Source organism: Streptomyces sp. SCUT-3 (genome assembly GCF_014083985.1).
GTDB lineage: Bacteria > Actinomycetota > Actinomycetes > Streptomycetales > Streptomycetaceae > Streptomyces_H > Streptomyces_H thermolineatus.
Window position 1 is genome coordinate 2,841,574 of record NZ_CP046907.1, and the last position, 114,095, is coordinate 2,955,668.

Here is a 114,095-nt window from a genome sequence, read left to right on the forward strand (position 1 = left end):
CGTAAGGGGGTCAAGGGAAGATCGTTTGCGACTCCCGGTGATTGAAACCGAAAGGAAATATCGACGGTTTTCCGCCGGATGACCGGTTCGCCGTCCGCTCGCGCCCGAACGGGCCGCGATCACGGGCGCCGCGCGGAGTTGATCTACGATCGGCGCCGTGACTGGCAGTAGCACGGCAACTCCGCCGCTCCCCGCCGGCACCCTGAGCGCCGTCACCCGCCACTACCGGGCCGGCGAACCGCAGTCCTGCGAGCCCGTCGCGCACGGCCTGCTCAACCGGGGTTACCGGCTCTCCACCTCGCGGGGCGAGTTCTTCCTCAAGCACTACCTCGACGGCGACGAGGCCCTCATCGCCCGGCAGCACCGTGCCACCCTGCGCCTGGAGGGCATGGGGCTGCCCGTCGCCCCGCCCCTGCCCGCCCGCGACGGGCGCACCGTCACCGTCCTGGACGGCCGCCGCTTCGCGCTCTACCCGTGGATCGAGGGACGGCACCGGGAGGGCGTGGAACTGAGCGTGGAGCAGTCCCGCCGCCTCGGCTCGCTGCTCGGCACCGTCCACACCTGCCTGGCCCGGGTCCAGCAGGCCGTCGAGCAGCCGCCGTCCCGGGAGAGCGCCGACCCCGCCGACACCCACCGGCTGATCGGCGACCTGCTGGGCCGGATCCGGCAGCGGGACCGCCGCGACGCCTTCGACCGCCTCGCCGAGCGGCGGCTGGCCGAGCGCCGGGAACTGCTGGAGCGGCACGCCCACCGGCGGCCGCGGGCCGGCACGGAACCGGCCAGCGGCTGGGTGCACGGCGACTTCCACCCGCTGAACGTCCTCTACCGGGGCCCCGAACCGGTGGCGATCGTGGACTGGGACCGCCTCGACGTCCAGCCGCGGGCCGAGGAGGCGGTCAGGGCGGCCGCGATCTTCTTCCTCCGGCCCGGCTGCGGCACCCTGGACCTGGACAAGGTGCGCGCCTACGCGCGGGCCTACCGCCGAACCGCCCGGGCGTCCGCCGGGGAACTGGCCGCCGCCGTGCACCGCGTCTGGTGGGAGCGGCTCAACGACTTCTGGATGCTGAGCTGGCGGTACCAGCTGCAGGACCACCGGACCGACCCGCTCTTCCCGGCCGCGGCGGCACTGGTGGTGTGGTGGACCCGCGAGTACGACGCGGTGCTGGCCGCCTTCGCCCGCTGACCCGCGGACCGGGGACTGCGGACCGGGGGCCGCGGGCCTGCGGGTCGGCCGACCCGCGGACCCGCCGACCCGCCGGGCCACGGCCCCGCGGCCCCCGGCCGGTCAGCCGCCGGTGCTGCCGTCGATGACGCCGCCGGTGTCGGCCCCGCCCGCCGGGTCGGCACCGCCCGCACCGTCCGTCGTGCCGGTGGTCGTGTCACCGGTGGTCTCGCCCGTGGTGGTCTCGCCCGTGGCGGTCTCGCCGGAGGAGCCCCCGGTGCTGCCGCCGGTGGACCCGCCGCTGCCGCCGCTCCCGCTCGTCGTGCTCCCGCCGGAGTTCGTGGGACCGGAGGTGTCCGGCGGCGCGGCCGACCCGGTGTCCTCGCTCGGGGAGGGCGTGGGGCTGTAGTAGCCGCCCCCGCCGCCGGGGTTGGTGTTCCAGCCCCCGGAGCCGGTGTCCCCGGTCTCGGGAGCGGACGTCCCGGAGGAGGGTTCCTCCGTGGGGTCCTTCTTCTCGCTCTTGGTGACGCTGGGCTTCGGGTCCTTCTCGGGCTCCTTGCCGGAGTTGTCGTCGGGGCTCACGGCGAACCAGACGCCGAGCGAGACGGCCAGCACCGCGGCGACCACGAACAGCACCGCCTTGCCCCAGGGGCTCCCGCCCCGGCCGCCGGCCGGCGAGGCCCCGGAGGGGTGCTCGCCCCCGGGCGGGCCCATCAGCAGCGGCGGCCTCAGCTCCGCCGTGCTGTTGAACTTCATCGTGGACGCGACGGGGCTCTCGCCGTGGGCCGCGCCGACGGCCGCCGTGCCCGCGGCCGGGGTGGCGCCGACGTGCCCGGTGCCCCAGGCGCCGGTGTTGCCGCCCACGTCGTTGAGCATGCGCAGCGCGTACTGGACCTCGCCGCGCATCTCCTCGGCGCTCTGGTAGCGGTCGTCCGGCTCCTTGGCCAGCGCCCGCAGCACCAGTCCGTCCAGCTCCGGCGGCACCCGGTCGGAGACCTCCGAGGGCACCCGCGGGTCGTCCTGCACGTGCTGGTAGACCACCGACAGCGGGGTCTCGCCGGTGAAGGGGGGCCGCAGCGCCAGCAGTTCGTACAGCAGGCAGCCGACGGCGTACAGGTCGGAGCGGGCGTCGACGGCGCGGCCGAGCGCCTGCTCCGGGGAGAGGTACTGCGGGGTGCCCATGACCATGCCGGTCTGGGTCATGGTGCTCTGCGCCCCGTGCAGGGCACGGGCGATGCCGAAGTCCATGACCTTGACCGCGCCGGTGTTCGTGATGATCACGTTCGCGGGCTTGATGTCGCGGTGGACGATGCCGTGGTGGTGGCTGTATGCCAGGGCCTCCAGCACGCCGGAGACGATGATCAGGGCCTGGTCGACCGGCGGCGCCTCGGAGTTGAGAAGCAGGTCCCGGATGGTGTTGCCCTCGACCAGCTCCATGACGATGTACGGCACGGTGTCGCTGCCGACGACGTCCTCGCCCGAGTCGTAGACGGCCACCACCGCATGGTGGTTCAGCCCGGCCACGGCCTGCGCCTCACGCGTGAAGCGGGCCTTGGAGACCGGGTCCTCCGCCAGGTCGGCGCGCAGGAGCTTCACCGCGACGGTGCGCCCGAGACGGACGTCCTCCGCGGCGAACACCTCCGCCATGCCGCCGCGCCCCAGCCGGCGGGTCAGCCGGTAGCGGCCCTCGCCGACCACGCCTCCGTTGCCCCACTGCTGCGGGGAGTCGGGCACCCCGGCGCCGTCCGAGCCGGGGCCGCTGGGCTCCCCGGCGGATTGCGTCTGTGCCATCAGTCCTCGCCGTCGCTCATCGGCCGTTCACGGTCCACTACCGAAGAACGCTACCGCCTCCGGGCGGGGCCGTGGGACCCGCGGCCGGATGCACGGGCCGCGCGCACGCGGTCGTGCGCCGGTTCGAGCGGCCGGAAGGGCCCCCGGTAGCGTAGGGCACCGCCGCAGGTGACGGATCGGTGAAGCAACTTGACGTGTCCGTGCACTACGGCAGACTTGGCGGACGGGATACGGACGGGCATGACCAGCATGGGGTGCAGCGCAGTGCGCCGAGGGGGAACCAGATGACCGCGACCGGCGCGCACGACGGCCAGCAGACCGATCCGGGCGGGGGTCGCTCCTTCGGAAACGGCCGCTACCAGCTGCGCAGTCTGCTCGGTGAGGGCGGCATGGCCTCGGTCCACCTCGCCTACGACACCGTGCTGGACAGACCGGTCGCCGTCAAGACGCTCCACACCGAACTCGGGCGCGAGCAGTCCTTCCGGGAGCGCTTCCGCCGCGAGGCCCAGGCCGTCGCCAAGCTCAACCACACCAACATCGTCTCGGTGTACGACTCCGGCGAGGAGCCCGGCACCGACGGCGGCGCCGCCACCCCGTACATCGTCATGGAGTACGTCGAGGGCAAGCCGCTGCGCCAGGTGCTGGACGAGGACGTCGCCGAGCACGGTGCGATGCCCACCGAGAAGGCGCTGAAGATCACCGCGGACGTGCTGGCCGCGCTCGCCGCGAGCCACGAGATGGGCCTGGTCCACCGCGACATCAAGCCGGGCAACGTCATGGTGACCAGGCGCGGTGTGGTCAAGGTCATGGACTTCGGCATCGCCCGGGCCCTGCAGTCCGGCGTGACGTCGATGACCCAGACCGGCATGGTGGTCGGCACCCCGCAGTACCTATCCCCGGAGCAGGCGCTCGGCCGCGGCGTCGACGCCCGTTCCGACCTGTATTCGGTGGGTTGCCTGCTCTTCGAGCTGCTGACCGGCCGCCTGCCCTTCGACGGCGACTCGCCCCTGTCGATCGCCTACCAGCACGTCCAGGAGGAGCCCCCGGCCCCCTCCTCCGTCAACCGCGCCGTGCCCCCCGCCGTGGACGCCCTGGTCGCCCGCGCGCTGAGGAAGAACCCGGCCGACCGCTTCCCGACCGCCGAGACGATGCAGGAGGAGGCCCAGCGGGTCGCCTCCGCGGCCAAGGGCGGCAACACCCCGCTGGTGATCGGCGAGGGCCCGCGGGCCCACGGCGCCGGCGGCGGCGAGGGCATCTCCTCGGCGGTCTTCCCCCGGGTCCAGGCCGACCTGGGCACCCCGCCGCCCCAGGTGCAGACCCCGTACCGGCCGCAGGGCGGCTACCCCACCCCGCACCCGCAGCAGGGCGCTCCGCACCACCCGATGGCCGGGCCGATGGGCCCCTCGACGCCGCCTCCCGGACCGATGGGGCACTCGACCCCGCCGCCCGGACCGGTCCCGCACCAGCCGCACCCCGCCCCTGCGCCGATGGCCATGAGCATGGGGCCCGGCGGCCCGGGCGGCCACGGCATGCACACCCCGCCGCCGGCGCCGGCGTTCAACCCGCAGCCGCAGAACCCCCAGTCGGGCGGCAACGGGTGCTCGACCGCGCTGATCATCGTCGGCAGCGTCATCGGCGTGCTCATCCTGATCGTCGTGATCATCGTGTCCGCCGTCGCCAACTCCGACGACACCAAGACCGGGAGCAGCGGCGGCAGCACCGGCAGCACCGGCTACGAGCCGGACGACAGCGGCGACAGCGGCGGCACCGGCGAGGAGGACTCCCGCGACACCGGCGGCAGCAGCGGCGGCTCCTCCGACGGCAACCCCGCCCGCCCCGCCGTCGAGACCTCCGACTGCACCGAGGCCAGCGAGTCGTACATCGAGGAGGACGCCGTCTCGATGCCCGAGTTCACGCTGAAGGACGCCGCCTCGGTGCGCGCCTGCATCAAGGCTGCGGGCTGGAAGTACGAGGAGAAGACGATCGACGAGGACCTGTGGGGCAAGGGCACCGTCATCGAGCAGTCCCCGGCCAAGTACAAGCCCCTCGGCGACGGCGACACCGTCACCATCTGGGTGTCCACCGGCAAGGCCGCCGAGTAGGACACGGCGGGCACCGGGCCGCTGCGGCGGACACCGGAGCGGCGCACGAAACGGTGGGCCGGGCGGCGCGGACGCGCCACCCGGCCCACCGTCGTCGCGGAACCCCGCAACCCGGGCCGGGGCCCTTACAGGTACGGGCCGGGCCCTACAGGTACGGGCCGGACCGGCCGCCCTGCTCCTCGGACTGCTCCGGGCCGAGGGCACCGGGCGGCAGGGCCCGCCGCATCTGCTCCAACTGCGCGCGGGCGGCCATCTGCTGGGCGAACAGGGCGGTCTGGATGCCGTGGAAGAGGCCCTCCAGCCAGCCGACCAGCTGGGCCTGGGCAATCCGCAGCTCGGCGTCGCTGGGCACCGAGTCGTCGGTGAACGGCAGGGACAGCCGCTCCAGCTCCTCGACGAGCTCGGGGGCCAGGCCCTGCTCCAGCTCCTTGACCGAGCCGGCGTGGATCTCCCTGAGCCGCACCCGGCTGGCCTCGTCGAGAGGTGCCGCCCGCACCTCCTCCAGAAGCTGCTTGATCATGCTGCCGATCCGCATGACCTTGGCGGGCTGCTCGACCATGTCCGTCACCGGGGTCTCGCGCGGTTCCTCGTCGCCGTCGCCGCCGGGGGCCACGCCGCCGAGGGCCATGCCGTCGGGACCGACGACCAGGATCTGCGGGCTCTCCTGCGACCGTTCGTTCATCGGCATCTCCATGCGGCCCATTGTCCCGTACGCGGTCCCGCCCGGGGACGCGGGTTCCGGCCCGGGCCCCGGGCCGCACGCCCCGGGCCCCCAAGGACCCCGCGCCGGATCCCGGAGGGCCCCGCGCCGGGCCGCCGCACGCGTCAGCCGCCGCGTCCGGCCAGGAGGTCCTCGCAGCGGTCGAGCCAGCGCATCTCGGCCTCGGCCCGCAGGACCAGCCGCTCCATGACCAGCAGCCGGGCCGTGCCCTCCGGGTCCGCGGCGCCCCCCGGCGCCGGAGCGGCGAGCGCCTCGTCCCTGCTCCGCACGCGCTCCCGGACGGTCTCGGCGGTGCGGCGCCGCTGGGCCCGGACGACCTCCCGGACGTCCACCCCGGGGGTGGTGGCCGCCATGGCGAGCTTGATGGCGAGCTCGTCGCGCGGGGACCCGACGGGCCCGGCGGGCGTGCCGAACCACGACCTCAGCTCGGCACGGCCCGCTTCGGTGACGGCGTAGAGCGAGTGGCCGGCCTCGTCCTCGCCCGCGGCCGCGACGAGGCCGTCCCGCTCCAGGCGGCCCAGGGTGGTGTACACCTGACCGACGTTCAGCGGCCAGGCGGAACCGGTCCGGGCCTCGAACTCGGTGCGCAGCTGGTAGCCGTAGCGGGGACCACTGTCGAGCAGGGCGAGCAGCCCGTGGCGGATGGACATGGCCGGTGTGTATACCGAGTATGCGGCCGGGGGGACAAGGCGGGGGACAAATGGCGCGTACCGCCCGGCCGGAGGAGCCGGCGCCGGAGGGACGGGCCGCCCGGGGCGAGCCGCAGGGACAGCCGCAGGAGAGGGGAGCCCGGGCCCCGGGAAAGGGGAGCCCGGGCCCCGGGCGCGTCAGGGGGTCATGGGGTCAGGGGGTCAGGGCCGGCAGGTCAGGGGGTCAGGAGGATCTTGCCCACGTGGCCGGAGGCCTCCACCACCCGGTGGGCCTCGGCCGCGTCCCGCATCGGCAGGACGCGGTCCACCACCGGGCGGACCCGGTCGGTCTCCACCAGCGGCCACACGTGCTCGCGGACCGCCGCCACGATCGCGGCCTTCTCGTCCAGGGGCCGGCCGCGCAGCGAGGTCGCGGCCACCGCGCCGCGCTTGTTCAGCAGCTTGCCGATGTTCAGTTCGCCCTTGACCCCGCCCTGCATGCCGATGATCACCAGCCGTCCGTTGACGGCCAGGGCGTCGACGTTCCGGTCGAGGTACTTGGCGCCCATGATGTCCAGGATCACGTCCGCCCCGGCTCCGTCCGTGGCCTCCCGGACGCGCTGCACGAAGTCCTCGGTGCGGTAGTCGACCAGGACGTCGGCGCCCAGCTCGCGGCACCGCTCCAGCTTCTCCGGGGTGCCCGCGGTCACCGCCACCGTGGCGCCGACCGCCTTGCCCAGCTGGATCGCCATCGTGCCGATCCCGCTGGACCCGCCGTGCACCAGCAGGGTCTCCCCGGGCCGCAGGTGGGCCACCATGAACACGTTCGACCACACCGTGCACGCCACCTCCGGCAGGGCGGCCGCCGTCACCGTGTCCAGGCCCTCGGGGACCGGCAGCAGCTGGCCGACCGGCACCACCACCTTCTCGGCGTAGCCGCCGCCCGCGAGCAGCGCGCACACCTCGTCGCCCACCGACCAGCCGCCGACCCCGTTGCCCGTCGCCACGATCCGGCCCGAGCACTCCAGGCCCGGGTAGGGGGACGATCCGGGCGGGGGGTCGTAGAAGCCCTGCCGCTGGAGGAGGTCCGCGCGGTTGACGGCCGAGGCGGCCACCTCGACGAGCACCTCGCCGTCGCCGGGCACCGGGTCCGGGACCTCCGCCCAGACCAGCGCCTCGGGGCCTCCGGGTTCGGGAATCGTGATCGCATGCATGGGCGGGAGGCTACCCGCCCCTCCTGCGGCTCACCGGGTCTGCTGGTCCCCGTTCCTCCGCGTGGGCTCTGCCGAGGAGCGGCGCACCGTGATGACCCGGTCGGTGGGCTCCAGCACCGCGGCGTCCGGCTCGTCGTACCGCAGGAGGCGGTGGCCGCGCAGGACGGCGATGACCAGGTCCTCGCAGGCGCGCGGCGACTTGCCGGCCTCCGCCTTGGTCACCGTGCGCTCCATCAGGTCCAGGCCGCTGCCGTAGGTGATCAGGTCCTCCATCACCTCGCCCGCGCTGGGGCTGAGCATCGACATGCCCAGTATCCGGCCGGCCGCGCTGGACGTGGTGACGACCGCGGTGGCTCCGGACTGGCGCAGCAGCGGGACGTTCTCCTCCTCGCGCACCGCCACCACGATCCGCGCCGCCTTGTTGAGCTGGCGGGCGGTCAGCGTCGCCAGCACGGCCGTGTCGTCGCGCTGGGCGGCGATCACGATCTCCCGGGCCCGCTGCGCCTCGGCGCTGATCAGCACGGTGCTGCGGGTGCCGTCGCCGACCACGGCGGTGAAGCCCTCGGCGTTGGCCGCCTCGGTGACCTTGCGGCTCGGGTCGACGACCACGATCCGCTCCTTGGGGACACCGCGCCCTATGAGGGTGGCCGCGGCGGACCGCCCCTTGGTGCCGAACCCGACGATGACGGTGTGGTCGCGCATCTGCTTCCTCCAGCGGGCGAGCCGGATCTGCTCGCGGGTGCGTTCGGTCAGCACTTCCAGGGTGGTGCCGACCAGGATGATCAGGAAGAGCACCCGCAGCGGAGTGATGACGAAGATGTTGGTCAGCCGGGCCGAGTCGCTCTGCGGGACGACGTCGCCGTAGCCGGTGGTGGACAGCGTGACGGTCGCGTAGTACGCCGAGTCCAGCAGGCTCAGGGGGTTGTCGTCGGCGCTGTCCTTGTAGCCCGCGCGGTCGAGGTAGACGATCAGGACGGTCAGCAGCAGCACGCCGAGGGCCATGGCCAGCCGCCGCGCCACCTGGCGCTGCGGCGGCGCGAACACGCGGGGGAAGGTGACCCGGTAGCCGGCAGCGGAGTCGTCCGGCTCCTGCTGCTCCTGATGTCCGGGGTGCGTCAGCACACGCTCTCCAGGATCTCGGTCTCGGTACCGGCCGCGGCCCCGCCGGGCGGGACGACGGCGAGTCCGTCGGCCGCAGCCACTCCCCGAAGCATGGCAGGCCCGTTGAAGCGCAGCGGCACCGCCTCCCCGCCCGCGCCCCCGTGCGTCCCGCGCAGGACCACCGGCACCAGCCGGGTGCTCGTGGGGTGCCCCGGCACCGCTGCCGCCAGCGGCACGCGGCGCCGCGGCCGGAGGGGGCGGCCGGCGAGCGCGTCCAGCAGGGGCACGGCCAGCGTGAGGACGCCCGAGACCGCGGCGAGCGGGTTCCCCGGGAGCCCCACCAGGTGGCGGCCGCCGGGGAGGGCGGCGAGCAGCATGGGGTGCCCCGGCCGCACGGCCACGCCGTCGACGAGGAGCCGGGCGCCGAGCCGCTCCAGCACCGGGTGCACGAAGTCGACCGGCCCGCCGGCCGTCCCGCCCGTGGTGACGACCACGTCGGCGGAGCTGCCGGCGACCGCCCGGTGGAGGGCCTCGGCGTCGTCCTCGACCCGGCGCGACGCCACCACCTCGGCCCCCAGGTCCTCCAGCCACGGGGCGAGCAGCGGCCCCAGCGCGTCCCGCACCCGCCCGTCGCGGGGCAGCCCGGAGTCCAGCAGTTCGTCGCCGAGGACGAGGAGCTCCACGGCCGGGCGGGGAACGACGGCCAGCTCGTCGTAGCCGGCCGCCGCGGCGAGACCGAGCACCGCCGGGGTGACGAGGACGCCCGACGGCAGCAGTTCGTCGCCGGAGCGGCACTCCTGGCCGCGCGGCCGCACGTCCTGACCGGGGGCGGGCGCGCCGCGCAGCGCGTGCAGGACCTGCGGGCCCGGCTGTGTGTGCGGCTGTGTGTGCGGCACGCCCGGTTCCGACGGCTGCCGGTGCGACGGTTCCGGGCCGGTGACGCGGCCGTGTTCGCGGCGGAGCACGCCGGTCGCCCCGGGCGGCAACGCCGCGCCGGTGGCGATCCGGACGGCGGTTCCGTCCTCCAGCGGCCCGTCGGCCGACTCGCCGGCCAGCACCTGGCCCGTCAACCGCCAGGGCCCGGGGCCGGCCACCGCCCACCCGTCCATCGCGGACGAGTCGAACGAGGGCAGGTCGGTGAGTGCCTCCAGGGAGGTGGCGAGCGTGCAGCCCAGTGCCTCGGCCGACGGCACCGTCACGGCCGGCAGCGGCCGGGCCGCCCGCGCGGCGGTCCGGCGCGCCCCGTCCCAGTCGGCGTCGTGGGCGGCACTGCCGTGAGCGCCGTGGTGGTGGGCGCTTCGGTGGTGGGTGCCGTGGTGGGCGCCGCCGTGGTGGACGCGGCCGTCGTCCCGGTGGTCCCCGCACGCCGCGGGCTCCCCGGCGGTCCCGGCGCCGGCACGGTCCGGGGAGCCGCCCCGGCCGTCCGGAGCCCCGGACCGCCGCGCGGAGATCCTGGCGAGCGCCAGCAGGTCGTCCTCCTCGGCGCCCCCGGGCTCCGCGTTCCCGCCCCGGACACCCGCGTGCGGGCCCGGGGGCGCGCCGCCCGCGGCGGGACCGCGACGCGGAGCGGAGCCGGAAGCCGGTCGGGGACCGGGGTTCATCCGGACCCGCCCGGCCGTTCGCCGGCCGCCCAGCGTTCGGCCAGCGCGGCGGCCTTCCGGGCCGCCTCGGCGACCGCCTCGGGCCCGCCCCCGGCCTTGGCCGCCGCGTAGCCGACCAGGAAGGTGGTCAGCGGCGCGGCGGGCCGGTCCACCCCGTGGGCGGCGTCACGGGCCAGGTCGAGCAGGCCCTTGACGTCCACCTCGAGTTCCTCGATGCCGAGTTCGGCCTTCGCGGCTGCGGTCCATTCATTCAGCACGGGATCCATCGTCGCCCATCCGTGCCCGGGCCGCCGACAGGTCCTCCCAGGTGTCGCAGTCGAACGCCGCTCCCGCCGGGTCGGGCACGCGGCGCAGGCCGAGCTCCGCGGTGAGCAGCCGCAGCGGGAGCCCGGCCAGGGTGCCGTGCTCCGCGTGCAGCAGTCCGAGTTCCCGCCGCAGGGACTCGGTGCGGTAGGCGCCGGCCAGCGGCTGGTCGCGGCGGTCCGCGTCGACCAGGACCGCCCCGTCCCGGGGTTCGCCCTCTTCCCCCGCCGCGGGACGCGTGCCCGGTTCCGGCTCCGTGCACGCCGCGACGAGGACGCGCACCACCTCCGGGGTGAGGAAGGGCAGGTCGGCCGCGAGCACCACCACGACGTCCGCGGTGACGGCGGCGACCCCGGCCGCCAGGGCCGGCAGCGGGCCGCCGCCGGGCGGGTCCTCGCGCGCCCAGGTGACGGGGCGTCCGGTGGGCCTCCGGGGGCCGACCACCACGGCCCGGCGGGCGGCGGCGCAGGCCGCCAGCACCCGGTCCAGCAGGGTGGTGTCCCCCACCGTCAGGGACGGCTTGTCCGCCCCGCCGAGTCTGCGCGCGGCTCCGCCGGCGAGGACGACCGCGTCGTACGGGGGGAGGGGCGGCTTCGGCATGCCCCGAGTATCCCCCGGGCGGGCGGTGCCGCCGGGCCGGTCGGGACGGCCCGGCGGCACCCCTTCCGCCTCACAGGTCGCGCAGCAGCCGCACCGGGTTCTCCACGCAGTCGGCGACGAAGCGCAGGAAGCCTCCCGCCGCGCCCCCGTCGCAGACCCGGTGGTCGAAGGTGAACGACAGCTGCGTGACCCGGCGCACCGCCAGCTCCCCCCGGTGCACCCAGGGCTTCTCGGCGATCCGCCCCACGCCCAGCATGGCGGCCTCGGGGTGGTTGAGGATCGGGGTGGACCCGTCGACCCCGAAAACGCCGTAGTTGTTGAGCGTGAACGTGCCGCCGGTCAGCTCGGCCGGGGTCAGGGTGCCCGTCCGGGCGGCCTCGGTCAGCCGGGTGATCTCGGCCGACAGTTCGGCGGTGCTCATGCGGTGCGCGTCGCGCACCACCGGGACCACCAGTCCGCGTTCGGTCTGCGCGGCGAACCCCAGGTGCACGGCAGGCAGCCGGACGACCTCGCCCCGTTCGGTGTCCACCGTGGAGTTCAGCTCCGGGTGGCGGGCCAGTGCCGCCGTGCAGATGCGGGCGAGAAGGGCCAGCAGGCCGATCCGCGGCCCGGGGCCCGCCGCCAACGCGTCCTTCACCGCCAGCAGTTCGGTGGCGTCGGCGTCCACCCAGCAGGTGGCGTCGGGGATCTCGCGCCGGCTGCGCGACATCTTCTCCGCCACCGCGCCCCGCACGCCGCGCAGCGGGATCCGCACGGCCTCCGCCGCACCGTCCGCGGCCGGACCGGCCGTCGCCGTCGCCGTGGCCGCCGCCGCTCCCGGCGCCGTTGCGGTTGCGGTGGCGGTGACCGTGGTGCCCGCCGGCGGGGCGGAGCCCACCGCACGCTCCACGTCCCTGCGCAGGATCAGCCCGTCGGGCCCGCTGCCGCGCAGGGCGTGCAGGTCGAGGCCGTGCTCGCGGGCGATGCGCCGCACGAGCGGCGAGATCACGGCCACCGGCGCACCTCCGCGCGCCGCCCGCGGGGCCACCGCCGGAGCCGCCGGGGCCGCTGCGACCACCGGAGCCGCCGGGGCCGCCGCGGCTGCCGCCGGCGCCGGACGGCGGACCCTGCGGCGGCGGGGGGCCGCGGCCCCCGTCCCGTAACCGACCAGGACGTTCCCCGAGCCCTCCTGGGCGCCCGTCCCGGCCTCCCCGCCCGCGTCCCGCTCCGGGGCCGCGTCCGAACCGCCGGACGAACCGCCGGGCGCACCGCCCACCGCGACCGTCACCAGCGCGCTGCCGACGGGGATCTGCGCCCCTTCCTCGCCGAACCTCGCGGTCACCACCCCGCCGTACGGGCAGGGCACCTCGACGACCGCCTTGGCCGTCTCCACCTCGGCCACCGGCTGGTCGACCGCGACCACGTCGCCGACCTCCACCAGCCAGCGGACGATCTCCGCCTCGGTCAGCCCCTCGCCCAGGTCGGGCAGGGCGAACTCGCGCACCTCGGGCATCAGTCGTCCTCCCACTGCAGCCGGGCGACGGCGTCCAGGATCCGGTCCACGCCGGGCAGGTGGTGCCGCTCCAGCATCGGCGGCGGGTAGGGGATGTCGAACCCGGCGACCCGCAGCACCGGCGCCTCCAAGTGGTGGAAGCAGCGCTCGGTGACCCGGGCGGCTATCTCCGCGCCCGCGCCGCCGAACCCGGAGGACTCGTGCACGACGACCGCCCGCCCGGTGCGGCGCACCGAGGCGCACACCGTCTCGTCGTCGAAGGGCACCAGGGACCGCAGGTCGACGACCTCCAGGTCCCAGCCCTCCGCGGTGGCGGCCTCGGCCGCCTCCAGGCACACCGGCACGGACGGCCCGTAGGTGATCAGGGTGGCCGAGGTGCCGGAGCGGCGCACCGCCGCCCGGCCGAGCGCGTCGACCCGCTCGGGGGCGTCCGGCGACCAGTCGGCCTTCGACCAGTACAGCCGCTTGGGCTCCAGGAAGATCACCGGGTCGTCGGAGGCGATCGACGCCCGCAGCAGGCCGTAGGCGTCGGCGACCGTCGCCGGGGTGACCACGTGCAGGCCGGGGGTGTGCAGGTAGTAGGCCTCCGAGGAGTCGCTGTGGTGCTCGACGCCCCCGATCCCGCCGCCGTAGGGGACGCGCACGGTGATCGGCATGGGCAGCCGACCGCGGGTGCGGTTGCGCATCTTCGCCACGTGCGAGACGAGCTGCTCGAACGCCGGGTAGGCGAAGGCGTCGAACTGCATCTCCACCACGGGACGCAGCCCGTACATCGCCATGCCGACGGCGGTGCCCAGGATGCCGGCCTCGGCCAGCGGGGTGTCGGTGCAGCGGGCGTCGCCGAACTCCGCGGCCAGGCCGTCGGTGATCCGGAAGACGCCGCCGAGGGTGCCGACGTCCTCGCCGAGGACGTGCACCGCCGGGTCCTCGCGCAGGGCGTCGCGCAGGGCGGTGTTGAGGGCCTGGGCCATGGTGGCGGGCTTGCGGGCGGGAGTGCCCGCCCCGGCCGCGCCGGTGCTCGTGCGTTCGGTGCTCGTGGTGCTCATCGGGCCCCTGCCTCCCGGCCGTGCTCGCCGTCCGTCTCCGCCTCCGCGTCCAGTTCCGCGCGCAGTTGCTCCGCCTGCTCGCGCAGTTGCGGGGTGGGCTCGGCGTAGACGTGGGCGAACAGGTCCATGGGGTCCAGGACGGGGTCGGCGTTCATCCGCTCCCGCAGGTCGGCGGCCATGGCCTCGGCGTCGTCGGCGACGGCCTTCGCCGCGTCGTCGTCGAGCAGTCCGCGTCCGCGCAGCTCGCGCTCCACCAGGGCGACCGGGTCGTGGCGCAGCCACTGCTCGACCTGCTCGTCGGTGCGGTAGCGGGTGGCGTCGTCGGCGTTGGTGTGGGCGTCGATCCGGTAGGTGACGGCCTCGACCAGAGTGGGGCCGCCGCCGGAGCGGGCGCGGCTCACCGCGTCGGACAGCACGGAGTGCACGGCGGCGGCGTCGTTGCCGTCGACGAGGCGTCCGGGCATGCCGTAACCGACTGCCTTGTGGGCCAGGGAGGGCGCGGCGGTCTGCTTGTCCAGGGGGACGGAGATCGCGAAGCCGTTGTTCTGCACGAGGAAGACGACCGGGGCCTGCCAGACGGCGGCGAAGTTCAGTGCCTCGTGGAAGTCGCCCTCGCTGGTGCCGCCGTCGCCGACCATCGCCAGGGCGACGACGTCGTCGCCGCGCAGCCGGGCCGCGTGGGCGAGGCCGACCGCGTGCGGCAGCTGGGTGGCCAGCGGCGTGGACAGCGGGGCGACGCGGTGCTCGACGGGGTCGTAGCCGGTGTGCCAGTCGCCGCGCAGCAGGGTGAGGGCCTCGACGGGGTCGACGCCCCGGGCCACGACGGCGAGGGTGTCGCGGTAGCTGGGGAAGAGCCAGTCCCGCTCCTCCAGCGCGAGCGCCGCGGCGACCTCGCAGGCCTCCTGGCCGGTGCTGGAGGGGTAGACGGCGAGGCGCCCCTGCTTGGTCAGCGCGGTGGCCTGGCGGTTGTAGCGGCGGCCGCGGACCAGGTGCCGGTACAGGGTGCGCAGCAGGCCCGCGTCGAGGCCGTCCGAGTCCGGGGTCCCCAGAAGGCGGAACGGTTCTGCATCCGGCAGCAGCGGTGCCGGGTCGGTCCGCGGCTGCCAGGCCGGCGGGGGCGTATGGCCCGTCGTTCCCGGCTGCTCCAGGACAGTCATCACGACCACCTCCTTGTGGGCGGGGTGTCCGAACTCACAGTGCGCGCAGTGGCGCATCACCTACCGATTGTTCGGTTGCCGGACTCACTTTGACCACAGGCGGGAACAGGTGGTGGACAAACGGCTTCCCGGCACGTCTCCTGGTGGCAGAACATCCACGAGGGGGAGGCACAGGCGCATGACGGATGAACGGATGGCCGGGGCCGAACCGCCCCTGCCGGCACCTCCGCCGGCTCCGCCGTCCCCGCAACCGCCGCCCCGCCCCCTCGACCAGGTCGACCGGGCGATCCTGCGGATCCTTCGCAAGGACGGGCGCGCCTCGATACGGTCGGTGGCCGAACGCGTCCACGTCTCCCGCGCCAACGCATACGCCCGCATCAACCGGCTGATCGAGGACGGCGTCATCCGCGGCTTCGCCGCCCGCGTGGACCACGAACGGGCGGGCCAGAGCGCCTCCGCCTACATCACCCTGCGCATCGTGCAGAACTCCTGGCGGCGGGTCCGCGAGCAGCTGAGCGCCCTGCCCGGGGTCGCCCACATGGCCCTGGTCGGCGGGGACTACGACGTGCTCCTGCTCGTCCACACCGCCGACAACCGGGAACTGCGGGAACTGGTGCTCACCCGCATCCAGGCCATCCCCGAGGTGCTCAGCACCCAGACCCTGCTGGTCTTCGAGGAGACCGACCTGACCGTCGACTGAACCCGCCCGGCCCGGCGCGGGCTCCGGCCCGGACCGGCGCGGTTCGGCGCGGTCCGGCGCGGTCCGGCGCGGCCCAACCCGGCGCGGTGCGTCCCGGCGCGGCCCGGCGGGGCCGGCCGTCCCTACGCCCGCAGGCCGTGGAAGGCGAGCCCGGTCACGGTGTCGGCCAGTTCCTCGGCCGTCGCCGCCGCCCCGTGGGCCGACCCCTGGGGGCGGTACCACTCCACCAGCGAGTTCACCATGCCGAAGAGCAGGCGGGTGGCGAGCCGGGCGTCCAGGTCGCTGCGCAGGTCCCCCTCGGCCACGGCCTGCTTCACCAGGTCCGCGACCCGGTGGTCGAACTCCCGCCGCCGCTCCAGCGCCCACCGCTCGGTCTCGGTGTTGCCCCGCACCCGCAGCAGCAGGGTGACGTAGGGCAGTTCGGCGACCAGTACCTCCACCGTCCGCCGCACCACGTACTCCAGGCGGTCCACCGCCCTGCCCTCGCGGGCCCCGGTCTCCTCCAGGGAGCCGAACAGCCCGTCCAGCGCCCGGCCCACGGCCCGGCGCAGCAGCTCCTCCTTGGACCGCACGTGGTGGTAGATCGAGGACTTGGAGATCCCCGCCGCCCTGGAGAGGTGCTCCATGGAGGTGCCGTCGTAACCGCGCCGGTTGAACACCTCGACGGCCACGGCGAGCAACGACTCGGCGGTGTAGGTGTCACGGCGGGCGGGCTCGTGGGTCCCGCCGGTCTCGGTGCGCTCGGCCATGCAGACGATTACAGCAGGTTCACCGCCTCCTGTGGCCGCCGCGGGGTACCCCTCCGTTCCCCCGGCACCCGCACGCGCCCCGCCCGCACCCGCCCGCACCGGCTCCGGCACGGCCCTCCCGGGGCGTCAGCCGGGGACGGCGTGCTGCCGGATCCAGGTGTGCATGGCCACGGCCGCGGCGGCGCCGGCGTTGATCGAACGGGTCGAGCCGAACTGGGCGATCGAGCAGACCCTCTCCGCGTGCTTCCACGCGTCCTGCGTCAGCCCCGGGCCCTCCTGGCCGAAGAGCAGCACGCAGCGGCGCGGCAGCTCGGTGGTCTCGATCGGCACGGCGCCCGGCAGGTTGTCGATGCCGATCACCGGCAGGTCCCGCTCCGCCGCCCAGGCGGCCAGGGCCTCCACGTCCTCGTGGTGCCGCACGTGCTGGTAGCGGTCGGTCACCATGGCGCCGCGCCGGTTCCACCGACGCCGGCCGACGATGTGCACCTGCTCGGCGAGGAAGGCGTTGGCGGTGCGCACCACCGAGCCGATGTTGAAGTCGTGGGTCCAGTTCTCCACGGCGACGTGGAAGGTGTGCCGCCGGGTGTCCAGGTCGGCGACGATCGCCTCCTGCCGCCAGTAGCGGTAGCGGTCGACGACGTTGCGCCGGTCGCCCTCGGCCAGCAGCTTCGGGTCGTACCTCGGGTCGTCCGGCCACGGCCGGGGGTGCGGCCCGACGCCGACCTCGGTGCCGAACCCCTCGTCGTACTGCAGCGGCTCCGCCGCCTCCTCGCTGGTGCTCACCCGACGAGGGTACGGGGGCGGCAGGGGTCGTGGAGCGGGAGCCGGAGGGGCCGGACCCGGGCGCCGGGTCGGAGTGACAGCTTGTCACTCCAACCCGGCGGGTTTTCCACAGGGTGGGTGGCCGAGCGGTTATCCACAGGGTCTGACCTGCGGGAACTTTAGAACCCCGAACCGGATCCCCGGACCCGCACGTTGTCCACAGGCCGCTCGGCGGTGCTCCGGCGGTCAGCGCCGACGGCGGTCCCGCCGCGGAGCACCGACCCGGCGGCGCAGATCCGCCAGGTCGTCACCGACGTCGGCCAGCCGCACGCTCATCGCGCACACCACCTCGGTCTGCCGTGCCATGCGCGCATTCAGCTCGCCGAGCTGCGCGACGACCGGCGCGAACGCCTGCTCCACGGCCTCGGTAACAGCACCGGTGGCCGCCCTGACCGCGACCTCCTCCACGTGCCGGTCGAGCGAGGAGCACGCGGAGCTCCCTGCCGGGCCCCGCGCGGCACTCCGGGTCTCCGCCTCGGTGTCGAGGAGGTACGTACGGACCCGGCGGGCGACGTCGCTGTCCCGCAGCAGCATCGCCACGTTGAGCACCGCCCGCCGGGGGAACAGCGCAAGCCCCGAACGAGGCTGTGGATAACTTCCCGGATAGAGCGACAACGTGTCGCTCTTAAATTCCTCCAGGTCAGCACCGCGCAGCACCCGGAACCCGTTGCTCTCCAACTCTTCCCTGTGCCGGACGATGATGCGGTTGACAACTCTCTCGCCGACCTCGAAGTAGTCTGCGACCATGCGGGTGGTGACGTGCAGGCCGTCGGGCAGCAGCACCAGCGCCTTGACCTTGTCCAGCGCGTGGACGTGACTGCTCAGGCCGGAGCGCAGACTGCGCGACTCCAGCAGAGCGGCTTCCGCGAACATGGGAGTGGCCCTCCAAAGGGCTCGACGGACATGGGTCTCCCCGTCACCCGGGGCGGGTCGCCCGTATCCAGGAGCCAGGAGCGAAGGCTGCTCGTCCACGTCCACTCGCCCTACCACCGGGCTGCCCTTCGTCCCGGCCACATCCACTTCACGCGCCCTGCGGAATCCACGTACTCCAGGTGCCTTCGCGCACACGGCCCAACGAGGCGGCCTATCCGGAGGTCACGCGTTCGGAGTCCGGCGAGGTGTTCTGCTGGGCCGGGACGGCCGGTGCCGTCTCCTCCGGCTCCTCCCCGCGGTCCTTCCCGGAGTCCGGGTCCGGTTCCGCCGCGCGCCCCCGGCCGGGGAGCAGCCGGCGGCCGAGTCGGGACGCCCGGTCGCCGAGCCAGCGCAGGAAGTTCGTCGGCAGGAAGACCGCGTCCGCCGCGATCATCGCCAGCGAGAAGAAGGGCAGGCCGCAGATGACCGCGATCGCCGTGTGCTCGATCATCATGACCGCCAGCAGCACGTTCTTCACCCTGCGGTTGAGGAGGGTGAAGGGGAAGGCGACCTGGACGATCACCGTGCCGTAGGTGATCACCATGACCATCAGCCCGCTGCTGCCGAGGGCGTCGGAGAGCATCGGCCAGGGGCGGAAGTACTCGAGGTTCAGCGGGTAGTGCAGGGCCGTGCCGTCCTGCCAGCGCGAGCCCTGGACCTTGTACCAGCCGGCCGTGGCGTAGATCAGGCACACCTCGGCGGCGATCACCAGCATCGCGCTGTTGTGGGCGAGGTTGGTGAAGACGTCCAGCACCGCCCGGGGCTCGCCGGCCGCCCTGCGCGCGACCACCCACCACAGGCCGTGCACCAGCCACAGGCCCCACAGGACAGCCGCCCAGCCCGCGCTCAGCGCGGCGAACCCGGTCAGCTGGCCCACGGCCAGTGCCGTGCCGGTCACCGCCCACAGCACCACCCCGCCCCGGTCGGACCCCGGGCCGGCCTGCGGGCCGCCGGCGTCGTCCGCGCCGGTGCCGTCCGCCCGGGCCGCGGCGGCCCGGGCCGCGCGGCGGGCGTCCAGGGACCACACCTTCCCGCAGCGCACCAGCACCAGGTAGATCGCCATCAGGTGGATGACGTTGTCACCGCCGTCGCCCATGAAGACGCTGCGGTTCTGCAGGCTGAGCACCCCGAGCATGAACAGCACCGACACGGTGCGGGTGCGCCAGCCGAGGAGCATCAGCAGGCTCGCCAGCATCGCGCCCGCGTAGACGATCTCGAACCACAGCCGGCCGTCGGACCACATCAGGACAGTGAACGCGTCGTTGTCGGCGATCAGCCGCTGCGCCATCTCCCAGCGCCACGGGCTGGTGTCGCCGTACAGCTCGCGGCGGTGGGGCCACTCCCGCACCAGGAACAGCAGCCAGGTCAGCGAGATGCCGATGCGGACGACGGCCGCCTGGTAGGGAGCGAGCGCGGAGCCGGTCACCGCGGCCAGGCCGCGGTCGAAAGCACGTCCCAGGCCGGTCCGCAGGCCGGCGAAGGGGGATTCCACGGGAGCGCGGTCGGTGCTCATCGGGCGTCCTCCCCGGCGGCGGGGGCGGCGGTCCCGAAGTCCTCCGGCTCGACGGTCCACCAGGGCAGCACCCGGTAGGCGGTCTGCGTACTGACCTTCTCGCTGCTCCACTTCGGGGACGCCACCGGGGTCGCCGCGGAGCGCACCTGGATCCTGACCACTTCGCCGCCGTTCAGCCGCGGCCCGAGGCGGCCGCACACGATGTTCTTCACGTACTGGGAGGACAGCTCGCCGCGGGTGCCGTTGGGACGGTTCTCCTCGTCGTGCGAGTTGACGTAGAAGTCCCAGGCACGGCGCAGCTCGTTCTGGTTGATGTGGCTGGGCGCGGGGTTGTGGCGGACGGCCCGGAAGTCCTCCGCGGTCAGGTCGACCCAGCCGGTGGTCGTCCGGCGGCCGTCGCCGAGGAGCACCTCGGCCCGGGCGTGGACGGCGACGTTCTGCTGGAGGGGGTTGGGCGCGAACAGCTTCCAGTTCTGCTCGAACTCCGGGTAGACGTAGTCGTCGACGGCGGCGTCGTACTGCTTGGAGACCGTGTTGGCCGGCGCCACGTGCAGGAAGACCGCTCCCAGGTGAACGGCGGACGCGACCACGGCGACCGACACCGCGGCGGCGACGAGGAACCGGGAGACGGGGGAGAGTGAGGCGATGCCGCCCCCGGAGTCCGCGGAACCGCCCCCCTCCCCCGGTCCGTCCGCCCTCGGGGATATCGTCGCCGGCTCCATCGCTCTCCCGTTCACTCGGCCCCGCCTGCGGGGGCACCGCCCCGAACGGTACTCACGACGGTGGCCCCGTGGTACCGATACGCCCCTGCCGATGGTCCCCTCCTGCGGTACCGACGGTCCCACGGCGCCCCGCGGCGCCCCGCGGCGCCCCGCGGCGCCCCGCAACGGCCTCGCGGACCAGGGGCCGGGGGGCCAGGGGGACGGGGCCAAGGGGCGCGGGGCAGGGGCCCGGGGGGACGAAGTCCGGCTCCGGGCCCGGAGCGCGCGGGCCTCAGAGCACGAAGGCCTCGGGGCTCCCGTCCGCGGCGACCATCGGGCGGTTCGCCGCCTGCCAGGCGTGCATGCCGCCGTCGACGTTGACCGCGTCGTACCCCTGGGCGATCAGGTACTGGGCCACCTGGGCGGAGCGGCCGCCGGACCGGCAGACCACGTGCACCCGCCGGTCCCGGGGAAGCTCGTCGATCCGGGCGACGACCTCGCCCATGGGGACGTGCACGGCCTGCTCGGCGTGGCCGGCCGCCCACTCCTCGGGCTCCCGGACGTCCAGCAGGAAGCCGTCCGACGGCACCTCCGCCGCCTCCACCGCGGGCAGCCGGTCAAAGAACATGGGGAAAGCCTTTCTACGACGGGTGCGGGGCGCGCGGGACCGTCCCGGAGGGGGACGGAGCCGGGGCCGCCCGTACGGACGGGCGCGCGGGTTCCCCGCCCGGGCAACGTACACCGGCGCCGTACCCCGATGTCCCGGCCCGACACCCCCGGCGCGGTGTCCCGGCCCCGCGGACCGGCCCGACGGACCGGCCCGACACCCCCGGCCCGGCGGACCGGCCCGGAGCGCCCGGTCAGTGCCCGGGTTCCGCGAGCAGCCCGGTGAGCCGGGCCTCCTTCTCGGCGACCTGGGCCAGCAGCTGCTCGGCGATCTCGGCGATCAGCCCGTCCGGCTCGTCGGGGGCCAGGCGCAGCATGCGGCCGACGGCGCTCTCCTCCAGTTCGGCGCGGAACGCGGCCAGCGACTCCTGCCGGGCGGCGAGCCACTCCAGCCTGGCGTACAGCACCTCCACCCGGTCCTCGGGCCCGGTGCCCGGCCCTCCCCCGGCCGCCGCGCCGTCCTCCCCGGCGGCGGTCGGCGCGGTGTGCGGACCGGCCTCCCACTCCTGGGCCAGTTCGCGCAGCCGCTGCTCGTCGCCGTGGCCGTACGCCTCGTTGACCCGGGCGATGAACGCGCTGCGCCGCTCCTGCTCCGCGGCGTCCTGTGCCAGGTCGGGGTGGGCCCGGCGGGCCAGTTCGCGGTAGAGGCGCTGGGCCTCCCGGGACGGCCGCACGCGCCGCGGCGGCTCCGGGGCGGACGGGGCGCCGCCGTCCGGGCTCTCGGGGGCGGGCCGGCCGAACAGCTCGTCCACGTCCGGCATCGGCATCGCCCGCTCACGGGCCTCGCGCGCCGCGCGGGCGTCCTCCTCGGTCCCGGACCGGGCGGCCACCGCCTCCGCGATCTGCGCGTCCAGTTCGTCGAGCCGGGCGTACACCGGCCCGAGCCGCTGGTGGTGCAGCCGGGAGAAGTTCTCCACCTCGACGCGGAAGGTCTCCACCGCGATCTCGAACTCGATCAGTGCGTGTTCGGCCGCGGACACCGCCTTCTCGAGGCGCTCGACTGCCTGCTGGTCTTCCCGGGTCGTCACCGCATCAGCCTACGGAACGCCGCCGGCCCCCGCCCGGACGCCTGCCTCTCCGGCGCCCGGCACCCGCCGCCCGGGGGACGCCGCCCGGAGGGGACGCCGCCCGGGGCGGGCCCCGCCGGTCAGACGCCGGTCTCGGCGGCGATCCGGCCGTCGCGGATTCCGGCGAGCAGCGCCGCGTGGTCCGCCTCGGTGCGGTCCGCGCAGGCGACGGCGAAGTCGGCCACCGCGTCGTCGAGCTCCTCGCTCTTGCCGCAGTACCCGGAGACCAGTCGGGGGTCCACGCTGTGCGCGTGGGCCCTGGCGAGCAGCGCACCGGTCATCCGCGCGTAGTCGTCGACCAGGTCCGGGGCGAGCGCCGCGGGGTCGACGCTGCCCTTGCGGTTGCGGAACTGCCGCACCTGGTACTCCCTGGCCGCCCCTCCCGGCCCCGCGGCCGACGGGTCGGGGTGGCCCGAGGGCCCCTCGGGGACGCTGGTCCAGCCCAGCAGCATGTCGCTGACGACCTGCATCCGCTTCTGGCCCAGCACCACCCTGCGGCCCTCGTGCCCCTCCCGCCGGGCCGGGCCCGGCAGGTGCGGCAGCAGGGCGGAGGGGCGGGCCTCCTTCACCTGCAGGACCAGGCACTCGCCCCGGTGGTCCAGCAGCAGCACCACGTAGGAGCGGGTGCCCACGCTGCCCGTGCCCACGATCCGGAAGGCCACGTCCTGCACCGAGTAGCGGGCCAGCAGGGGGCGGCGGTCCTCGGAGACCGTGTCCAGGTACCCCTCCAGGGAGCCTGCGACGGCGGCCGCCTCGCGCTCCGGAACCCGGCGCAGCACCGGCGGGGCGTCGGTGAACCGGCGGCGCCCGTCGGGCAGTTGCTCGGTGTTCCGTGCGGCGAACCTGGCGCTGGTGTTGCGCCGTGCCTTGGCCGAGACCCTCTCCAGGGTGCCCATCAGGTCCCTGGCGTCGGCGTGCGAGACCAGTGCCTCGTCGGCGACGGCGTTCCAGGCGTCCAGGGCGGGCATCCCGGCCAGCAGGCGCATGGTGCGGCGGTAGGCGCCGGCCGCGTCGAACGCCCCCTTGCGGCAGGTGTCCTCGTCCGCGCCCGCCTCGCGGCCGGCCAGCACCAGGGAGGCCGCCAGCCGTTTGAGGTCCCACTCCCAGGGCCCGGGCACGGTCTCGTCGAAGTCGTTGATGTCCATGACCAGGCCGCCGCGGGCGTCCCCGTAGAGGCCGAAGTTGGCGGCGTGCGCGTCCCCGCAGATCTGCGCGGTCACCCCGGTGCGGGGCGTGCCCGCGGCCAGGTCCGCGGCCATCAGGCCGGCCGAGCCGCGCAGGAACGCGAACGGGCTCGCGGCCATCCGCCCCACCCGCACGGGAACCAGCTCGGGCAGCCGCCCGGCGTTGGACTCCAGCACGGCCTCCACCGCACCGGGGCGGCCGGGGGACGGCTCGAACCGGCGGTGCTCCGACCGGGGGACCCGCTCCCTCAGCCGCTTCCCGGCCGCTTTGGGGGAGCTCTCCTCCGGCCACCGCGCGAAGCCGGGGACGGGGAACGGGGACGGGGCGGCGCTTGTCATGCCCGGCACCGTACAGCCGGCCCCGCAGGACCCGCCGCCCGGCCCCGGGGCCCTTCCGCACGGCCTTCTCCTCCCGCCCGTGCGGCACACGTATGCAATCTGGCCAAAATCCCTTTACCGACCGATGTTTCGTGCTTGCCTTTCCTGAAGGACAATCGGCGGGAAAAGAACCGCGGGCGCAGTGGGGCGATGTGATGACCGATCATCCCGATCCGCCGGAGCAGGGGCGGGAAGCAGCCGTGCACACCTCCCGGCTCGCACCGAGCCCGGTGGCCGCGTTGCTGCGGCTGGCCGTCGTGGCCGTCGGGCCCGACGGCAGGATCTCCTACTGGAACCACTGCGCCGGGGAACTCTTCGGCCACCACTGGGACACCGTGTTCGGCCGCCCTGCCGCGGAACTGCTGCCTGTGCCGGCCCCGCCCGCCCCCGTCGGTCGGCCGGCCGCGGCAGCCGTGCGGGCCGGGGGCGGGGCGGGTCCCGGCGCGTTCGCCGTCCTGGACGGCCTCGCCCGGGACGCCTGGGCCGGTTCGATGGCGGTCACCACGGGCGGCGGGACCGAGCGGGACGCCCTGTGGTGGGGCTACCGGACCTCCGGAGCAGCCGGCTCCGGCCTGCTGGTCCTGGCCGCGGACGCCGGACCGCTGCGCTCCCACGGCCCCCGGCTCTCCCTGGGCGAGGGCCCGCCCTCCTTCGCGGCCGTGTGGCCCGCCCGGTCCGGGCGGGCGGTGATGACGGTCACGGCCGGAATGTCCAGGGCCTTCGACGACGGCTTCGGCGAACGCCTCGCCCGGCGCCTGGGCGGCGTGCTGCCCGGTACGGGGCCGACCCGCTCCGGCCGGGCCGTGCGGCAGGTCCTCCGGCTGGGCCTGCCGGTGCTGTCCGTGGACGGCTCCCTCCCGGTTCCGGTGCTGCCGCACGAAACGCCGGGCCCGGCACCCGCCGCCGGCGGCCGCGGCCGACCGGTCGGCCAGGGGCACGACCACGGCCGCGGGCAGGCGCGCGACCACGGCCACGCCCGCGGCCACTCCCGCGGGGCGCGCCGGGAGCTGCTGCCCCCGCCCCGCCACGGAATCCCCGGCCGGCCTGCACCGTCCGGCACGGCCCCGCCCGCCGCAGTCCCGCCCGCCGCAGTCCCGTCCGGCGCGGCACCGGCTCCGTCCGGCGGCACGGCCGTCCGCCCCCTCCCGGAGGACACGGCCGCGGCACCGGCCGCAACCCCGTCCCCGGTCCCGTCCGAGGACGGCGCGGGGACGAGGGGCCGCGGGCCGACGGCCCTGGCCGCCGCTCCCGCCCCGCTCCCCCGATCGCCGCTCCCGACCGCTCGGTGGAGGGGCAGCTCGCCCTGCTGAGGACCATCGGCACCCGGCTGGGCACCACCTTGGACCCGGAGACCACGGCCCGCGAGCTGTGCTCCGTCGCGGTGCCTCACCTGGCGGACTTCGCCGCGGTGCTCGTCGTCGACCACCTGTTCGCCGACACCGACACCGAGCCGGCCGACGGCGACCGGGCCGACGGGCCGGTGGCGGTGCGCCGGGTGGTCCTCGCCCACGAGGACGGGGCACCGAGGTGGGAGGAGCCCCCGGCGGAGGGCGGCGCGGTCGCCCCGGCCGTGAACGGGCCCCGGGCCCGGCTCGGCGAGCCGCTGCTCGTCCCCGGCGTCGACCCGGCGCTCGCCGAGGACCTCGCCTCGGACCTGGGGATGCCGTCCGCCGGTCCGCGGTTGGCGGGCCGGTCACTGCTGGTGCAGCCGCTGACCGCACGCGGCACCGTGCTGGGGCGCATGGTCCTGGTGCGCGACGCCGGGCGCCGGCCCTTCGGCACCACCGACGTGGCCACCGCCGCCGAACTGGCCGCGCGCGGCGCCCTGCACCTGGACAACGCCCGCCTGCACCGGCTGGAGTCACGGGCCGCGGCGACCCTCCAGCGCAGCATGCTGCCCACTCGGCCGCCGCGGATCCCCGGCGTGGAGATCGCCCACCGCTACCGTCCGGGCGACCGCAGGGCCCAGGTCGGCGGGGACTGGTTCGACGCCGTCCCGCTGCCCGGCGGGCGGGTCGCGCTGGTGGTCGGCGACGTGATGGGGCACGGGCTGCACTCGGCCGCCGTGATGGGCCAGTTCCGCACCGCCGTGCAGACCATGGCCGCTCTCGACCTGCCCCCGGCCCAGCTCCTGCGGCACCTGGACAACCTCGCGCACCGCCTCGGCCAGGACCACCTGGCCACCTGCGTGTATGCCGTCTACGACCCGATCCACCGCACTCTCACCCTGGCCAACGCCGGGCACATCCCCCCGGTCCTGGCGCGCCCCGAGGGCGGCCCCAGCGAGCTGCTGCAGATCCCCCACGGGGCGCCCATCGGGGTCGGCGGGGTGGCCTTCGAGACGGTCGAGGTCCCGGTCCCGGACGGCAGCTGGCTGGTGCTGTGCACCGACGGCCTGGTGGAGGTGCGCGGCCAGGGCATAGACGACGGGCTGGCCGACCTGTGCCGGGCCGTGATCGACCCCGGGCAGACCCCGGAGGAGGTGTGCGACGCCATCCTCGGCCGCGTCCACTCCGAGGACCGTCAGGACGACGTCGCCCTGCTGGTCGCCCGGTTCGAGGGCATCGCCCCCGAGGACGTCGCCACCTGGCAGCTGGAGGCCGCCGGGGAGGAGGTCCGCAGGGCCAGGGCGCTGACCCGCAAGCAGCTGGCCGACTGGGGGCTGGACCGGCTGGCCGACACCACCGAGCTGCTGGTGAGCGAGCTGGTGACCAACGCCCTGCAGACCCGGACGGGCCCGGTGGAGCTGCGCCTGATGCGGGTCGGCAAGCTGCTGGTCGAGGTCGGCGACAACGACCACAACCTGCCCCAGCTGCGCAGTGCCGAGGCGCACGACGAGGACGGACGCGGCCTGGGCCTGGTCAGCCACCTGTCCACCCGGTGGGGGACCGGCCGGAGGGCCGTGGGCAAGGTCGTCTGGTTCGAGCTCCCCCTGCCGCAGTGACGGCCGCCTGAAGCGGCGCCCCGCCGGGGTCCCGCCGGGCGTCAGACGCCCACGGCCTCTTCCTCCGCCTCCTCCTCGACCTCCGGGTCGTCGTGGAGGGAGGCACGGTGGTGGGCGGCCGCCGCACGGCTGCCGACCCCGGCTGCCCCGGCATCGGCGGCCCCGGCCCCGGCCCTGCGGCGCCGCTCCTCCGCGAGGTGCGCGATGCTCAGCATCAGCAGTCCGGCGACCGCCCACAGCGCGAGGGCCAGCACGCTGCGGCCGACATGAAGGCCGCCGAAGTGGACCAGGCCGCGGGCGCCCTCGACGAATCCGGCGCCGTTCCAGAACGCGTGCAGTGCGCCGAAGAACCCGGGCTGCAGCGCGGGTTCGAAAATGCCGCCGGAGCTGGTGAAGTTGAGCATGACGAACAGCGTCGTCATGGCGAGCGTGGTCCACCGTCCGAGGAAGGTGTGCAGACCGGTGCCGAGCCACAGGATCCCGGCCGAGTACGCCCAGGCCAGCGCCCACACGCCGCCGAGTCCGTGCTCCACCAGGCCGAAGACGGGCCCGGCGAGCAGGGTCCCGATGACGCTGACGGCGAGTGCGGTGCCCAGGCCCAGTGCGGCGCGCGTCCGCAGCGGCAGCGCCGCTCCGGCCCCGCCGATCACGGCGACGGATGCGTACGAGCCGATGCTCAGCGCGACCAGCAGGAAGAACAGGCCCTGCCCGGTCGGGTCGCCCTCTGCCGGTTCGGTGACGTCCGTCACTTCCAGCGGGGAGCCCCGGTGCGCGGCCACTTCGGTGAACGCGGCCTCCACGACGGACGCGGTGGTCCCGGAGGCCGCCGTGGCCACCAGCAGTTCGGGCGTCCCCCCGCCCGCCGCCGGCAGGTAGGCGCCGGCGACCTCCCGGTGTTCGAGCGCGTCGACCGCCTCCCGGCGGGTGGCCACCGTGCGGACGTCGAGCGCGCCGCCCGCCCCGTCCTCGACGGTCCGGGCCAGGGCCTGCGCCGCCCGCCCCTGTCCGACGACGTCGACCCGCAGGCCGTGGGGTTCCGGCTGGTGGAAGGCGCCCAGGTAGGCCAGTCCCATCCCCGCGCACATCAGCAGGGGGGTGATCAGGTGGGTGAGGACGTGCCGCAGCGTCCCGGGCTGTGTGCGGCGGGCGGGCGCGCCGGTGGCGGGCATCGGCCGGGACTCCTTGTCGTCGAAAGTCGTTGCTTTATACAACTTACACATCGGTTGTAATATGCAAGTAAAATTGGGAGGAGCGGCCATGGCGTCCAGGAACGAGAACCTCGAGACCATCCAGCGGGAGATGACCGCGTTCGCACGGCGGGCCCGCGGCACCGCCGCCCGCATGCACCCGGAACTGTCCCTGGTCTCCTTCACCCTGCTCGCGCACCTGGAGGAGCGGAGCGGCTGCCGGGCCACCGACCTCGCCGTGCACTACCTGCTCGACAAGTCGACGGTCAGCCGGCAGGTCGCGGCCCTGGAGAAGCTCGGCTTCGTCGAGCGCCGCCCCGACCCGGAGGACCACCGGGTGCAGATGCTGCACACCACACCCCGCGGCGCCGAGGCCCTGGCCACCGCCGCCCGCAACCGGCGCCGCATGTTCGACGAGCGCCTCGCCGACTGGGACGCCGAGGACCTCGCCCGCTTCGCCGACTACCTCACCCGCTACAACGCAGCCCGCCCCTGACCGCCCGGCACCCCGGCGGGCGCGCCACCGCGCCCGCCGCCCCGTCACCGCAGCGCTTCGCCGCCGCATCGTTCCGGACAACGAGAAAGGGCCCCTCTCGAGTGACCTTCGTCACTCGAGAGAAGCCCGTTCCCGGTTTCTCTGTGCGCGAGGGGGGAGTTGAACCCCCACGCCCTTTCGGGCACTGGAACCTGAATCCAGCGCGTCTGCCTATTCCGCCACCCGCGCATTGGGTGTTGTCCTCGGACTCTCCCGCATCAACCCGGCCCCCTGGCCCGGTTTCTGCCGGTTCGCCTTCCGACATCGAGAACATTAGCACGTCGTACGGGGTGCCTTCACATCCATTGGGCTCACTCCGGTTGCGGGACACTGGTGCGGGGGACCTCTACGATCCGTGTGGTGGGAGAGGGGGCGGCGACGCCGGCCACGAACGCGGACGGGACGACGGGAACGGCACGGACGGACGGCCACTGGTGTCCGGAGGGCCCGCCCCGGGCAAGGGGTACCGGGCGGGCGGAGCCGTGTGAGCGTCGACACCCGCCGCTGCGGGGACGGCAGGGAACCACTTGTTTCCCCCGAGCGTGGATACGATCAGTAAGCAGTACCAGGATGATTCGAGTGGACGTCGAGGAGGGAGGTGCCCCATGGGGGTCCTGAAGCGCTTCGAGCAGCGGCTCGAGGGTCTCGTCAACGGCACCTTCGCCAAGGTGTTCAAGTCAGAGGTCCAGCCCGTCGAGATCGCGGGCGCACTCCAGCGCGAGTGCGACAACAACGCCCAGATCTGGAACCGTGACCGCACGGTCGTGCCGAACGACTTCATCGTCGAGCTGAGCACCGGCGACTACGAACGCCTCAGCCCCTACTCCGCGCAGCTCGGCGACGAGCTGTCCGGCATGGTGCGCGACTACGCGAAGCAGCAGCGCTACTCCTTCATGGGCCCGATCAGCGTCCACCTGGAGAAGGCCGACGACCTGGACACCGGCCTGTACCGGGTGCGCAGCCGCACCCTGGCCTCGAGCGAGTCCCAGTCGCCCTCCGGCGGCGGGCAGCCCGCTCCCTCCCCGGGCCCCGGGGCGCGCGGCGGCTACGGCTACCCGCCCCAGCCCGCCTCCCCCCCGCCCGTGCCCCCCGGCCCGCCCGGCGTGCAGCCGTACGGCGGCCACGGCGCGCAGCCGCACTCCCCGGTGACCCGGCTCCCCGGCACCGGCGGCGGGTCCGCGACGACCCGCCGCTGGGTGGAGATCAACGGCAGCCGGCACCAGCTGTCCCGGGCCTCCGTGGTCATGGGGCGCAGCACCGAGGCCGACATCAGGATCGACGACCCCGGCGTCTCCCGCCGGCACTGCGAGATCCGCATCGGAACCCCGTCGACGATCCAGGACCTCGGGTCGACGAACGGCATCGTCGTGGACGGGCAGCACACCACGCGCGCTACGCTCCGCGACGGCTCCCGCATCGTCGTGGGGAGCACCACCATCGTGTACCGGCAAGCCGAAGGGTGAAGCGGGGCCAATGTCAGAGCTGACCCTGACGGTCATGCGGTTGGGTTTCCTCGCCGTACTGTGGCTGTTCGTCATCGTCGCGGTGCAGGTCATCCGCAGCGACCTGTTCGGTACCCGGGTGACCCAGCGCGGCGGCGGCCGCGCCCGGCCCGCCCCCGAGCGGGAGCGCCCGCAGGCGTCGGGAGGCCGGCAGCAGAGCCGGCAGTCCCCGCGCCAGCGCCGCGGCGCCCCGACGAAGCTCGTGGTCGTCGAGGGGTCCCTGGCCGGCACGACCGTCGCCCTCCAGGGCCAGACGATCACCCTCGGCCGGGCGCACGACTCGACGATCGTGCTGGACGACGACTACGCGTCCAGCCGTCATGCCAGGATCTACCCCGACCAGAGCGGTCAGTGGATCGTCGAGGACATGGGGTCGACCAACGGCACCTACCTGGACCGGTCGCGGCTCACCGCGCCGCAGCCGGTCCCGCTCGGTGCGGCGATCCGCATCGGCAAGACCGTCATCGAGCTGCGGAAGTAGTCGCACAATGGCTGAACCGAGCGGACCGAGCGGACTGGGAAAGCTCAGCATCGGAGGGTGGGCACCGTGCGGATGTACCCGGAGCCGACGGGCGAGGTGCGCATGAGTCTTTCTCTGCGCTTCGCAGCGGGGTCGCACAAGGGCATGATCCGCGAGGGCAACGAGGACTCCGGCTACGCCGGCCCACGTCTCCTCGCGGTCGCCGACGGCATGGGCGGCCAGGCGGCCGGCGAGGTCGCCAGCTCCGAGGTGATCTCCGCCCTCGTCCAGCTCGACGACGACATCCCCGGCTCCGACCTGCTCACCGCGCTCGGCCGCTCCGTGCAGCGGGCCAACGAGCAGCTGCGCGTCATGGTCGAGGACGACTCCCAGCTCGAGGGCATGGGCACCACGCTCACCGCCCTGCTGTGGACCGGCCAGCGCCTCGGCCTGGTGCACGTCGGCGACTCCCGCGCCTACCTGCTGCGCGACGGCTCGCTCTCCCAGATCACCCAGGACCACACCTGGGTGCAGCGCCTGGTCGACGAGGGCCGGATCACCGAGGAGGAGGCCGGCACCCACCCGCAGCGCTCCCTGCTGATGCGGGCGCTCGACGGCCGCGGACAGGTCGAGCCCGACCTGTCCATCCGCGAGGTCCGCGCCGGCGACCGGTACCTGATCTGCTCCGACGGCCTGTCCGGCGTGGTCAGCCACCAGACCCTGGAGGAGACCCTCGCCGGCTACCGCGGTCCGCAGGAGACCGTGCAGGAGCTGATCCAGCTCGCCCTGCGCGGCGGCGGCCCCGACAACATCACCTGCATCGTCGCCGACGTCCTCGACACCGACGACGGCGACACCCTGGCCGGCCGGCTCCACGACGCCCCGGTCGTGGTGGGCGCGGTGGCCGAGAACCAGCACGCGATCGCCGACCAGCGGGCGATGCAGACCCCGGCCGGCCGCGCCTCCGAGCTGGGCCGCAACGTGCCCCCGCCCGCCCCCGCACCCGAGGGCGCCTTCGGGCCGCCCGGGAGCGGCGGCCACGACCTGCAGCAGGGCAGTTTCGGCGCGTACGCCGGGGCCGACCTGGGCAAGCCGCGCCGCAAGGGCCGCTGGTTCAAGAACACGGCACTGATCGTCCTGGCCCTCGGCGTGGTCGGCGGCGGCCTGTACGGCGGCTGGCGCTGGACCCAGACCCAGTACTACGTCGGAACCGAGGACGACCACGTCGCCGTCTACCGGGGCGTGGACCAGGACCTGGCGTGGATCAGCCTGTCGCAGATCCACGAGGACCGCCCCGACATCGAACTCAAGTACCTGCCGAACTACCAGCGCAAGCAGGTGCGGGAGACCATCGCGGTCAACAGCCTCGCGGAGGCGGACGCCAAGGTCGGCGCCCTCCTCAAGCAGGCCGTGGTCTGCGAGAAGGTCGTCCTGATCGACCAGCAGCGTGAGCAGGAGGCGAAGGAGAGGGAGAAGGAGAAGGACGCCTCGGGCAGCACCGGCAGGCCGGCGCAGCCCGGCTCCTCCCCCTCGGCCGGCGGCACGGGCACGGGCGGGGGAGCGGTGGTGGGGGAGAACCCGGCAGCCCCCGCGGCGATGAGCTTCTCCGTCCGGTCGCTCCTCCCGGCCTCCCTGACCGTCCCCATGGCCACTGCGACGCCCTCACCGGGGATCACGACCGCGCCGGACGCGGGCGGGACCGGCAAGCCGGGCGGACCGGACGGATCGGACGGCAAGGCGGCCGCCGACCCGGCACCCAGCCTCTCCCTCTCCCCCGAGGAGCAGAAGCTGGCCCAGCAGTGCGACACAGGCCGGCAGTAAGCAACGAGCACGCAGGGGGGCGGAGGCGGAACGAGTGAGCGTCGTCAGCAACACAACCACCATCGGGTCGATCGGAGCCCCGAGCAGGCGGAACACCGAGCTGTTGATGCTCGCCTTCGCCGTCGTCATCCCGGTCTTCGCCTACATCAACGTCGGCCTGGCCATCGACGGCACGGTGCCGGCCGGAGTCCTCGGCATGGGTCTCGGCATGGCCCTGCTGGCAGCCGTCGCCCACATAGTCGTGCGCCGCTTCGCCCCCTACGCCGACCCGCTGCTGCTGCCGCTGGCCACGCTGCTGAACGGCCTGGGCCTGGTGCTCATCTGGCGGCTCGACCAGTCCGAGCGGCTGCGGCAGCTGGGGCAGGGCACTGCCGCCTCCAACCAGCTGATGTGGTCGACCCTGGGCGTGGCCGGATTCGTGATCGTCCTGATCTTCCTCAAGGACCACCGCATACTCCAGCGCTACACCTACATCTCCATGGTGGTCGCACTGGTGCTGCTGGCCGCGCCCGCGTTCTTCCCCGCCCGCGAGGAGGACTTCGGCGCGAAGATCTGGATCCGCATCGGCTCCTTCTCCATCCAGCCCGGCGAGTTCGTCAAGATCATCATCGCCGTCTTCTTCGCCGGCTACCTGATGGTCAAGCGCGACGCCCTGGCCCTGGCCAGCCGCCGCTTCATGGGGCTCTACCTGCCCCGGGGCCGCGACCTCGGCCCCATCCTCACCGTCTGGGCGCTGAGCATCCTCATCCTGGTCTTCGAGACCGACCTGGGCACCTCGCTCCTCTTCTTCGGCATGTTCATCGTGATGCTCTACGTCGCGACCGAACGCACCAGCTGGATCCTCTTCGGCCTGCTGATGTCGGCGGCCGGCGCGGCGGCGGTGGCCACCTTCGAGTCGCACGTCCAGCAGCGCATCGTCGCCTGGCTCAACCCGATGGCGATCTTCCTGCCCCCGGAACAGCGGCCCGATGGCCTCATCTCCGACCAGGCCGCGCAGGCCCTGTTCGCCTTCGGCTCCGGCGGGGTGCTCGGCACCGGCCTCGGACAGGGTCATTCCGACCTGATCGGCTTCGCCGCCAAGAGCGACTTCATCCTCGCCACTGTCGGTGAGGAGCTCGGCTTGGCCGGGATGATGGCCGTGCTCATGCTGTATGCACTGATCGTGCAGCGCGGCATCCGCACCGGCCTGGCCGCCCGGGACCCGTTCGGCAAGCTGTTCGCCGTCGGCCTCTCCGGCGCCTTCGCCCTGCAGGTCTTCATCGTGGCCGGCGGTGTGATGAACCTCATTCCGCTGACCGGTATGACCATGCCGTTCCTGGCCCAGGGCGGATCCTCCGTCATCACCAACTGGGCGCTCATCGCGATCCTCATCCGCATCAGCGACACCGCCCGCAGGCCGGCACCCGCGCCGGCACCCAGTCCTGACGCGGAACCGACTCAGGTGGTCCGACTGTGAACAAGCCCCTGCGACGGGTCGCCATCTTCTGCGGCCTGCTGGTCCTCGCCCTGCTCGTGCGCAGCAACTGGCTGCAGTTCGTCCAGGCCGACGAGTTCAAGACCCACAAGAACAACCGCAGGGTCGAGATCCAGCGGTACGCACAGGAACGCGGCAACATCATCGTCGGCGGCAAGTCGATCACCGGCTCCGCCGAGACCTCCGGCAGCGACTTCAAGTACAAGCGCACCTACAAGAACGGCGAGATGTGGGCCCCGGTCACGGGCTTCTCCTCTCAGGCCTTCGGCAGCACCCAGCTGGAGAGCATCTACGACGGCATCCTCACCGGCAACGACGACCGGTTGTTCTTCAGCAACACCGTCGACATGCTGACCGGCAAGGACCAGCAGGGCGGTGACGTCGTCACCACGCTCAACGCCGCGGCGCAGAAGGCCGCGTTCAAGGGCCTCGGCGACAAGAAGGGCGCCGTGGCCGCGATAAACCCGCAGACCGGCGCCATCCTCGCCCTCGCCAGCACCCCTAGTTACGACCCGTCGAAGATCGCGGGCAACTCCCTCAAGACGGACACCAAGAACTGGCAGGAGCTCAGCAGCGAGGACAACAAGGACAAGCCCATGCTCAACCGGGCCCTGCGGGAGACCTACCCGCCGGGCTCGACCTTCAAGGTCGTCACCGCCGCCGCGGCCCTGGAGAACAAGCGCTACAGCAGCATCGACGAGAAGACGGACACGCCGCTGCCGTGGATCATGCCGGGCACCACGACCCCGCTGCCCAACCTGGTCAACGAGCCCTGCAAGGAAGCCTCACTGAAGGTCGCCATGCAGTTCTCCTGCAACACCGTCTTCGGCAAGCTGGGCTCCGACCTCGGCGTGGAGAAGATGGCCAAGCAGGCAGAGAAGTTCGGCTTCAACGAGGAGCAGTTCGTCCCCGTCCGGGCCGAAGCGAGCCGCTTCCCGACCGAGATGGAGCCCTCCGAGGCCGCACTGTCCGCCATCGGCCAGTTCGACGTCGCCGCCACCCCCCTGCAGATGGCCATGGTCACCGCCGCCATCGCCAACGACGGCAAGCTGATGCAGCCCTACATGGTTGATCAGCTCCGCGCCCCCGACCTCGACGTGATCGAGCAGACCGAGCCGGAGGAACTGTCCGAGGCCATGTCCGCCGAGAACGCGCAGAAGCTCCAGCAGATGATGGAGTTCGTGGTCACCGACGGCAGCGGCAAGAACGCCCAGATCCCGGGCGTGACCGTCGGCGGCAAGACCGGTACCGCGCAGCACGGCGAGAACAACAGCAAGAACCCCTACGCCTGGTTCATCTCCTACGCCAAGACCGACAACGGCTCGCCCGTGGCGGTCGCGGTCGTGGTCGAGGACTCCGGCGCGGCCCGCGAGTCCATCTCCGGCGGCGGCCTGGCGGCCCCGATCGCCAAGGGCGTCATGCAGGCGGTCCTCGGCAAGTGAGAATGGCCACCTCTCCCCGGCCGCTGTCCGCCCGTACGTGTACCGGTCGGGTATCAGCTCGCTCCGGGGGCCGGGGTCGACGCGGTACGCCCGGTAGCGTATGGGCGAGCAGCCACACGCATCGGTGAGGGAGAGGCTGGAAACCATGGAAGAGCCGCGTCGCCTCGGCGGCCGGTACGAACTGGGCGGGGTGCTCGGCCGTGGCGGCATGGCCGAGGTCTACATCGCCCACGACACCCGGCTCGGCCGCACCGTCGCAGTGAAGACCCTGCGCACGGACCTCGCCAGTGACCCGACGTTCCAGGCCCGGTTCCGGCGCGAGGCCCAGTCGGCGGCCTCGCTGAACCATCCGGCCATCGTCGCCGTCTACGACACCGGCGAGGACTACGTCGACGGGATCTCCATCCCCTACATCGTGATGGAGTACGTCGAGGGATCCACCCTCCGGGAGCTGCTGCACTCCGGTCGCAAGCTCCTCCCGGAGAGATCCCTGGAGATGACCATCGGCATCCTCCAGGCCCTCGAGTACAGCCACCGCAGCGGCATCGTCCACCGCGACATCAAGCCGGCGAACGTGATGCTCACGCGCAACGGCCAGGTCAAGGTCATGGACTTCGGCATCGCCCGCGCCATGGGCGACGCCGGCATGACGATGACCCAGACCGCCGCCGTCATCGGCACCGCGCAGTACCTCTCCCCCGAGCAGGCCAAGGGCGAGCAGGTCGACGCCCGCTCCGACCTGTACTCCACCGGCTGCCTGCTGTACGAGCTGCTCACCGTGCGTCCGCCGTTCGTCGGCGACTCCCCGGTGGCCGTGGCCTACCAGCACGTCCGCGAGGAGCCCCAGCCGCCCTCGGTGTACGACCCCGAGGTCACGCCCGCGATGGACGCCATCGTGCTCAAGGCGCTGGCCAAGAACCGGGAGGACCGCTACCAGAGCGCCGACGAGATGCGCGCCGACATCGAGCGGGCCCTCGACGGCCTGCCGGTGGCCGCCGCCATGCCCGCCGGCGCCGGTGCCTACGCCGGCGACGGCGGCTACTCCGAGGCCGCCACCACCGCCATGCCCGCCCACGGCGGTGCCGCCCCCACCTCGATGCTCCCGCCGATGCGCGAGGACGACGGCGGCTACGGCTACGACGAGCCGTCGCGCGCGGGCCGCCGGCAGCAGCAGAAGAAGAGCAACACCTCGACGATCCTGCTGGTGGCCGCCGCGGTCGTGGTGCTGATCCTGTCGATCTTCCTCGGCAAGGAGCTCTTCAGCGGCGGCTCGGGCAGCGACGATTCCGTGGTGCCCAACCTCAAGGGCAAGACGTTCACCGAGGCGGAGAGATCCGTGAAGAACGTCGGTCTGCTCGTGGAGAAGGGCGGCACCGAGTTCTGCGACGAACCGGTGGACGCCGTCTGCTCCCAGGACCCGGAGAAGGGCACCAAGCTCGCCGAGGGCGAGACCGTCACGGTCAAGATGTCCAAGGGCGAGGCGCCCGTCGAGGTCCCGGACGTCGTCGGCGACAAGATCGACGAAGCCGAGCAGGAGCTCAAGGACGCCGGGTTCGAGGTGACCCAGAAGCAGGAGGTCGCCGACGAGGAGCCGGGCACCGTGCTGCGCCAGAGCCCCGACGGCGGGGAGACGGCCAAGAAGGGCAGCACGATCAGGCTGGTCGTCGCCAAGGAGGAGGACCGGGTCGGCGTACCGGACGTCATCGGAAGGACACAGGCGGATGCCGAGGCGCAGATCAAGGGCGCAGGCCTGACGCCGGCGATCGGCGAGCCGATCGAGACGGCCGACCAGGCGGAGGGCACGGTCGTGCAGCAGTCCCCGGCGGGCAACCAGCAGGTCGCGCCGGGCTCCACCGTGACCCTGCGGCTCGCCAAGGCCCCCGCCACCCAGGCAATGCCCGGCCTGACCGGTCAGCCGGTGAAGCAGGCCGAGGATGCGCTCAAGGCGCTGAACCTGGACCTGCAGATCCAGATCAGCGGCGACAACTCCGACAAGGCCGTGGTGGCGGGCACCAACCCGCCCGCAGGCACCCCGCTCAAGAAGGGGGACACCGTCGTCCTGCAGACCGTCAAGATCGACGGCGGCGGGGACGGGGGAGTCATCTTCGGCCAGGGCAGCGACTGGAACGACTGACGCCCGGTACCGGGAAGGGCAGTGACGACGGGGCCCGCGGACATTGTGTCCGCGGGCCCCGTCGTCGTTCGCCGTGTCCGGGCCCGTTATCCGCGCAGTTCCTTCGGCGGGGTGCGGTCGGCGTCGACCTTCTCGGTGCGCTCCAGCTCGCCCCACACGATGTAGCGGTAGTCGGAGGTGTACATCGGGGTGCAGGTGGTCAGGGTGATGTACTTGCTCTTCTTCGTGGCGCCGGACTTCTCCGGGATCTGCTGCAGCACGTCCACGTCGAACTTCGAGGTGGACGGCAGGGTCTTGTAGACCTTGTAGACGTACCAGGTGTCCTTGGTCTCGAGGACGACCGGGTCTCCGTCCTTCATCTTGTGGATGTTGTGGAACTTGGCGCCGTGGCCGTCGCGGTGGGCGGCCAGGGAGAAGTTGCCGTCCTTCTCCCACGGCAGGGCGGCCTTGATCGGGTCCGTGTAGTAGCCGGCCACGCCGGCGTTGAGGATGTCGCCGTCGGTGCCCTTCTTGACCAGCACCGGGTCGTCGTCCATGGCCGGGACGTGGAGGAAGCCGACGCCGTCCTTGGTGTCCAGCTCGCCCGGCCCCTTGTCGGACCAGCTCTGGCGGACCCGGTCGGCGTCCCGGCCCGCCTCCCGGTCGGCCAGGACGTTGGTCCACCACAGCGAGTAGGCGACGAACAGGGCGAGCACCAGGCCGACGGTGATCAGCAGCTCGCCGACGAAGCTGACGGTGGCCGCCACGATCCCGCGCCCCCTGCGGGAAGCCGGGCCGGTCCCGCCGCCGGCGGCCGCGGCCGGGCCGGAGGTCTGGTCGTTCTCACTGTCCTGCGCCGTCGTCACCGCGTGTCCCGTCTTCTCATGTCCTCCGGGCGCTCATCCCACCAGAGCGTCCGGCTTGCCCTTGCTGCGCGGGCGTTCGTCGACCATCTTGCCCCACACGATCATCCGGTACGTGGAGGTGAACTCGGGGGTGCACGTGGTCAGGGTGATGTACCGGCCGGGCTGCGTGAAGCCGCCCTGCTCCGGCACCGGATCGATCACCGCCACGTTGGACGGCGGGGTCTGCGGCAGGATGCTCGCCATCTCGTACGTGTAGTACCGGTCGGCCGTCTCGACGATGATCTCGTCACCGGGTTCGAGGCGGTTGATGTAGCGGAACGGCTCACCGTGGGTGTTGCGGTGCCCGGCCAGCGCGAAGTTGCCCTGCTCGTCCCAGGGCATCGCCGTCTCCAGGGGCGCCTCCCCGTAGTGCCCGACCAGGCCCTTGTCGAGCACCTTGTGCTTGTCGATGCCCTCCGCGATGGGCGCCTTCACGTCCAGCTTCGGGATGTAGATGATGGCGAAGCCCTGGCCCGGCTCGAACGCACCGGGGTCCCGGGCGCCCTTGTCGCCCTTGTCCTTCCACTGGCTCTGCAGTTCGTCGGCCCGGCCGCCGGCCTCCTGGAGGGCCAGCACGTTCGTCCACCACAGCTGGTAGGCGACGAAGAGCAGCATCAGCACGCCCAGCGTGATGAACAGTTCGCCGGCCACCTGGCTGGCGACCACCGCCGGGCCGCCCCTGGCCGCCCGCGCCGCGCGCCGCGCCTGCGCGCGCCCGCCGGGGACGGGGGAGGGGGACTCCGCGGACGCGGACGGCCCCGGGGAGGCGCCGGTCCCCGCCGCGCGCGCCCGGCGACGGGCGGCCCGGCCGCCCCCGGGCGGGGCGGGGACGGTGCGGGCGGCGTCCGCGGAGGGGACGGGGTCCGCCAGGGCGGGCAGGACGGCCGTGGGCGCGTCGGCGGGGAGCGACCCCGCGCCGCCGGGAGCAGGAGGAGTAGAAGGAGCGGGGAAAGCTGTGGAGGCCGCGGGGACGACGGGGGCGGCAGCTCCGTCCGCGCCGTCGCGGGGCCCGGTGGCACGGCCGTGTCTTCCGGCGGCTTCCTGGGCCGCCCTGCGGCGCGCCGCGCGCCCGCCCGGAACGACGGGCGGCGCCTGCGTCCCCGCGTCCGTGACGGGGGCCCCGGGAGCGGCTGGCGCCCCCGGAACGGCAGGGGCGTCAGATGCGTCAGGGGCGGCCGCCTGTGCCGCCCGCGCGGCCCTGCGGCGGGCCGCCCGCCCGCCGGGGGTCACGGGCACGGCGGGCGGCGCCCCGGCTCCCTCAGGCACGACCCCGCTCGCCGCGGGGCCCCCTGCCGGGAGGCCGTCCACCGGGAGGCTGTCCGCCGGGAGGCCGTCCACCGGGAGGCCTCCCGGTGGGAAGCCGTCGAGACCGCTCGCGGGGGCGCCGACGGCGGTTCCCCGGGCCGCCTGCGCGGCTCTGCGGCGGGCCGCGCGCCCGCCGGGGGCAGCAGGGGGCCCGGAGGCCGCAGGCCCGGCAGGAGCCGCGGCGGGGCCGCCGGGGTGGGGGAACGGGGGGACGGGACCGCCGGGTGCGGAGGGAGGAGCGGCGGGCCCGGGGCCCGGGCCGATCACCGGCAGGAGCTCCGTCGCCGCCTCGTTCGCGATCACCAACGCCCTGCGCGGCCGGGGCGGCCCGCCCCCGTCGGCAGGGCGGACGGGCCGGCCGGCAGGGCCGGGCCCGGCTCCGTGAAGGGGCGGGGGCGGCGGGCCGTCCTCGGGGAACCGGCCGGCCGGCGGCACGGGAACAGCGGGCGGCACGGGGGCGACGGGTACTCCGGGGGCCGCCAGGTGCGCGGGCTGCGGCCGTCCTGCGGCTCCGTCCGGGCCCGGCCAGGCCTGCGGGGGTTCCTGGAGGTCGGCCTGCGGGACGGCGTGCGGGTGGAACCACGGCGACCCGTGGGCCTCCGACGCGGCATCCGACCCGGCCGACCCGGCCGCCCCGGCCGACCCGGCCACCCCGCCCGTACCGGGCCGCCCGTCCGCGCCCGGGCCCCGGCCGGCGGCGCTCCCGCGCCCCGGCAGGGGGTCGTTCAGCGGATCGCCGAGCTGTTCGACCGCCGCCCTGATCTCGCCCGTCGTCTCGTAGGCGGGCTGTTCACGGGCCGGGTCGGGGAATCCGCCCGCGTGCTCGGGGCGGAGTCCCGTCACTTCCCGATCACCGGCGCCAGGCCGGCCGACCGGTCCACAGCGTCCAGGTCGCCGCAGTGCACCAGCCAGTTGGCCAGCATGCGGTGACCCCATTCGGTGAGCACCGACTCCGGGTGGAACTGGACGCCCTCCACCGGCAGGTCTCGGTGGCGCAGCCCCATGATCACGCCGCTGTCGGTCCGGGCGGTGACCTCCAGCTCCTCCGGCACGGTCTCCTCGACGACCGCCAGCGAGTGGTACCGGGTGGCCGTGAAGGGCGACGGCAGGCCGTTGAAGACTCCCGCGCCCTCGTGGAGCACGGGGGACGTCTTGCCGTGCAGCAGCTCGGGGGCCCGGTCCACGACCGCGCCGTGGGCGGCGGCGATCGACTGCAGTCCCAGGCAGACGCCGAAGAGCGGGATCCCGGCCGCGGCGCAGTGGTGCACCATGTCGATGCACACCCCCGCCTCCTGCGGGTTGCCCGGGCCGGGGGAGAGCAGGACCCCGTCGAACCCGTCCCGCGCGTGGGCGGGCTCCACCTCGTCGTTGCGCCGCACCTCGCACTCGGCGCCCAACTGGTAGAGGTACTGGACGAGGTTGAAGACGAAGCTGTCGTAGTTGTCGACGACCAGGATGCGCGCGCTCATCCTGCGGCCCCGTTCTCGCTGTCCACCGTCACGTCGTTGAACGGCAGCAGCGGCTCCGCCCACGGGAAGACGTACTGGAAGAGCACGAAGACGACAGCCAGGACCAGCACGAGGGAGATCAGCGCCCTCACCCATGCGTTGCCCGGCAGATGCCGCCAGATCCAGCCGTACATACGGTCCCTTTCCCAATAGGTCGTGCACCAGAGTAAAGGGCCACCGGCGCCGTGGGTGAGTCAGTCGCGGAAAGCGGTACGCCCGGTCCTCCGCCCACGGCCCGCCGTCCCCGGCCGGGCCGGCCGGCTCACTGCACCGGCTGTGCGTAGTGGAGGTCGACCGTTCCCGACCACCCCGGCAGCGTGTCCCGGTCGCTTTCCTCGACCTTCCAGCCGAGCCCGTACGCCTCGACGTACAGCAGGTAGTTCTGGATCACCGGGTCCCGGTCGAGGGCCCGGACGAGCTTCTTCCGGTCCCCGACGGCCTTGACGACGTAGGGCGGGGAGTAGACGCGGCCCTGGAGGATGAGCGTGTTGCCCACGCAGCGCACCGCGCTGGTGGAGATCAGCCGCTGGTCCATGACCTGGATGCCCTCGGCGCCGCCCCGCCACAGGGCGTTGACCACGGCCTGCAGGTCCTGCTGGTGGATGACCAGGTCGTCGGGGCGGGGGTCGGGGACGCCGGAGACGCGCGGCCCGGCGTCGGGGGGCGCGTCGGTGAGGGTGACGGTGACCGCGGGCCCCGAGACGGGGGTGCCGCCGGACTTCTGCCGGACGCTGCGGAACGCCTTGTCGAGGGCCGGGTCGGTGGCGCCGGCCCCGGCGAGGGCGTCGATGCTCCGGCGGGTGTCCGCGAGCCCGTCCTCCAGGTGTGCGTTGTCCCGGCTCTTCTCGCGGATCAGGTCGGAGAGGCGGAGCATGGAGTCGTCGCTGCGCAGGTCGGTTCCGCGGGAGGTGTCGAAGCTGATCCAGAACAGCAGTCCGGCCAGCGCGAAGATTCCGGCGGTCAGCAGCCGGGGCACGACGGATCTGCTCACCGTACCCTTATCTCCTTCCGACCCGAGGAAGCACTACGCTAACGGACGCCGGGGGGCACCTTGTTCCCCGAGTTCCGACAACCCGCACACCCACGCGAGCCCCGCGCGGTGACGCAGCGCATCGACAGGAGAGTCCCTCGTGCCGAAGTCACGGATCCGCAAGAAGTCGGACTTCACCCCGCCGCCGGAGAAGCAGCAGGCCATAAAGCTGAGCAGCGGCCGGAGTTGGGTGGCTCCGGTGATGCTGGCCCTCTTCGGCATCGGCCTGGCCTGGATCGTGGTCTTCTACGTGACCCAGGGCTCTCTGCCCGTCGAGGCGTGGGGCAACTGGAACATCGTGGCCGGGTTCGGCTTCATCGCGGGTGGGTTCGTGGTCTCCACCCAGTGGAAGTAGGGCGCTCCCGGCAGTTCCGCCGAGCTCTTCGGCCGCGTTGTCCACACCGTTATCCACAGTGGGGAAAAGATCCGAAGACCTGTGGATAACCCGTGTGGAGTCGGCGTGCGAAGGGGTGGTGGCCCGGACTCCGGACCGCCGCCCCTTCTCCGTACGGGTGATGAAACCGCAGGTCAACCCTGCGCGTCACAGGTGCACCGGATCGGGTGCACAGGATTTGACAACTGCTGTGGATAACGTTCCGCGCACCGGGGTCAGCCGGTGATCTGCACGGTCCCCGCCCACACCGTCCCCACGATCGCCAGCAGCACGACGGCGCAGGTCCCCCACTGCACCAGCGGCCGCGCCGCGCCCCGGGGCGCGTGCATCATGCCCAGCGCGACCACCGCGCCGGTCACCAGGCCGCCGATGTGGGCCCGCCAGTCGATGTTGGGCCAGGTGAAGGTGAAGACCAGGTTCAGCGCGAGCAGGATCATGATCGGCCGCAGGTCGTACTTCATCCGGCGCATCATCACCACGGTGGCGCCCAGCAGCCCGAAGATCGCTCCCGAGGCGCCGAGGGACGCGGAGTTCGGCGGGGCCAGCAGGAACGACAGGGCCGCGCCGCCGAGGCCGGAGAGCAGGTAGAGCGCCAGGAACCGCGCACGCCCCAGGGACGCCTCCAGCTGCGGGCCGAGCCAGTACAGCGACAGCATGTTGAACCCGATGTGCGTGATCTCCCAGTGCAGGAAGACCGCGGTCAGCAGCCGGTACCACTGGCCGGGGCCCTCGGCCACGCCGACCGGGCCGTCGCCGCTCCAGGCCCGCCCGACCAGGAGCAGGTCGTTCAGCAGGGGCTTTCCGCCCGCCTGCACCAGCAGGAAGACGGCCAGGTTGATCCCGATCAGGACCATGGTGACCAGGCGGGTGTTCTCCGCGGGGCGGCCGCCGAACACGGTGCGCGCCCGGCGCACCGTGCGGGAGCCCTCCCGCACGCACTCGGGGCACTGGTGGCCGACCGGCGCCTCCACCATGCAGTCGGGGCAGACCGGGCGGTCGCAGCGGGTGCAGGACACCCCCGCCGGCCGGTCCGGGTGCCGGTAGCAGGCGCGCGGACCGGCGCCCTCGTGCGGAGCCGGCCGGCTCTCCGGTTCGTGGACCACTGCGAGACCTTCCCTCACGTCGCGGCGACGCCCCGCCCGTCATGACGGACGGACGGGGCGGAACGTTCCCGGCCGGTGCGCCGTCCGGTCAGCCCTCGGAGACGGTCACCGACTCGATGACCACGTCCTGCACCGGACGGTCGGTGCGCGGGTTGGTCTGCACGGCCGCGACGGCGTCGACGACCCGCTGGCTCTCCTGGTCGGCGACCTCACCGAAGATGGTGTGCTTGCCGGTCAGCCACGCGGTCGGCGAGACCGTGATGAAGAACTGCGAGCCGTTGGTGCCCGGGCCGGCGTTGGCCATCGCGAGCAGGTAGGGCTTGTTGAACGACAGGTCCGGGTGGAACTCGTCGGCGAACTTGTAGCCGGGGCCGCCGGTGCCGTTGCCCAGCGGGTCACCGCCCTGGATCATGAAACCGCTGATCACGCGGTGGAAGACGGTCCCGTCGTACAGGCGCCGGGTGGTCGGTGCCCCGGTGGCCGGGTCGGTCCACTCCCGCTTGCCCTCGGCGAGCTCGACGAAGTTCTTCACGGTCTTGGGGGCGTGGTTCGGCAGGAGCCGCACCCGGATGTCGCCGTGGTTGGTCTTGATGGTGGCATGGAGCTGGTCGGCCACGATGCGCCTTCCCTCGATTTCTCGGACAGCCCCCCATCCTCCCACGAGCGGCGCACGACGGCCCGTGCCCACCCGGGTCCGGGACGGGGCCGTACGAGGCGTCCGGGACGGAAACAGGAATGATCTTTCCCCCGGTGGAAAGGCGACATTCCGAATACCACCGACGAGGAGGTTCTCGTGACCCGCAAGTCTGCCTCCCTGACCAAGGGATGCACTACTGCCCAGCTGAGGCATGACGGGCGCGCCGCGGCCGACCGGACCAGGGACGGGGTACGGCACGCCGTGGAGGTGGTGATTCCGTACGCCGAGGCGGCCCGCGGCGCCGCCGCCCACTACACGGACGAGGCCCGCCAGCACCTGGCGCCCAAGGTCGCGTCCGCCGTCGACCAGGCCCGCCGCACGACCCGCACCCAGCTGGACACCCGCGTGGTGCCGCTGCTGGAACAGGCCCGGGAGGCGGTCCCGCCGAAGGTCGAGCACGCCGTGGAGAGCGCGGCCCAGCAGACCCGGAGGACGGTCCGCCAGGCCGCCGACCACGCCCTGCCGCTGGTGGAGAGCGCCGTCGCCGCCACCGTCGCCGCCACCGTCCCGGTCCGCGACGAGGCAGTCACCCGCAGCGCCGCCGCACTGGCGGCACTGCGCGGCGGCGTGACGGCCGAGGAGATCGAGCAGCTCGTCCGCAGGCACCGGCGGCGGGAGCGCAACGGGCGGTTCGCCAAGCGCCTGCTGGCCGTCGGCGCACTGGCCGGCGGCGCCTGGGCCGCCTGGAACTGGTGGAACCGGCAGACCACCCCCGACTGGCTCGTGGAGGCCCCCGCCCCCACCGAACTCGGTGACCGCTCCCCGCAGGGCGCCACGTCGACCCGGGCCGGGCTGGAAGCGGTGGACGGCTCCGGCCCGGCGGCCGCCACGGGCGCCACGGAGGCCGGCGCCATGGCCGAACAGGCCGAGGAGAACCGCGCCGAGGCGATCGCGGAGGCCGAGAGGACCCAGGCCGAGGCCGCCGAGAAGGCCCGGAAGGAGCACGAGGAGGGTGAGGAGGGCGAACGGCCCTGACCGCCGCGCGGTCCGGGTGCCGGACCGCGGGAAGCACGACAGCGCGGGACCGCCGGGGCGGTCCCGCGCTGCTGCGGTGTGGAGCCTAGGGGAGTCGAACCCCTGACATCCGCCATGCAAAGACGGCGCTCTACCAACTGAGCTAAGGCCCCTCGGCGACCGCGGGGCGATCGCCGGAACCAGGGTACCGGGTGCGGGGAGGATTCCCGACCGGGTATCCGCTTCCGTAGGATGGTTTGCGGATGTTCGCAAGCGCAAACCGGCGTGGCCGACCGCGCCGGGCCCGCATCGAGGAGCCCTCATGGAATCGCCGACCACCGATGCCGCCACCCGTGCCCGGGAGCTCCAGCGCAGCTGGTACGGAGAACCGCTGGGCGACCTCTTCCGCCGGCTCATCGCCGACCTCGGCCTCAACCAGGCCAAGCTCGCCGGCGTCCTGGGGCTGTCCGCCCCCATGCTGTCGCAGCTGATGAGCGGCAACCGGGCCAAGATCGGCAACCCGGCCGTCGTCCAGCGCCTCCAGGCGCTGCAGGACCTCGCCGCCCAGGTCTGCGACGGCAGCGCCACCGCCGCCGACGCCACCGCCCGCATGGACGAGATCCGCCAGTCGGCCGTCTCGGTGCTCAACCCCACCAGCAGCACCGCCGTCCCCAACGCCTCCCCGACACGCCGGGTCGTGCGCGAGATCCAGTTCCTCCTGCGCTCCCTGGCCTCGGCCCAGGAGCTGTTGAAGGCGGCAGACGCCCTCGCGGCGGACCATCACGAACTGGCAGAGTTCTTGCGTGTCTACGGTGCCGGTCGCACCGACGACGCGGTGGCCCACTACGAGGCCCACCAGAGCTGACGGTTGCAGGCCAGATCAAGGGCGGTCACGGCAGGATGGGTGAGGTCTTCGCGGGTCGGTACGAACTGGTCGACCCGATCGGCCGCGGCGGCGTGGGCGAGATCTGGCGGGCCTGGGACCACCGCAGGCGCCGCTACGTCGCGGCCAAGGTCCTCCAGCAGCGCGACGCGCACTCCCTGCTGCGGTTCGTCCGCGAACAGGCCCTGCGCATCGACCACCCCTACGTCCTGGCCCCCAACAGCTGGGCCGCGGACGACGACAAGGTCCTGTTCACCATGGACCTGGTGCGCGGCGGGTCGCTGGCCCACCTGGTCGGCGACTACGGCCCCCTGCCCCCGCGGCTGGTGTGCGTCCTGCTCGACCAGCTCCTGGCCGGCCTGACCGCCGTGCACGCCGAGGGCGTGGTGCACCGCGACATCAAGCCGGCCAACCTGCTGCTGGACGCCACCGGCACCGGCACCCCCCGGCTGCGGTTGTCGGACTTCGGCATCTCGATGCGCAAGGGCGAACCGCGGCTGACCGAGGCCAACTACGTCGTCGGCACCCCCGGCTACTTCGCGCCCGAGCAACTGATGGGCGCCGAACCGGACTTCCCGCAGGACCTGTTCGCGGTGGGGCTGGTGGCGCTGTTCATGCTCAGCGGCCACAAGCCCGACGCGCACGCCCTGGTGGACCAGTTCACCACCGGAGGGGTGCCGCCTGCCCCCCAGGGCATCCCCGAGCCGCTGTGGCAGGTGGTGGCCACCCTGCTGAACCCGGACCCGGACGCCCGCTTCCGATCCGCCACCGGAGCCCGCAAGGCCCTCGCCGCGGCCCGGGACCTCCTCCCCGAGAGCTCCCCCGAGGAGGAGGCCGTCGAGGTCTTCGACCAACTGGGGCCGCTGCCGGAGGGGTTCGGACCGGACGGTCCACTGACCGTGGCGAACGCCTTCCGCCTCCCCCTCCTGCCGCCGCCCCCGCTGCCGGGCGCGCCCCCGCTGCCGGGCTCCGAGGGCCTGCCGCCGATCCCGGCCGCCGGGCCCGGGCCGCAGCCCCCCGCGCCTCCTGCGCCTCCTGCGCCTCCCGGCCCGATGGTGCCGGCCGCCGGGCAGCCCGTTCACGTGCCGCCCGTGCCCGCCGGCCGGCAGAGCCCGTACGCACCCGCCCACTCCGGCGGCACGAAGCCGTACTCGGCCGCCCACCCCGGGGCCGGACCGCTCGCCCCGGCCCCTCCTGCCGGCGGCCGGGCGGCGGCCCGCCGCGCCCGGCAGGGCCCCCCGTCGGGCCCCCCGGCCAAGGTTGCGGTCCCGGTGCTGGTGGTCGCGCTCGCCTGCTTCGCCGTCGGCATCTGGGCCCTCCTGCAGCTTTGACCGCCCGGCCCGCCACCCGGTCACCGTCGGCCGGGCCGGACGGCCGGGCCGGGACGGCCGACGGTCACCAGCCGCCCGAGGAGCCGGTGCCGCCGGACGAACCGGGGCTCCCTGACGAACCGGTGCCGCCGGAGGAGCCGGTCCCGCCGTCCGGCTCCCCGCCCGTGCCCCCGTCACCGCCGCCCTGCGCCGCGGGGCCGGGGCCCGGCACGCCCCCGGGCGCCGGGCCGGGGAAGAACACCGGGCCGGGGAGGGACGCCTGCCCGGGCACGGACGCCCGGCCCGGGAGGGACGCCTGGTCGGGCGGGGGCGGCGGGGGGCCGGGGCGTCGTGCGGCCAGCAGGGACCACAGGCCCAGGCCGAGCACGAGCACGGTGCCCACTCCGATCCCGCCGAACGCCAGCACCTTCATCGTCGTCCGGTCGGCGCCGGCGGCTCCGGCGGCCCCGTCGGGTCCGTCGGGCCCGTCCCCGGCGCCGCCGTCGCCGGCGACCCCGAAGCCCGCGTCGAGCGCGTCCCCCGCGTAGCCGGGCCCGTCGGCCCTCTCGCCCCGCACCTGCACCCGCAGGGTGACGTCCACCGTCCCGTCCGGGCCCACGGTGCCCACCGTGTCGGGGCGGAGCGTGACGGCCAGGTAGTACCAGCCGGCGAAGCCGAAGGGCCGCGCCGCGGAGGAGGTGGCGAACCGGTTGCGGTAGGCCACCGGCACGGTCCGCACGCCGATCCCGATCAGGTCGCCCCGGTACAGTTCCGCCTCCTCCACCGCCCTGCCGCGCACGGTGTTGTACAGCCGCAGGCCGACGCCCGTGGGGACCGCTTTCCCGGTCCCGCCGGGGGAGGCCGCGAACTCGGCGTCGGCGAAGAGCTGTTGGCCCCAGTCCAGCGCCACCCGGTAGAAGCGGGTCTCGCCGGGCTGCAGGCTTCCCTCGTACGCCCCCGTGCCGACGAGGGCGGCGGAGTCGAACCCGGTGCCGCCCTGCCGTGCGACGGCCGCCGCCCGGGGAGGTTCCGGTGTGGTGCCGACCTCCGTCTCCTGCGGCCCGGGACGGGCGTCCTCCACCAGCCCCGGCTCGGACATGTAGCGGATGGCGAGCGGCCAGGCGGCCGGGTCGGAGGACGCCGCCTGCCGCCGGGCGACCGAGAGCAGGTAGGTGCCCGCCCGGGTGCAGTCGCCCGCGGCGCGCTGCGGGTCGATCGTGCGGGAGACGGCGTCGCCGACGGGGTGGACGGCGCCCCGGCGCCCGGTGACGGGCTCGGCCGCGTCGCACACCCGCCCGCTGCGCGTCCTCAGCTCCAGCCGCAGGCCGTCCCCCTGGGACGTGGTGGCCCGCGGGTCCGGGACGCCGAAGACGGAGAGGTGGTCGCTGGAGGTGCCGTCCAGCTCCAGCCGGTAGTACACGGTCCGGCCGGGTTCGAGGCTGTCGGTGTAGCGGCCCGGCTCCAGGGGCGGGGCGTCCTCCGGCGACGCGGCCCCCTCCACCCGCGTCCCGCCCGGCTGCCACACCTCCGCGGCGGGGACGGCGGGGACGGCGGGGGCCGCCGCAGCGGCCCGGGCGGCGGGCAGACCCGCGGGCAGGACCGCCGCCGCGACGAGCACCGCTCCCACCACCGCCCGCGCCGGTCCGCGCGTCCCGGCATTCCTCGTCCGCGTTCTCATCTTCCGACTCCCGGGCCCTCGTACGCCGAACGCTGCCGCAGCGCGGCCAGCGCGGCGAAGGTCGCCAGTACGAGACCGGCCGCACCGAGGGCGGCCGCCACGATCATGAATCCTCTCCCGGCGGAGGGCGCCGTGTCGCCCGCCTTCGCGGAATCGGCCTCCGGCGCGTCGGATCCCGCGGCGGCCGGCGCCCGCTGCTGCGGCCCGGCCAGCTCCTCCCCGAGCACGCTCACCCGCAGCACCACGGGCAGTGCGGCGGAGGTGCGCGGCTTCGCGCCGGGCTCCCAGGACACCGCGAGGTAGTAGTCGCCCGAGGACCTCACCGACGCCACCGACCGCTGCTCGTCCCACCGGTTGGCCCAGGCGACCGGCACCGTCCCGCCGGCGACGAGGACCCGGTCGTCCGGCTGCGCCCCCGGTCCCCGCGCCCCGGAGACCCGGGCCCGGCCCGGCGAGTAGACCGACGCGCGGACCCGGGGGGACGCCGGGCGGTCCGGCCCCGCCGGTCCGCCGGACTCCACGGTGTAGCGCAGCCGCTGCCCCCAGCCCAGGCGGATCCGGTAGAAGCGGGTGCGGGCGGGGAGCACCTCGTCGCGCCACTCCCCCGGGCCGATCCTCCGGGCGTCGTTGAACCCGCTGCCGCCCCCGGCCGGCACCGCCGTCCCGCCGCGGGGACCGCCGGCCCTCCCGGGGCGGGAACCGCCGGGGCGGGGGCCGTCCTCCGGGCGGGGGCCGCCGTCGGGGCCGGACGCCGCCCTGTCCGGCCGTGCCCCCTCGGTTCCCATGCGCAGCTCCAGCGGCCAGCGGTCCCGGTCCGGGCCGTGCCCGGCGACGCGGGTGACGGACAGCAGGTACCGCCCCTTCCGGTCGCAGGTGGGGCTGTCGCCGGCCCCGGGGACCCGGCTGACGGCCGCGGTGAGCACCCCAACACCCTCGTCGCGCCCGAAGCGGGCGGCGGCGGTGCCGCAGGTGTAGGCGTACTCGTCGGCGCGGCGCAGCCGCAGGTCCAGGCCGTCGCCGGAGGCGACGGCGGAACCGGACCGGGGCACGGCGGTGGCGGACAGGTCGGCGGCCGAGGAGGCGTCCAGTTCGGCCGCGTACCAGCGGGTCTCCCCCGGGCCGATGGTGTCCAGGTACTGGCCGGGCCCGATCTCGGGGGCCTGCGAGCCGCGGCCGCCGCCGGCCACCTTCTCGCCCACGAAGCGGTAGGCGTGCCCGGTCACCGCCGGACCGCTCGCGGGGGCCGCCCGGACCGGGGTGTGCGGTGCCGCTCCCGACGCCCGCGCGGGGCCCGTGGCGGCGAGGGCCGCCCCGGCGAGCAGCACGCCCAGGACGGCGGTCGTCCCCGCACGTCGGCGTGGTCGGTGCATCGTCTGTTTCCCCTCCCTGGGCTTTGCTAAAGCAAGTTATAAATTTGCTGACGCAAACTCAAGGGGGCGCGGTCACGTTCCTGAAACAGCCTCCGTAAACACCACGGCCCCGCCCGGCGTGCGGGCGGGGCCGTGGACCGTGACGGTCTTTCAGGCATTCGCACCGGAACCTGCGGACACGGAGTCGGTCGCCTCCGTCCACAGGTCCTGCTCGGCGCGGTCAGCCTGGATCTGGCGGTAGACCAGCAGACCACCGACAGCTGCCAGTACGACCAGGAGAAGCTTCTTCACCGCGCGACCTCGACCTTCTTGCGTCTTTTGGGATGGGCCGGGAAACCTGCGCCCGATGATACACACCGGGGTAACGCGAAAACCCCGGACAGGTGACTGTCCGGGGTTTCTCCGCGGTGGGGCTAACAGGACTTGAACCTGTGGCCTCTTCCTTATCAGGGAAGCGCTCTAACCGTCTGAGCTATAGCCCCGCGCTGCACCGAAAGATTAGCGCACCGGAGGCGTACAGCCAAAATCGGCTACTCGTCCTCCGCCAGCGTCAGCTCCACGCCGCCCGCGAAGCCCGCCGAGATGTTGTAGACGAACGCCCCCAGCGTGGCCAGCGCCGTCAGCAGCACCACGTCGATCACCGCGACGATCGACGTGAACAGCAGCACCCGCGACAGCGACAGGAAGCCCTCCAGGTCGAACCCGCCGTCCGTCCCGGAGCCCGTCGCCTCGCTGATGGTGCCGCCGACCGTGGCGAAGACGCCCATCGCGTCCATCACCGTCCACAGCACGGCGACCGCCACGACCGTGCACACGCCCAGCGCCACGGACAGCAGGAAGCTGACCTTCATCACCGACCACGGGTCCGCCTTGGCGACCCGCAGCCGCGCCTTGCGGGTGCGCGGCGCGGTGCGCGCCGCGACCGCCGGCCGCGGCCGCCTGGCCCCGCCGCGGCCGCCGTGCGTCTCCGGGGCCCCGTAGGACTGCCCGGCGCCCCCCTGGGTGTCGCCGCCGCCGTAGGACGACGGGGCGTCGTACTGCTGCCCGCTCTGGTCCTGCGGCGGCAGGTAAGCCTGCGGCGGACGGTGCGGCTGCGCACCCTGGTGCGCCGGGCGGGCGTCGGTCACGGTTCCCCCTTGGTACGACGGGCCGCCGTGGGCGGCCTGGCCACGGGCGCCGCCGGTTCCGGCGACGGCCTCCTGATGACGGTCGGGACCGGCCCCGCCGGGCAGGGCGCCCGTGGCTCCACTCACGACTTAATCCTCCTGCGTACTCGCCGGCTGGTCCCCGGCCTCCTGGGCGCCCGCCTCGGCCGCCGCGTCCGCGATCGCCTCGACCTCCTCGGCCTCGGCCCCCGCCTCCGCGTTGCGGGCGATGCCGACGACGGCATCGCGCTTGCCCAGATTGATCAACTGGACGCCCATGGTGTCACGGCCCGTCTCCCTGACCTCGCTGACCCGGGTGCGGATCACACCGCCGCCCAGAGTGATCGCAAGGATCTCGTCACTCTCGTCGACGACCAGTGCGCCCACCAGCGAACCCCGGTCCTCGACGATCTTGGCAGCCTTGATGCCCAGACCGCCGCGGCCCTGGACGCGGTACTCGTCCACGCTCGAACGCTTGGCGAACCCGCCGTCGGTGGCGGTGAAGACGAACGTACCGGGCCGGACGACGTTCATCGAGAGCAGTTCGTCGCCCTCCCGGAAACTCATGCCCTTCACACCCGAGGTGGCCCGGCCCATCGGACGCAGGCTCTCGTCGGTCGCGGTGAACCGGATCGACTGCGCCTTCCGGCTGATCAGCAGCAGGTCGTCGTCGGCCGAGACCAGCGCGGCACCGATCAGCTCGTCCTCGCCGCCGTCCTCCGTCTCCCTGAGGTTGATCGCGATCACACCGCCGGAGCGCGGCGAGTCGTAGTCCTTCAGCGGCGTCTTCTTCACCAGGCCGGACTTCGTCGCCAGCACCAGGTACGGCGCAGCGTCGTAGTCGCGCACCGCCATGATCCCCGCGATCCGCTCGTCCGGCTGGAACGCCAGCAGGTTCGCCACGTGCTGCCCCCGCGCGTCCCGGCCGGCGTCCGGCAGCTCGTACGCCTTGACCCGGTACACCCGGCCCTTGTTGGTGAAGAACAGCAGCCAGTGGTGCGTGGTGGTGACGAAGAAGTGGTCGACGATGTCGTCCTGCTTCAGCTGCGCGCCCCGCACGCCCTTGCCGCCGCGCTTCTGCGACCGGTACAGGTCCGTGCGCGTGCGCTTGACGTAGCCGCCGCGGGTCACCGTGACGACGATGTCCTCCTCGGCGATCAGGTCCTCGATCGACATGTCGCCGTCGAACGGCACCAGCTGGCTGCGTCGGTCCTCGCCGTACTTCTCGACGATCGCCGCCAGCTCCTCGCTGATGATCTGCCGCTGCCTCGACGGCGAGGCCAGGATCGCGTTGTACTCGTCGATCCGCGCCTGCAGCTCGTCGTGCTCCGCGGTGATCCGCTGGTGCTCCAGGGCCGCCAGCCGGCGCAGCTGCATCTCCAGGATCGCGTTCGCCTGGACCTCGTCGATCTCCAGCAGGCTCATCAGGCCGTGCCGCGCGACGTCCACCGTCTCCGAGCGGCGGATCAGCGCGATCACCTCGTCGATCGCCTCCAGCGCCTTCAGCAGGCCGCGCAGGATGTGCGCCCGCTCCTCGGCCTTGCGCAGCCGGTAGGTGGTGCGCCGCACGATGACCTCGACCTGGTGCGCCACCCAGTTGCGGATGAACGCGTCCAGCGGCAGGGTGCGCGGCACCCCGTCCACCAGCGCCAGCATGTTCGCGCCGAAGTTGGTCTGCAGGTCGGTGTGCTTGTACAGGTTGTTCAGCACGACCTTGGCGACCGCGTCGCGCTTGAGCACGATCACCAGGCGCTGCCCGGTGCGCGAGGACGTCTCGTCGCGCACGTCCGCGATGCCGGAGACCTTCCCGTCCTTGACCAGGTCGGCGATCTTCTGCGCCAGATTGTCCGGGTTCACCTGGTACGGCAGCTCGGTGACCACCAGGCACTGCCGGTTCTGGATCTCCTCGACCTCGACCACCGCGCGCATGGTGATCGAGCCGCGCCCGGTCCGGTACGCGTCCTCGATCCCGCGGCGGCCCACCACCAGCGCGCCGGTGGGGAAGTCCGGGCCCTTGATCCGCTCGATCAGCGCCTCGAGGAGCTCCTCGTTGGACGCCTCGGGGTTCTCCAGGAACCACTGCGCGCCCCGGGCCACCTCCACCAGGTTGTGCGGCGGGATGTTGGTGGCCATGCCGACCGCGATGCCGGCCGAGCCGTTGATCAGCAGGTTCGGGAACCGCGACGGCAGGACGGTCGGCTCCTGCGAGCGGCCGTCGTAGTTGTCCTGGAAGTCGACGGTCTCCTCGTCGATGTCGCGGAGCATCTCCATCGACAGCGGAGCCATCTTGCACTCGGTGTACCGCATGGCGGCCGCCGGGTCGTTGCCCGGGGAACCGAAGTTGCCGTTGCTGTCCACCAGCGGCATCCGCATCGACCACGGCTGCGCCAGTCGCACCAGCGCGTCGTAGATCGAGGCGTCGCCGTGCGGGTGGTAGTTGCCCATGACGTCGCCGACAACGCGGGCGCACTTGTAGAAGCCCTTCTCGGGCCGGTACCCGCCGTCGTACATCGCGTACAGCACCCGGCGGTGCACCGGCTTGAGGCCGTCGCGCACGTCCGGCAGCGCACGCGAGACGATCACGCTCATCGCGTAGTCGAGATAGCTGCGCTGCATCTCCGTCTCGAGGCCCACCGGTTCGACGCGCGTCACGAACGCGCCTTCCTCGGCCGGGCCCTCGGACAGGTTTCCAGTGATGTCGACCATTACTGGTCAGAGTCCTTTCACGCTGCGGCGCTCGGCCGGCTCAGATGTCGAGGAAGCGAACGTCCTTGGCGTTCCGCTGGATGAAGGAACGACGGGCCTCGACGTCCTCGCCCATCAGCACCGAGAACAGCTCGTCGGCCTGCGCCGCGTCGTCCAGGGTCACCTGGCCCAGCACCCGGTGCTCCACGTCCATCGTGGTCACCCGCAGCTCCTCGGCGTTCATCTCGCCCAGACCCTTGAAGCGCTGCACCGAGTCGTCCCTGATGCGCTTGCCGTTCTGGCGGCCCAGCTCGATCAGGGCGTCCCGCTCCCGGTCGGAGTACGCGTACTCGAAGTCGTCCTTGCCCCACTTGATCTTGTACAGCGGCGGACGGCTGAGGTAGACGTGCCCGGCCTCGACCAGCGGCCGCATGAAGCGGAACAGCAGGGTCAGCAGCAGCGTGGAGATGTGCTGGCCGTCGACGTCGGCGTCCGCCATGAGGATGATCTTGTGGTAGCGGAGCCTGGAGATGTCGAAGTCCTCGTGGATCCCCGTGCCGAACGCGGAGATCAGCGCCTGGACCTCGGCGTTCTGCAGGACCTTGTCGATCCGCGCCTTCTCCACGTTCAGGATCTTGCCGCGGATCGGGAGGATCGCCTGGTACTGCGGGTCGCGGCCCGACTTGGCCGAACCGCCGGCCGAGTCGCCCTCCACGATGAAGATCTCACACTTGGCCGGGTCGTTGGACTGGCAGTCGCTCAGCTTGCCCGGCAGCGACGCCGTCTCCAGCAGCCCCTTGCGGCGGGTCAGGTCCCGGGCCTTGCGCGCGGCCACCCGCGCGGTGGCCGCCTGGATCGCCTTGCGGATGATGTCCGAGGCCTCGGCGGGGTTGCGGTCCAGCCAGTCGTTGAGGTGCTCGTGGACGACCTTCTGCACGAAGGTCTTCGCCTCCGTGTTGCCCAGCTTGGTCTTCGTCTGGCCCTCGAACTGCGGCTCGGCCAGCTTCACCGAGATGATCGCGGTCAGACCCTCGCGGATGTCCTCGCCCGTGAGGTTGTCGTCCTTCTCCCGCAGCAGCTTCTTCTCGCGCGCGTAGCGGTTGACCAGACCGGTCAGCGCCGCGCGGAAGCCCTCCTCGTGGGTGCCGCCCTCGTGCGTGTGGATGGTGTTCGCGAACGAGTAGACGCCCTCGGTGTACTGGGTGTTCCACTGCATCGCGATCTCCACCGAGATCGACCGGTCCCGGTCCTCCGCCTCGACGTCGATCACCGAGGGGTGGATCACCTCGCCCTTGCGGGAGTTGAGGTACTTCACGAAGTCGGAGATGCCGCCCTCGTAGTGGTACGTCACCGACACCGGCGAGCGGTCCTCGTTCGGACTGTGCTCGGGCCGCTCGTCGGTCAGCGAGATCGTCAGTCCCTTGTTCAGGAACGCCATCTCCTGGAAGCGGCGCGAGAGCGTCTCGAAGGAGTACTCGGTGCTCTCGAAGACGTCCGGGTCGGCCCAGAAGGTCACCGTGGTGCCCGTCTCGGAGACCGCCTCGTGCCTGGCCAGCGGAGCGGTCGGGGCACCGAGCTTGAACTCCTGGGTCCAGCGGTACCCGTCCCGCTTGATCTCGACCGCCAGCCGCGTCGACAGCGCGTTGACGACCGAGACGCCCACACCGTGCAGACCGCCGGAGACGGAGTACCCGCCGCCGCCGAACTTGCCGCCCGCATGGAGCACGGTCAGCACGACCTCGACGGCCGGCTTCTTCTCCACCGGGTGCAGGTCCACCGGGATGCCGCGGCCGTTGTCGACCACCCGCACCCCGCCGTCGGCCAGGATCGTGACGTCGATGGTGTCCGCGTAACCGGCCAGCGCCTCGTCGACGGAGTTGTCCACGACCTCCTGCACCATGTGGTGCAGGCCGCGCTCGCCGGTCGACCCGATGTACATGCCGGGGCGTTTGCGGACGGCGTCCAGGCCCTCGAGGACGGTGATCGCGCTGGCGTCGTAGGAAGGGGGTACCCCGCCCGAGCCGACTGCGGCTCCGGCGGCGGTGGAAACGGTGTGGTTCTCGTTGGAGTTGCCGGAATCGGCCACGAAGCGCCCTTTCTGGCACAGCACGAGCCGTCTGCCGGCCGGGCCGGAGAGGCTGCGTCGTTCGACATGTTCCGCAAGTGGGGCGGTGTTGCTTCCATTCTACCGGTCGCACCGACATGGACAGGGGTTTAGCGGCACCTGAGTTCGCCTCTGCCGCCCTGAATCGGGCACTTCCGAATCCCTACACGCGGGCCAGGGATCCAAACGGCTCCAGAGGGCCCCCAGGGCTTCGAACCGTCGCCCCCTGTCAACCCTGTGCGATGTGACCGCCGTCTCAGCGTCACCGTCAGCCCCAGGTGTCACCCGGACCGCGGCTCCCGGGCGCCCGCAGCCTGCCGTAGGACCTCGCCGGACCCGCCGGGCCCAGCACCTTGATCAGCCGGACCGCACCCTGCCCCAGGTCCTCGTTCAGCCTCGCCACCAGCCGGGGCGCCAGCAGGCGCAGCTGGGTCGCCCACGCCGTCGAGTCGCAGCGCACCACCAGCACCCGCTCCCGCTCGTCGTACGACTCCGGCGCGCAGTGCTGCGCCACCTCGGCCCCCACGATCTGCGGCCACCGGCTCATCACCCCGCCCACCGCGGCCGGCGCCTCCCAGCCCCGCTCCGAGATCAGCCGGTTCACCGCCGCACCCAGCGGCAGCGGGTCCCGCCCGTCCGCCCGCGCCCCGCTGCGCAGGCCCCCGCGCCGCGCCTGCCGGCCCGCCTGCGCGGCCGCCCCGCGCGCCCGCGCCTGCTCGCGGGCGGCCCGCAGCGCCACCCGCGCCAGGTCCGCCCCCGACGGCCGCGCCTCCTTCGCCGGCCCGGCGTCCGCGCCCGGCTCCGGCCCGGGACCCGTACCGCTCACGGCGCAGTCCTCTCCACCGTGCCGCCGCGCACCGAGAAGCGGACACCGGCCAGCGCACGCGGCACGTCGTCCTCCACCGCCGCCGTCACCAGCACCTGCTCGCCCGGGGCGACCAGCTCGGCCAGCCTGTCCCGGCGCGCCGCGTCCAGCTCCGCGAACACGTCGTCCAGCACCAGCACCGGCTCGCCCCCGTCCGACCGCAGCAGGTCGTACGAGGCGATGCGCAGCGCCAGCGCGAACGACCAGGACTCCCCGTGGCTGGCGTACCCCTTCGCGGGGAGCGGCCCCAGCCGCAGCAGCAGCTCGTCGCGGTGCGGCCCCACCAGGGTGACCCCGCGCTCGACCTCCTTCGGGCGCGCCCGGCCGATCGCCTCCATGAGGACGCCGAAGAGCTGCTCGCGCCCCCGCGCCCCGCGGGCCTCCTCGCCGGCGGAGTTCACGTACTCCAGCGTCGTCCCGCCGCCGCCCGGGGCCAGCCGGCCGTACGCCTTCTCGACCAGCGGCTGCAGCACCGCCACCAGGTCGAGGCGGGCCGCCAGCAGCTCGGCGCCGGCACGGGCCAGGTGCTGGTCCCACACGTCGAGCGTGGACAGGTCCGCCTTCCGCCCACCGCCCCTGCGGGCCAGCACCGCGCTCTTGAGCAGCGTGTTGCGCTGCTTGAGCACCCGCTCGTAGTCCTGCCGCACCCCCGCCATCCGCGGGGAGCGCGCGGTGACCAGCTCGTCGAGGAAGCGGCGCCGCTCGCCCGGGTCCCCCTTGACCAGCGCCAGGTCCTCGGGGGCGAACAGGACCGTGCGCACGATCCCCAGCACGTCCCGCGGCCGCACCTGCGAGGACCGGTTGATCCTCGCCCGGTTCGCCCTGCCCGGATTGATCTCCAGCTCGACCAGCTGCTGCCGGTCCCCGTTGTGGACGAGGGCGCGCACGATCGCCCGCTCGGCGCCCATGCGCACCAGGGGCGCGTCCGAGGCGACCCGGTGGCTGCCCAGCGTGGCGAGGTAGCCCACCGCCTCGACCAGGTTCGTCTTGCCCTGGCCGTTGGGGCCGACGAACGCGGTCACGCCCGGGTCGAGCGGGACCTCGACCCGGGCGTAGGACCGGAAGTCGGCGAGCGACAGATGGCCGACACGCATGCGTCGGTCAGACCGCGGGAGGAGTGACGTCGGCACCCGGCGCGTCCGCGCCCTTGTGGTCACTGACCGCGGTGACCGCGTGGCCGCCGAACTGGTTGCGCAGGGCGGCGATCATCTTCATCGACGGCGAGTCCTCCTGCCGGGAGGCGAAGCGGGCGAAGAGCGAGGCGGTGATCGCCGGCAGCGGCACGGCGTGGTCGATGGCCGCCTCCACCGTCCAGCGGCCCTCGCCGGAGTCCTGCGCGTAGCCGCGCAGCCCGCCCAGGTGCTCGTCCTCGTCCAGCGCGTTGACCGCCAGGTCGAGCAGCCAGGAGCGGATGACCGTGCCCTCCCGCCAGGACCGGAAGACCTCGCGGACGTCGGTCACCGAGTCCACGGCCTCCAGCAGCTCCCAGCCCTCGGCGAAGGCCTGCATCATGGCGTACTCGATGCCGTTGTGGACCATCTTGGCGAAGTGGCCCGCGCCGACCTTCCCGGCGTGGACGGAGCCGAACTCGCCCTCCGGCTTGAGCGCGTCGAAGACCGGCTGCACCTTGGCGACGTCCTCGTCCGTGCCGCCGTACATCAGCGCGTAGCCGTTCTCCAGGCCCCACACGCCGCCGGAGACACCGCAGTCGACGAAGCCGATGCCCTTGGCCGCCAGGGCCTCGGCGTGCTTCTCGTCGTCGGTCCAGCGGGAATTGCCGCCGTCGACCACCACGTCGCCGGGGGAGAGCAGGTCGGACAGCTCCTCGACGGTCGCCCGGGTGGGCTCGCCGGCCGGCACCATCACCCACACCACCCGCGGGGCCTGCAGCTTGTCCACGAGTTCGGCGAGGCTGTCCACGTCCGCCAGGTCGGGGTTGCGGTCGTAGCCGATGACGGTGTGGCCCGCGCGGCGGATCCGCTCGCGCATGTTGCCGCCCATCCTGCCGAGGCCGATGAGACCGAGCTCCATCACTGATCCTTCGTTCTGTCCGATGTCGGTTCTTCGAGCCTACGTCCGCCGGGGGCGGCGGTTCCCTCCCCGCGGGGCCGCCCGGGGCGCCGGGAGGGCCGCAGGAGGCCCTGCGGCCCTCCCGGGACCCTCTGGCCCCGGGGGAAGCCCGTGGGCCCCCGCCGGAGGGCGGGGGCCCACGCATGTGTCCGGTCCGGCCCGGCGGGCCCGGGGCGCCGGCGGGTCAGCCGCTCAGCCGCACCGGCATGATCAGGTACTTGTAGGACTCGTCGGCCTCGGCGTCCACCGCCGGGCGGCCGCTGAGCAGGGCCGGCTTGGTGGAGGTCGTGAAGGACAGCTGGGCCACCGGCGAGTCGATCGCGCTCAGGCCGTCCAGCAGGAAGGTCGGGTTGAAGGCGATCGAGATGTCGTCGCCCTCGAGCTGGGCGTCCACCCGCTCCACAGCCTGTGCGTCGTCGCTGGAGCCGGCCTCCAGGGTGAGGGCGCCCTGCTCGAAGCTGAGCCGGACCGGGGTGTTGCGCTCGGCGACGAGCGCGACGCGCTTGACGGCCTCGACGAACGGGGCGGTCTCGATCACAGCGACGGAGTTGAACTCGGTCGGGAAGAGCGTGCGGTACTTCGGCAGGTCGCCCTCGAGCAGCCGAGTGGTGGTACGGCGCCCGGCGCCCTCGAAACCGATCAGGCCCTCGCCCTTGCCGGAGCCGGCCAGGGCCAGGCTGACCGTGTCACCGCTGGTCAGCGACTTCGCGGTGTCGAGCAGGGTCTTGGCCGGGACCAGGGCGACCGCCGACAGGTCCGCCGACTCCGGCTTCCACAGGAACTCGCGGACCGCGAAGCGGTAGCGGTCGGTGGAGGCCAGGGTCACCCGGTCGCCCTCGATCTCGATGCGCACACCGGTGAGCACCGGGAGGGTGTCGTCGCGGCCGGCGGCGATGGCCACCTGGGAGACGGCCGCGGCGAAGACGTCGCCGGCCACGGTCCCGGTTGCGGACGGCATCTCGGGCAGTGCCGGGTACTCCTCCACAGGCAGGGTGTGGAGTGTGAACCGCGAGCTGCCGCAGACCAGGCTGACCCGCACGCCGTCGGTGGAGATCTCCACAGGCCTGTTGGGAAGTGCACGGGAGATGTCGGCGAGCAGGCGGCCGGAGACGAGGACGGTGCCCTCCTCCTCGACGTCCGCCTCCAGGGAGACCCTGGCCGAGACCTCGTAGTCGAAGCCGGACAGGCTCAGCTTGCCGTCCTCCGCCTTCAGCAGCAGGCCGGCGAGCACGGGCACCGGCGGACGGGCCGGGAGACTGCGGGCTGCCCAGGCCACTGCCTCCGCGAGTACATCGCGCTCCACCCGGAACTTCACCGGAACCGCCTCCTGCTGTTGCTGCTGTCTGGCTGGCTGCTGCCGGAGACCAGTCTGACGCACGGCACCGACACCCGTGTGCAGCTTGCCGTCAAGTCGCACCGGAGTCGACCCGCGGCCTCGGTCCCGAGTTGTGCACAGGACCCACTTCGAGCCTGCTTCCCCGGTACCTCTAGGTGGTCTTAGTAGTAGGCCTTGTGGATACCGTGGATAACCGGTTCCGGCGCAGGTGGGGACCGGTTTTTTGTCCACCGGGCCTGTGGGCGGGGGCGGTGGACAACCGGGCCCTGCTGTGGACGGGGGAAAGTTCCCCACAGCCCGTGCACAGGACGGGCCGGGTTCTCCCCAGAGGCATCCCCAGGTTCTACCCCGGTTGTCCCCAGGCCAATCCAGGGAGACGTGTGACCGCTTTCACTCTCCCGGGTGACAGAGCCCTCTTGGTTGCCGAACAGTGGACAGCACTGTGGAGAAGCTGTGCAAAACCGCCTCCCACCTGTGGGAACAGCGTGGACAACCTCCTCGGACCGCTGTGGGGCGAGAGTCTGTCCACAGGTTGTGGACAACGGTTGACCACAAGTCCACACCCACCTGACCTGGGCTGATGAGTATTCAGTAGCACCGCCTGTGGATCATCCGGGGACAAGTCAACAGTCCCCAGGGTGTGGACGGGGGAAAACGGCCAAGCCTGTGGAGAACTCGGGTCCGGCCTGAGGAAATCGAACGACGAAAGGGCGCCGCGGGAGGTGGTCCCGCGACGCCCTTTCGTTGCTCCGGTCGGCCCAACCTGCCTGGATCCGCTACTTGTCCTTCTTGATGCGGCTGGTCAGCTCGGTGACCTGGTTGTAGATGGCCCGCCGCTCGGCCATCATCGAGCGGATCTTGCGGTCGGCGTGCATCACCGTGGTGTGGTCGCGCCCGCCGAACTGGGCCCCGATCTTCGGCAGCGACAGATCGGTGAGCTCGCGGCACAGGTACATCGCGATCTGCCGCGCGGTGACCAGCACCCGGCTGCGCGAGGACCCGCACAGGTCGTCCACGGTCAGACCGAAGTACGAGGCCGTCTCCGCCATGATCATCCCGGCGGTGATCTCCGGTGCCGCGTCCTCCCCGCCGGGGATCAGGTCCTTGAGGACGATCTCGGTGAGCTGCAGGTCCACCGGCTGCCGGTTGAGGTTGGCGAACGCCGTCACCCGGATCAGTGCGCCCTCCAGCTCGCGGATGTTGCGCGAGATGCGGCTGGCGATGAACTCCAGCACCTCGGGGGGCGCGTTCAGCTGCTCCTGGACCGCCTTCTTGCGCAGGATCGCGATCCGGGTCTCCAGCTCGGGCGGCTGGACATCGGTGATCAGGCCCCACTCGAAGCGGTTGCGCAGCCGGTCCTCCAGCGTGACCAGTTGCTTGGGCGGCCGGTCCGAGGAGAGGACGATCTGCTTGTTGGCGTTGTGCAGGGTGTTGAAGGTGTGGAAGAACTCCTCCTGCGTCGACTCCTTGCTCGCCAGGAACTGGATGTCGTCGACCAGCAGGATGTCCATGTCCCGGTACCGCTTGCGGAACGCGTCCGCCTTGCCGTCCCGGATGGAGTTGATGAACTCGTTGGTGAACTCCTCCGAGCTCACGTACCGCACCCGGGTGCCGGGGTAGAGGCTGCGGGCATAGTGCCCGATGGCGTGCAGCAGGTGCGTCTTGCCCAGGCCCGACTCGCCGTAGATGAACAGCGGGTTGTACGCCTTGGCCGGCGCCTCGGCGACCGCGACCGCGGCGGCGTGCGCGAACCGGTTGCTCGCCCCGATGACGAAGGTGTCGAAGAGGTACTTGGGGTTGAGCCGGGCGGTCGGCTCGCCGGGCTTGGTCGCCGGCGCCGGCTGGGCGGCCAGCGGGCCGGGGGCGCCGCCGGCCGGGGCGCCCGGACGCCCGGGGCGCTCGTCCCGGTCCTCCCGGTGGTGCTGCCCGCGGCCGGGGGCCTCGCCGTGCCGGCCGGGCGCGGCGGGCAGGTGCTCCGCGGCCGGAGGCTGCGCCTGCCAGTCGGTGCGCTGCGGATAGGGGTCGGGCTCGCCGTAGGCGTGTACCGGCCGCTGCCAGCTGTCCGGCTCGGCCGGGACCCCGTGGCCGTAGGCGCCGCCCCCGGGCTGGGGCCAGCCGCCCTGCTCCGGGCGGGGCGGGGCGGCCGGGTAGTCGGGGTAGGCGCGGCGCATCCGGGGGCCCTCGTCGTACCCGTGGCGCGGGGGCTCGGGGTAGGCGAGGGGCTGCTGCGGGCGGTCGGGCCTGGGCCGGGGGGCCGGTTGCGGGGCGGCCGAGTCGGTGCTCGAGTCGACGGTGATCGCGATGCGGATCGGCCCGCCCAGCTCGTGGTCGAGCGCGTCGGTGATCGCCTTCAGCAGCCGGGTCTCCAGCACGGACTTGGCGAACTCGTTCGGCGCGGCGAGCAGCGCGGTGCCCGCCACGAGCGCGAGCGGCTGACAGCGTTTGAGCCAGTGCTGGTCCTTCGCCTCCACCCCCTGCTCCTCGTCGAGCAGCTGCTCGAGGACCCGGGGCCACACTGCGGCGAGGTCACCGGTCACATCAGCCACAGGGCACGCTCTCTGGTACGGGGGAGAATCTGGAGTCCAGCACGGTAGTCAGGCGGTCCTTCAGCCTACAACCCGTTGTCCACAGGCTGTGTACAAATGTGCCGTCCGCCGCCCGGGGGGCTCGGCACGCAGCTCCTGACAGGCACCGGTTTGACCCGATGGCGTGCTCCCGATTACCGTGAACCGGTCGAGTTGTCGATGGCTGCTGCCGCATGCCTCCGATGGGCCAGGGCCACTGATGTGGTCGTGAAAAGCGGCGCGCACGGCGCGTTGCGAGCTTCCTCGTGGGCGCACGGTGACAGCCAGGCGACGCCCCGCCATCCACGATTTGATCCCTGGAGCCCCCGAGTGAGCAAGCGCACCTTCCAGCCGAACAACCGCCGGCGCGCGAAGACCCACGGCTTCCGGCTGCGCATGCGCACCCGTGCCGGTCGTGCCATCCTGGCGAGCCGCCGCACCAAGGGCCGCGCCCGCCTGTCCGCCTGATCGCGCACGGGTCCATGACGTGCTGCCGACCGAGAACCGGATGCGGCGGCCGCAGGACTTCGCGACCGCGGTGCGCAGAGGACGCAGGGCCGGTCGGCCGCTCCTCGTGGTGCACCTGAGGACCCCGAGCACGCTCGAGACAGACCCGCACGCTGCGGGGGGAGGCCCTTCCCCCGCTCGTGCGGGTTTCGTCGTGAGCAAGGCTGTCGGCACGGCCGTGGTGCGCAACCTCGTCAAACGACGCCTGCGTCACCTCGTTCGGGAACGTCTGTCCCTTCTGCCCCCCGGTAGCCTGATAGTCGTACGGGCGTTGCCGGAAGCCGCCACCGCGGACCACGACCGGCTCGCCCGGGACCTGGACGCCGCGCTGCGGCGGCTGCTCCCGGGGGACGAGGCAGGAGGGTTGCGGTGAAGTACCCGCTGCTGTGGCTGATCAAGTTGTACCAGTGGACGATCAGTCCGCTGCTGGGGCCGGTCTGCAAGTACTACCCGTCGTGCTCCCACTACGGGTACCGGGCCATCGACGTGCACGGCGCGGTGAAGGGCACGGCACTGACCGCGTGGCGCATCCTGCGCTGCAACCCCTGGTCGCTGGGCGGGGTGGACCATGTTCCGCCGCGCAAGAGGCCGCCGTGGCACGATCGGCTGCGCCGCGCCCTGCGGGGCCGCGGGGACGGGAGCGGTCACCGCACCGAGACCGTCGACACCACTCACGCCCAAGGAGCCTGACCTGTGGATACCATCCTCGGTCCGCTTTATGCCGCCGTCTCGTGGACCATCGTCCTGTTCCACACCCTGTACAGCAAGATCTTCGACCCCGACGGCGGTTGGGCGTGGGGCCTGTCCATCGTCTCGCTGGTGATCGTCATCCGGATCGCCCTGATCCCGCTCTTCGTGAAGCAGATCAAGGCCACCCGGAACATGCAGGTGCTCCAGCCGAAGATGAAGGCGATCCAGGAGCGCTACAAGAACGACAAGCAGCGCCAGTCCGAAGAGATGATGAAGCTGTACCGGGAGACCGGTACCAACCCGCTCTCGAGCTGCCTGCCGATCCTGCTCCAGGCCCCGTTCTTCTTCGCGCTGTACCAGGTCCTCAACCACATCGCGCAGAACCAGACGATCAGCTTCATCAACAAGGCGGAGCTGGCCAGCGCGCAGAAGGCGCACATCATCGGCGCCCCGCTGGCCGCCACCTTCACCGACAGCGCGGAGAAGCTCGCCTCGCTGGACGCCTCGCTGTTCGACGTGCGCGTGGTCACGGTCGTCATGATCGTGATGATGTCGCTGTCGCAGTTCATCACGCAGCGCCAGCTGATGATGAAGAACGTCGACACCACCGTGAAGACGCCGTTCATGCAGCAGCAGAAGATGCTGATGTACGTCTTCCCGATCATGTTCGCCGTCTTCGGCATCAACTTCCCCGTCGGTGTCCTCCTGTACTGGCTGACCACCAACGCGTGGACCATGGGCCAGCAGTTCTACGTCATCCGCCGCAACCCCACTCCCGGCAGCGTCGCCTACCGTGAGCGCCAGGCCCGCCTGAAGGCCAAGGGCAAGCTCAAGGAGGAGCCGGCCGAGGCGGCCAAGGACCAGGCTCCCGCCGTGAAGCGCCAGCAGCCCAAGCGGCAGACGAAGGCCCAGCGCCAGCAGGCGCTGCAGGCCGGCCAGGAGCCGACGGCCGCCGACCCGGAGAAGTCGCCGCGGGCACCCAAGTCCCCGAAGGGTGCGTCGGCCGCGCCGGGCAAGAAGCCGGCCGGCAAGTCCGGGTCCCGACCCACCAAGACCAAGAAGTAGCAAGGAGTCCATCCGTGACGGAAGGCACCATCCCCGCCGCCGAGGGCGCCGTCGAGGCCGAGGACGGCATGACGAGGCTCGAGCAGGAGGGCGAGATCGCCGCCGACTACCTCGAGGGTCTGCTGGACATCGCGGACCTCGACGGCGACATCGACATGGACGTCGAGGGCGACCGCGCCTCGGTGTCGATCGTCGCGGACACCGGCAGCCGGGACCTGCAGAAGCTGGTCGGCCGCGACGGCGAGGTCCTCGAGGCACTCCAGGAGCTCACCCGCCTCGCGGTCCACCGGGAGACCGGCGACCGCACGAGGCTGATGCTGGACATCGCCGGCTTCCGCGCCCGCAGGCGCGAGGAGCTGGCGGAGATCGGGGCCAAGGCGGCCGAGGACGCCAGGGACACCGGCAAGCCGGTGAAGCTGCGGCCGATGACCCCGTTCGAGCGCAAGGTCGTGCACGACGCGGTGGCGGCGGCCGGCCTGCGCAGCGAGTCCGAGGGTGAGGAGCCCCAGCGCCGGGTGGTCGTCCTCCCGGCTTCATGACCGGCAGGGACCACCGAGAGGGACCGTGGTGATGGACGCGGAGAAGGCAGCCCCCGAAGCCGATGAGCGGGAGGGGCTGCCCGAGGCGCCGGAGCAGGCGCGGCAGGTCTTCGGCGAGCGCTTTCCCGACGCCGTCAGATATGCCGAGCTGCTGGCCGACGCAGGGGTGGGCAGAGGACTCATCGGGCCCCGCGAGGTGCCCCGGTTGTGGGAACGGCACCTGCTGAACTGCGCGGTGCTGGGCGAGGTCGTGCCTGCGGACGTCTCGGTGTGCGACGTCGGCTCGGGTGCCGGGCTGCCGGGTATCCCGCTGGCACTGGCGCGGCCGGACCTGCGGATCACCCTGCTGGAGCCGCTGCTGAGGCGCACCGTCTTCCTGGAGGAGGCGGTGAAGCTGCTCGGCCTGGACAACGTCACCGTGGTGCGCGGACGGGCCGAGGAGATGGTCGGCAAGCTGCCCGGGGTGGACGTGGTGACCGCGCGCGCGGTGGCGCCGCTGGACCGCCTGGCCGGCTGGGGGCTTCCGCTGCTGCGCCCGCACGGCCAGATGCTGGCGCTCAAGGGCGACACCGCGGAGGACGAGCTGAGGGCGGCGCAGGGCGCACTGCACAAGCTCGGCGCGGTGGACACCGAGGTCGTCCTGGCCGGCGAGGACATCGTGAACCCGGCGTCGACCGTGGTCCGGGTGCTGGTGGGAGAGAGCCCCGGCGGGGTTCGCGCGGCGACCCGGAGGGCCCGGGCGGCCCGCAGCAACCGCGCGTCCCGAACCGGCGGAGGCGGACGCCGCCGCCGCTGAACCGGACCGTAATCCACAGCGGAGGGCGCCCCGAGCGGGCGCCCTCCGTTTTTGCTCCATACTGGCGGGGCAGGGCGGTGGTCCCGGTGTGTCTGTCCGCCGTCCGTCGGTGGTGCGGCCATCGTGTTTCACGTGAAACGTCGCTCACTGCTGCCAGGAATTCTCAACCGTGGCCGCGCGGCGGCCGCGGCCCGTGCCGAAAGGCCCGTCAAAAAAGCGGATTCCGTTGTCGGGGGGAGGACCTCACTGGTTCCCCGCGCCGAGGACATGGCAGGCTCTGTACAACGTGTGCCTGGAGTCGAGGAGGGTGAACCCTTGCGGTCCGATGCCAATGTCGCGGGACCGATGACCGATCCTGTCCCCGGTCCCCGCAGTGAGGCGGAGACGCCTCCGCCCATGGACGACGCCCCCTTCGGGCAGGCCGCCCGGCTGCCGGGGGACGCCCTGGGACGCACCGGCGGGAGGCTGCCCAGGCCCGACAAGACCCGGGTGGTCATCGTCGCCAACCAGAAGGGCGGGGTGGGCAAGACCACCACCACGGTGAACCTCGCGGCCTCGCTGGCGACGCACGGGAACCGGGTCCTCGTCGTCGACCTCGACCCGCAGGGCAACGCCTCCACCGCGCTGGGGATCGACCACCACGCGGAGGTGCCGTCCATCTACGACGTCCTCATCGACGGCAGGCCGCTGTCCGACGTGGTGCAGCCGGTCTCCGAGGTGGAGGGGCTCTTCTGCGCACCGGCCACCATCGACCTGGCCGGTGCGGAGATCGAACTGGTCTCGATGGTCGCCCGGGAGAGCCGGCTCAGACGGGCCATCGAGGCGTACGAGCAGCCCCTGGACTACATCCTCATCGACTGCCCGCCCTCGCTGGGCCTGCTGACGGTCAACGCCATGGTGGCCGGCGCCGAAGTTCTGATCCCCATCCAGTGCGAGTACTACGCGCTGGAAGGGCTGGGCCAGCTGCTGCGGAACGTGGAGCTGGTCCGGGGCCACCTGAATCCCGGGCTGCACGTCTCGACGATCCTGCTCACCATGTTCGACGCCCGGACACGGCTGGCCTCCCAGGTGGCCGAGGAGGTGCGCAGCCACTTCGGCAAGGAGGTGCTGCGCACCAGCATTCCGCGGTCGGTCCGGATCTCGGAGGCGCCCAGCTACGGGCAGACGGTCCTGACGTACGATCCGGGATCCGCCGGTGCCCTGTCCTACCTTGAGGCGGCGCGGGAGATCGCGCTGCGGGGGGCCGGGGTCGCCGGGTTCGACGGGCAGGACGCCCACACGCACAGTCAGCACAGTACGCCGGAGGGGATGCAGTGAGTGAACGACGCAGGGGGCTCGGCAGGGGGCTCGGTGCTCTGATCCCGGCGGCGCCGTCCGGCCCGGACGGCGCTGTTCCGCCGGTGGGGCAGAACGGCACCCTGTCCCCCGCTGCGGTCCCGGTGCTCGACCCGGAGCGGGGGGTGGCCGCGGCCAAGGTCGCGGGCATCGGGCAGCGGTCCGCACACGAGGCCGGATCCCCCGCGGGCCACCCGGACGACGCCGTTTCACGTGAAACGGCTGCGGCCGGGGTGCAGTCGCCGGCTGGAGCGCACTTCGCCGAGCTGCCGTTGGACTCCATCACCCGCAACCCGCGACAGCCGCGCAAGACCTTCGACGAGGACGCCCTCGCCGAACTGGTCACCTCCATCAAGGAAGTGGGGCTTCTCCAGCCGGTCGTGGTCCGCCAGACTGCTCCGGACCGCTACGAGCTCATCATGGGAGAGCGCCGCTGGCGCGCCACCCGTGAAGCCGGGCTGGACCGCATCCCGGCGATCGTCCGTGTCACCGAGGACGACAAGCTCCTCCTGGACGCGCTCCTGGAGAACCTGCACCGGGCGCAGCTCAACCCGATCGAGGAGGCCTCCGCCTACGACCAGCTCCTCCGGGACTTCTCCTGCACGCACGAGGAGCTGGCCGATCGCATCGGCCGTTCGCGTTCCCAGGTCTCCAACACCCTGCGGCTGCTGAAGCTCCCGCCGTCGGTGCAGCGCCGGGTGGCGGCCGGAGTGCTGTCCGCGGGACACGCCCGGGCACTGCTCGCCGTGAACGAGCCGGACGAGCAGGACCGGCTCGCCCACCGCATCGTGGCCGAGGAGCTGTCGGTGCGGGCGGTCGAGGAGATCGTGAAGCTGATGGGGACGGAGGAGGGCGCCGGGCGCCGCCCCAAGGGCCCCCGGGCGGGCAAGCGGCTGTCGCCGGCCCTGAGCGACCTCGCCACGAGGCTGTCCGACCGCTTCGAGACCCGGGTGAAGGTGGACCTGGGGCAGAAGAAGGGCAAGATCGTCGTCGAGTTCGCCTCGATGGAGGACCTGGACCGGATCCTCGGGGCGCTGGCTCCGGAGGAGAGCGGGGTCCTGGAGCAGAGCCTGCCGGCCGGTGACGCGGGCGGCACACCGGACAGCGACTGACCCGTGCCGCGGAGGCGTTCCGCCGTACGGCGGAACGCCTCCGCAGGGAAGTACCGAAGGAGCGGCGCGTGTCCTGCAGGACACGCGCCGCTCCTTCGGCCGATGCGAGGTGTCGGTGCACGTCGGCGCGGATACGATCCGAACGGGCACGGCGCACGTCCGCGTCACCGTGTTCCCGGTCATCCGGCGTCATGGAATGAGGGTCTGACTCGATGGGCCGCCGACTCGCGCCTCTCACCCTGGACAACCTCCCCGACCTGCCGAAACGCTGCCGGTCCTGCGTCTTCTGGGAACTGGACCCGGTCAGCGGCGAGGCGGCGGTACAGGCGGGCAAGCCAGGGCTGGAGAAGGAGGCATGGATCTCCGCCGTGCTGCTGGAGTGGGGGTCCTGCGGCCGGGTGGTCTACGTGGACGACAACCCGGCCGGGTTCGTCCTCTACGCCCCCCCGGCTTACGTACCGCGCTCCAACGCCTTCCCCACGAGCCCGGTCTCGCCCGATGCCGTCCAGCTGATGACCGCCCGGATCATGCCCGGCTTCCAGGGCCAGGGCCTGGGCAGGGTGATGGTGCAGACGGTGGCCAAGGACCTGGTGCGGCGCGGCTTCAAGGCTGTCGAGGCGTTCGGCGACTCGCACTGGGAGGAGCCGGCCTGCGTGCTTCCGGCCGACCACCTGCTGTCGGTCGGCTTCAAGACGGTCCGCCCCCATCCCCGCTTCCCCAGACTGAGGCTGGAGCTGAGGACCGCGATCTCCTGGAAGGAGGACGTGGAGCTGGCCTTGGACCGCCTCCTCGGCGCTGTCCAGAAGGAGCCCGCACTGCGCCCGCTGTGACGGGCCCCGAAGGGCCGGGACCGCGACAGGCATGAGGCCGCCCCCCGCGGAAGCGGGGAGCGGCCTCACAGGGCCGGGACGGCCTCAGCCGATGAAGTCCGCCAGGGACCGGAGGATCACTGCCTTCGGCTTGGCGCCGACGATGGTCTTGACGACCTCGCCGCCCTGGTAGACGTTCATCGTCGGGATCGACATCACGCCGTACTTGGCGGCGGTCGCCGGGTTCTCGTCGATGTTGAGCTTCACGATGGAGATCTTGTCGCCGTGCTCCTGGGCGATGGCCTCAAGGGCAGGGGCGACCTGGCGGCACGGGCCGCACCATTCGGCCCAGAAGTCGACCAGGACGGGCTTGTCGCTCTTGAGGACCTCGGCCTCGAAGGAAGCATCGGTCACGGACTTGGTGGCACCGGCCACGTCTTCTCCTTGGATCGTGTTGGTGGGGGGAGGGGTGGTCCGGCCCGGGGCCGGACCACCCGGGGAACGGCTGCCCTCAGAGAGCGGCCGCGGTCTTCTCGGGTTCGGCGGTCCTGTCGCTGCCGGGGCCGTCCGCGAGGGCGGCGAGGTGGCGTTCGGCGTCCAGGGCTGCGGAGCAGCCGGTGCCTGCGGCGGTGATGGCCTGGCGGTAGGTGTGGTCGACCACGTCGCCGGCGGCGAAGACGCCGGTGAGGTTGGTGCGGGTGGAGGGGGCGTCGACCTTGAGGTAGCCCTCCTCGTCGAGCTCCAGCTGGCCGGTGAACAGTTCGGTGCGCGGGTCGTGGCCGATGGCGATGAACAGTCCGGTGACGGGCAGCTCGGAGGTGTCACCGGTCTTGGTGTTACGCAGGGTCACACCGGTGAGCTTGGTGTCGCCGTGGATGGCGGCGACCTCGCTGTCCCAGGCGAAGGTGATCTTGGGGTCGGCGAAGGCGCGTTCCTGCATGGCCTTGGAGGCGCGCAGGGTGTCGCGGCGGTGGACGACGGTGACGGACTTGGCGAACCGGGAGAGGAAGGTGGCCTCTTCCAGGGCGGTGTCGCCGCCGCCCACCACGGCGATGTCCTGGTCGCGGAAGAAGAAGCCGTCGCAGGTGGCGCACCAGGAGACGCCGCGCCCGGAGAGGGTGTCCTCGCCCGGCAGGCCGAGCTTGCGGTGCTGGGAGCCGGTGGTGACGATGACGGCCCTGGCGCGGTGGACGGTGCCGGCCGAGTCGGTGACGGTCTTGATCTCGCCGGTCAGGTCGACGGCCACGACGTCGTCGGGGATCAGCTCGGCGCCGAAGCGCTCGGCCTGGGCACGCATGTTCTCCATCAGCTCCGGGCCCATGATGCCGTCGCGGAAGCCGGGGAAGTTCTCCACCTCGGTGGTGTTCATCAGCGCGCCGCCGGCGGTGACGGCGCCCTCGAACACCAGGGGCTTCAGGGAGGCACGGGCGGTGTAGAGCGCGGCGGTGTAACCCGCCGGTCCGGACCCGATGATGATCACGTTGCGGACGTCGCTCACGGGCGTCTTCCTCGTCTCTGCCGACTCTTCGTCATGACCTCGGGGAGGAGCACGATGCCCTCGTCCCGAAGATGCCCCCCGGGAATGTTGTTACCCGGGAAGCCGTCATCTCGCCCAACCGATCCTAGGTGCCCGGCATTCCCGGGTGCCCGGGGGCGGGCGGAACGGGCGCGTGACGGGTCGGCCGCGGGGCGGGTCAGCCGCGGGGCAGGGCGCGGTGGAGGAGGAGCTCGCACGAGGCGCTGTCGACCAGGTACGCGTCCACCTGTCCGGGGTCCGACTCGTCGGCCATGACGACCAGGACCGAGGGCGCGTCCTCGTAGCGGCCGCTCTCGACGGCCAGCGGCGTGTCCGCGGGGCGCCCGGTCCCCCGCAGCGCACAGGCGTCGGCCGTGGCACCGGGGGACGGCGCCGCCTTCGTGGCGGGACCCTCCGAGTTGCGCATCGGTGCGTTCTCGCCGCCCTGGAGGCCGAAACCGTGCTGGGTGGTTCCGGGGAGGAGCGCGTCGACGCTCGCCGGGAGGTTCTCCCGGGTGAAGACCTTCTCCTTGAGGTCCCCGTCGTGCACGGCGCTCGCGGAGCTCTTGGCATTCCCGTCGGCGGAGAACAGGCCCGGGACCTGGAGGAACCAGCCGCCGAAGCCGATCAGGGCGGCCGCGCAGGCCGTGGTCAGCACGACCCTGCTCCAGCGGCGACGCGGCCGCGTCCGGCCGGGGCCGCCCGCCCCGGCCGGACGCCCGTCGGGGCGGGGCGCAGGGCGGCTCGTGGAGCCCCTTCCGGGACGGTCGCCTACAGGACCGGCCGACGGGCGTCGTGTTTCACGTGAAACACGGGACCCGGGCCTGAGCTGTCCGCTCGCCCCCTTCCCTCCCTTCTCCCCGTCCTCCGCGGCATGCGTCCGGGGCGCGGGAGAGGAGGTGTGCGAGGTGGCGGCCGGATCCCAGGTGTCCCACGCCTCGTCGCCGGCCAGGAGGGCGAGGAGCGCGGGATCGGCGTCCTCGGCACCGGGCACGTCACCCGGTTCGCCCTGCCGCTCCGGGGACGTCGCGTCCAGCAGGGCCTCGGCGGCGAGTGCGGCGTCGATGCGGCCGGCCACGTCGTCCGGCATGCGGGACGGACCGGGAAGGGTGCCGAGCAGCGAGCGGATCTCCTCCAGGGAGTCCCGCACCTCGGCGCACAGGGGGCAGAGGGCCAGATGCGCGCGGACGTCCGCGGACCGCTCCAGTGGCAGGGCGCCCTCGGCGAGCGCGGAGATCTCGGTGACCTCGGGGTGCTCCCCCGTCGCGGATGTCACAGCCCTCCACCTCCGTCCTTGCGCGCCGGTGTCCCTGGGACGGATGCGCTCTCCGTCCGGTTCCCTCCCCCTCCGGCACCCCGGTTACCCCTGGTGTCGCTCCGGAGGTGGACAAGGAGCGGAAGGAGTTTGGCCCGACCCCGCGCGCAACGGCTCTTCACCGTACCCGTGGGCACGTCCAGTATCCGGGCAGCCTCGGCCACCGGGTAGCCCTGCATGTCCACCAGCACCAGAGCGGCGCGCTGCTCGGGCGGCAGCGTGCCGAGGGCGCGGACGAGCTCGCGGTGCAGCTCGCCGCGCTCCGCCGGAGCGGCTGCGGACTCGTGGGGCTCGAGGAGGGACTCGAACCGCTCGGCGTCGGAGACCGGGTCGCTGCGCCGGGAGGCTGCCTTGCGGGCCCGGTCGAGGCAGGCGTTGACGACGATCCGGTGCAGCCAGGTGGTGACGGCGGAACGCCCCTGGAAGGTGCGGGCCGCGCGGAACGCGGAGACCAGCGCGTCCTGGACGGCGTCGGCGGCCTCCTCGGGGTCGCCCAGGGTCCGCAGGGCGACCGCCCACAGGCGGTCGCGGTGGCGGCGGGCCAGCTCGCCGAAGGCGTCACCGTCGCCGGCGACGTGCAGCACGAGAAGATCCGCGTCCGCGGTCCCGTCGTACGGGTTGCGCTGCTCGACCACGTTCCCCCTCCCCTGGCTCCCCCGCGTGGTTTCCCCCGCGTGCGGTCCGCTACTCGCCCTCGCCCCGAACCGTGATCTCCGAGATCCCGCCCCGGTACTGGCCCGTGGTCTCCGGAGCGAGCGCGCTGATGCGGACGAGGACGTAGCGGGTCTCCACCGGCTCGGCGGCGGACACCTTGAGCTCCTTGCCCACCGACTGCTCCTGCGAGATCCGCTCGGGGAAGTCGGCGAGGGCGGTGGGGGCGGAGGCGTCGGGGGCGGCGGCCAGGACCTCCACCGTCTGCCCGGGCAGGTACATCTTCGCCTCGACGTCCGTGACCTTCCGGACACTGCCGAGGTCGACCACGATGCCGCTGCCGTTGCCGCGGTCCGGCAGGTTGCCGAAGTTCGCGAACCCCTTGAAGTGCAGGGTTATCCAGGAGGAGGAGTCGTCCCCGTCCACGGCCTTGGGCGCGTCGGCAGGCTTCATCGCCCCCTTGAGCGGCGAGAACTCGGTCGCCGACGTGATGTCGAGGGGCACCGAGGGCTTGGGACTGTTCCCCCCGGTGGCCCCGGAGGAGGTCTCCGTCGAGTCCTGGCTGCTCTTCCGCCCGTTCATCAGGGTGTCGGCCAGCTGCCAGCTGCCCAGGCCCAGGGCCGCGATCAGCAGGGCGGAGACACCCCACTTGAGGACCTTGCCCGTGCGCCCGGGGAGGGCCGGCGGCGGCGGTGGGACCGGAGCCGGCCGCGGGGCGGCGTTGTGCGGACCGCGGGCGGGAGGCTGCCGGTAGCCGCTGCCCCGGTACGGGTTCACCTCCGGCTCCGGAGGCCGGATCTTCGGCAGGGCGGCCACCGCCTTGGCCAGCTCCTCCGGAGTGGTGCACGGCTCCTCGTGGCGTGACGAGGCGGAACCGTCGTGCACCAGGGCGCGCATGGCCAGCTCGGACAGACCGCGGTGGACACCGGCGCGCACCTGGTCCGGGGCGACCATCCCTATGTCCGCGGGCAGACCGGAGAGGCCGTGGGCGTCGTCCGGGTACGGCCAGCGCTGGGTGAGGGCGGCGTAGAGCAGGGCGCCGATCGCCTCGGTGTCGTCGCGCTGCGGGGTGTCGGACTGCTTGCCCAGCAGCGCGGCGGAGACGGCCAGGCCGCGGACGCGGTACTGGCCGGACTCGGTGCGCAGCACGGTGCCCGGGTGGAGGCACAGGTGGGACAGGCCCTCCCGGTGCGCGGCGGCCATCGCCTGGGAGAGCTGGGAGACGAGGCGGTGGGCGTCGTAGGGCTCCATCGGCCCGGCAGCCAGGACCGCGGTCAGATCGACGGCGTCCGGAAGCCACTCGTGGACGACCCAGACGAGATCCTTCTCCTCGACCGCGTCGAGGACCTGCACGAAGCGGGGGTCGCCCAGCAGGGCCGCGGAGCGGGCCGCGGCGAGCACGCTGCGGGCCCGGGGGTGCTCGGCGGGCAGGACGTGCACGCCGACGGCACGCCGCAGCTTCTCGTCGACGGCGCGCCAGCTGCTGAAGCCCTGCGTCCGGGTCAGGCACTCCTCGAGGCGGTACCGGCGGGCGAGCTTGTGCCCGCTGTGGAGGTCCGGGGTGGCGGGCAGGACGCCGCTGTCGGCGTCGTAGATGACGACGGAGGGCTCCGCCACGGTGTCCGCGGAGGGGCCGCTCCCGGCGTCCGCGGCGGACGGGGCGGACGGGGCGGACGGGGCGTTCTCCACCGTCTCCGCGTCCGCGTCCGCAGGCACTCGGGCGCCGGGGGTGCCGGAGGTGCCGGAGGCGTCGGGGGACGTGCCGCCGGTCCCCGTGGCCGTCTCCCCGGGACCTTCCGCTCCTGCGCCGCCCGCCTCCGCGTCGGCCTGTGCGCCGCCGGGCTTCCGTGCTGTCACCCCGTCGGCCGTGGCACCGTCCGCATGCGCGGCGAGCGGCGACCGGCCGCTCTCCTTGGCCACGTCGACGGCAGCCGTGCTCCGATCCGCCACCGTCGCTCCTGCCTCCCCATCCCTGTGTGTGCTGCTCGTCTGCTGCTCGTCTGCTGCTGTGGAACAAGCCGAGGACAATTGTGCCCAGTGCCCGGCGCTCTGCACGACCCGCGGGGGAGCCGCTCGGTTGCCCTGCGTGCCCGGTCCCGTCCGCCGCACGCGCCGCGCGTCAGCGTCCCAGACGCCCGCGGACCATGCCGACCATGCCGTTGACCTCCTCGATCCGCATCCTGCGGGCCAGGACCACGAAGGTGCCGAGCAGGAGGGCCCCGCCCACCAGGACGCTCACCAGGGACCCCAGGAAGTCCTCACCCAGGACCCGGTTGATGCCGTATCCCGCCGCGCCGGCGAGCAGGGCGGCCGGCAGGGCCGCCCCGCACAGCCGCGTGTAGGTGCGCACGATGCGCGGGCCGTCCATGTCCCCGCCCAGCCGCTTGCCCAGCCGTTTGACCGCCACACCGACACCGACCGCGTAGGCCAGGCCGTAGGCGCCCGCCATGCCGACCACGGCCCAGCGGGCGGGCAGGAGGAAGTAGCAGGCCGCGGAAGCGGCGGCGTTCACCGCGGCCACGATCACCGTGTTGTAGAAGGGGGTGCGGGTGTCCTCGTAGGCGTAGAAACCGCGCAGCACCACGTACTGGATCGAGTAGGGGATCAGTCCGAGGCCGAAGGCCATCAGCATGTGGCCGATGGAACGGCTCGCCTGGACGTCCGTGCCGCCGCCGTAGATCAGGCTGGTGATCTGCGGGCCGAGGGCGAGGAAGGCGAAGGCCGCGGGGACTATGGCCACACCGGAGGTGCGCAGCCCGTAGGAGAGGTCGTCGCGCACCGCGCCGGGGTCGCCGTCGTTGGCGGCGCGGGAGATCCGCGGCAGGACCGCGGTCATCACCGAGACGGTGATGACCGCCTGGGGGAGCTGCCAGATCAGCAGGGCGTTGTTGTAGGCGGCGAAACCGGTGCCCTGGAAGCCCTGGTCGGTGGCCGCGGCGCCCGCGGCCGTGGCCAGCTGGGTGACGACGATCAGACCGGCCTGGTTGGCCAGGACGAACAGGAAGGTCCACTTGGCCAGGGAGACTGACTTGCCCAGGCCCCGTCCGCGCCAGTCGAAGCGGGGGCGGAAGCGGAAACCCGAGGCCCGCAGGTACGGCAGCATCGCCAGTGCCTGGACGACCAGCCCGAGCATGGTGCCGACGCCCAGCAGCCGCAGGCCCTCGTCCGGGATGGTGGTGACGCCCATGTCCGTCTCGGAGTGGGTTCCGTAGACGAAGATGAACATGCCGAAGGTGGCGATGATGACGATGTTGTTCAGGACCGGGGTCCACATCATCGCGCCGAAGCGGCCGCGGGCGTTGAGGATCTGGCCCATGACGACGTGCAGGCCCATGAAGAAGATCACGGGCAGGCAGTAGCGGGCGAGGGCGACCGTCACCCTCAGCGTGTCCGGCTTGGAGGCGAACTCGGGCGACATGACCGCGACCAGCAGCGGAGCGCCCACCACGGCGGCGACGGTGAGCGCCCCGAGCAGCACCATCACCAGGGTGAGCAGGCTGTTGGCGAAGCCCTCGCCGCCGTCGTCGTCCTCCTTCATCGACCGCACCAGCTGCGGTACGAAGACGGAGTTGAGCGCGCCGCCGGCCACCAGGATGTAGAGCATGGTGGGCAGGTTGTAGGCCACCGCGTAGGAGTCGCCGAGGATGCTCACGCCGATCGCCGCGGTGATGACCACGGTGCGGACGAAGCCGGTGATGCGGGAGACCAGGGAGCCGGCGGCCATCAGCGCGCTCGACTTCAGGATCCCGCCGGCCCGTCCGCCGCTCTTCTCCGGAGCGGCTGCGGCCGCGGCTGCGGGCGCAGCCGCTGCCGTTGCCGCGGGGGCGGCGGTGGGGGCTGCGCCGGGGGCGGGCTCCGGGGAGGAGTGCCCGCCCGCGGACTGCCGGCCGGCCGGACCGGCCGGGCCGGCCGGCGCGACGGGTTCGGGCTCGGGCTGGAGCCCGCGCGCGGTGTCGTCCGGCGGGAGCGGAGTGTCCAGCACCTCGGGGTAGTCGGGCACGGGCGGGGGCTGCTCGGCCCCGGCGCGCCTGTCGCGGTACAGGTGGGCGAACGGGTCGCCGTGCCCGCTCCCGGAGGGGGCGGGACCGAGGGGATCGGTGTCCGTCCAGGCGCCGCCCTGCTCCTGCTGCCGGAACGGGTCGCTGCCGTAGGTGCCCTGCAGGTAGGGATCGGCCTCGGGCCGCTGTCCGGGAGAGGGCGGGGGCGGCGGGACGTGTCCCGGCCCCGGCACCCCCGGGCCGTTGTCGCGGTCGTACGGCGCGCTCATCCTCTGCCCCACCTCGTGAAAGTCCGCAGCGTCGAAGCCCTGACCTTACTTACCGCCCCACCTTCTCACCCTCGGAGGGCGCCCCGGGACCGCCCGGGTCGGTGTCAGGGCCGGTCTCACCCGGCTGCCCGCCGTCCTGTCCGCCGTCCTGTCCGCCGTGCTGCTCGTCCTCCTGTCCGCCGTCCGATCCGTCCTCCGGCCCGCCGCGCTGCTCGGCCGCCTCCCGGGCGGCACGCTTGCGCTGGGTGTACATCCGGATGCCGGCGAGGACCAGCAGCAGCAGGCCGCCCGCGATCACCAGCAGGACGACGTCGGTGACCGAGGTGACGTTGACCTGGAAGTGCACCGGGGCGCCGTACGGCACGCCCTCGTCGGTGTAGAGCCGGGCGGTGACCCACGCCCTGCCGTTGGCGTTGGCCTCGGTGGTGAACTTCAGCGAGCGGGTGTGGCCCCCCTCGACGACCACCTCCTGCGGCGCCCCCGGGTCGAGGCGGTTGGGCTGGCTGGAGGTCAGCCGCAGCTCCAGGCCCTCCACCTTCTGAGCGAGGTTGTTCTCGACCGTGACCGGGATCGTGGCGCTGCGGCCGGAGAGGGTCACCGTGCTCTTGTCCAGCAGGTGCACGGCGCCCACGAGGCTGTCCAGGTAGGTGTCGATGTCCTCGCGGTAGGGGGCGGCCCCGTCGGGCTCGGTGCGCCAGGAGTTGGACGTGGCGCGCATCAGCGCGGTCCCGAAGGGGGTGGTCACCCGGTCCTTCTGGGAAAGGATCACGACGAAGCCGTCGAGCTTGTCCTGGGTGCTCTGGATCTCCCGGAACGCGTCGGTGCCCAGCTCCTGCTTGCTCAGGGAACCGGGGTAGGAGCCGCGGCCGGGGACGGCGCGGCCGGCGTCGGGGTCCGGGGCGGCCTTCGTGGCGGTGTCGAAGTCCACCGCGGTGATCCACCCGCCCTCCTCGGCGGCGGTCAGCGCCTCGGCCATGGCGCGTGCCTGGCTGGCGGTGGGCCGGCGCTGGGGGGCGACGAGGACGCTGCGCTGCTTGTCCGGGGACTGCTGGCCGATCATCAGGGTCTGTGCGAGGAACTGCTGCCCGGCGAGGGTGGCCCTGCCGGCGTCCGTCATGTCGCCGGTGAACGCCGTGGACAGCTCCGCGTCCGCGTTGAGGGCGGTGATTCCGGCGCCGACCGGCCGGGCGGCGTTCGGGGTGTGGCTGAGGCTGCGGGGCTCACGCAGGCTGTCGCTGCGGGTGATGACCTTGTCGGCGCCCGCGGCACCGGCAACCGAGACGACCGAGGAGTCGACGGCGCCCTCGACGGGCCAGGCGACGTCGGTGCGCGGTTCCACCAGCAGGATCGTGTCGACGGTGTAGGAGGCCAGCTCGGTGGCCGACTTCAGCTGGCCGAGGGTGCCGGGGACCTCCTTGCCGCGGTGGGCGATGGAGGCGAGATCGGGATCGGCGTACGGCAGGGCGATCACCTCGTCGCCGGCCACCGCCTTCCGGAAGCCGTCCAGCCACTCCTTGGCGGCCTCGGTGCCCCGTCCCCTGGTGGTCCTGTCCGTGTCACCGTCCTCGCCGGCCACCTCGTAGGGCCTGGTCATCGCCTCGACGGTGGCCAGCAGGTCGGGGTCGACCACCCAGGTGACGGGCAGGTCCCGGCCGATCTCGACGAGCTGCCGGAGCCGCCCGCCGGGGGCGATGTCGTCCGCCAGCGCGTCGTTGCGGAAGACCGGGGTGCGCTGCTCGTCGGGGCTGCTGACGGCCGCCACGTGGGAGGCGTCGACGACCGGCCACAGCATGGTGACGCGGGTGGGCTCGGCCTTGCCGCCGTCGTACCAGGGCAGGAAGGTCCGCTCGATGCCGAGGGTGTGGTCGTACCGGGCCTCCTCGGTCCGGCCGGTCAGGGAGACACCGAGCTGGTAGACGCCGTCGCGGCGGAGTCCGAGCGCCTTGACGGGCACGTCCAGGCTGAAGGGGACGGTGATCCCGGCAGGGATGTCGGGGAGGGCGTCCCGGTGCTTGGCGATCTCGGCGCCGTCCGAGGGGGCCAGGCCGCCGCGCCCGGCCGCCGCGGTGATCGCACTGCGGTTGGACAGCGGCCCGCCGTCACCGACCCGGACGCCGACGTGCGCGTCGGTGACGGCCGACCGGCCGGTGTTCCGCACGGTGCCGTCGATGGTGATCGTGTCCCCCTTCACGGGGACCGACGGGCTCAGCGAGTCGATCGACACCTCGACCGTCCTCGACCCGGTCGCCGCCGGGGAGGCCGGGGAGGCCGGCGCGGACGCCGCCTGCGCCCGGTCTCCGGGCAGGGCATTCACCGGTACCAGCAGCATGAGTGCTCCGGTGGCCAGCGCCACCGCCCGGCGCAGCCGGGACCGGCCATGCGTCGTACCGGAATCCTCAGCCGCCACGCCCACGCCTTCGCCGTCCTCGGGTCTCGTCGGATATGCGTCCTGGCATGGTAACGATGGCGCCCGAGGGCTGGTGCCTCGGAAGGCGCCGCATGATCGTTGCGATGTCGTCACAGCTTCCGGGGCGGCCCTGCGGTGCGGGGCCGTGTGCGGTCGGGCGCCGCCGGTGCCACGTACCCTTTCCTGTTGTGCCGAACGCCAACAACGCCTCCCATGCCCCGCACTCCGGCGACGCGACCGCGACCGCGGCCGCAGGTGCCCTGAGCCGGGCCCAGCGCCGTGCCGTCACCGAACTGCTGAGGGTGTCCCCGGTCGCCGACGACCTGGGCCGCAGGTTCGCCGACGCCGGGCACACGCTGGCCCTGGTCGGCGGTTCGGTACGGGACGCCCTGCTGGGCCGGCTGGGCAACGATCTGGACTTCACCACCGACGCCCGTCCCGAGCAGGTCCTGCGGATCGTCCGCCCCTGGGCGGACGCCGTCTGGGACGTCGGCATCGCCTTCGGCACGGTGGGCGCCCGCAAGGCCGACGCCGCCGGGAACGACTACCAGATCGAGATCACCACCTACCGGTCGGAGGCGTACGACCGCACCTCCCGCAAGCCCGAGGTTTCCTACGGCGACTCGCTCGACGAGGACCTGGTGCGTCGCGACTTCACGGTCAACGCCATGGCCGTCGTCCTGCCGGGGATCGAGTTCGTGGACCCGTACGGCGGTCTCGAGGACCTGGCCCGGCGGGTGCTGCGCACTCCGGGCACCCCGCAGGAGTCCTTCTCCGACGACCCGCTGCGGATGATGCGGGCCGCGCGCTTCGCGGCCCAGTTGGACTTCGACCCGGCCCCCGAGGTCGTGACGGCCATGGAGGACATGGCGGAGCGGATCGACATCGTCTCGGCCGAGCGGGTGCGTGACGAGTTCAACAAGCTGGTGCTGTCCGCGCAGCCCCGCAAGGGCCTGCAGATCCTGGTCGACACCGGACTGGCCGACCGGGTCTTCCCGGAGATCCCGGCCCTGCGCCTGGAGCGGGACGAGCACCACCGGCACAAGGACGTCTACCAGCACACCCTGACCGTGCTCGAACAGGCGATGGGCCTCGAGGAGGACGGGCCGGACCTGGTGCTGCGCCTGGCGGCCCTGCTGCACGACATCGGCAAGCCGAGGACGCGCCGCTTCGAGCCGGACGGGCGGGTCTCCTTCCACCACCACGAGGTCGTCGGCGCCAAGATGACCAAGTCGCGGATGATGAAGCTGAAGTACCCGAACGACCTGGTCAAGGACGTCTCCCGGCTGGTGGAGCTGCACCTGCGCTTCCACGGGTACGGCACCGGCGAGTGGACCGACTCCGCGGTCCGCCGTTACGTGCGCGACGCGGGACCGCTACTGGAACGGCTGCACAAGCTGACCCGGTCGGACTGCACCACGCGCAACAAGCGCAAGGCGGCGGCCCTGGCGCGCACCTACGACGCCCTCGAGACGCGGATCGAGCGGCTGAAGGAGCAGGAGGAGCTCGACTCCATCCGGCCCGACCTCGACGGCAACCAGATCATGCAGATCCTGGACGTTCCGCCCGGCCCGCTGGTCGGCAAGGCCTACCAGTACATGCTGGAGCAGCGGCTGGAGAACGGGCCCATGGAGCACGAGGCGTCGGTCGCGGCCCTCAAGGAGTGGTGGGCCCGCCAGGAGCACTGAGGGGCAGGAACGGTGCGGCACATGCCGAAGGCCCGTGTTTCACGTGAAACGGTCGGCTGTTTCACGTGAAACACGGGCCGGGTTCGCAGTCGCGGACGGAACCGCCGCGGCGACGGTCGCGCGGTGTGCCCCGGCGACGGTTACGGGGTTTCGGTCAGGCAGAGCACGAAGCTGGTGTCGGAGCCCCTGCGGCGCGTGATGGTCTCGGTGTAGGCGACGGTCCCCTCGGAGCACAGTTCGGTGTCCGTGGTGTCCTCGTGCACCGCGGACACGGTGAACTCGGCCTCCGCGGTCCCGCAGTCCACCACCTCCAGGTCCGGGGAGATGGTGTTGCCGTGGTTCGTCATGCAGTCGCCGACCTCTGCGGAGTCGGCGTCGTCCAGCCCGGCTATCCAGGCGATCCCGACGGCCACGAGGACGACGACCGTGCCGATCCCCTTGAGGATCCCCATGACGGACCGCCCGCCCCCGGACGGCTGGGGTGCCACGGGCGGCGGACCCCCCGTCCAGGGCTGCTGGCCCTGCTGCGGCGGGTAAGGGCCCTGCTGCTGCGGATAGGGAATCTGCTGCGGCGGGTAAGGCTGCTGCGGCTGCTGCGGCGGGCCGAACTGCGGTGGCGCATAGGGCTGCTGCTGTGGCGGCTGCGGCGGTGGGTACGCGTACCCGCCCTGCGGCGGTGCCGGCTGCTGGGGCGGATACGCGTACCCGCCCTGCGGCTGCGGCTGCTGGGGCGGATACGGTTGCGCGCCCTGCGGCGGCGGATAGGTCATCAGATTCCCCCTCGTCATGACCGAAAGCACGTACGTTAGCGGCCGGCGGGGTCGGCCGGGAAACGTGCTGCGGCCAGCGAGACGGCGCCGTGGAGCAGTGCCACGCCGACGACGAGCCCCGCCGACCGGCCGTCCGCGGGCAGGACCAGCGAGGCGACCGCCGCCGCCCCCACGAAGGCGACGTTGAAGAGCACGTCGTAGAGGGAGAAGATCCGGCCGCGGTATTCGTCGTCGACGGTGGTCTGCACGATCGTGTCGGTGGCGATCTTCGCGCCCTGGGTGGCCGCTCCCAGGACGAACGCCGCGGCCAGCACGGGCAGGGGCTCGAAGGACAGCACCGGCACCGGGACCAGCACCGCCGCCGCTGCCGCGCACACGGTGATCCATCCGGCCGTGCCGAACCGGCCCGCACCCCACGGGGTGACCAGTGCGGACAGGAAGAAACCCGCTCCGGAGACCGCCACGGCCGCCCCGAGCAGCGCGGCCCCGCCCGGCCCCCAGGCGTAGCGGCACAGCATCAGCACCATCACCGTCAGAGCCCCGTAGGCGAACCGCATCGTTGCCATGGCGGCCAGGCCGCAGGCGGCGCGCCGCCGTTCCGCCAGGTGCCGGGCTCCCGCCGCCAGGCCGCGAGCGGTGCTCGCCAGCGCCGTTCCCAGGTGCGGCAGCACCCGGTCCGGGTCGGGGCCCAGCAGCCCGACGGCCATCCGCGAGGTGGCCAGTGCCGCGCCCAGGTAGAGGGCGGCGGACACCAGCACCACCACGGCGTCGGCCCCCGCGCCCCCGCCCAGGAGGAGGTGGACGACGAACGCCGCGCCCGCACCGGTGGTGGCGGCGACCGTGCCGGCGGTCGGCGAGACGGAGTTCGCGGTGACCAGCCGGTCCCCGCCCACGACCCGGGGCAGGGAGGCGGACAGGCCGGCCAGCACGAAGCGGTTGACGCCGGTGACCACCAGGGCCGAGGCGTAGAAGAGCCAGTCGGGCGCACGGGCCGCGAGCAGGGCGGCGGTGCCGCAGGCGAGGGCGGCGCGCAGCAGGTTGCAGTACAGCAGTGTCTGGCGGCGCCGCCACCGGTCCAGGAACACACCTGCGAACGGGCCGAGGAAGGAGTAGGGGAGGAGCAGGACCGCCATGGCGGTCGCGACGGCGGCGGGCGAGGCCTGCTTCTCGGGAGAGAAGACCACGTAGGTGGCGAGGGCCGCCTGGAAGACCCCGTCGGAGGCCTGGGAGAGGACGCGGACGGTCAGCAGGCGGCGGAAGTCGCGCAGGCGGGCCAGACCGGCCAGGTCGCGCAGGAGTGGCATGGAGGGTTCCCGGGGGCGGGCGGCACCGGGGCGGGCGGCGTCGGCGGAGCGGCGCCGGGCCGCGGAACGGCGCCGGAGGCCGCGGAGCGCCGCGGTGCCGGAGGGGCGACGCCGGGCAGGTGGTGGCGGGCGGACGCCGCCGGACGTCCGAGTGGTGCCGGGCTGGGCGGCACCGCGTCGCGGGACGGCACCGCGCCGGTCACCGGGGCGGATGCCCGGCGGCCGACGCGGTGCCGCGGATCAGCGCTCGACCTCGCCGCGGATGAACTTCTCCACGTTCTCGCGGGCCTCGTCGTCGAAGTACTGCACGGGCGGCGACTTCATGAAGTACGAGGAGGCGGAGAGGATCGGGCCGCCGATGCCGCGGTCCTTGGCGATCTTCGCGGCACGCAGGGCGTCGATGATCACGCCGGCGGAGTTCGGGGAGTCCCAGACCTCGAGCTTGTACTCCAGGTTCAGCGGGACGTCGCCGAACGCGCGGCCCTCCAGGCGCACGTAGGCCCACTTGCGGTCGTCCAGCCAGGCCACGTAGTCGGACGGGCCGATGTGGACGTTCTTCTCGCCCATGTCGCGGTCGACGATCTGCGAGGTGACGGCCTGCGTCTTGGAGATCTTCTTGGACTCCAGCCGGTCGCGCTCCAGCATGTTCTTGAAGTCCATGTTGCCGCCGACGTTCAGCTGCATCGTGCGGTCGAGGATCACGCCGCGGTCCTCGAAGAGCTTCGCCATCACGCGGTGCGTGATGGTGGCGCCCACCTGCGACTTGATGTCGTCGCCGACGATCGGCACACCGGCGGCGGTGAACTTGTCCGCCCACTCCTTGGTGCCGGCGATGAACACCGGGAGCGCGTTGACGAAGGCCACGCCGGCGTCGATGGCGCACTGGGCGTAGAACTTGGCGGCGTCCTCGGAGCCCACCGGCAGGTAGCACACGAGGACGTCGGCCTGGGCGTCCTGAAGGGCCTTGACGACGTCCACCGGCTCGGCGTCGGACTCCTCGATGGTCTCCCGGTAGTACTTGCCGAGGCCGTCGAGGGTGTGGCCGCGCTGCACGGTGACGCCGGTCGGCGGCACGTCGCAGATCTTGATGGTGTTGTTCTCGCTGGCGAGGATGGCGTGCGAGAGGTCCTGCCCGACCTTCTTGGCGTCCACGTCGAAGGCGGCCACGAACTCCACGTCGCCGACGTGGTAGTCGCCGAACTGGACGTGCATCAGACCGGGCACGCGAGCGGCCGGATCGGCGTCCTTGTAGTACTCGACGCCCTGCACCAGCGATGCGGCGCAGTTGCCCACACCCACGATGGCTACGCGAACCGAACCCATTCCGGTTGCTCCCTGTGATCTCGTCAAGGCCGCGAACGGCGCGGACCTTACTTGGCGGTGTCGGACGGGTCCGGGCCTGACCTGCGGTCCCGGCTGGCCCGCTCCGTCTCGATGAGTTCGTTCAGCCAGCGGACTTCCCGCTCCACCGACTCCATGCCGTGCCGCTGCAGCTCGAGCGTGTAGTCGTCGAGCCGCTCGCGGGTGCGGGCCAGGGAGGCGCGCATCCGGTCCAGCCGCTCCTCGAGGCGGCTGCGCCGCCCCTCGAGGACACGCATGCGGACCTCGCGCTCGGTCTGGCCGAAGAAGGCGAAGCGCACACCGAAGTGCTCGTCCTCCCAGGCATCGGGGCCGGAGTGGGAGAGCAGTTCCTCGAAGTGCTCCTTCCCCTCCGCCGTGAGCCGGTAGACGATCTTCGCCCGCCGGCCGGACAGCGCGCCGGCGAGGGGGTCCTGGACCTCGGGCCCGGGCTCCTCGACCAGCCATCCGCGGCCGACCAGTGTCTTCAGGCAGGGGTAGAGGCTGCCGTAGCTGAACGCGCGGAACATTCCCAGCGAGGTGTTGAGCCGCTTGCGCAGCTCGTATCCGTGCATGGGCGATTCGCGCAGCAGGCCGAGTACCGCGAACTCGAGCACGCCGGAGCGTTTGCTCATCGTTCGCCTCCTCGTCCTGTCCTGTGATGCTGCCGGCATGTCTTTATGCCGTGCTGATGTATCGACTCGATACATCAGCACGATAGAACGGCGCGGGGCTGCGGGCAAGCACCTGCCCCGCCGGATGTTCGAAGAACGTGCGGATGCCGAACTTCGCGGGCGCGTCCGTGCCCGTTGTGGGGTGATAAGAGACTTAGTTCATGTTTTGACGGTGCGTACTCTGTTCGCCATGCAGAGCACCGGGAACCGGGGAACGCCGAGGGGCGTCCCATTCCCAAGGTGCAGTGCGCCCCCGAGGGGCGCGCGCGGGGGGACCGGAAGTCAACTGCCGCCTACAGGCGATGTCCGCCTGTCCGAGGAGTAGCTGTTCAATGAGCGAGCACCGTCGCAAGCCGCCACAGCCGTCCGGCGGCGGACGCGCCGCGGCCCGACGAGGAGCGCCGCAGCCCCCGTCCGGCCGCCGCGCGGCTCCACCGCGCGGAGCGGGTTCCGGGTCGCATTCCCCGATGAGGGACGACGACACCCGGGAGTACGGAAGCAGGGCCGAGGCACGACGCGCGGCACGGTCCGGCGGAGGGGGAGGCAGAGCCGCAGGCCGCCGCCGCGCCGCGGGCGCCGGGGCAGGGGCGGGGGCCGCGACGGCGAACGGCCGCAAGCGGCTCGTCGACTACCCGCGCCACGACCGCTATGGCTGGAAGCGCTGGGTCCCGTCCTGGAAGCAGGTCACCGGCATCTGCCTGACCGGCCTCCTCTTCCTCCTCGGCGGCTCGGCCGTGGCCTACGCCCTGGTGGAGGAGCCCAACCCCAACGAGGCGGCGGTCCAGCAGAACAACGTCTACTACTGGAAGGGCGGGTCGCGCATGGTCGCGGCCGGCAGCGACACCAACCGCCAGCGGATCGGCCTGGACGAGATGCCGACGCACCTGCAGAACGCGGTGATCGCGGCGGAGAACGACACCTTCCGGACCGACCGCGGCATCTCGGTCAAGGGCATGGCCCGCGCCGTGGTCAACATGGCCACCGGCGGCGAGACGCAGGGTGGTTCCACCATCACCCAGCAGTACGTCAAGAACATGTTCCTGACGCAGGACCAGACCATCAAGCGCAAGTTCCAGGAACTGTTCATCTCGCTCAAGCTCGGCGACCCCGAGGACAAGGACAAGGTCCTCGAGGGCTACCTGAACACCAGCTGGTTCGGGCGCAACGCCAACGGCATCCAGGCCGCCGCCCAGGCGTACTACTACAAGGACGCCGCGGACCTGGACGCCTCCGAGAGCGCCTTCCTGGCCGCCCTCCTCAAGGGCGAGGGCACCCTTAACCCGGACTACGGCCCCAAGCAGGAGAAGGCGGCCCGGGAGCGCTGGGCCTGGATCCTCGACCGCCAGGTCGAGGTCGGCCTGATGGACGCCTCGGAGCGGGCGAAGTACACCGCTGACAAATTCCCCATGCCCAAGCCGCAGAAGCCCGCGACCGGGCTGGAGGGCCAGAAGGGCTACATGGTCAACCTGGCCAACAGCTTCGTGAAGTCGGAACTGGGCATCACCGACAAGCAACTCGGCATGGGCGGTTACCAGATCTACACGACCTTCGAGAAGGAGAAGGTCGACGCCCTGGACAAGGTTGTCAAGAGGGTCCTGAAGAAGAACCTCGACCCGAAGAACCGCGAGGTGGACAACCACATCCAGGTCGGCGGGGCCTCCGTGGTCCCCGGGGACGGCGCGATCGCCGCCGTCTACGGCGGTGAGAACTACTTCAAGCACTTCACCAACAACGCCGACTACACCGGTGTCCAGGTGGGTTCCACCTACAAGCCGTTCGTCCTGGCCGCGGCCCTGGACAAGGGCGTACTCGACCCCAACGGCCCGGGACCCGACGAGCAGCCGGACGACATGCGCACCCCGGTGTCGCTGAAGAGCATCTACAACGGCGACAACAAGATCAAGCTGTACGAGTACGACCACAAGACCTACTGGCAGAACGAGGACGGCGAGCAGTGGCTGCAGCCCAACGACGGTGACGAGAGCTACGGCCCGGTCGACCTGCGTGAGGCGATGCAGTTCTCGATCAACACCCCCTTCATCCAGCTCGGCATGGACGTCGGTCTCAAGGAGGTGAAGAACGCGGCGGTGGCCGCCGGTCTGCGCGACGACCAAAGCATGGCGAGCCTCACCCCCACCTTCTCCCTCGGCACCTCCGCCCCCAGCGCCATCCGCCTGGCCAACGCCTACGGCACCTTCGCCAAGAGCGGCGAGAAGGTGGAGCCATACTCCGTCCTCAAGGTCAAGTACAACGGCGATGTGAAGTACAAGCACGAGACGAAGAAGGAGAGGGCGTTCCCCGCGGACGTCGCCGACACCGTCACGGACGCGCTGCGCACCGTCGTGGAGGAGGGCACCGGCAGCGTGGCCAAGGAGGCCAACCTCGGACGCCCGGCCGCCGGCAAGACCGGTACCACCGACGACAACAAGTCGGCCTGGTTCGCTGGCTACACCCCGCAGTTGTCCACCACGGTAGGCATGTGGCGGGTCGACTCCACCGCCAAGAGCCAGGAGTTCCTCTCCATGAACGGCGTGGCCGGTCTGGACTCGATCCACGGCGCCTCGTTCCCGGCCGAGATCTGGACCGAGTACATGAAGATCGCTCTCAAGGGCGAGCCCGTCGTGCAGTTCCCCGTGCCCCAGCCGATCGGCGATGTCGTCTACGGGCCCGGCCAGAGTCCCGAGCCCGAGCCCGAGCCGAGCGAGACGGAATCGGAGTCCCCTACCCCCGAGCCCTCGGCGTCGCCCACCAAGAAGCCGGGCAAGGACCCCAAGCCCTCCCCGAGCGCCGGTGAGACCTGCGGCATCTTCGGCTGCGTCGACACCGGAGGCAGCGGCAACGGCGGGACCACGGACGGCGGCACCACCACCGACGGCACCACCACCGGCGGCACCACCACGGACGGCGGCACCACCGACGGCACCACCACCGACGGCAGTACCACCACCGGTGGCAACGGCAACGGCAACGGAAACGGCGGCCTCTTCAGCGGCGGAGGCGGCTGACCCGGGTCCGACCCGTCACCCGGCCGCGGCCGCGGGGAGCACCTGCTCCCCGCGGCCGCGGCCTTTCGCGCACCTCCTCCCGGCGCTCCCGGTACGGGGCCGCCCCGCGCCGCCCGCCGGGGGCCGCCCCCGGCGGGTGTACGGCAGGATGGCGGCATGACGTCCGTGGACAAGAAGCCCGACGGGACCGGCGGGGGTCCCGTACGCCCGTCCGAGGAGGACCCGGTCGCCGCCGCGGCCACCGGGTTCCTGGGCGGCCCCCCCGGCCGGTACGCGGCGGTGTACCGGGGCCGGCTGACCCCGCAACTGGTCGTCGTCCTGCTGTCGGTCGGGGTGTTCGCACTGGGGATGGTGCAGAAGTTCCCCTGCTACGACGGGGCCTGGTTCTTCGGGGCCGGGGCCCAGTACACGCACGCCTGCTACTCCGACATCCCGCACCTCTTCCACGGCCGGGGCTTCGCCGAGGGGCTCGCGCCCTACTTCGACGCCATCCCGCAGGGCGTCTCGGGCGGCATGGAGTACCTGGAGTACCCGGTCCTCACCGGCCTCCTGATGGAGGTCACCTCCTGGTTCACCCCGGGCACGGGCACGATCCAGCACCGCGAGCAGGTCTTCTGGCTGGTCAACGCGGCCGCGCTGATGGCCTGCACGGCGGTCGCCGCGTTCGCAGTCGCCCGCACCCACCGCAGCCGCCCCTGGGACGCGCTGCCGTTCGCCCTCGCCCCGGCGTTCGCGCTGACCGCCACCATCAACTGGGACCTGCTGGCCGTCGCGCTGGCCGCCGTCGGCATGCTGCTGTGGTCGAGGCGGCGGCCCGGCTGGGCCGGTGTGCTCATCGGACTGGCGACCGCGGCCAAGCTGTACCCGGTGCTGCTGCTCGGACCGCTGCTGGTGCTGTGCCTGCGGGCCGGGCGGATGCGCGCGTTCGGCGCCGCGCTCGGCGGCGCGGCCGCCTCCTGGCTGGCGGTGAACCTGCCGGTGATGCTCCTCGCCTTCGACGGCTGGTCGAAGTTCTACACCTTCAGCCAGGAGCGCGGTGAGGACTACGGCTCGATCTGGCTGATCGTCATGCAGACCCGCGGCAGGGCCCTGGAGCACGTCAACGTCTACGCCACCGGCACCATGCTGCTGATGTGCGCCGGGATCGCCGCGCTGTGCCTGTACGCCCCGCGTCGCCCGCGCTTCGCGCAGACGGCCTTCCTGGTGGTCGCCGCGTTCGTCCTCAGCAACAAGGTCTACTCGCCGCAGTACGTGCTGTGGCTGGTCCCGCTGGCCGCCCTGGCCCGCCCCAGGTGGCGGGACTTCCTCGTCTGGCAGGCCTGCGAGGTCGTGTACTTCCTCGGCATCTGGATGTACCTCGCCCACACCACCAGCGGCGACAAGAACCAGGGGCTGCCCCAGGAGGGCTACCACTTGGCGATCGCCGTCCACCTGCTCGGGACGCTCTACCTGTGCGCCGTGGTGGTCCGCGACATCCTCTTCCCCGACCGGGACCCGGTCCGCCGCGGCGGCCTCGACGACCCCTCGGGCGGCGTCCTGGACGGCACCCCTGACCGCTTCGCCCTGCACCGCCTCCACGCCGCCCCCGGGGCCGGGGAGGACGACGGCCGGTCCGGCGGCGTCACCACAGTCCGGTGGGGCACCCGGGCCCCCCGTCCGTCCCCGGTCCTGCCGTCCCCGGCCCTGCCGTACGCGGGGCCGGACGACGGGCCGGACCGGCCGCCGGGGCGCTGACCGCCGGGCCCGGAGCACACGAGGAGGGGGCGGCCGCCGGAAGGATCCGGCGGCCGCCCCCTCCGTCCGTGCACGGGACGCGGACCCGCCCTGTCACCCGCTGGGCGCCTCGCTGCGCGCCCGCCCTGCGGACCCGCTGGGCGGTCCGCTCAGCGGTCGACGAGGCGGTCGTACTGGGTCGTGGTGTGCCGCAGGTGCGCCACCAGCTCGTCGCCCACGGCGGGCGGGGCGACGTCGGCGGGCAGGAAGAGGATCGAGACCTGCATGTGCGGCGGCTCGGCGAACCAGCGCTGCTTGCCCGCCCACACGAACGGCGACAGGTTGCGGTTGACGGTGGCCAGTCCGGCCCGTGCCACGCCCTTCGCCCGGGGCATCACCCCGTGCATCGCCTTGGGCGCCTCCAGGCCCACGCCGTGCGACGTGCCGCCGGCCACGACGACCAGGTGGCCGTCGCCGGTGGCACGCTGCTGGCGGTAGCCGTAGCGGTCGCCCTTCGCGACCCGTGTGACGTCCAGCACCGCGCCCCGGTACTCGGTCGCCTCGTGGTCGCCCAGCCACAGCCGGGTCCCTATCCGGGCCCGGAAGCGCGTCTGCGGGAACTGCTGCTGCAGCCGCGCCTGCTCGTCGGCCTTGAGGTGGCTGACGAACATGGTGTGCAGCGGCAGGCGGGCGGCCCGCAGCCGCTCCATCCACTGGAAGACCTCCTCCACCGCGTCCGAGCCGTCGGTGCGGTCCAGGGGGAGGTGGATGGCGAAGCCCTCGAGCCGCACGTCCTCGATGGCGGCGTGCAGCTTGTCCAGGTCCTCCTCGGACACGCCGTGCCGCTTCATGCTGCTCATGACCTCGACGACCACCCGGGCGCCGACCAGTCCGCGCACGCCCTCGACCGAGGAGACCGAGCGGATCGCCCGGTCCGGCAGCGGCACCGGCTCCTCGCCCAGCCGGTACGGGGTGAGGACGAGCAGGTCGCCGCCGAACCAGTCCTTCATCCGGGCGGCCTCGTACGTCGTGCCGACGGCCAGGACGTCCGCCCCCATGCGGACGGCCTCCTCCGCCAGGCGTTCGTGGCCGAAACCGTAGCCGTTCCCCTTGCACACCGGGACCAGACCCGGGAATGCCTCCAGCACGCTGTGCTGATGCGCACGCCAGCGTGCGGTGTCGACGTACAGGGTGAGCGCCATGGCCGGTTCAGTGACCTCTCTCGTGTCGGGTGGAAACCGTGCGGCTCAGCGACGCGACATGTAGATGTCGAGTGCCTTGTGCAGCAGCTTGTTGAGGGGGAAGTCCCACTCGCCCACGTACTCCGCGGCCTGCCCACCCGTACCCAGCTTGAACTGGATCAGGCCGAAGAGGTGGTCGTTCTCGTCCAGACTGCCACCGATTCCGCGCAGGTCGTAGACGTGGGCACCGAGTGCGTAGGCGTCGCGCATCATCCGCCACTGGACGGCGTTGCTCGGCCGCACCTCGCGCTTGTGGTTGGCGCTGGCGCCGTAGGAGTACCAGACGTGGCCGCCGACGATCAGCATGGTGGTCGCGGCCAGCGCCTCGCCCTCGTGCACGGCCAGGTACAGGCGCATGCGGTTGGGGTCCTCGGTGTTGAGGGCCGTCCACATCCGCTGGAAGTAGGACAGCGGGCGCGGGCGGAAGCCGTCGCGCTCGGCGGTGACCTCGTACAGCTTCTGCCAGGTGGGCAGGTCGTCGTAGCCGCCCTGGACGACCTCGACGCCGGCCTTCTCGGCCTTCTTGATGTTGCGGCGCCACAGCTGGTTGAAGCCCTTGTGGATGTCCTCCAGGGAGCGGTCGGCCAGCGGGACCTGGAAGACGTAGCGCGGCTGCACGTCGCCGAAGCCGGCGCCGCCGTCCTCGCCCTGCTGCCAGCCCATGCGGCGCAGCCGCTCGTTGAGCTCGAAGGCGCGCGGCTCGATGAACGACGCCTCGACCTCGCGCAGGGACTTCGCCTGCTTCTTGGCGATGGCGTCCTTGATGACGGGGGCGTCCCAGCGGCGGATGACGACCGGGGGGCCCATCTTCACCGAGAAGGCGCCCTGCTCCTTCAGGTGGGCCAGCATCGGTTCCAGCCAGTCCTCGAGGCGGGGGTCGAACCAGTCGATGACCGGGCCCTCGGGCAGGTAGGCCAGGTACCGCTTGATCTTCGGCAGCTGCCGGTAGAGGACCAGGCCGGCTCCCACCAGTTCGCCGGACGCGTCGAACCAGCCGAGGTTCTCGGAGCGCCACTCCGCCTTCACGTCCGCCCATGCCGGGACCTGCATGTGGCTCGCCGAGGGGCGGCTGTTGATAAACGCCAGGTGCTCCTGACGGCTGATGGTCCTCAGGGTCAAGCTCATGCGGGGCGCTCCTACCGGCCTCTATGTCTGTCCGCCGAAGCCTACTGCGAGGTGGGAACGCCCCGGTCTGCCGGACGGGTTCCCGGGCCCGGGCGGGCGTACGGCCCCGCACGGACGGGGGGCCGTGCGGGGCCGTACGGGGGTGGACCGGAAGGGCGGGGGGAAAGGGTCAAAAGGGGTGGGGCCGGAAGGGGGCCGGTCGGGTTATCCGAGCAGGCCCCCGAAGAGCCCGCCGTTGGACATGCCGAGGAAGAAGCCGAGCGCCGAGGCGCCGAGGCCGACGACCAGGATGCTCCGTTCCCCCGTCGTCGCCGAGATCATCTGCCCGTAGGCGCCGGCGAGGACGCCGAACAGGCCCGCCCACGAGCTGACCAGGTGCAGGTCCGGGAACGCGGCGGTGATCAGGGCGACCAGTCCCAGGACGAGGGTCGCGGCGGCGAAGGTGTTCTCCTTCGGGTGCTCCTTGATGTCGCGGTTGATCAGGGCGAGGGGGCTCTGCGAACGCAGTGTCTGTGCCATGGGGACCTCCGTGAGGGGAAGGCGGCGCACGGTGTGTGGCGCCTTTTCCACCCGATGTGTCCAGGTTGCCCGCATTGGTCAGGTGATTTCAAGCGGCGGGTCGCGGGCGGGTACTCTGTACGGTCTGCACCGGTGTCTGCCCGGACGCCGTCGACGGCCGGTTCCCCGTTCCGTTGTCGGTGGTCCGCAGTACCGTTGCGACGCGAGAAACCCTCCTGCCACGGAGAGACCGTGGCCGTTGAGTCCAGAGGAGGTGGGTTCACATGCGTCACTACGAGGTGATGGTCATCCTCGACCCCGATCTCGAGGAGCGCGCAGTCGCCCCGCTGATCGAGAACTTCCTTTCCGTCGTCCGCGAGGGCAACGGCAAGGTGGAGAAGGTCGACACCTGGGGCCGTCGTCGTCTCTCGTACGAGATCAACAAGAAGCCCGAGGGCATCTACTCGGTCATCGACCTGCAGGCCGAGCCCGCGGTGGTCAAGGAGCTCGACCGCCAGCTCAACCTGAACGAGTCGGTCCTGAGGACCAAGGTCCTCCGCCCGGACATGCACTGAGCCCCTAGGGCTCGGTCCACGACCGGCACATCCGTGCAGTAAGCACGGACGAGCAGCCAGCACACCCGCCGAGAGGTCACCCAACCATGGCAGGCGAGACCGTCATCACGATCGTCGGCAACCTTGTCGACGATCCCGAGCTGCGATTCACCCCGTCCGGTGCGGCGGTCGCGAAGTTCCGCATCGCGTCCACCCCCCGCACCTTCGACCGGCAGACCAACGAGTGGAAGGACGGCGAGAGCCTCTTCCTCACGTGCAGTGTCTGGCGGCAGGCGGCGGAGAACGTGGCCGAGACGCTGCAGCGCGGCATGCGCGTCATCGTCCAGGGCCGGCTCAAGCAGCGGACCTACGAGGACCGTGAGGGCGTCAAGCGGACGGTCGTCGACCTCGAGGCCGACGAGGTCGGGGTCAGCCTCCGCAACGCGACCGCCAAGGTCACCAAGACCACCGGTCGCGGCGGCCAGGGCGGCTACGGCGGCGGGGGCGGCGGCCAGCAGGGCGGCGGCTGGGGCGGCGGCCCCGGCGGCGGCCAGGCCGGCGGCGCCCAGGCCGACGACCCGTGGGCCACCGGTGCCCCTGCCGGCGGCGGCCAGCCCGCCGGTGGCGGCGGCGGTGGTGGCTGGGGCGGCGGCTCCGGCGGCGGCTACTCGGACGAGCCCCCCTTCTAGCCCGGCCCCGGGCCTGCCGGCCCGGACCGCGCACGAAGGGCGGGCCACACCGCACTTCTTGTTACCCGTACTGGAGAAGAGACAATGGCCAAGGCGCCTGCTCGCAAGCCTAAGAAGAAGGTTTGCGTGTTCTGCAAGGAGAAGATCTCCTACGTCGACTACAAGGACACGAACCTGCTGCGGAAGTTCATCTCCGACCGCGGCAAGATCCGTGCCCGCCGGGTCACCGGCAACTGCACCCAGCACCAGCGCGACGTCGCCACCGCTGTGAAGAACAGCCGTGAGATGGCGCTGCTGCCCTACACCTCGACCGCTCGCTGAGAGAGGGTGACCGAAGCATGAAGATCATCCTCACCAACGAGGTCAGCGGCCTCGGTGCCGCCGGTGACGTCGTGGACGTCAAGGACGGCTACGCCCGCAACTACCTGGTCCCGCGCGGTTTCGCGATCCGCTGGACCAAGGGCGGCGAGAAGGACGTCGAGCAGATCCGCCGCGCGCGGCGGATCCGTGAGATCCAGACCCTCGAGCAGGCCAACGAGATCAAGGGCCGCATCGAGGGCGTCAAGGTGCGCCTGAGCACCCGCGCCGGCGAGGCCGGCCGCCTGTTCGGCTCCGTCACCCCGGCCGACATCGCCTCGGCGATCAAGGCCGCCGGTGGTCCGGACGTCGACAAGCGCCGCATCGAGCTGGGCGCGCCGATCAAGGTCGTCGGTTCGCACAAGATCTCCGTGCGTCTGCACCCGGAGGTCTCCGCCAACCTCGACCTCGAGGTCGTCGCCGCCTGAAGCAGGGCAGCGTGACAGTCCCTCAGGGGCCGGTACCCGTCCGGGTGCCGGCCCCTGAGGCGTCCGCGGGCCCGGCGGGCACCACCGCCGGGGCGCGCCCCGGGCCGGGCGTTCACCGGACCGGGCGCGCACCGGGTCGGGTGCGTACGGGGGCAGGCGCGAACGGGTCAGGCGCGAACGGCGCCCGTGACGATCCACCGCCCCGACCTGGCGCGCCACCCCAGTGAGGCCATCCGGACCAGCATGAACAGGCCCATCGCCCACCACAGCGCGGTCAGGCCGCCGCCCAGCGCCAGGACGGCCAGGGCCGCGGGTGCGAAGGCCACCAGCGTCACCAGCATGGCCCCGGCGAGGAAGGGTCCGTCCCCGGCGCCCATCAGCACCCCGTCGAGGACGAAGACCACGCCGCTGACCGGCTGGACGAGCGCCACCACCAGCAGGGCGGGCATCAGCTCCGCGCGCACCGCGGCGTCGCCGGTGAACAGCGGGACGACCGCGGGGCGGGCCAGTGCCAGCAGCACGCCCAGCACGGCCCCGGAGACCACGCCCCACCGGACCATCCGGCGGCAGGCGTCCCGCGCGCCCTCGGCGTCGTCCGCCCCCAGGTGGCGGCCGATGATCGCCTGGCCGGCGATGGCGATGGCGTCCAGGGCGAACGCCAGCAGGCTCCACAGGCCCAGGACCACCTGGTGCGCGGCGACGTCGGCGTCGCCGAGCCGGGCCGCGACCGCGGTGGCGATCATCAGGACGGCGCGCAGGCTCAGGGTCCGCACCAGCAGCGGCACCCCCGCCGTGGCCGAGGCGCGGATCCCCGGGGCGTCGGGCCGCAGGGGCACGCCGTGCCGCCGCGCGCCGCGGACCACCACGGTGAGGTAGGCCGCCGCCATGCCCCACTGGGCGAGCACGGTCCCCCACGCGGAACCGGCGATGCCCAGGCCGGCGCCGTACACCAGGACCACGTTGAGCACCGCGTTGGCGCCGAACCCGGCGACGGCCACCACGAGGGGGGTCCGGGTGTTCTGCAGGCCGCGCAGCACTCCGGTGGCGGCGAGCACGACCAGCATCGCCGGGACGCCGAGGGCGCTGACGCGCAGGTAGGTGACGGCGTGCGGGGCGGCGGTGGCGGAGGCGCCGAACAGCTCCACCAGCGGGGGCGCGAGGGGCAGGGCGGCCGCGAGGACGAGCGCGCCGAGGAGGACGGCGAGCCAGATGCCGTCGATGCCCTGGCGGAGGGCGGCGGCGAGGTCGCCCGCGCCGAGGCGTCGGGCGACGGCGGCCGTGGTGGCGTAGGCCAGGAAGACGAAGACGTTGACGGCGCTCGTCAGGAGGGCGGCGGCTACGCCGAGGCCGGCGAGCTGCGGGGTGCCGAGGTGCCCGACGACGGCGGAGTCGACCAGGACGAAGAGGGGTTCGGCCACCAGTGCGCCGAAGGCGGGCAGGGCGAGCGCGAGGATCTCGCGGTCGTGACGGCGCGTGGAGGTGGAGGCCCGGTGCATGGGTGCAGGATAACCATCCACAGGTAATACATGAAATTGAGGGATGGTCCTTACTGTTGGGCGCACAGGGTGATGAGTGGCGCACCGTTTGTCGTGATCTTCGTCCGGTCGGGAAAGTTTTTCTCGTGCACAGGGAGGGGGCGCCGAAGATGCAGGTCAGAGCCCTGTACATCAGATGATTGTGTGCTTGTCCACAGCTCTTTCCCCCGAGCTGTGCACAGGTTGGGAGGGCTTCTCCACAGTCTGGGGCCGGTCGTCCACAAGGCCTGTGGATAACTGTCTTTGCCCAGGCCGCCCGCCACCCCTACCGTGTAGCGGCGCCCCTCCTCCGCCCGCTCCGCGAGTCCGACTCGCCGGACGGGGAGCCGGGCTGCCCATGTGTCAGAGCTGTGCCGTAGGAAAGAGGGGCACGGCGCGGCAGGTCGTCCGCTTCGCGGACGGGAGGAGGTGCGGGGTTGAACCAGCCCGAGCACGGTGGGGGCCACCCGGTCGCGCCCTTGGACGAGCCGTGGCCCGACGAGCCGGACTTCCCCGACAGCCCCTCCGACCTCCTGCCCGTCGCCCGCTACCGCCGTGACGGCGACGGGCGCGACGGCGGCCGGGGCCGCGGCGACCGCGGACGGGGCCGGTCCGGGGACCGGGACGGCGACCGCGACGGCTTCGCGGCGGGCGGCTTCGAGCGGGTTCCCCCGCAGGACCTGGCCGCGGAGCAGTCCGTGCTCGGCGGGATGATGCTCTCCAAGGACGCCATCGCCGACGTCGTCGAGGTCATCAAGGGCGACGACTTCTACCGGCCGGCCCATGAGACCATCTACGCGGCCATCTGCGACCTCTACGGCCGCGGCGAGCCCGCCGACCCCATCACCGTCGCCGCCGAGCTCACCAAGCGCGGCGAGCTCGGCCGGGTCGGCGGCGCCTCCTACCTGCACACCCTGGTCTCCACCGTCCCCACCGCGGCCAACGCCGAGTACTACGCCGAGATCGTCCACGAGCGCGCCGTCCTGCGCCGCCTGGTCGAGGCCGGCACCCGCATCACCCAGATGGGATACGCGGCGGACGGCGACGTCGACGAGATCGTCAACTCCGCCCAGGCCGAGATCTACGCCGTCACCGAGCAGCGCACCAACGAGGACTACGCGCCGCTGGCCGACATCATGGAGGGCGCGCTCGACGAGATCGAGGCCATCGGCTCGCGCAGCGGCCAGATGTCCGGCGTCCCCACCGGCTTCACCGACCTCGACTCCCTGACCAACGGCCTCCACCCCGGCCAGATGATCGTCGTCGCGGCCCGTCCCGCGATGGGAAAGTCCACGCTCGCCCTGGACTTCGCGCGGGCGTGCTCGATCGCCAACGGCCTGCCCAGCGTCGTGTTCTCCCTGGAGATGGGGCGCAACGAGATCGCGATGCGCCTGCTGTCCGCCGAGGCGCGGGTCGCGCTGCACCACATGCGCTCCGGCAACATGACGGACGACGACTGGACCCGGCTGGCCCGCCGCATGCCCGAGGTCTCCGCCGCCCCGCTGTACATCGACGACTCGCCGAACCTGTCGATGATGGAGATCCGCGCCAAGTGCCGCCGCCTCAAGCAGCGCAACGACCTGCGGATGGTCGTCATCGACTACCTCCAGCTGATGCAGTCCGGAGGCTCGCGCCGGCCCGAGAGCCGCCAACAGGAGGTCTCGGACATGTCCCGGAACCTCAAGCTCCTGGCCAAGGAGCTGGAGCTGCCGGTCATCGCGCTCTCCCAGCTCAACCGAGGCCCCGAGCAGCGCACCGACAAGAAGCCCATGGTCTCCGACCTGCGCGAGTCGGGATCGATCGAGCAGGACGCCGACATGGTCATCCTCCTGCACCGCGAGGACGCCTACGAGAAGGAGTCCCCGCGCGCGGGCGAGGCCGACCTGATCGTGGCCAAGCACCGAAACGGCCCGACGGCGACCATCACCGTGGCCTTCCAGGGCCACTACTCCCGCTTCGTCGACATGGCCGGGAACATGTAGCGACCGCTGCGGGTTCTCGAGTCCCGTGTCGTTTCAGCCGCAACGTCGTCCGACCGGCCGATCTGACACGGGATTGAGGACCGCAGGCCACTGCCCTCCCTTGTCCGGGTGGCCTTGCACCGGTTCGGACGCGACAGCAGAGACCTTCCCGTCCGGCCTCGGACTGCAGTTCCGTGCTCGGGCTGGTCGCCCGGGGAGGATCCCAGTGCGCAATGCGGGGCACAACCGGCTTACGGGCAGCCGATCACACTGGTGACACCCGCGCCGGTGAGCAGGTAGTTTGCGGGAGGACAGAGAGAAGAGTTCGCATGAACTCCCGGATCGCCCGAATCCGACGCAAGCTCGCCAAAGTGCCCTATGCCGCGCTGCGAAGCCACTCCTTCGGTGAAGAGAAGCACGGGTTCCGCCTCGAACCCCCGTTGCCGGACGCGAAGGTCTCCGAGTTCGAGGCCGACCACCACATCGGACTGCCCGGTCCCTACCGCAGCTTCCTGACCACGCTGGGCGGGGGTGGGGCATCGCCCTTCTACGGTCTGCTGCCGTTGCAGTCGTGTCGGCTGTTCACGATGGACCCCCGGGGCGAGCCCGGCCGCCCTCGGGGTTTCACGTTCGCCGGCGGCCCGCTTCACCGAAGCGACCTTTTCCTGCACATCATCGAGGCAGGGTGCACCGACCTGGTGCTCCTCGGCATCACCGGGCCCCTGGCAGGCCGCGTCGTCACCGGCAACGCCGACGGCTTCCGGGGCCCCAAGGTCTCGTCGGCCACCGACTTCCTGGCCTGGTACGAACGCTGGCTCGACCACATGCTCGACGGCCGCGACGACCGTGACCTGGAACTGACCTCGCCCGCCCTGCGAGCGCCTCTCGACCGCCTGCTGAGGAAGCACCGCAGCCGAGAGGGTCTGTCACACAACTGAGAACGGTCCGAAGGCGCAGGTCACCCAGCCGGTCACATGACATCGAGGTTGAGAACCCACAACCGCCGTGGTCGCGCCCCGTCCCCGACCCGTCCCCGCCCCTCGGCTCACTCCGCCGGGACGATCCGGGCGACGACCTTCTCCACCAGGTCGTCCAGCGCGGTGCCGGACAGCACCCCGGGCAGGGTGAAGTGCTCCACCAGCAGGCCCGTCATGGCCAGGTAGAGGACGAGCACGGTGTCGGCGTCGCCGGGCAGCCCGGCGTCGAGGTGGAAGCGGACGTTCTCCTCGAGGGCGCTGCGGACGGCGCGGTCGAGCTCGGCCCGCAGCGCCGGGCGGCGGGTGGCCTCCAGCCGGAGTTCCAGCAGGGCCAGGTAGCCGGTGCGTTCCTCCGTCATGCGGCGGACCAGCCACCTCATCAGTTCGGCGACCAGTTCGCGTGAGGGGGCCGGCCGCATGGCCTCGTCGACCGCGGCCGGGGCGGGCGTCATCCGGACATGGATGCGGCTGCCCGCCTGCGTGAACAGGTCGTCCCTGCTGGCGAAGTAGTTGGAGGCCGTGCCGGCCGGGACTCCCGCTTGGGCGTCGACGGCGCGGAAGGTGAGCCCGCGCGCTCCCTCGCGTGCCAGCACCTCGATGGCGGCGTCGACGAGAGCCGTCCTGCGTTCCGGGTTCCGGGTCACTGCTGTCTCCCAACTGCCTTCCGAGGGAAAGGACTTGTGCAACCACTACACATGGAGCACTATATCCGTAGTGGTCCCGGCGGCATGCGTCGGGGCCGGTCTCAGTGCCCCCGACAGACAGGATCCGCGTGCGAAAGCTCACCTACTTCGTCGCCGCCTCGATCGACGGCTTCATCGGAGCTCCGGACGGCGACGGCGATTTCTTCAACCAGTACCTGGACGAGGAGTTCATCGGTTTCCTCAAGACGGAGTACCCGGAGACCCTGCCGACCCAGGCCCACGCGCTCTTCGGCCTCGACGGCTTCGAGAAGAGGCATTTCGACGTGATCGTCCAGGGCCGGCGCAGCTACCAAGTGGCCCTGGACGTGGGGATCACCAGCCCCTACGCCCACCTGCGCCAGCTCGTGGCCTCGCGCGGTATCGGGGAGTCGCCCGACCCTGCGGTGGAGATCGTCTCCGACGACCTCGTCGGGAGGGTTCGAGAGCTCAAGGAGGAGGACGGGGCGGGGATCTACCTGTGCGGCGGGTCGCAGCTCGCCGGTGAACTCCTGGACGAGATCGACGAACTCGTCATCAAGACCTACCCCGTCGTCCTCGGCTCCGGCATGCCGATGTTCGCCTCGGGCTTCCGCCTCACCGACTTCGCACTCGAGTCGGTCCGCACCTTCGGCAGCGGCGCGCTGGTCAGGAAGTACGGCCGGAAGCGGTGACCGGGCCGCACAGGCCTCTCCGTCCCCGGGCCGGTACCGCTGGGCAGGCGGGGATTCGCCCTGGGCGGAAGCCGGGACACCCCCGGCAGCCGCAGGCAGGATCGCGGCATGGAGACGATCGAGATCACCCCGAACCTCCGCATGCTCCGTTTCGAGGTCGGCCAGGCGTACCTGTGGCGGGACGGCGACGAGCTGACCCTGGTCGACACCGGCCCGGCCGGCTCCGGTCCCGGAATCGCCGCCGCGATCCGCGAGCCGGGAATGGGGCGGCACCGCCTGCGGAGGGTGGTCCTCACCCACTTCCACGAGGACCACGCCGGGTCCGCGGCGGAGATCGGCGCGTGGGGCGACGTGGAGGTGATGGCGCACCGGCTCGAAGCCCCCGTCGTCCGGGGGGAGGCACCCGGCCCGCCACCGGTCCTCGAGGACTGGGAGCGGCCGATCCGCGACGCGCTCCCGCCGCTTCCCCCGGCCCCGCCCGCCCGGGTGGACCGGGAACTGGAGGACGGTGACCTCATCGGATTCGGCGGCGGCGCCGTGGTGGTCGCGACCCCCGGCCACACCGACGGGAGCCTGGCGGTGCACCTCCCCGCGCACGGCGTGCTGTTCACCGGCGACACCGTGGCGCACATGGAGGGGCAGGTGATGCTGGGCGTGTTCAACCTCGACCGGGCCCGCGCGGCCTCCTCGTTCCGCCGGCTCGCCGGGCTGGACGTGCGCACGGCCTGCTTCGGCCACGGCGACCCGATCGTGGAGGGGGCGGCGGAGAGGATGCGCGCGGTGGTACGGGACCTGCCGGCCTGACGGTGCGGTCCGAGCGTCCGTCGGGCGCTGCCCCGCCGTTCCGCGTTCGCTGTTTCACGGGGCCCGCTGTTTCACGTGAAACAGCGGCGTGTGCCGCCGCCCGCAGGGCGGGCCGGTGGTGTCCGGAAACCGCCAGCGGGACGGAGTTCTTCCTGGTGGAGTGGCTCCATGACCGATCACCTTGCCCGGCAGCAGAGCAAAGCCCGCACCTTCCACTCCTTGCACCGCAGCGGTGAACCGCTGGTACTGGCCAACGCCTGGGACGCGGTGAGCGCCCGCATCGTCGAGGAGGCCGGCGCGGCGGCGGTGGCCACCACCAGTGCGGCCGTGGCCTGGAGCCTCGGAACACCGGACGGCGACGCGCTCGACCGGGACTCCGCCCTGGCCCGTACCGCCCGTGTCGTCGCGGCCGTGGACCTTCCGGTCACCGCCGACATCGAGAGCGGATTCGCGGCCGACGCGGAAGGAGTCGCCGAGACGGTCCGGGGAGTGCTCGCGGCGGGCGCCGTGGGGATCAACCTGGAGGACGCCCTCTACGGAGGACCGGCCCCCCTGCGTCCGGTCGAGGAACAGGCGGAACGGATTGCGGCGGCCCGCGGGGCGGCCGACGCCGGACAGGTCCCGCTCTTCGTCAACGCCCGCACCGACGTCTTCCTGCGGGCCGTCGGCGATCCGCAGGACCGGGTGAAGGAGGCGCTGGCCCGTGCCGAGGTGTTCCTGGAGGCCGGTGCGGACGGGATCTTCGTGCCGGGGGTGACCGATCCGGGAACCGTCTCGGAGCTGGCGGCCGCCCTGGGGGCGCCGTTGAACGTACTGGCCGGGCCGGGGGCCCCGACGGTGTCCGAGCTGGCGGCGTGCGGGGCGGCCCGGGTGAGCCTCGGGTCGGGCGTCGCCCGGGCCGCGTACACGCTGGTCGGCCGCAGTGTCCGGGAGGTGCTCACCGACGGCACCTACACGGAACTGGACGGGGCCCTGGGGCACGAGGAGGTCAACGCGCTGCTGGAGGCGCGGAAACCGTAGCCCCCCTCCTCGGGGCCGCCCGGCCCTTCGGGGCCGACCGGATCCGCCCCCTGGCCGGATCCGGTCGGGGGCGCGGACAGGGGATGCGGTCGGTACGGGGGCGGCGGGCTCCGGGCTCTGCCGCAACCCCGCCCTGCCCGCACCCGTCCGGCCCTATGCTCACGGGAATGAGCAGACTCCACGTGTTCGACCTGGACGGGACGCTGATACACGGGACCGCGGCGCCGGTGGTCATCTCGCGCCGGCTCGGAGTCCTCGACGAGGTGCACGAGCTGGAGCGCGCCCTGCTGGCGGGGGAGATCGACCCGCCCGGCTACGCGGTGCGCGTCCACGCCCTGTGGGGCGGGCTGACCGAGGACGTGGTGGCCGAGGCGTTCGACGACGCTCCCTGGCTGGACGGCATCCGCGAGGTGTGGGCGGAGATCCGGGAGCGGGGCGAGTACTGCGCGGTGGTGTCGCTCTCCCCGGGGTTCTTCGTGGAGCGGCTGCTGGAGTGGGGCGCCCACGCCGCGCACGGCTCGCGCTTCCCCGCCGTGCCGTTCCGCGAGCCGATCGACCCCGCGGGCATCCTGACCGCCGCGGCCAAGGTGCGCATCGCGGACGAGCTGTGCGCGCGTTTCGGGGTGGGGTGGGACCGGTGCGTCGCCTACGGCGACTCGATGTCGGACGTGGAACTGTTCGGCGCGGTGTCGACGTCCGTCGCGGTCAATGCGGACCACCACGTCGGCGGACTCGCCACGCACTCCTACACGGGCCGGGACCTGCGCGAGGCCTACGCCCTGGTGGCGGACGCGCACCCGTCCCCCGCCGGCTGACGTCCGCCCCGCCGCGGTGCCTGCCCCGCCGCGGTGCCTGCCCCGCCGCGGTGCCCGCCCCGCCGGGGCGCACCTGCCGAGACGCGCCCGCCGAGACGCAGCCGCCGGGTGCAGCGTCAGCCGAGGTCGCGCGCGAGCAGCGCCCTGATCCCCTCGATGTTCGCGTCGAGGTAGGCGCGCAGCGATGCGGGGACGACGTCGACGGAGGCGATCCCGGCCCGGGTGAAGGGGATGCGCACGATCTCGTACGTGCCGCAGGGTGCGTCGACCTCCGGGCCGTGCCGGCGGCCCACGTCCATCGACTCCAGGCGGCAGGCGAAGAAGTGCTGGATCTTCACTCCCCTGCGGCCGTCGTCGGTGACGTGTTCCACGGTGTCGACGAACGCCGGTACGACGTCGGCGACCTTGCCGCCCAGCTCCTCGTCGACCTCGCGGTGGAGGGCGTCCACGACCGTGGGGTCCTCGGCCTCCACCCCGCCGCCGGGAGTGATCCAGTACGGCTCCATGCCGGGTTTGGTCCGCTTGATCAGGACCATGTGGTCACCGTCGAGGAGGATCGCCCGCGCTGTGCGCTTGACCACCGTGCGTTCTCCGCCAGCCGGCGTTCCGGGCCGTTCGCCGCATTCACTGCCCATGTCACCCATGTCGCCCATGCAGGAGGTCTGCCGCCGGAAGGCGCTGGTGAAACGTGGGTGCTCCGCAAATCCGCGCCCCGCGCCCCGCGCCCCGCGTTTCCGCGCCCGTGTCCGGGCCCTGCGGTCGGCTCCGGGCCGTCGACGCTCCGCTACCACCTTGCGGCCGCGGAGAGAAGCCGGGCGTGGGCCCGGGCTATGTGCGGCCGGGCGAGGGTGCCGATCCTTGCGGAGAGGAAGTAGGTGCGCAGCGGGGGGACCGGCGGGTCCAGCAGGGCGACCAGCGTCCCGGCCTCCAGGTCGGCCCGGCACAGGTGGCGGGGTAACACGGCCAGTCCCGCCCCGGCCCGCACGCAGGCCAGGACCGCCCGCAGGTCCGGCACGACGACCGTGCCGTCCACCGACGGCCCGGTGTCGAAGACCGCGGACCAGTAGCGGGTGACCAGCGGCAGGTCCTCGCCCGTCTCGACGATCGGGATCCGTTCCAGTTCCTCGGGGCCGCGGCCGCCGGCGTCCGCCGCCCTCTCGGGGGACGCGACGAGCACGTACTCCTCGTCGCACAGCACCGTCGAGGTGAGCAGGCGGTCCTTGGGGCGGGTCAGGCCGACGGTCAGGTCGTAGTGGCCGGCGGCGAGGCCGGCGAGGTTCTCCTCGCCGCGCCCCAGGGCCACCCGCAGGGCCAGGCCCTCGCCCACCAGGGGGGCGAGGGCCGGGAGCACCCGGTGGGAGGCCAGCTCCGCCGGGACGGCCAGGTAGAGGGTGCGGGGGGAGTCGTCGTACAGGTCGGCCTGGGCTATCTCCAGCAGGGCGTCCAGGTGCGGGGCGACCTTGCGGGCGAGCTCGTCGCCGGCGGTCGTCGGGGACACCCCGCGGGGCAGGCGCAGGAACAGCGGACGTCCGACCAGGCGTTCGAGGCTGCGGATCTGCCCGGTCACGGCGGGCTGGGACAGTCCCAGGAGCCGGGCGGCCCTGGTGAACGAGCCGGCTCGGTGCACCGTCACGAAGGTCCGCAACAGGGTCAGGTCCATCCGACGAATCATCACCGGACACCGCCCGGCGGGGCAACGGTGCCCGGTGGTCCCCGGGGGTGCGCGCCGGAGTACGGAGCGATAAGCACGGTGATGGGCGAACACCGGATCAGTGATTGGACACTGACCCGTAGTCAATTACCTTTGTCATGTCAGCCGAGGGAATTCCTTCGGCCGGTCGGGGCGGTCCGAGCCACGAGGGGGGAGGTTCGGACCGCTTCCGCCTGCCCCGCCGCACCACTGCCCCGCGCCGCACCACTGCCCCGCCCCGTCCCGCGCTTTGCGCCGTGCCCCCCGCCGCCCGGCCGACGTCCCCGTGCCTACGCCCCGGCCGCCGCCTCCAGCGCCCCGAGGACGTCCCGCAGGATGTCCTCCGGGTCCTCCACGCCCACCGAGAAGCGGACGAACCCCGGTGCGACCGCGTCGCCGCCCCAGCGCCCGCGCCGCTCCGCCGTGCACTGCACGCTGCCGAAGCTCGTCGCCTCCGAGGTCAGCCGCAGCGCGGCCAGGAAGCGCTCCGCGAACCGCTGGTCCGGCAGGGTGAAGGAGACGACCGATCCGTAGCGGCGCATCTGCCGGGCGGCCTGCTCGTGCGAGGGGTCCTCCGCCAGCCCGGGGTGCCGTACGTCCGTCACCTCCGGGCGCCCGCGCAGCGCACGCGCGAGCGCGACCGCGTTGGACGCCTGGCGGTCCACGCGCAATTGCAGTGTCGCCAGCGAGCGGTGCGCGAGCCACGACTCCATCGGCCCGGGGATCGCCCCGACCGTCTTGCGCCAGTACCGCACGGAGGCGGCCAGCCGCTCGTCCCGGCAGGCCACGTAGCCGAGCAGGACGTCACCGTGGCCGGTCAGCGCCTTGGTGCCGCTGGCCACGGAGAAGTCCGCGCCCAGGTCCAGGGGGCGCTGGCCCAGCGGGGTCGCCAGGGTGTTGTCGACGGCGACCAGCGCGCCGGCCGCGTGCGCGGCGTCCGCCAGCCGCCGGATGTCGCACACGTCCAGTCCGGGGTTGGAGGGGCTCTCGATCCACAGCAGCCGGGCGCCGTCGAGCAGCCGCTCCTGCGCGTCGCCCGCCGTCGGGGCCATGCGCACCTCGGCCCCGTAGGACTCCAGGCGTTCGCGCAGCGAACGGGTCGCCTGGTAGCAGTCGGTGGGCAGTACGACCACGTCCCCGGTGCGGACCTGGCCCAGCAGCACCGAGGAGATGGCGGCCATCCCGGAGGAGAACACCACCGTCTCCGCGGGCTCGTCGGGGGACTCCAGTTCGCCGATCGCGCGTTCCAGGAGGGTCCAGGTGGGGTTCTCGTCCCGCCCGTAGGTGTACGGCCCGGTCGGCTCCCCGGGCAGGTGGTAGTGGGCGGCGAAGACCGGGCCGGGGAGCGAGGGCGTGTACGGCTCGTGGCCGGGCCGGCCCGCGTGCACGGCCCTGGTCCCCTCGCCCGTCCCGCCGCCCGTCCCCGCGTCCGTCGTGTGCTGCCGCTCGTCCATGGTCGTCTCCCGGGGGTGGGTGGCTGTTCCCGCCATTGAAACCGACAGCCGGACGGAAGGGCTCCTTCCGGGTGTGGTGCAATGGCCGGCCGGGACGGTCGGGACGGTACGGGCGAGGAGTCGGTGAGGTGGCGGGAGGCGGCGGTCCGACGCTGATCGGGTCGGTCCAGCGGGCGCTGCGCCTGCTGGAGGCGGTGGGGGCGCAGGAGGAGGGGGCCACGGCCAAGCAGCTGGCCCGTCGTGCCGGACTGCCCCTGGCCACCGCCTACCACCTGCTGCGCACCCTCGTCCACGAGGGCTACCTGCGGCGGGAGGGAGGGGTCTACCGGATCGGTGAGGCGGTGGGCGACCTGTCCCGCGCGTCCAGCCAGCAGTGGGGGCGCCGGGACCTGCGGGCCGCGCTGCACGACCTGCGCGACGACCTCGGCGCGGCGACGTACTTCGCCGTCTACCGCGACGGGGAGGTGGACGTGGTCGACGTCGCCTGCGGGCCGGGCACGCCCGCGGTGGAGGAGTGGGCCGACTTCCGCGCCACCGCGCACGCCCACGCGCTCGGCCAGTGCCTGCTGGCCCAGCTGGGCGAGGAGGCGCGGCGCGACCACCTGGCGCGCCACCCGATGACGGCCCTCACCCCGCGCACCGTGACCGACCGGGATGTGCTGCTGCGGCGGCTGGCCGCGAACCGGGGGGCCGCGCCGGTCACGGAGGTGCAGGAGTACGCGCTGGGCGCGGTGTGCGCGGCGGTGCCCGTACGGGTGGGCGCGGGCGTCGCCGCCATCGGGCTCTCGCTGCCGGTGGAGGAGAAGCAGCGGCTGGGCGAGGTGTCCGGGGAGCTGCACCGGCGGACCGGCAGGATCCTGGGCGACCTCACCTTCTCGTTCACCATTTGAAAAATATCGCCTTACCAGCCTCTGGACACGCCCGGACGATGGGTGATTATGCAGAGTTCGGTGAGCACCCAGGTGCCCATGACCTTCCTCGTCACCCAGGAGCGCTCGTTCCGAGTCCTGGTGGACCTCCTCTTCACACCGCAGGACCCGGACGCGGTCCGCTTCCAGTACCAGCTCCCGGGGGAGGAGCCCGTGCGGTGGGTCCTTCCCCGGCGGCTGCTGGCCGACGGCCTGGGCACCCCCGTGGCGTCGGGGCCGGTGCGCATCGAGCCGACCGGGATCGACGGCCCGGCGCAGGTCCTGTTCAGCCTGCAGGGCCGGCGGGGCACCGCGCGCTTCAGGAGCCGGGTCCAGCCGATCGCGGCCTTCCTCAACCGCACCGCCCCGGCCGCGGCCCCGCCGGGCCGGCGGTGATCGCCCGGTGATCCGCTCCGGGCCGGTCAGTCCCTGTCCGGGAGCACCACGTTCACGGCCCAGGAGACCACGCTGACGATCAGCGCCCCCCAGAAGGCGGCCCAGAAGCCGTCCACGTGGAAGGTGAGACCCGTCTGGTCCGACAGCCACGACGTGAGCCACAGCATCAGCGCGTTCACCACCAGGGTGAACAGCCCCAGCGTCAGGATGAACAACGGCAGCGACAGCAGGCTGACCACCGGCTTGACCAGCCAGTTGACCAGCCCGAAGAGGAGCGCCACCAGGATCAGCGTGAGCACGGTGCCCCAGGTGCCGTCGCCGGTCAGCTCGATCCCGCCGACCAGCCAGGCTGCCACGGCGATGGCCACCGCGTTGGCCACGGTCTGGAATGTGAAAGTCTTCATGACGCGATCGTGGCAGACCGTGCTCACCGCGTGGGAGAAGGAATCGGCATGAAGGTGTTCCGGCTTGACGACCTCGAGGCCGAGAGGGCCGCGAACGACGGGGCCTACCTGCGGTTCCTCCGCGAGCGGACCATGTCCGCGGGCCTGTACGCCCTCGGCCCCGGGGACCTGGACCCCCAGACGCCGCACGAGCAGGACGAGATCTACATGGTCGTCAGCGGACGCGCCTCGCTGACGGTCGGCGAGGAGACGACCCAGGTGGCGCGCGGCAGCGTGGTCTACGTCCCGGCCCGCACGCCGCACCGCTTCCACCACATCACCGAGGAGCTGCGGGTGATGGTGGTCTTCTCCCCGCCGGAGGGATGACGGCCGCCGGCCCCCACCCGTAGGGGGGCGCTCAGGGGCGGGTGGGGCCCGGGAGCCCTCCCGGCCGCCCGCCCCGGGGCCTAGCATCGGGAGCAGGTGCATCGGGAGCAGGTGCGCCGCAGGAGGACGGGAGAGCCGTGGTGAAGGAAATGCTGGAGAGCCTGCCGGGCTGGGTGAAGTGGGTGGCGATACCGCTCGTCGCCCTCTTCGTGTTCGGCGGCTTCGTCACCAGTGTGCTCGGTTTTCTCTTCGGGCTGCTGTTCAAGGTGCTGCTCTTCGTGGCCCTGGTGGGCGCGCTGATCCTCGTGGTGAAGAAGTTCGGGGCCGGGTCCGGCCGGGACTAGGACCACCGGCCGGTCCCGGCGACCGGCCCCGGGGACCGGCGCCTCCGGCGACTAGCGCCGCCGGCGGCGGCCCCGGCCCTGCAGGGCCTTGGCGGGCCACAGGGCGGACTGGGACGGGCCCCGCCCGGGCGACGCCGGGTCGTGGCTCCCGTGCCCTCCGTGCCCGCCACTGCCACCGCCGTTCCCCGGGCCGGCGGGACCTCCGGAACCGCCGGAACCGCCGGCTTCCCGGGCCGGCCGGTCGGCCGTCACCACCAGCGCGGCCAGCGCGGTGGTGACCGGAACCGACGCCACCAGGCCGATGCTGCCCACCAGGGTGCGCACGATCTCCTCGGCGATGATCTCGCTGGTGGCGACCGTGGCCACGTCGCTGCGCGCGATCGAGAACAGCAGCAGCATGGGCAGCGCGGCGCCCGCGTAGGCCAGCACCAGGGTGTTGACCGTCGAGGCGATGTGGTCCCGGCCGATCCGCACCCCGGCCTGGTACAGCCGGCGCACGCTCATCGTCGGGTCGGCCTGCTTCAGCTCCCACACCGCCGACGTCTGGGTGACCGTCACGTCGTCGAGGACGCCGAGCGAGCCGATGATGATGCCGGCCAGCAGCAGGCCGCGGATCTCGATGTCCGGGTAGAGCGAGTGCACCAGGCCGGTCTCGTCCGAGGTGTTGCCGGTCAGCAGCGCCCAGTCGATGAACAGGGAGCCCAGCAGGCCGATCAGGACCAGGGACACCAGCGTTCCCAGCACCGCCACCGAGGTGCGGGCGGTGAACCCGTGGCACATGTACAGCGCGACCAGCATGATCGCGCTGCCGCCCACGATCGCCACCAGCAGCGGGTTCGCGCCCTGCAGGATCGCGGGCAGGATGAAGAGGGTCAGCAGGGCGAAGCTGATCCCCAGGCTGATCAGCGCCATCAGGCCGCGCAGCCGTCCGACGGCGACCACCGCCACCGCGAAGACCGCGGCCAGCAGCGTTATCGGCACGCCGCGCTGCACGTCCCGCACCGAGTACTGCAACTCCCGCGGCGCGTCGGGCGCGTACGCCACCACCACACCCTGCCCGGTCTCGAAGCGGCGCAGCTGGTCGGGCTGGACGACCTCCTGGAAGGTGCGCCCGGTGTGCGGGCCGGTCGTCACCTCGATGGTCGCCGTCTGGCAGCGGCCCTTCCCCTCGACGTTCACCTTCGCGCAGGGAACGTCCACGACCCGCGTGACCCGTGCCTCCTGCGTCTGCTGGTCGAAGCCGACCCCGGTCCGCTCGTGCGGTGGAACGCCCCCGGGCCACAGCAGGACCAGCCCCGCCAGCACGGCGGTGGCGAACGGCACGAGCACCGCCGCGATCACCCTGCGCAGGTGCGAGGAGACGGGGGCCGCGGGCCCGTGGGCGTGGGCGTGACTGTGACTGTGCGCGTTGTCCACCGGGGCATCATCGCAAGACCCACTGTTGCGGTCGCGCAGGCAGGTACTACGGTGGGCCCGTCTTTGCCATCGCGGGAGCTCGGAGCACCGGGCTGAGAGGGCGCTGAGCAGCTGCGCCGACCGCTGAACCTGTTACCGGGTAATGCCGGCGTAGGGAGTTGGGTCTCATGACCATGCAGGATGCACGCACGCCCGGAAGCGGACGCAAGGCCGGGTGGCACAAGGCGTACCTCACCGGCTCCAGGCCGGACCTGAGGGTCCCGGTGCGTCAGGTGCACCTCACCGACGGCCGCGACGTGACGCTGTACGACACGTCCGGCCCGTACACCGATCCGGACGCCGCCACGGACGTCCGCCGCGGGCTGCCGCCCCTGCGGGAGAACTGGATCGTCGGGCGCGGCGACACCGAGGAGTACCCCGGCCGCCCGGTGCGGCCCGAGGACGACGGGATCAGGCACACCTCGCCCAGGGGCGGCCTGAACAACCTCGACGCGGTATTCCCCGGCCGCCCCCGGCTGCCCCGGCGCGGGCGCGGCGGCGCCGCGGTGACCCAGCTCGCCCACGCCAGGCGCGGCACGGTCACCGAGGAGATGGAGTTCGTCGCCCTGCGGGAGGGCGTCGACCCCGAGGTGGTGCGCGAGGAGATCGCCGCCGGCCGGGCGGTGCTGCCGGCCAACGTCAACCACCCGGAGATCGAGCCGATGATCATCGGCAAGCGCTTCCTGGTGAAGGTCAACGCCAACATCGGCAACTCCGCCGTCACCTCCTCCATCGAGGAGGAGGTCGAGAAGATGACCTGGGCGACCCGCTGGGGCGCCGACACGGTCATGGACCTGTCCACGGGCCGCAACATCCACACCACCCGAGAGTGGGTGCTGCGCAACTCCCCGGTCCCGATCGGCACCGTGCCCCTCTACCAGGCCCTGGAGAAGGTCGACGGCCGCGCCGAGGAGCTGAGCTGGGACGTTTACCGGGACACCGTGATCGAGCAGTGCGAGCAGGGCGTGGACTACATGACCGTCCACGCCGGCGTGCTGCTGCGGTACGTGCCGCTGACCGCTCGCCGCAAGACCGGCATCGTCTCCCGCGGCGGCTCCATCATGGCCGCCTGGTGCCTGGCCCACCACCAGGAGAACTTCCTCTACACGAACTTCGAGGAGCTCTGCTCGATCCTCGCCTCCTACGACGTCACCTTCTCCCTCGGCGACGGCCTGCGCCCCGGATCGATCGCCGACGCCAACGACGAGGCCCAGTTCGCCGAGCTGCGCACCCTCGGGGAGCTGAACCGGATCGCCAAGTCGCACCACGTGCAGACCATGATCGAGGGCCCGGGGCACGTCCCGATGCACAAGATCAAGGAGAACGTCGACCTGCAGCAGGAGATCTGCGAGGAGGCGCCGTTCTACACCCTCGGTCCGCTCACCACCGACATCGCGCCCGCCTACGACCACATCACCTCCGGCATCGGCGCCGCGATGATCGCCTGGTGGGGCACGGCGATGCTCTGCTACGTCACCCCCAAGGAGCACCTGGGCCTGCCCGACCGCGACGACGTCAAGACCGGCGTGATCACCTACAAGATCGCCGCGCACGCCGCCGACCTCGCCAAGGGCCACCCCGGGGCCCAGGCGTGGGACGACGCCCTGTCCGACGCCCGCTTCGAGTTCCGCTGGGAGGACCAGTTCAACCTGGCCCTGGACCCGGACACCGCCCGCGCCTACCACGACGAGACGCTGCCCGCCGAGCCGGCCAAGACCGCGCACTTCTGCTCCATGTGCGGCCCGAAGTTCTGCTCGATGCGCATCAGCCAGGACATCCGCCGTGAGCACGGCGGCGACCTGTCGGCGGCCGCCGGTGCGGGTACGGGCGAGGGGGACGGGGCCGACGGTGTCCTCGATCCCGAGGCCGGGATGCGCCTGAAGTCGGAGGAGTTCGCCGCCAACGGCAACCGCGTCTACCTGCCGCTGGCCGACTGACCTGGGCGAACGAGGCTGACCGATGGCATTCCGGGGGAGTCGTCGGTCAGCCTTCGTCGTTCTGCGGACTGATCTTTTGACGTCGGAGCGTCCACCGGCGCATGTCGGGGACGCTCGGACAGCCGCAGTCGGCTGGAGCAGACAAGGTCAGCCGAGGTAGGGCTGCACGCGGCGCTCCATGAAGTGGCGGAGTCTGAGCCGCTGTGTGTGGTGCATCGGAAGTGCGTTCAGTTCGTCTGGACGGACGAACCGTAGCTCCGTCGACTCGTCGGAGATCGCCAGTTCTCCGCCGACAATCCGCGCGGTGAAGCAAACGTTGAACTGCCGACGCACCTCGCCATCCGTGTAGGCGATGATGTGCCTCGGGTCGGTGTACGTGCCGACCAGCCCCGTGATCTCCACGTCCAAGCCGGTCTCTTCCTTGACCTCGCGGACGGCCGTGCCGGGGAGAGAGTCGGTGAGATCCATGCCCCCGCCGGGGAGGGCCCACAGATCGTTGTCGCGTCGACGCTGGAGCAGGATGCGCCCCTGCTCGTCGGTGACGACGGCCGAAGCTGCGACAACCATGCTGTTCGGCTTGGGCGCGTTCGGGTCGTCGTAGTACTCGGTCCGTGCCATGGTCACCCCTCGTGCCGTACGGGCGTCGCCGTGGACCACACCGCGTTGAAGCTCTCGGCGTAGGTGTCGAACATGCCGCCTTCCCCGCTTCGCCGAAGATGCCACACCGGGGCCCCGTACGCGTTGACGCCCCAGACGTGGGCATTGACCAGCAACTGATCATCGGCACGGTAGATCGAGTTGTAGAGCGTCGTTCCGTGCGTCCGGATGTCGATGCCGGGCACGCCGATCAGGGGCCGGTAGTGCATGAGCGCCAGTTGGCAACGGGACTCGATGCCGTGCCCGAACTTCTCCTCCTGGCCGCGCGCCCGAACGTTCTCGCTCTCGGCGTCGCCCACCGCGATCCGGATCGCGCAGCCGTCTGCGGCTCGCTCTCGCAAGAGCTCGTTGAGTCGGGGATACGCCTCATGCAAGAAGACGGCGGCGTACACCAACACGTCGATGTGCTCGCGGGCCTGCGTCAGCATGTCCGCGAACGCGGATACGGGGATGTCTACCCGCTGGTCGTAGAGCGCCACGAGCTCCGGGCTGATCGCTCGCGCCGCGCGCGCCTGCCGGAGTGCCGGCCAGAGTGCGTGCACGTCTTCTCCTAGGGTCTCTGCCGCCCGCATGGCTGTGACACGGCGTGGCGTACGTCCGAGATTGACCCATCGCTCAACGGATTTGGGGTCTACGTCGACCTTTTGCGCG

At 72.7% G+C, this 114,095-nt stretch carries 102 protein-coding genes, 3 tRNA genes, 1 pseudogene and 1 riboswitch (1 of these 107 running past the window's edge); of the genes and pseudogenes, 43 read left to right on the forward strand and 63 right to left on the reverse strand.

The features are described 5' to 3' along the window. Window positions 1-157 precede the first annotated feature (157 nt). Window positions 158-1,183, forward strand: a complete 1,026-nt coding sequence (locus GQS52_RS12465; protein ID WP_182313531.1) for a phosphotransferase — start codon at window positions 158-160, stop codon at window positions 1,181-1,183. A 102-nt stretch (window positions 1,184-1,285) separates the two neighbouring features. On the opposite strand, the gene GQS52_RS12470 is transcribed toward GQS52_RS12465, so the two are convergent. After that, window positions 1,286-2,953, reverse strand: coding sequence for a protein kinase (locus GQS52_RS12470; protein WP_182313532.1), 1,668 nt, complete (start codon window positions 2,951-2,953; stop codon window positions 1,286-1,288). A gap of 284 nt (window positions 2,954-3,237) precedes the next feature. Here GQS52_RS12470 and GQS52_RS12475 point away from each other — a divergent pair, with 284 nt between their 5' ends. Further along, window positions 3,238-5,055, forward strand: coding sequence for a Stk1 family PASTA domain-containing Ser/Thr kinase (locus tag GQS52_RS12475; protein ID WP_182313533.1), 1,818 nt, complete (start codon window positions 3,238-3,240; stop codon window positions 5,053-5,055). 145 nt (window positions 5,056-5,200) lie between these two features. Here the strand turns inward: GQS52_RS12475 and GQS52_RS12480 are convergent, their stop codons facing one another. The 9 genes and pseudogenes from GQS52_RS12480 to pdhA all read right to left on the reverse strand — a co-directional run bounded on the left by GQS52_RS12480 (window position 5,201) and on the right by pdhA (window position 14,919). Continuing rightward, the gene (locus tag GQS52_RS12480; RefSeq protein WP_259371104.1) at window positions 5,201-5,683 is read right to left on the reverse strand and encodes a bacterial proteasome activator family protein; all 483 of its coding nucleotides are present in this window, start codon (window positions 5,681-5,683) and stop codon (window positions 5,201-5,203) included. Between the two features lie 197 nt (window positions 5,684-5,880). Beyond that, window positions 5,881-6,426, reverse strand: coding sequence for a PadR family transcriptional regulator (locus GQS52_RS12485; RefSeq protein WP_182313535.1), 546 nt, complete (start codon window positions 6,424-6,426; stop codon window positions 5,881-5,883). A gap of 215 nt (window positions 6,427-6,641) precedes the next feature. Continuing rightward, on the reverse strand, window positions 6,642-7,619 hold the full coding sequence (locus GQS52_RS12490; protein WP_182313536.1) for an NAD(P)H-quinone oxidoreductase: 978 nt from the start codon (window positions 7,617-7,619) through the stop codon (window positions 6,642-6,644). Between the two features lie 30 nt (window positions 7,620-7,649). Continuing rightward, complete coding sequence (locus tag GQS52_RS12495) at window positions 7,650-8,663, reverse strand: potassium channel family protein (RefSeq protein WP_259371105.1); 1,014 nt, start codon at window positions 8,661-8,663, stop codon at window positions 7,650-7,652. Window positions 8,664-8,734: 71 nt separating this feature from the next. After that, on the reverse strand, window positions 8,735-10,321 hold the full coding sequence (locus GQS52_RS12500) for a molybdopterin molybdotransferase MoeA (RefSeq protein WP_182313537.1): 1,587 nt from the start codon (window positions 10,319-10,321) through the stop codon (window positions 8,735-8,737). After that, window positions 10,318-11,224: pseudogene (locus GQS52_RS12505) on the reverse strand (NTP transferase domain-containing protein). The gene GQS52_RS12500 and the pseudogene GQS52_RS12505 overlap by 4 nt, the downstream one beginning before the upstream one ends. 70 nt (window positions 11,225-11,294) lie before the next feature. Beyond that, complete coding sequence (locus GQS52_RS12510; RefSeq protein WP_182313538.1) at window positions 11,295-12,716, reverse strand: dihydrolipoamide acetyltransferase family protein; 1,422 nt, start codon at window positions 12,714-12,716, stop codon at window positions 11,295-11,297. Further along, window positions 12,716-13,762 (reverse strand): alpha-ketoacid dehydrogenase subunit beta, encoded by a 1,047-nt coding sequence (locus tag GQS52_RS12515; RefSeq protein ID WP_182313539.1) that lies wholly within the window; start codon window positions 13,760-13,762, stop codon window positions 12,716-12,718. The genes GQS52_RS12510 and GQS52_RS12515 overlap by 1 nt, the downstream gene beginning before the upstream one ends. After that, the gene (pdhA, locus tag GQS52_RS12520) at window positions 13,759-14,919 is read right to left on the reverse strand and encodes a pyruvate dehydrogenase (acetyl-transferring) E1 component subunit alpha (RefSeq protein ID WP_182316399.1); all 1,161 of its coding nucleotides are present in this window, start codon (window positions 14,917-14,919) and stop codon (window positions 13,759-13,761) included. Before pdhA ends, GQS52_RS12515 begins: the two co-directional genes overlap by 4 nt. Window positions 14,920-15,097: 178 nt before the next feature. Between pdhA and GQS52_RS12525 the strand changes: the two genes are divergently transcribed. Continuing rightward, the gene (locus GQS52_RS12525; RefSeq protein ID WP_182313540.1) at window positions 15,098-15,619 is read left to right on the forward strand and encodes an Lrp/AsnC family transcriptional regulator; all 522 of its coding nucleotides are present in this window, start codon (window positions 15,098-15,100) and stop codon (window positions 15,617-15,619) included. Between the two features lie 122 nt (window positions 15,620-15,741). Here GQS52_RS12525 and GQS52_RS12530 read toward each other — a convergent pair whose 3' ends face one another. The 8 genes from GQS52_RS12530 to GQS52_RS12565 form a co-directional block, all read right to left on the reverse strand. After that, window positions 15,742-16,368, reverse strand: a complete 627-nt coding sequence (locus GQS52_RS12530) for a TetR/AcrR family transcriptional regulator (protein ID WP_182313541.1) — start codon at window positions 16,366-16,368, stop codon at window positions 15,742-15,744. A gap of 126 nt (window positions 16,369-16,494) precedes the next feature. Next, a complete protein-coding gene (locus GQS52_RS12535) occupies window positions 16,495-17,151 on the reverse strand; it encodes a TrmH family RNA methyltransferase (protein WP_182313542.1) in 657 nt (218 codons plus the stop codon). 225 nt (window positions 17,152-17,376) lie between these two features. Next, entirely contained in the window at window positions 17,377-18,063 is a 687-nt protein-coding gene (locus tag GQS52_RS12540; protein WP_182313543.1) for a hypothetical protein, read from the reverse strand. A 211-nt stretch (window positions 18,064-18,274) separates the two neighbouring features. After that, on the reverse strand, window positions 18,275-19,615 hold the full coding sequence (locus tag GQS52_RS12545) for an HTTM domain-containing protein (protein WP_259370742.1): 1,341 nt from the start codon (window positions 19,613-19,615) through the stop codon (window positions 18,275-18,277). Next, complete coding sequence (locus tag GQS52_RS12550; RefSeq protein WP_220472762.1) at window positions 19,612-20,337, reverse strand: DUF5819 family protein; 726 nt, start codon at window positions 20,335-20,337, stop codon at window positions 19,612-19,614. Before GQS52_RS12550 ends, GQS52_RS12545 begins: the two co-directional genes overlap by 4 nt. 271 nt (window positions 20,338-20,608) lie before the next feature. Continuing rightward, complete coding sequence (locus GQS52_RS12555; protein WP_182313544.1) at window positions 20,609-20,944, reverse strand: rhodanese-like domain-containing protein; 336 nt, start codon at window positions 20,942-20,944, stop codon at window positions 20,609-20,611. Window positions 20,945-21,176: 232 nt separating this feature from the next. Beyond that, window positions 21,177-22,010, reverse strand: a complete 834-nt coding sequence (locus GQS52_RS12560) for a J domain-containing protein (protein ID WP_182313545.1) — start codon at window positions 22,008-22,010, stop codon at window positions 21,177-21,179. Between the two features lie 119 nt (window positions 22,011-22,129). After that, the gene (locus GQS52_RS12565) at window positions 22,130-23,572 is read right to left on the reverse strand and encodes a DUF2252 domain-containing protein (RefSeq protein ID WP_182313546.1); all 1,443 of its coding nucleotides are present in this window, start codon (window positions 23,570-23,572) and stop codon (window positions 22,130-22,132) included. Between the two features lie 194 nt (window positions 23,573-23,766). Between GQS52_RS12565 and GQS52_RS27760 the strand changes: the two genes are divergently transcribed. Both GQS52_RS27760 and GQS52_RS12570 read left to right on the forward strand, forming a co-directional pair. After that, window positions 23,767-24,921, forward strand: coding sequence for a PAS domain-containing protein (locus GQS52_RS27760; RefSeq protein WP_259370743.1), 1,155 nt, complete (start codon window positions 23,767-23,769; stop codon window positions 24,919-24,921). Further along, entirely contained in the window at window positions 24,897-26,555 is a 1,659-nt protein-coding gene (locus GQS52_RS12570; RefSeq protein WP_259370744.1) for a SpoIIE family protein phosphatase, read from the forward strand. The genes GQS52_RS27760 and GQS52_RS12570 overlap by 25 nt, the downstream gene beginning before the upstream one ends. Before the next feature lie 41 nt (window positions 26,556-26,596). On the opposite strand, the gene GQS52_RS12575 is transcribed toward GQS52_RS12570, so the two are convergent. Next, the gene (locus tag GQS52_RS12575; protein ID WP_182313547.1) at window positions 26,597-27,724 is read right to left on the reverse strand and encodes a hypothetical protein; all 1,128 of its coding nucleotides are present in this window, start codon (window positions 27,722-27,724) and stop codon (window positions 26,597-26,599) included. 88 nt (window positions 27,725-27,812) lie between these two features. Here GQS52_RS12575 and GQS52_RS12580 point away from each other — a divergent pair, with 88 nt between their 5' ends. After that, on the forward strand, window positions 27,813-28,238 hold the full coding sequence (locus GQS52_RS12580) for a MarR family transcriptional regulator (protein WP_182313548.1): 426 nt from the start codon (window positions 27,813-27,815) through the stop codon (window positions 28,236-28,238). A gap of 144 nt (window positions 28,239-28,382) precedes the next feature. On the opposite strand, the gene GQS52_RS12585 is transcribed toward GQS52_RS12580, so the two are convergent. Further along, window positions 28,383-28,466, reverse strand: a tRNA-Leu gene (locus GQS52_RS12585). 416 nt (window positions 28,467-28,882) lie between these two features. Between GQS52_RS12585 and GQS52_RS12590 the strand changes: the two genes are divergently transcribed. The 6 genes from GQS52_RS12590 to pknB all read left to right on the forward strand — a co-directional run bounded on the left by GQS52_RS12590 (window position 28,883) and on the right by pknB (window position 37,110). Then, window positions 28,883-29,740: a DUF3662 and FHA domain-containing protein gene (locus tag GQS52_RS12590; RefSeq protein ID WP_182313549.1), complete on the forward strand. Its 858-nt coding sequence runs from the start codon at window positions 28,883-28,885 to the stop codon at window positions 29,738-29,740. 10 nt (window positions 29,741-29,750) lie between these two features. After that, window positions 29,751-30,260 (forward strand): FHA domain-containing protein, encoded by a 510-nt coding sequence (locus GQS52_RS12595; protein WP_182313550.1) that lies wholly within the window; start codon window positions 29,751-29,753, stop codon window positions 30,258-30,260. Between the two features lie 102 nt (window positions 30,261-30,362). Further along, window positions 30,363-32,060: a PP2C family serine/threonine-protein phosphatase gene (locus GQS52_RS12600; protein ID WP_182313551.1), complete on the forward strand. Its 1,698-nt coding sequence runs from the start codon at window positions 30,363-30,365 to the stop codon at window positions 32,058-32,060. Window positions 32,061-32,094: 34 nt separating this feature from the next. Next, entirely contained in the window at window positions 32,095-33,516 is a 1,422-nt protein-coding gene (locus tag GQS52_RS12605; RefSeq protein WP_182313552.1) for an FtsW/RodA/SpoVE family cell cycle protein, read from the forward strand. Further along, a complete protein-coding gene (locus GQS52_RS12610; protein WP_182313553.1) occupies window positions 33,513-34,976 on the forward strand; it encodes a penicillin-binding transpeptidase domain-containing protein in 1,464 nt (487 codons plus the stop codon). Before GQS52_RS12605 ends, GQS52_RS12610 begins: the two co-directional genes overlap by 4 nt. Window positions 34,977-35,121: 145 nt before the next feature. Next, window positions 35,122-37,110, forward strand: coding sequence for a Stk1 family PASTA domain-containing Ser/Thr kinase (pknB, locus tag GQS52_RS12615; protein WP_182313554.1), 1,989 nt, complete (start codon window positions 35,122-35,124; stop codon window positions 37,108-37,110). An 86-nt stretch (window positions 37,111-37,196) separates the two neighbouring features. Here pknB and GQS52_RS12620 read toward each other — a convergent pair whose 3' ends face one another. The 5 genes from GQS52_RS12620 to GQS52_RS12640 all read right to left on the reverse strand — a co-directional run bounded on the left by GQS52_RS12620 (window position 37,197) and on the right by GQS52_RS12640 (window position 41,798). Further along, a complete protein-coding gene (locus GQS52_RS12620; protein ID WP_259371106.1) occupies window positions 37,197-37,859 on the reverse strand; it encodes a class E sortase in 663 nt (220 codons plus the stop codon). A gap of 129 nt (window positions 37,860-37,988) precedes the next feature. After that, window positions 37,989-39,332, reverse strand: a complete 1,344-nt coding sequence (locus tag GQS52_RS12625; protein ID WP_259370745.1) for a class E sortase — start codon at window positions 39,330-39,332, stop codon at window positions 37,989-37,991. Window positions 39,333-40,138: 806 nt separating this feature from the next. After that, on the reverse strand, window positions 40,139-40,768 hold the full coding sequence (locus GQS52_RS12630) for an aminodeoxychorismate/anthranilate synthase component II (RefSeq protein ID WP_182313556.1): 630 nt from the start codon (window positions 40,766-40,768) through the stop codon (window positions 40,139-40,141). Then, the gene (locus GQS52_RS12635) at window positions 40,765-40,941 is read right to left on the reverse strand and encodes a hypothetical protein (RefSeq protein ID WP_182313557.1); all 177 of its coding nucleotides are present in this window, start codon (window positions 40,939-40,941) and stop codon (window positions 40,765-40,767) included. The genes GQS52_RS12630 and GQS52_RS12635 overlap by 4 nt, the downstream gene beginning before the upstream one ends. A gap of 128 nt (window positions 40,942-41,069) precedes the next feature. Then, complete coding sequence (locus tag GQS52_RS12640) at window positions 41,070-41,798, reverse strand: DUF881 domain-containing protein (protein ID WP_259370746.1); 729 nt, start codon at window positions 41,796-41,798, stop codon at window positions 41,070-41,072. 139 nt (window positions 41,799-41,937) lie between these two features. Here GQS52_RS12640 and crgA point away from each other — a divergent pair, with 139 nt between their 5' ends. After that, window positions 41,938-42,192, forward strand: a complete 255-nt coding sequence (gene crgA, locus GQS52_RS12645) for a cell division protein CrgA (RefSeq protein WP_182313558.1) — start codon at window positions 41,938-41,940, stop codon at window positions 42,190-42,192. 254 nt (window positions 42,193-42,446) lie between these two features. Here the strand turns inward: crgA and GQS52_RS12650 are convergent, their stop codons facing one another. Further along, window positions 42,447-43,334, reverse strand: coding sequence for a rhomboid family intramembrane serine protease (locus GQS52_RS12650; RefSeq protein ID WP_259370747.1), 888 nt, complete (start codon window positions 43,332-43,334; stop codon window positions 42,447-42,449). Between the two features lie 88 nt (window positions 43,335-43,422). Next, complete coding sequence (locus GQS52_RS12655; RefSeq protein ID WP_182313559.1) at window positions 43,423-43,950, reverse strand: peptidylprolyl isomerase; 528 nt, start codon at window positions 43,948-43,950, stop codon at window positions 43,423-43,425. Between the two features lie 177 nt (window positions 43,951-44,127). Here GQS52_RS12655 and GQS52_RS12660 point away from each other — a divergent pair, with 177 nt between their 5' ends. Then, window positions 44,128-45,006, forward strand: coding sequence for a DUF5324 family protein (locus tag GQS52_RS12660; RefSeq protein ID WP_259370748.1), 879 nt, complete (start codon window positions 44,128-44,130; stop codon window positions 45,004-45,006). A gap of 79 nt (window positions 45,007-45,085) precedes the next feature. Here GQS52_RS12660 and GQS52_RS12665 read toward each other — a convergent pair. Continuing rightward, window positions 45,086-45,158: transfer RNA gene (locus GQS52_RS12665), tRNA-Ala, on the reverse strand. Between the two features lie 149 nt (window positions 45,159-45,307). Here GQS52_RS12665 and GQS52_RS12670 point away from each other — a divergent pair. Together GQS52_RS12670 and GQS52_RS12675 are read left to right on the forward strand one after the other, a co-directional pair. Next, the gene (locus GQS52_RS12670; RefSeq protein WP_182313560.1) at window positions 45,308-45,850 is read left to right on the forward strand and encodes a helix-turn-helix transcriptional regulator; all 543 of its coding nucleotides are present in this window, start codon (window positions 45,308-45,310) and stop codon (window positions 45,848-45,850) included. A gap of 35 nt (window positions 45,851-45,885) precedes the next feature. Continuing rightward, entirely contained in the window at window positions 45,886-47,199 is a 1,314-nt protein-coding gene (locus GQS52_RS12675; RefSeq protein ID WP_182313561.1) for a serine/threonine-protein kinase, read from the forward strand. A gap of 64 nt (window positions 47,200-47,263) precedes the next feature. Here the strand turns inward: GQS52_RS12675 and GQS52_RS28225 are convergent, their stop codons facing one another. The 12 genes from GQS52_RS28225 to dnaA form a co-directional block, all read right to left on the reverse strand. Then, the gene (locus tag GQS52_RS28225) at window positions 47,264-48,856 is read right to left on the reverse strand and encodes a hypothetical protein (protein WP_182313562.1); all 1,593 of its coding nucleotides are present in this window, start codon (window positions 48,854-48,856) and stop codon (window positions 47,264-47,266) included. Continuing rightward, window positions 48,853-50,226, reverse strand: a complete 1,374-nt coding sequence (locus GQS52_RS12685; protein ID WP_182313563.1) for a hypothetical protein — start codon at window positions 50,224-50,226, stop codon at window positions 48,853-48,855. The genes GQS52_RS28225 and GQS52_RS12685 overlap by 4 nt, the downstream gene beginning before the upstream one ends. A gap of 150 nt (window positions 50,227-50,376) precedes the next feature. Continuing rightward, window positions 50,377-50,517: a DLW-39 family protein gene (locus GQS52_RS12690; protein WP_220472763.1), complete on the reverse strand. Its 141-nt coding sequence runs from the start codon at window positions 50,515-50,517 to the stop codon at window positions 50,377-50,379. A 117-nt stretch (window positions 50,518-50,634) separates the two neighbouring features. Beyond that, window positions 50,635-50,708, reverse strand: a tRNA-Ile gene (locus tag GQS52_RS12695). A 48-nt stretch (window positions 50,709-50,756) separates the two neighbouring features. After that, entirely contained in the window at window positions 50,757-51,479 is a 723-nt protein-coding gene (locus GQS52_RS12700; protein ID WP_182313565.1) for a DUF3566 domain-containing protein, read from the reverse strand. A 3-nt stretch (window positions 51,480-51,482) separates the two neighbouring features. Continuing rightward, window positions 51,483-54,077 carry a DNA gyrase subunit A gene (gene gyrA / locus GQS52_RS12705; RefSeq protein ID WP_182313566.1) on the reverse strand — a complete coding sequence of 865 codons (2,595 nt, stop codon included), beginning with the start codon at window positions 54,075-54,077 and terminating at the stop codon, window positions 51,483-51,485. A 40-nt stretch (window positions 54,078-54,117) separates the two neighbouring features. Continuing rightward, on the reverse strand, window positions 54,118-56,166 hold the full coding sequence (gyrB, locus tag GQS52_RS12710; protein WP_182313567.1) for a DNA topoisomerase (ATP-hydrolyzing) subunit B: 2,049 nt from the start codon (window positions 56,164-56,166) through the stop codon (window positions 54,118-54,120). A 262-nt stretch (window positions 56,167-56,428) separates the two neighbouring features. Further along, window positions 56,429-56,908, reverse strand: a complete 480-nt coding sequence (locus GQS52_RS12715; RefSeq protein ID WP_259371108.1) for a DciA family protein — start codon at window positions 56,906-56,908, stop codon at window positions 56,429-56,431. A 74-nt stretch (window positions 56,909-56,982) separates the two neighbouring features. After that, window positions 56,983-58,119, reverse strand: coding sequence for a DNA replication/repair protein RecF (recF, locus tag GQS52_RS12720; RefSeq protein ID WP_182313569.1), 1,137 nt, complete (start codon window positions 58,117-58,119; stop codon window positions 56,983-56,985). Between the two features lie 7 nt (window positions 58,120-58,126). Beyond that, window positions 58,127-59,059, reverse strand: a complete 933-nt coding sequence (gene gnd / locus GQS52_RS12725) for a phosphogluconate dehydrogenase (NAD(+)-dependent, decarboxylating) (protein WP_259370750.1) — start codon at window positions 59,057-59,059, stop codon at window positions 58,127-58,129. 220 nt (window positions 59,060-59,279) lie between these two features. Next, the gene (gene dnaN / locus GQS52_RS12730; protein WP_182313571.1) at window positions 59,280-60,410 is read right to left on the reverse strand and encodes a DNA polymerase III subunit beta; all 1,131 of its coding nucleotides are present in this window, start codon (window positions 60,408-60,410) and stop codon (window positions 59,280-59,282) included. 797 nt (window positions 60,411-61,207) lie between these two features. After that, window positions 61,208-62,977 (reverse strand): chromosomal replication initiator protein DnaA, encoded by a 1,770-nt coding sequence (gene dnaA, locus GQS52_RS12735; protein WP_182313572.1) that lies wholly within the window; start codon window positions 62,975-62,977, stop codon window positions 61,208-61,210. Window positions 62,978-63,325: 348 nt separating this feature from the next. Between dnaA and rpmH the strand changes: the two genes are divergently transcribed. The 9 genes from rpmH (at window position 63,326) to GQS52_RS12780 (ending at window position 69,869) form a co-directional block, all read left to right on the forward strand. Beyond that, window positions 63,326-63,463, forward strand: coding sequence for a 50S ribosomal protein L34 (gene rpmH, locus GQS52_RS12740; RefSeq protein ID WP_008746848.1), 138 nt, complete (start codon window positions 63,326-63,328; stop codon window positions 63,461-63,463). 19 nt (window positions 63,464-63,482) lie between these two features. Beyond that, on the forward strand, window positions 63,483-63,875 hold the full coding sequence (gene rnpA, locus GQS52_RS12745) for a ribonuclease P protein component (RefSeq protein ID WP_182313573.1): 393 nt from the start codon (window positions 63,483-63,485) through the stop codon (window positions 63,873-63,875). Then, a complete protein-coding gene (gene yidD / locus GQS52_RS12750; protein WP_182313574.1) occupies window positions 63,872-64,192 on the forward strand; it encodes a membrane protein insertion efficiency factor YidD in 321 nt (106 codons plus the stop codon). The genes rnpA and yidD overlap by 4 nt, the downstream gene beginning before the upstream one ends. A 3-nt stretch (window positions 64,193-64,195) precedes the next feature. Beyond that, window positions 64,196-65,257 carry a membrane protein insertase YidC gene (gene yidC / locus GQS52_RS12755; RefSeq protein WP_182313575.1) on the forward strand — a complete coding sequence of 354 codons (1,062 nt, stop codon included), beginning with the start codon at window positions 64,196-64,198 and terminating at the stop codon, window positions 65,255-65,257. Window positions 65,258-65,271: 14 nt separating this feature from the next. Beyond that, complete coding sequence (locus GQS52_RS12760) at window positions 65,272-65,796, forward strand: R3H domain-containing nucleic acid-binding protein (protein WP_182313576.1); 525 nt, start codon at window positions 65,272-65,274, stop codon at window positions 65,794-65,796. 31 nt (window positions 65,797-65,827) lie between these two features. Beyond that, the gene (rsmG, locus tag GQS52_RS12765; protein WP_182313577.1) at window positions 65,828-66,592 is read left to right on the forward strand and encodes a 16S rRNA (guanine(527)-N(7))-methyltransferase RsmG; all 765 of its coding nucleotides are present in this window, start codon (window positions 65,828-65,830) and stop codon (window positions 66,590-66,592) included. Between the two features lie 267 nt (window positions 66,593-66,859). Then, the gene (locus GQS52_RS12770; protein WP_275946472.1) at window positions 66,860-67,909 is read left to right on the forward strand and encodes a ParA family protein; all 1,050 of its coding nucleotides are present in this window, start codon (window positions 66,860-66,862) and stop codon (window positions 67,907-67,909) included. Next, window positions 67,906-69,039 carry a ParB/RepB/Spo0J family partition protein gene (locus GQS52_RS12775; RefSeq protein WP_182313579.1) on the forward strand — a complete coding sequence of 378 codons (1,134 nt, stop codon included), beginning with the start codon at window positions 67,906-67,908 and terminating at the stop codon, window positions 69,037-69,039. The genes GQS52_RS12770 and GQS52_RS12775 overlap by 4 nt, the downstream gene beginning before the upstream one ends. A gap of 212 nt (window positions 69,040-69,251) precedes the next feature. Further along, window positions 69,252-69,869: a GNAT family N-acetyltransferase gene (locus GQS52_RS12780; RefSeq protein WP_182313580.1), complete on the forward strand. Its 618-nt coding sequence runs from the start codon at window positions 69,252-69,254 to the stop codon at window positions 69,867-69,869. 84 nt (window positions 69,870-69,953) lie between these two features. Here GQS52_RS12780 and trxA read toward each other — a convergent pair whose 3' ends face one another. The 7 genes from trxA to GQS52_RS12815 all read right to left on the reverse strand — a co-directional run bounded on the left by trxA (window position 69,954) and on the right by GQS52_RS12815 (window position 80,004). Beyond that, on the reverse strand, window positions 69,954-70,283 hold the full coding sequence (gene trxA, locus GQS52_RS12785; RefSeq protein ID WP_182313581.1) for a thioredoxin: 330 nt from the start codon (window positions 70,281-70,283) through the stop codon (window positions 69,954-69,956). A 76-nt stretch (window positions 70,284-70,359) separates the two neighbouring features. Further along, window positions 70,360-71,346, reverse strand: coding sequence for a thioredoxin-disulfide reductase (gene trxB, locus GQS52_RS12790; RefSeq protein ID WP_182313582.1), 987 nt, complete (start codon window positions 71,344-71,346; stop codon window positions 70,360-70,362). Between the two features lie 196 nt (window positions 71,347-71,542). Beyond that, complete coding sequence (locus GQS52_RS27775; RefSeq protein WP_259370751.1) at window positions 71,543-72,640, reverse strand: hypothetical protein; 1,098 nt, start codon at window positions 72,638-72,640, stop codon at window positions 71,543-71,545. Beyond that, complete coding sequence (gene sigM, locus GQS52_RS12800; RefSeq protein WP_182313583.1) at window positions 72,637-73,314, reverse strand: RNA polymerase sigma factor SigM; 678 nt, start codon at window positions 73,312-73,314, stop codon at window positions 72,637-72,639. The genes GQS52_RS27775 and sigM overlap by 4 nt, the downstream gene beginning before the upstream one ends. Before the next feature lie 49 nt (window positions 73,315-73,363). Further along, window positions 73,364-75,280 (reverse strand): protein kinase family protein, encoded by a 1,917-nt coding sequence (locus tag GQS52_RS12805; RefSeq protein WP_182313584.1) that lies wholly within the window; start codon window positions 75,278-75,280, stop codon window positions 73,364-73,366. A gap of 169 nt (window positions 75,281-75,449) precedes the next feature. Then, the gene (gene murJ, locus GQS52_RS12810; protein WP_182313585.1) at window positions 75,450-77,597 is read right to left on the reverse strand and encodes a murein biosynthesis integral membrane protein MurJ; all 2,148 of its coding nucleotides are present in this window, start codon (window positions 77,595-77,597) and stop codon (window positions 75,450-75,452) included. A gap of 49 nt (window positions 77,598-77,646) precedes the next feature. Continuing rightward, window positions 77,647-80,004 (reverse strand): DUF6049 family protein, encoded by a 2,358-nt coding sequence (locus GQS52_RS12815; protein ID WP_182313586.1) that lies wholly within the window; start codon window positions 80,002-80,004, stop codon window positions 77,647-77,649. Between the two features lie 260 nt (window positions 80,005-80,264). Between GQS52_RS12815 and GQS52_RS12820 the strand changes: the two genes are divergently transcribed. Next, window positions 80,265-81,692, forward strand: a complete 1,428-nt coding sequence (locus tag GQS52_RS12820) for a CCA tRNA nucleotidyltransferase (protein ID WP_259371110.1) — start codon at window positions 80,265-80,267, stop codon at window positions 81,690-81,692. A gap of 140 nt (window positions 81,693-81,832) precedes the next feature. Here the strand turns inward: GQS52_RS12820 and GQS52_RS12825 are convergent, their stop codons facing one another. From GQS52_RS12825 to GQS52_RS12840, 4 genes are all read right to left on the reverse strand, one after another. Continuing rightward, window positions 81,833-82,144 (reverse strand): hypothetical protein, encoded by a 312-nt coding sequence (locus GQS52_RS12825; RefSeq protein WP_182313588.1) that lies wholly within the window; start codon window positions 82,142-82,144, stop codon window positions 81,833-81,835. A 353-nt stretch (window positions 82,145-82,497) separates the two neighbouring features. After that, a complete protein-coding gene (locus GQS52_RS12830; protein ID WP_182313589.1) occupies window positions 82,498-83,766 on the reverse strand; it encodes an MFS transporter in 1,269 nt (422 codons plus the stop codon). Between the two features lie 240 nt (window positions 83,767-84,006). After that, window positions 84,007-85,089 (reverse strand): inositol-3-phosphate synthase, encoded by a 1,083-nt coding sequence (locus GQS52_RS12835; RefSeq protein WP_182313590.1) that lies wholly within the window; start codon window positions 85,087-85,089, stop codon window positions 84,007-84,009. Between the two features lie 47 nt (window positions 85,090-85,136). After that, a complete protein-coding gene (locus tag GQS52_RS12840) occupies window positions 85,137-85,739 on the reverse strand; it encodes a PadR family transcriptional regulator (protein WP_182313591.1) in 603 nt (200 codons plus the stop codon). A 506-nt stretch (window positions 85,740-86,245) separates the two neighbouring features. Between GQS52_RS12840 and GQS52_RS12845 the strand changes: the two genes are divergently transcribed. Continuing rightward, complete coding sequence (locus tag GQS52_RS12845; RefSeq protein ID WP_346268237.1) at window positions 86,246-88,783, forward strand: transglycosylase domain-containing protein; 2,538 nt, start codon at window positions 86,246-86,248, stop codon at window positions 88,781-88,783. 156 nt (window positions 88,784-88,939) lie between these two features. Beyond that, entirely contained in the window at window positions 88,940-90,517 is a 1,578-nt protein-coding gene (locus GQS52_RS12850; protein WP_182313593.1) for a glycosyltransferase 87 family protein, read from the forward strand. A 149-nt stretch (window positions 90,518-90,666) separates the two neighbouring features. Here GQS52_RS12850 and GQS52_RS12855 read toward each other — a convergent pair whose 3' ends face one another. From GQS52_RS12855 to GQS52_RS12865, 3 genes are all read right to left on the reverse strand, one after another. Then, on the reverse strand, window positions 90,667-91,698 hold the full coding sequence (locus GQS52_RS12855; protein WP_182313594.1) for an alanine racemase: 1,032 nt from the start codon (window positions 91,696-91,698) through the stop codon (window positions 90,667-90,669). Window positions 91,699-91,743: 45 nt separating this feature from the next. Next, the gene (locus GQS52_RS12860) at window positions 91,744-92,862 is read right to left on the reverse strand and encodes a peptidoglycan bridge formation glycyltransferase FemA/FemB family protein (RefSeq protein ID WP_182313595.1); all 1,119 of its coding nucleotides are present in this window, start codon (window positions 92,860-92,862) and stop codon (window positions 91,744-91,746) included. 204 nt (window positions 92,863-93,066) lie between these two features. Beyond that, window positions 93,067-93,381 carry a hypothetical protein gene (locus GQS52_RS12865; protein ID WP_182313596.1) on the reverse strand — a complete coding sequence of 105 codons (315 nt, stop codon included), beginning with the start codon at window positions 93,379-93,381 and terminating at the stop codon, window positions 93,067-93,069. A gap of 263 nt (window positions 93,382-93,644) precedes the next feature. Here GQS52_RS12865 and rpsF point away from each other — a divergent pair, with 263 nt between their 5' ends. The 4 genes from rpsF (at window position 93,645) to rplI (ending at window position 95,388) form a co-directional block, all read left to right on the forward strand. Continuing rightward, the gene (rpsF, locus tag GQS52_RS12870; protein ID WP_182313597.1) at window positions 93,645-93,935 is read left to right on the forward strand and encodes a 30S ribosomal protein S6; all 291 of its coding nucleotides are present in this window, start codon (window positions 93,645-93,647) and stop codon (window positions 93,933-93,935) included. Window positions 93,936-94,021: 86 nt separating this feature from the next. Continuing rightward, complete coding sequence (locus GQS52_RS12875; protein WP_182313598.1) at window positions 94,022-94,603, forward strand: single-stranded DNA-binding protein; 582 nt, start codon at window positions 94,022-94,024, stop codon at window positions 94,601-94,603. A gap of 84 nt (window positions 94,604-94,687) precedes the next feature. Then, on the forward strand, window positions 94,688-94,924 hold the full coding sequence (gene rpsR, locus GQS52_RS12880) for a 30S ribosomal protein S18 (RefSeq protein WP_143647570.1): 237 nt from the start codon (window positions 94,688-94,690) through the stop codon (window positions 94,922-94,924). Window positions 94,925-94,941: 17 nt separating this feature from the next. Continuing rightward, the gene (rplI, locus tag GQS52_RS12885) at window positions 94,942-95,388 is read left to right on the forward strand and encodes a 50S ribosomal protein L9 (RefSeq protein ID WP_182313599.1); all 447 of its coding nucleotides are present in this window, start codon (window positions 94,942-94,944) and stop codon (window positions 95,386-95,388) included. A 167-nt stretch (window positions 95,389-95,555) separates the two neighbouring features. Here rplI and GQS52_RS12890 read toward each other — a convergent pair whose 3' ends face one another. After that, a complete protein-coding gene (locus tag GQS52_RS12890; RefSeq protein ID WP_182313600.1) occupies window positions 95,556-96,884 on the reverse strand; it encodes an MATE family efflux transporter in 1,329 nt (442 codons plus the stop codon). A 497-nt stretch (window positions 96,885-97,381) separates the two neighbouring features. Here GQS52_RS12890 and dnaB point away from each other — a divergent pair, with 497 nt between their 5' ends. Both dnaB and GQS52_RS12900 read left to right on the forward strand, forming a co-directional pair. Then, entirely contained in the window at window positions 97,382-98,884 is a 1,503-nt protein-coding gene (gene dnaB / locus GQS52_RS12895; RefSeq protein ID WP_182316406.1) for a replicative DNA helicase, read from the forward strand. 308 nt (window positions 98,885-99,192) lie between these two features. After that, window positions 99,193-99,801, forward strand: a complete 609-nt coding sequence (locus GQS52_RS12900) for an SMI1/KNR4 family protein (protein ID WP_182313601.1) — start codon at window positions 99,193-99,195, stop codon at window positions 99,799-99,801. A 107-nt stretch (window positions 99,802-99,908) separates the two neighbouring features. Here GQS52_RS12900 and GQS52_RS12905 read toward each other — a convergent pair whose 3' ends face one another. Then, window positions 99,909-100,484, reverse strand: coding sequence for a TetR/AcrR family transcriptional regulator (locus GQS52_RS12905; RefSeq protein ID WP_182313602.1), 576 nt, complete (start codon window positions 100,482-100,484; stop codon window positions 99,909-99,911). Between the two features lie 128 nt (window positions 100,485-100,612). Between GQS52_RS12905 and GQS52_RS12910 the strand changes: the two genes are divergently transcribed. The 4 genes from GQS52_RS12910 to GQS52_RS12925 all read left to right on the forward strand — a co-directional run bounded on the left by GQS52_RS12910 (window position 100,613) and on the right by GQS52_RS12925 (window position 103,833). Continuing rightward, on the forward strand, window positions 100,613-101,194 hold the full coding sequence (locus GQS52_RS12910; protein ID WP_182313603.1) for a dihydrofolate reductase family protein: 582 nt from the start codon (window positions 100,613-100,615) through the stop codon (window positions 101,192-101,194). A 108-nt stretch (window positions 101,195-101,302) separates the two neighbouring features. Then, entirely contained in the window at window positions 101,303-101,998 is a 696-nt protein-coding gene (locus tag GQS52_RS12915) for an MBL fold metallo-hydrolase (RefSeq protein WP_182313604.1), read from the forward strand. 168 nt (window positions 101,999-102,166) lie between these two features. Continuing rightward, the gene (locus tag GQS52_RS12920; RefSeq protein ID WP_182313605.1) at window positions 102,167-103,018 is read left to right on the forward strand and encodes an isocitrate lyase/phosphoenolpyruvate mutase family protein; all 852 of its coding nucleotides are present in this window, start codon (window positions 102,167-102,169) and stop codon (window positions 103,016-103,018) included. Window positions 103,019-103,185: 167 nt separating this feature from the next. Then, complete coding sequence (locus GQS52_RS12925; RefSeq protein ID WP_182313606.1) at window positions 103,186-103,833, forward strand: HAD family phosphatase; 648 nt, start codon at window positions 103,186-103,188, stop codon at window positions 103,831-103,833. Window positions 103,834-103,949: 116 nt separating this feature from the next. Here the strand turns inward: GQS52_RS12925 and GQS52_RS12930 are convergent, their stop codons facing one another. The 3 genes from GQS52_RS12930 to GQS52_RS12940 all read right to left on the reverse strand — a co-directional run bounded on the left by GQS52_RS12930 (window position 103,950) and on the right by GQS52_RS12940 (window position 106,977). After that, entirely contained in the window at window positions 103,950-104,468 is a 519-nt protein-coding gene (locus GQS52_RS12930) for an NUDIX hydrolase (RefSeq protein WP_182316407.1), read from the reverse strand. A 149-nt stretch (window positions 104,469-104,617) separates the two neighbouring features. Further along, window positions 104,618-105,493, reverse strand: a complete 876-nt coding sequence (locus GQS52_RS12935; RefSeq protein ID WP_182313607.1) for a LysR family transcriptional regulator — start codon at window positions 105,491-105,493, stop codon at window positions 104,618-104,620. 320 nt (window positions 105,494-105,813) lie between these two features. Next, on the reverse strand, window positions 105,814-106,977 hold the full coding sequence (locus tag GQS52_RS12940; protein ID WP_259370752.1) for a cystathionine gamma-lyase: 1,164 nt from the start codon (window positions 106,975-106,977) through the stop codon (window positions 105,814-105,816). Window positions 106,978-107,105: 128 nt separating this feature from the next. Between GQS52_RS12940 and GQS52_RS12945 the strand changes: the two genes are divergently transcribed. Together GQS52_RS12945 and GQS52_RS12950 are read left to right on the forward strand one after the other, a co-directional pair. Beyond that, the gene (locus GQS52_RS12945; protein WP_259370753.1) at window positions 107,106-107,867 is read left to right on the forward strand and encodes a helix-turn-helix domain-containing protein; all 762 of its coding nucleotides are present in this window, start codon (window positions 107,106-107,108) and stop codon (window positions 107,865-107,867) included. A 60-nt stretch (window positions 107,868-107,927) separates the two neighbouring features. Then, window positions 107,928-108,281 (forward strand): SsgA family sporulation/cell division regulator, encoded by a 354-nt coding sequence (locus tag GQS52_RS12950; RefSeq protein WP_182313609.1) that lies wholly within the window; start codon window positions 107,928-107,930, stop codon window positions 108,279-108,281. Window positions 108,282-108,307: 26 nt separating this feature from the next. Here the strand turns inward: GQS52_RS12950 and GQS52_RS12955 are convergent, their stop codons facing one another. After that, a complete protein-coding gene (locus GQS52_RS12955; RefSeq protein ID WP_182313610.1) occupies window positions 108,308-108,685 on the reverse strand; it encodes a phage holin family protein in 378 nt (125 codons plus the stop codon). Window positions 108,686-108,733: 48 nt separating this feature from the next. Here GQS52_RS12955 and GQS52_RS12960 point away from each other — a divergent pair, with 48 nt between their 5' ends. Together GQS52_RS12960 and GQS52_RS12965 are read left to right on the forward strand one after the other, a co-directional pair. Beyond that, entirely contained in the window at window positions 108,734-109,051 is a 318-nt protein-coding gene (locus GQS52_RS12960; protein ID WP_182313611.1) for a cupin domain-containing protein, read from the forward strand. Between the two features lie 149 nt (window positions 109,052-109,200). Continuing rightward, entirely contained in the window at window positions 109,201-109,395 is a 195-nt protein-coding gene (locus GQS52_RS12965) for a DUF5326 family protein (protein ID WP_182316409.1), read from the forward strand. 51 nt (window positions 109,396-109,446) lie between these two features. On the opposite strand, the gene GQS52_RS12970 is transcribed toward GQS52_RS12965, so the two are convergent. Then, on the reverse strand, window positions 109,447-110,811 hold the full coding sequence (locus GQS52_RS12970) for a YibE/F family protein (protein WP_259370754.1): 1,365 nt from the start codon (window positions 110,809-110,811) through the stop codon (window positions 109,447-109,449). A gap of 61 nt (window positions 110,812-110,872) precedes the next feature. Then, a riboswitch (TPP riboswitch) is annotated at window positions 110,873-110,985 on the forward strand. On the opposite strand from GQS52_RS12970, the gene thiC reads away from it, so the two are divergent. Beyond that, a complete protein-coding gene (gene thiC, locus GQS52_RS12975; protein ID WP_182313612.1) occupies window positions 110,979-112,787 on the forward strand; it encodes a phosphomethylpyrimidine synthase ThiC in 1,809 nt (602 codons plus the stop codon). (Overlaps the previous riboswitch by 7 nt.) Before the next feature lie 147 nt (window positions 112,788-112,934). Here the strand turns inward: thiC and GQS52_RS12980 are convergent, their stop codons facing one another. Continuing rightward, window positions 112,935-113,405, reverse strand: coding sequence for an NUDIX domain-containing protein (locus GQS52_RS12980; RefSeq protein WP_182313613.1), 471 nt, complete (start codon window positions 113,403-113,405; stop codon window positions 112,935-112,937). 2 nt (window positions 113,406-113,407) lie between these two features. Further along, window positions 113,408-114,095: the 3' portion of a helix-turn-helix domain-containing protein gene (locus GQS52_RS12985; RefSeq protein ID WP_182313614.1), read on the reverse strand. 59 nt of this gene lie beyond the right edge of the window; only the last 688 of its 747 coding nucleotides appear in the window; its start codon lies off the right edge, out of view; it ends in the stop codon at window positions 113,408-113,410.

Coding starts and splice junctions, on each gene's coding strand:
- thiC (WP_182313612.1), top strand. CDS start 110,979: ATGACCATGCAGGATGCACGCACGCCCGGAAGCGGACGCAAGGCCGGG.
- rpsF (WP_182313597.1), top strand. CDS start 93,645: ATGCGTCACTACGAGGTGATGGTCATCCTCGACCCCGATCTCGAGGAG.
- GQS52_RS12685 (WP_182313563.1), bottom strand. CDS start 50,226: ATGCACCGACCACGCCGACGTGCGGGGACGACCGCCGTCCTGGGCGTG.
- pknB (WP_182313554.1), top strand. CDS start 35,122: ATGGAAGAGCCGCGTCGCCTCGGCGGCCGGTACGAACTGGGCGGGGTG.
- GQS52_RS12555 (WP_182313544.1), bottom strand. CDS start 20,944: ATGTTCTTTGACCGGCTGCCCGCGGTGGAGGCGGCGGAGGTGCCGTCG.
- GQS52_RS12780 (WP_182313580.1), top strand. CDS start 69,252: ATGGGCCGCCGACTCGCGCCTCTCACCCTGGACAACCTCCCCGACCTG.
- GQS52_RS12545 (WP_259370742.1), bottom strand. CDS start 19,615: ATGAGCACCGACCGCGCTCCCGTGGAATCCCCCTTCGCCGGCCTGCGG.
- GQS52_RS12595 (WP_182313550.1), top strand. CDS start 29,751: ATGTCAGAGCTGACCCTGACGGTCATGCGGTTGGGTTTCCTCGCCGTA.
- GQS52_RS12675 (WP_182313561.1), top strand. CDS start 45,886: ATGGGTGAGGTCTTCGCGGGTCGGTACGAACTGGTCGACCCGATCGGC.
- GQS52_RS12855 (WP_182313594.1), bottom strand. CDS start 91,698: ATGGCGCTCACCCTGTACGTCGACACCGCACGCTGGCGTGCGCATCAG.
- rplI (WP_182313599.1), top strand. CDS start 94,942: ATGAAGATCATCCTCACCAACGAGGTCAGCGGCCTCGGTGCCGCCGGT.
- GQS52_RS12525 (WP_182313540.1), top strand. CDS start 15,098: ATGACGGATGAACGGATGGCCGGGGCCGAACCGCCCCTGCCGGCACCT.
- GQS52_RS12475 (WP_182313533.1), top strand. CDS start 3,238: ATGACCGCGACCGGCGCGCACGACGGCCAGCAGACCGATCCGGGCGGG.
- GQS52_RS12890 (WP_182313600.1), bottom strand. CDS start 96,884: ATGCACCGGGCCTCCACCTCCACGCGCCGTCACGACCGCGAGATCCTC.
- GQS52_RS12825 (WP_182313588.1), bottom strand. CDS start 82,144: ATGGGGATCCTCAAGGGGATCGGCACGGTCGTCGTCCTCGTGGCCGTC.
- GQS52_RS12590 (WP_182313549.1), top strand. CDS start 28,883: ATGGGGGTCCTGAAGCGCTTCGAGCAGCGGCTCGAGGGTCTCGTCAAC.
- GQS52_RS27760 (WP_259370743.1), top strand. CDS start 23,767: ATGACCGATCATCCCGATCCGCCGGAGCAGGGGCGGGAAGCAGCCGTG.
- GQS52_RS12515 (WP_182313539.1), bottom strand. CDS start 13,762: ATGAGCACCACGAGCACCGAACGCACGAGCACCGGCGCGGCCGGGGCG.
- GQS52_RS12510 (WP_182313538.1), bottom strand. CDS start 12,716: ATGCCCGAGGTGCGCGAGTTCGCCCTGCCCGACCTGGGCGAGGGGCTG.
- GQS52_RS12575 (WP_182313547.1), bottom strand. CDS start 27,724: ATGCCCGCCACCGGCGCGCCCGCCCGCCGCACACAGCCCGGGACGCTG.
- GQS52_RS12480 (WP_259371104.1), bottom strand. CDS start 5,683: ATGGCCCTCGGCGGCGTGGCCCCCGGCGGCGACGGCGACGAGGAACCG.
- GQS52_RS12860 (WP_182313595.1), bottom strand. CDS start 92,862: ATGAGCTTGACCCTGAGGACCATCAGCCGTCAGGAGCACCTGGCGTTT.
- GQS52_RS12840 (WP_182313591.1), bottom strand. CDS start 85,739: ATGAGCAAACGCTCCGGCGTGCTCGAGTTCGCGGTACTCGGCCTGCTG.
- GQS52_RS12470 (WP_182313532.1), bottom strand. CDS start 2,953: ATGGCACAGACGCAATCCGCCGGGGAGCCCAGCGGCCCCGGCTCGGAC.
- GQS52_RS12670 (WP_182313560.1), top strand. CDS start 45,308: ATGGAATCGCCGACCACCGATGCCGCCACCCGTGCCCGGGAGCTCCAG.
- recF (WP_182313569.1), bottom strand. CDS start 58,119: ATGCGTGTCGGCCATCTGTCGCTCGCCGACTTCCGGTCCTACGCCCGG.
- GQS52_RS12925 (WP_182313606.1), top strand. CDS start 103,186: ATGAGCAGACTCCACGTGTTCGACCTGGACGGGACGCTGATACACGGG.
- GQS52_RS28225 (WP_182313562.1), bottom strand. CDS start 48,856: ATGAGAACGCGGACGAGGAATGCCGGGACGCGCGGACCGGCGCGGGCG.
- GQS52_RS12900 (WP_182313601.1), top strand. CDS start 99,193: ATGAACTCCCGGATCGCCCGAATCCGACGCAAGCTCGCCAAAGTGCCC.
- GQS52_RS12490 (WP_182313536.1), bottom strand. CDS start 7,619: ATGCATGCGATCACGATTCCCGAACCCGGAGGCCCCGAGGCGCTGGTC.
- GQS52_RS12485 (WP_182313535.1), bottom strand. CDS start 6,426: ATGTCCATCCGCCACGGGCTGCTCGCCCTGCTCGACAGTGGTCCCCGC.
- GQS52_RS12550 (WP_220472762.1), bottom strand. CDS start 20,337: ATGGAGCCGGCGACGATATCCCCGAGGGCGGACGGACCGGGGGAGGGG.
- GQS52_RS12935 (WP_182313607.1), bottom strand. CDS start 105,493: ATGGACCTGACCCTGTTGCGGACCTTCGTGACGGTGCACCGAGCCGGC.
- GQS52_RS12915 (WP_182313604.1), top strand. CDS start 101,303: ATGGAGACGATCGAGATCACCCCGAACCTCCGCATGCTCCGTTTCGAG.
- GQS52_RS12965 (WP_182316409.1), top strand. CDS start 109,201: ATGCTGGAGAGCCTGCCGGGCTGGGTGAAGTGGGTGGCGATACCGCTC.
- GQS52_RS12830 (WP_182313589.1), bottom strand. CDS start 83,766: ATGCCACTCCTGCGCGACCTGGCCGGTCTGGCCCGCCTGCGCGACTTC.
- GQS52_RS12955 (WP_182313610.1), bottom strand. CDS start 108,685: ATGAAGACTTTCACATTCCAGACCGTGGCCAACGCGGTGGCCATCGCC.
- GQS52_RS12920 (WP_182313605.1), top strand. CDS start 102,167: ATGACCGATCACCTTGCCCGGCAGCAGAGCAAAGCCCGCACCTTCCAC.
- GQS52_RS12530 (WP_182313541.1), bottom strand. CDS start 16,368: ATGGCCGAGCGCACCGAGACCGGCGGGACCCACGAGCCCGCCCGCCGT.
- GQS52_RS12500 (WP_182313537.1), bottom strand. CDS start 10,321: ATGAACCCCGGTCCCCGACCGGCTTCCGGCTCCGCTCCGCGTCGCGGT.
- GQS52_RS12565 (WP_182313546.1), bottom strand. CDS start 23,572: ATGACAAGCGCCGCCCCGTCCCCGTTCCCCGTCCCCGGCTTCGCGCGG.
- GQS52_RS12835 (WP_182313590.1), bottom strand. CDS start 85,089: ATGGGTTCGGTTCGCGTAGCCATCGTGGGTGTGGGCAACTGCGCCGCA.
- GQS52_RS12940 (WP_259370752.1), bottom strand. CDS start 106,977: ATGGACGAGCGGCAGCACACGACGGACGCGGGGACGGGCGGCGGGACG.
- GQS52_RS12875 (WP_182313598.1), top strand. CDS start 94,022: ATGGCAGGCGAGACCGTCATCACGATCGTCGGCAACCTTGTCGACGAT.
- GQS52_RS12960 (WP_182313611.1), top strand. CDS start 108,734: ATGAAGGTGTTCCGGCTTGACGACCTCGAGGCCGAGAGGGCCGCGAAC.
- gyrA (WP_182313566.1), bottom strand. CDS start 54,077: ATGGTCGACATCACTGGAAACCTGTCCGAGGGCCCGGCCGAGGAAGGC.
- GQS52_RS12580 (WP_182313548.1), top strand. CDS start 27,813: ATGGCGTCCAGGAACGAGAACCTCGAGACCATCCAGCGGGAGATGACC.
- GQS52_RS12635 (WP_182313557.1), bottom strand. CDS start 40,941: ATGTACGGCTGGATCTGGCGGCATCTGCCGGGCAACGCATGGGTGAGG.
- GQS52_RS12770 (WP_275946472.1), top strand. CDS start 66,860: ATGGCAGGCTCTGTACAACGTGTGCCTGGAGTCGAGGAGGGTGAACCC.
- GQS52_RS12850 (WP_182313593.1), top strand. CDS start 88,940: ATGACGTCCGTGGACAAGAAGCCCGACGGGACCGGCGGGGGTCCCGTA.
- rpsR (WP_143647570.1), top strand. CDS start 94,688: ATGGCCAAGGCGCCTGCTCGCAAGCCTAAGAAGAAGGTTTGCGTGTTC.
- GQS52_RS12540 (WP_182313543.1), bottom strand. CDS start 18,063: ATGTTCGCGGAAGCCGCTCTGCTGGAGTCGCGCAGTCTGCGCTCCGGC.
- GQS52_RS12930 (WP_182316407.1), bottom strand. CDS start 104,468: ATGGGCAGTGAATGCGGCGAACGGCCCGGAACGCCGGCTGGCGGAGAA.
- GQS52_RS12630 (WP_182313556.1), bottom strand. CDS start 40,768: ATGAGCGCGCGCATCCTGGTCGTCGACAACTACGACAGCTTCGTCTTC.
- rsmG (WP_182313577.1), top strand. CDS start 65,828: ATGGACGCGGAGAAGGCAGCCCCCGAAGCCGATGAGCGGGAGGGGCTG.
- GQS52_RS12845 (WP_346268237.1), top strand. CDS start 86,246: ATGAGGGACGACGACACCCGGGAGTACGGAAGCAGGGCCGAGGCACGA.
- pdhA (WP_182316399.1), bottom strand. CDS start 14,919: ATGACTGTCCTGGAGCAGCCGGGAACGACGGGCCATACGCCCCCGCCG.
- GQS52_RS12865 (WP_182313596.1), bottom strand. CDS start 93,381: ATGGCACAGACACTGCGTTCGCAGAGCCCCCTCGCCCTGATCAACCGC.
- GQS52_RS12600 (WP_182313551.1), top strand. CDS start 30,363: ATGAGTCTTTCTCTGCGCTTCGCAGCGGGGTCGCACAAGGGCATGATC.
- GQS52_RS12980 (WP_182313613.1), bottom strand. CDS start 113,405: ATGGCACGGACCGAGTACTACGACGACCCGAACGCGCCCAAGCCGAAC.
- murJ (WP_182313585.1), bottom strand. CDS start 77,597: ATGAGCGCGCCGTACGACCGCGACAACGGCCCGGGGGTGCCGGGGCCG.